The following is a 115343-nucleotide window of genomic DNA, read 5'->3' as shown; positions in this document are numbered from 1 at the left end:
TTTAAAAAACTACGTAAATTATAGCGAAAACGCTTTGCGGCATAAGATTTGTTATTACGATCAGGATAAATCGCCTGTGCAGTAGGCCAACAATAAATATTTTGCATAATACATCTCAAAAAATTAAATAAAAAATCAAATTACCCCAAAAAGTACGATCTTTGCGAGTTAGATCGAAATTTCTCCTCCCTGAGATTTTTTTTAATTCTTACCTTTTTTATTTTATATGTACCAAGTCTATAAATATGGAGAAAAACATGTCTCTCGCCGTAGTATATAGTCGTGCTTCAATCGGTGTTGAAGCACCGCTCGTGACAATTGAAGTCCACATCAGTAATGGTAAGCCCGCTTTCACACTCGTCGGATTACCCGAAAAAACAGTAACCGAAGCTCAAGGGCGGGTTCGTAGTGCACTTATTAATGCCAATTTTAAATATCCCGCCAAACGTATTACGGTTAATTTAGCGCCTGCTGATTTGCCTAAAGAAGGCGGACGCTTTGACCTACCGATCGCCATTGGCATCCTTGCGGCATCAGGTCAACTCGATGGCAAACATCTTCAATCTTACGAACTACTCGGTGAACTAGCCCTTACTGGACAACTTCGTGGTGTCCAGGGCATAATTCCGGCTATTTTAGCGGCAGAAAAGGCAAAACGCCATTTAATTATTGCAGAAAAAAATGCCAATGAGGCGGCCCTCGTATCCCAACAAGAAACTTACTACGCACCTAATCTCCTGGCGGTGGTTAATTTTTTAAATCAACAACAACCTCTGCCCCTCGCCAGTGAAACCATTTCTGAAATAACATTGCCTCCGTTAACCTCTACACGAGATATGACAGATATTATTGGTCAGCAACACGCTAAGCGTGCCTTAACGATTGCGGCCGCGGGGCAACATAATCTGCTCTTTTTAGGCCCACCAGGGACGGGTAAAACGATGTTGGCTAGCCGCTTGACGGATTTATTACCTGAGATGTCAGATAGTGAAGCCATCGAAACCGCATCAGTAACTAGCCTTGTACAAAATGAATTGAATTTCCATAACTGGAAAAAGCGCCCTTTTCGTGCGCCCCATCATAGTGCATCCATGCCTGCTCTAGTGGGCGGAGGCACTGTGCCAAAACCTGGTGAAATTTCATTAGCCCATAATGGCGTACTATTTTTAGATGAATTACCTGAATTTGAACGGAAAGTACTAGACGCCTTACGCCAGCCTTTAGAAAGCGGGGAAATTATCATTTCTCGTGCGAATGCAAAAATTCAGTTTCCCGCACGTTTTCAATTAATCGCTGCTATGAATCCAAGCCCAACGGGGCATTATACAGGAACCCATAATCGCACGTCGCCTCAACAAGTTATGCGCTATTTAAATCGGCTTTCTGGTCCTTTCCTTGATCGTTTCGATCTTTCCATCGAAGTGCCTTTATTACCGCAGGGGACATTACAAAAACTGGATCAATCCAGCGAACGAGGTGAAAGTAGTGCCGAGATCCGTGAACGGATCATTATGGCTCGTCAAATCCAGCTACAACGTGCTGGCAAAGTAAATGCCTATTTAAGCAGTAAAGAAATTGAAACTTTTTGTAAAATCGGTGAAAAAGAGGCGATCTTCTTAGAAAATGCACTCAATAAATTAGGTTTATCTGTTCGTGCCTATCATCGTATTTTAAAAGTTGCCCGTACTATTGCAGATTTGGAAAATGAAAAAGATATTCAACAAAAACACCTTGCTGAAGCGTTAGGTTATCGAGCCATGGACAGGCTTTTGCAAAAATTAGGCAAAGAATTGTAAAGATAAAAAAGAAAGACCAAAAATAAAATTACGCCTACATTTTCGTTATTTTTTATGTAAAAAGCATAATTTTTTACGAAAATGCGGGCGTGATAAAATCTTTTCTAATAATTTATTTACGACGTGATAAGAAACGTGGCAAATCGGCAATACTATCCAAGACAGCATCAGCCATCTCTTCACCTTCTTCGGTAATCGGTTTGCCAGTACGAACTAAAATATTCGTCCCAACATCCACACTTTTACCCGCCATAAGATCTTCAACCTTATCGCCGATCATAACGGATTTAGTCGGATCAATTTTTAAAGCTTTAATCGCATCTTTAAGCATACCGCCTTTGGGTTTGCGGCAATCGCAGTCCTGACGATATTCTCCTTTGCCATCAATGTGATGCGGACAATAATAGATGCCATCTAAATCCACTCCTTGTTCAGCTAAAGACCAATCCATCCATTCAGTAAGTTGTAAAAATTGATCTTCTGTAAAATAACCACGAGCGATCCCTGACTGGTTGGTGACAAGCACTAAAAGGTAGCCCATTTGCTTTAATTTACGCAAGGCCTCAATACTGTCCTCTACAAATTCAAAATCATCAATCGTATGCACATAACCATGATCAATATTTAATGTGCCGTCACGATCTAAAAAAACTGCTTTATTCATATTTTCTCATTAATTTCGCTATAAATTGTTGCAAATTATCACTATTTCTTCTTATTTTCGCAACTTTTATCAATGATTCAAAAAAGCCTTATTTAAACATCTAGATGTCTAAATTACTATGAGTTGCCTTCATCTAGCACTGTGCAATAATAATATTTCAATTAACTGATAAATTTTAATGTGAGATCCCTCTACGCTAAAATTTCTTCAATTTCCATTTCTCGCATACCGTTCGGTGTTTTAACTTGGATACTATCACCAACTTCTTTATTCATTAACGCTCTCGCAATGGGAGAAAGATAAGAAATTTTATATTGTTTCGCATCTGCCTCATCAACACCAACTATCTGATATCTACAAGTACAATCTTCCTCAGGTTTATATAAAACGACTTTAGAACCAAAACGGACCTTATCTGTTGCCTGATTATTAATAACTTTTGCACTTGAAATACGCTGTTCTAAAAGTTGTAATTTGGCTTGTAAATATTGTTGTTGTGGACGATTATTCCCTAGATTTTGTTGTTTAAGTGCATCTAATTCACTAATAAGATCTCGTTGTTCTTGACGTAACGCATCCATTCCTTGTAGCGTTACGTAATTAATTTCGCCTTCTGGTAAAAATGCTCGTGGAGCAACAACGCTAACTTCCATGTCATCATTTTCTTTAACAAAAGCACGACTCATTCACTTCTCCTTTGCAATTAAGATGTATATACCTTCAAGAAAGCCCAAATAATATCGTTATTTCTCAACTTTATTATTTTTAAACATTTCTTGCGCATAAATATGGGCACCTTTTGCTAACATTCGCAATTGTTGAATCACGCGCATTTTTAATTTTTCACGAGCTTCAACTTCCATATCTAATGCACTTGCCCCTGCTGCGAAGGTTAAATTGACGATCCCTTCTGCCTGTGTATATGCGAAATCTTGCGGATACTTATGCTTCTCGGCGATATAGTCTGCAAGCTCATAGATAAAATATTTAAGCTCTAGATTTGCAGCATTTCGGAAAGTTTGGGATGTGCCTGAACTTTCACATAAAATTAAGCGGAACACATTGGGGTTGTTACAAATAAATTCAAAAAATACGTCAACAGAAATGGCAATCACACTTCCACCACCTTCAATACGGCGACGTGTTTGGCGTAACAACTGGCGTAAAGCAAAGCCCGCTTCATCTACCATTTCTAAACCTAGTTCATCTAAATCACGAAAATGGCGATAAAAAGAAGTCGGCGCAATTCCTGCTTCTCTCGCCACTTCACGTAAAGTTAAACTCGAAAAACTACGTTCAGAACTCAGCTGATTAAATGCAGCAGCCACTAAAGCCTGACGTGTTTTTTGTTTTTGAATCGCACGAATACCTAGCATGATTTTTTCGTTTCAGGTTGTTTAATAACGGGTATTACAGCTTCTGAAATCGCACGAGCCACACGTTCATAACGTTTTCTTAACGGTGAACCTGGACGATAAATCATAACAATTTCGCGTGACGGAGTTGGATTTACACAAGGTACATAAACGACTTTTCCACAACGATCAGCCAACACAGCTAATTCAGGAATTAAAGTGATCCCTAGTCCAGAAGCAACCATGTTATGCAACGTTTCCAAACTTGTTGCTTGATAATGTTTATTTTCAACTGCCCCTACTGTAAAACAGTAACCGACGGCATTATCACGTAAACAATGTCCATCATCTAACATCAAAATCTCTTTACCATGCAACTCTTTCATATCAACTGTTTTACGTGCAGCAAATGGATGGGACTTCGGTACAGCTAATTTCATTGGCTCTGAAAACATCGATACATTCATAAAAACATCTAGTTCTGCTTTGCTAGGTAAAATTGCACAATCTAATTTCCCATTTTCTAACAATTCAACAAGTTGTGGCGTTTTAGCTTCATAAAGAAAAAGCTCAATTTTCGGAAATTCTTCTTTAATCGTAGAAACAATATAAGGTAACAAATAAGGTCCAAGTGTAGGAATGACACCAAGATGTAATGGTCCTGACATCTCTTTTCCTTGTTGGCTTGCCATATCCTTAAATTGTTTAATCTCACGTAAAATTGCGCGTGCTTGATCAACTAATAATAAACCTGACTGCGTAAACAATACCTTACGGCTAGTTCGTTCTAACAAAATAGTGTTCAATTCTTCTTCCAATTTACGAATTTGTCCACTAAGTGTCGGCTGACTGACTTTACAAGCATCCGCTGCACGTCTAAAATGTTTGTATTCGGCTAATGCCACTAAATATTCAAGATCACGAACATTCATAAAAAATTCCTTACAATTCTAAATCTAGATAACCTTCTCTACCAATGATAGGTAAAAACGATTGAATAAATCAAGATTAACATTTGGAAATATATCATAAGTATGCCTATAATCCACACTAATAATTAACCTGCTATGAAGGAGAGACTTATGGCAACAATGGAAGGAAAAAAAGTTCCTCAAGTAACATTCCACACTCGCCAAGGCGATAAATGGGTCGATGTAACCACTGACGATTTGTTTAAAGGCAAAACTGTTATCGTATTCTCTTTGCCAGGTGCATTTACCCCAACTTGTTCATCTTCTCACTTACCACGTTATAACGAATTAGCAAAAGAATTTAAAAAACTTGGTATTGACGAAATCATTTGTATGTCAGTTAATGATACTTTCGTTATGAATGCTTGGAAAGCTGATCAAGATGCTGAAAATATAACTGTTATTCCAGATGGTAATGGTGAATTTACAAAAGGCATGGGCATGTTAGTTGAAAAAGGTGATCTTGGCTTCGGTCAACGTTCATGGCGCTACTCTATGCTTGTTCGCGATGGTATCGTAGAAAAAATGTTTATTGAACCACAAGAACCAGGCGACCCATTCAAAGTTTCTGATGCTGATACCATGATCAAATACCTTGATCCAACATGGCAATCTGCTCCATCAGTAACCATCTTTACTAAACCAGGTTGCCCATTCTGTTCAAAAGCACGCACTTTATTAGAACAAAAAGGCTATACATTTGAAGAAATCGTTCTTGGCCGTGATGCAACTATGGTATCTGTACGTGCAATTACTGGTAAAAGCACTGTTCCACAAGTATTCATCGGTGGTGAATATATTGGTGGAAGCGAAGATTTAGAAAAATACTTTGCGTAATTTAACTTACCACAAGTAAATTAATCATAGATTAAACCGCATTCAAATTGAATGCGGTTTTTTTATAGCATTTATTCCTCAAGATTCTATATAATAACTACTCATTTTGGAGCTTAAACAAGGAAGAAAACAATGTGTCAACTTTTGGGAATGAATTGTAATGTCCCCACCGATATGAATTTTTCAATGGATGGGTTCTATTTACGAGCAGGACAAACTGATCAACACTGTGATGGTTGTGGCGTTGCCTTCTTTCAAGGTAAATCTGTACGTATTTTCCGTGATAACCTATCTGCACTTACCTCGCCTATCGCACAGAGTCTCAGAAAATATGATCTAAAAACACTAAATGGCATTGCCCATATTCGTAAAGCAACCCAAGGTGAAATTAATCTTGAAAATACGCATCCATTTTTGCGTGAATTATGGGGAGAAAATTGGGTCTTTGCCCACAATGGCAACCTTACCGCATTACCACATTTAGAAGAAAATAATATTATTTTCTATGAGCCAATTGGAACAACTGATTCAGAAGCCGCTTTCTGTTTTATGGCAAATCAGTTAAAAAATAAATTTAAAACAAAACCTACTGAAAAACAACTATTTGAAAGTATTAAGGAAATTAGCCAAACTTTACAAGAAAACGGTACGTTTAACTTTTTACTATCAAATGGAGAGGTTATGTTTGCATTTTGTACCACGGATTTATATTACATCACACGCCATGCTCCGTTTGGAGAAGTATTGCGCGTAGATGATGATGCAGTAATTGATTTTCGTCCGTATACTACTGAGCGCGATAAAGTCACTATCATTGCAACACGTCCATTAACGAAAAATGAAAATTGGGTGAAAATGGAAAAAGGTGAACTTTGTTTGTTTAAACAGGGAGAACGCATTAAATAATTCCGAACACGCCCCTTTTTTCTGAAAAATTTTTAAAATAAAAATCCCGTTAACTTATAACGGGATTTTTTGAAAGAATAAAGCTAGTTTAGCTTATACTTATTTATCTTCGCGTGGTGGTTTCGGTAATACTAAATTTAAAATAATTCCACTGATAGCCCCAAGTCCAATACCAGAGAATCCTACACCACCAAATTCGAAACTCATCCCGCCAATTGCGAAAACAAGAATAATCGCAATAATTGCAAGATTACGTGGGCAATTTAAATCAACATCTGAAGCAGCTAATGTTTTGATTCCCACCACCGTAATAATACCGAACAATAACAACATAATTCCTCCCATTACTGGAACTGGAATGGTTGCAAGTAACGCACCAACTTTCCCAATAAAGGCCAAAATAATTGCAAAGATAGCCGCCCATGTCATAATTGCTGGATTGAATGCTTTCGTAACTGTCACCGCACCCGTTACTTCAGAATAAGTTGTACATGGTGGTCCACCTACGGCAGTAGCTAGCACGGTCGCAATTCCATCACCTAACAAAGTATTATGAAGTCCTGGTTTTTCTAAATAGTTTTTCCCTGTAACATTTGAAATCGCTAACATATCTCCGATATGTTCCACTGTCGGTGCAATAGCAATAGGTACAATATAGAAAATGGCATCCCAATTTAATTTAGGAAAAGAAAAATGTGGAATACCAAACCAACTTGCTTTATGGACTGCCGTAAAATCAATAATCCCTAAGAAATAAGATAAGGTGTATCCCACTAAAATGCCGACCAAAATTGGCACGAGTTTCATTAAACCTCGTCCAACAATTGAGGTAACAAGTACTGCTGCTAGCGTTACAAAAGAGATTAAAAGTGCCGTATTATGTGCCACTAGAATAGTTGCACCATTTCCAGATTTTCCCATCGCCATATTAACGGCTGCCGGTGAAAGGATAAGCCCGATCGACATAATTACAGGACCAATTACTGTCGGCGGTAATAAGCGATTTAAAAAGCTCTTACCAAAAATTCTGATAAGAAAAGAAAATGCAATATAAAATCCCCCTGCCGCAACAAGTCCAGATAAAGTCGCAGGGATTCCCCATTCCTGCACCCCAAAACTAATCGGTGCAATAAAAGCAAAGGAACTGGCAAGAAAAATCGGTGGAATCTCACCTCTCCCTAAGAATTTATTCGTCAACTGAAAAGCGATGGTTCCAATCCCTGCTGCAAATAATGCCACACTAGAATCAAGTCCCGTCAGAATCGGAACAAGAACTAACGCCCCGAAAGCGACAAATAAAAACTGTAATCCAATTAATGAATCTTTAAACCTAAATCTATAATCTGTTGCACTCATTATGCTTATTCTCCTTATTTCACTTTCTTTTGCCCATAAAAAAACAGCTAAGAGAAAAAACTCTTAGCTGTTTTTTAATAATTTTTTTGGTTTAAGAAGAAACAACATACTGTCAAATAATCGAAAACGATCTAACAGCTTTGGCGACGAAATGACATCTAAATATGTTGTTTGCATACAAAACCTTTTTTAGCACAAAAAATCTGGCGTATTATACGCAAACATTTACACACTGCAATCTTTTTTATGTTTTTTATTCTTGCCAAGACCATTATTTTTTTATAGGCTAGACATACCAAATTGTTAGGATATTTATATTGACACAACTACTTCTTCCTATTCACCAGATTGATGACGAAAATTTTTCCAATTTTCATGGCGAAAGTAATTTATTACTCTTAAGCTCTGTACGTAAAAATTTCGAACATCTGCAACAGCCTTTTTTCTATCTTTGGGGAGAGAAAGGGTCGGGGAAGACTCACTTTTTAAAAGCATGTAGCAACGAATTTTTCTTAAAAAATCGCCGTGCTATTTATGTTCCATTAAGCAAATCATGCTACTTTTCACCAGCAGTATTAGAAAATTTAGAACAAAAAGAACTCGTCTGCCTCGATGATTTACAATGTGTCATGGGTGATCCTGAATGGGAAGTCGCTATTTTTGATCTTTTTAACCGTATTAAAGAAACGCAAAAAACGTTACTTATTATGAGTGCCGATCAATCACCACATGCTTTGAAAGTTAATTTACCCGATCTAGCATCACGCTTGACCTGGGGAGAAAGTTATCAGCTTGCTAACTTAAATGAAGATCAAAAACGTCAAGTTTTACAGGAAAATGCTCGCCAACGTGGTATTGAGCTTCCCGATGAAACGGCGAATTTCCTGTTAAAACGTATGGAACGTGATTTAAAAACACTTTCAGAAACGCTCTCTTTATTAGATAAAGCCTCTTTACAAGCCAAACGCAAGCTCACTATTCCATTTGTAAAAGAAGTTTTAAATCTCTAGCTGAGATCCATATTTTCGCCCTGCCATAAACTCTCCAAGCTCGGACGTGCTTTTATTATCTTAACAGTGTTTCCACATACCATCACTTCGCTTGCAGCAACTTGGCTATTGTAAGCAGATGACATTGCTGCTCCGTACGCCCCCGCATCTAACATTGCTAACAAATCACCTTGTTGAATCTGTAATTTTCTATTTTTACCAAGAAAATCACTACTTTCACAAATCGGGCCAACCACATCATAACACTGTGATGGTCGCACCATTTGATTGACTTCAATAATTCGCATTTCGGCATGATATAAGGCTGGACGAATCATTTGATGCATTCCAGTATCTACGATAGCAAAATACTTCGTACCGTGCTTTTTAATGTATTCTACTTTCGTTACAAGAATCCCTGCATCCGCACAAATCGCACGCCCAGGCTCAATTAAAATTTCTAATTCAGGATAATCTTGCATCACTTCGACTAAGATTTTGACATAATCTTGAATAGACGGAACACTTTTCCCATCATAACTCACGCCAAGTCCACCACCAAAATCAACGTGTTTTAAAGGAATACCACGGCAAATAAGGGTATCAATCATATGACGAACCTTTAGTGCTGCCTCTTTAAAAGGAGATAAATCTGTTAATTGAGAACCAATGTGACAATCAATACCAACAACTTGAATATGCGATAAGCGATGGGCGAGATCATATAGACGTAATGCTTCATCTACCGTAATACCAAATTTATTTTCGCTTAACCCTGTCGAAATATACGGATGGGTATGTGCATCAATATTAGGATTAATACGGAAAGAAATGCGTGCTATAAGATTTTCTTGCTGTGCAATAGAATGAATACGGTAAAGCTCTTGTTCACTCTCTACATTAAAACATTTAATCCCTGCTTTAAGCGCCATAAGGATTTCATCATCACGTTTTCCAACGCCAGAGAAAACAACTTTATTTGCATCGCCACCTGCTTTAAGAACACGGGCTAATTCACCGCCAGAGACAATATCAAATCCAGAGCCCAATTGTGCCAACGTTTTTAAAATAGCTAAATTACTATTAGCCTTCACAGCAAAACAAACAAGATGTCGTGGAGCTGTATTTAATACAGCAAAAGAAGTGTCAAAGGCACGCCAATTCTGAATCAATTGTTTCTGCGAATAGAGGTAAAGTGGCGTGCCATATTCATTTGCAATATCAGAAACTGCTATTTCATCAACAATAAGTTGATGGTTTTTAAAATAAAACCCCATACTTTACCCCTTGAACGATTATTGATTAATCGGTTGTTGTGCCTGTTGATTCGATTGTTGAGCTGGAAAATAAAGTGGACCTTTTACCCCACAACCTACTAGCGCCATAGTTAATGTAGAAATAGCGACCAAAAATGCCATTTTTCGCATAGATTACTCCAAAAGAAAATAAAGTTACTTTTTATCACTAAATCTCGCTTTATGCTATCGCTAATTAAGGAAAATCTTTATAATTTAACTTTATTTTATAGGAAGGAAATATAATGAATCTGACTGAATACCATCAAAATATTGATAAACTTTGGCTGAATATTGAAGAACAACTCGAACAACAAGGTTGTGATGTTGATTGTGATACACAAGGTTCAGTATTTACCATCACTTTCCCTGACGATGAACAAATTGTTATCAATAAGCAAGAACCTCTTCTAGAGCTATGGCTTGCAAGCAGAGCTGGAGGATACCATTTTAGTTTCCAAAATGGTGAATGGATGAACCAAAATGGTGAATCTTTTTGGTCATTACTTGAAACAGCTTGTGCACGTTATGGAGAAAACGTGACATTTACTCGCTAAGAGATATATCCGTGGAAGCACAACACGCAAACGTTACAGAAAATGTTGATATCGCACTTAATATTTTAAAATCAACCTTTGGTTATCAGCATTTTCGTACGGGACAGCAAGAAGTTATTCAAGCAACGTTAGCAAAACGCGATTCCCTCGTCATTATGGCGACAGGGAATGGTAAGTCGCTTTGCTACCAGATTCCAGCGCTTTATTTTAAAGGGCTAACACTTGTCATTTCTCCGCTTATTTCATTAATGAAAGACCAAGTGGATCAACTACGTGCAAATGGTATTGCTGCGGACTTTCTCAATTCTAGTCAGACTTTTGAAGAACAGCAACGTGTTCAGAGTCGAGCCATTCAGGGTGAGTTAAAATTGCTCTATCTCTCGCCTGAAAAAATTCTTTCACATAGTTTCTTTCAATTTATTTCACAATGCCACGTCAGTTTTATTGCCATTGATGAGGCACACTGTATTTCTCAATGGGGACACGATTTTCGTCCTGAATACACACAACTTGGCAATTTGAAACAAGCCTTTCCGAATATTCCTATCATGGCACTTACAGCAACAGCCGATCTTGTAACACGCCAAGATATTGTAAAACATTTAAACTTACAAGAACCCTATCGTTATATTGGTAGTTTTGACCGTCCCAATATTCGTTATATGGTTATGGAAAAATTTAAGCCTACTGATCAACTTTGTACCTTTGTGCAAAAACAGAAAGGGAAAAGTGGGATTATTTATTGTAATAGCCGTAAAAAAGTAGAAAAATTAACTGAGCGTCTTCAAAAAGAAGGTATTCAAGTTGCAGGCTACCATGCTGGAATGGAGACAGCAGAAAGAGAACGTATCCAACAAGCATTTCAACGTGATGATATTCAAGTAATCGTTGCTACCATTGCTTTTGGAATGGGAATAAACAAATCCAACGTCCGCTTTGTTGTCCATTTTGACCTTCCTCGTAGTATTGAATCCTACTACCAAGAAACTGGACGCGCGGGTCGAGATAACCTTCCAGCACAAGCTGTCCTTTTTTATGATCCAGCAGATTATGCGTGGCTGGAAAAGATTCTTTTAGAGAAAGCAGATAGTCCACAACGCCAAATCGAACAACAAAAATTACAAAGTATTGGCGAATTTGCCGATAGCCAAACCTGCCGAAGACTAGTCCTACTCAATTACTTTGGAGAACATCGCCACGAGGCATGCCAAAACTGCGATATCTGCCTCGATCCTCCTAAAAAATACGATGGACTTTTGGATGCTCAAAAGATTATGTCAACTATTTTCCGCGTAGGACAATCTTTCGGTAGCCACTATGTCATCGCCGTACTCCGTGGCATGAAAAACCAAAAAATTATTGATAATCAACATGATACTTTAAGTGTTTATGGCATCGGCAAAGAAAAATCTCAAGAATACTGGCAATCAGTATTACGCCAACTTATTCATCTCGGTTTTGTCAAACAAGTAATGTTAGAAACAAATTATATCCCACATAGTCAACTTATGCTTACTTCGGAAGCACGAGCAGTGTTACGTAGTGAGATTCCACTACAACTTGCAGAACCAAGATTGCCACGCCATATGAGTGCAATATCACATAAAAATATTGTTACGAATTACGACAAAGACTTATTTGCAAGACTGCGTTTCTTACGTAAACAAATTGCAGATAAAAATAATATTCCGCCTTATATCGTATTTAACGATGCTACTTTACAAGAAATGGCACGCTATAAGCCTGATTCTAGTAAAGCTATGCTAGAAATAAATGGTGTAGGCTCGATAAAAATGGAGCGTTTTGGATACGCATTTTTAACTATAATTAAAGAGCATATTCAAAATCAAAATAAAGGAACCGATTATGAACTTTCAAGAAATTAGCCCACAAGATGCTTGGGAATTAGTAAAAACAGATTCAGTTGTCCTTGCTGATATTCGTAAATTAGAAGACTTTCAAATAAGCCATGCACAAGGCGCTATCCATCTCGGAAATGAAAATCTTCAACAATATATCAATCAATGGGAATACGAAGATCCAATCATCATATCCTGTTATCACGGTATCAGCAGCCGTAGTATTGCCGAATTTCTTGCAAATCAAGGTTTCGAACACGTTTACAGCCTAACTGGCGGTTTCGAAGGCTGGCAAAAAGCAGAATTACCGGTGGAGAAGTAGTCATGCACCAATATAAAAAGCCACTTAGCAACTAAGTGGCTTTTTTAATTAATTGATTTCTAAATCTGCTAATACATCTTCATTTAAATAGGTTTGACGTAAGAGGATAACCATTAGCACACTAGGAATAGTCACGCGGTAAGCTGGTCCTGCAATATCAATCGCAGTCCATATTCCTGTTACTGCCCATCCAATTGGTCCCGTTAGAATAGATGCCACACGAGTAATAGTCGTATTAGCAACCAGCGTTAATCCTCTACCAAATATCGCTTTCCAAATCGCATTAACTACGAGCAACGTAATTTGATAAGATTTAAATCCACCCATATTAAATAATTTCAAAAATGCAGCCGTTAAAACAGAAGCATTTACCCTGCCAAAATCCTTAATCCCTATTGATACCGCAAGTTCCTCCTGTTCTTCTCGGGTCATATCATCTAATGCTTTCTCTAATACAGTCATTAATAAATTTTGTTCAATCTTCGTTGTTTCAGAGTTTTTATTATAGTTTACTTTCATTTTATCGCAGACATCACACAAAATCTCATTATAAAGAACACCACTGCTACCACGGAAAAAATTAAAAAATGAATTTCCTCCAAATAATTGCAGTTCCTCTGCAATACGACGCCAATATTGGGTATAATCACTCCCATAGCGGCGATATTCTTCTGATATAGATAATGTTTCTGTTAAACGTTTTTCATTATCCTCCGGATCATAAACTAATATTTCAAATAATTTCCCTAAATTTTCATTAGATAATTCACCTAAAAATGCGAGATCCGTATCATACCGATATGCCATTGAATTTTCCTTTTCAGCTTATTAAAAATGAAAATTTTACGAGAAAATTGAGGAAAAAGAATAGATAAGATACTGTATTTATTATAGATTCATGAATAAATTATCATCATATCAATACAATAACTAATAATCTAGAAATATCCTTGTAACTTATTCAGCCCAATCCTTATCCTTTTCAAAGCAATGAGATATAAGTTTTATAATACTGGAAAGGTTATAAGACATCATTTGTAAATGACCGAACCCTATTTTTTCTACAATCCTATGCTTCTATCCCTCCTCCCTTTTACTCTTTTACGGAATATCAGAGCGTGATGTGTAAGTCAGTGATGGAAAGGCAACAAAGGTATGTAGAGGAATAATCTATAAAACTTATGTAAGTTTATGAGCAATTTAAAACGCATAAATTTTTAGGAAAAATAGGGCGTGTTTTCAATTTTTTAAAATAAAAATAATAATTAAAAAAATTAGAGATGAATATGAATAAGAAGAGAAAAATAAGCAGGGATAAAATGGGATAGCCTTTCTTAATCTTTTTTCTTGATTTTCAGGTATAAAAAAACCTCTTGATTGCTCAAGAGGTTGGTGTTGGGACCTGGCGGTGTCCTACTCTCGCATGGAGGAACTCCACACTACCATCGGCGTTACAGCGTTTCACTTCTGAGTTCGGCATGGGGTCAGGTGGGACCACTGCACTTTCGCCGCCAGGATTATTCTTTATAATCTGTCTTTTCGTCGTTCTTTACTTAACGTTTTATCTTTGCGTTTATTTTCTCTTCGCTTCGTTAAGCCTTTAAAATCTCACTGAAAACTGACTTTCTTTCAAATCTTTTCTCTAAAAATATTTGAGTGTTGTATGGTTAAGCCTCTCGGGCAATTAGTATCTGTTAGCTCAACGCCTCACAGCGCTTACACATCAGACCTATCAACGTCTTAGTCTCAAACAACCCTTACCGACTTTAAGTCGGGGAGAACTCATCTCTTGGCAAGTTTCGTGCTTAGATGCTTTCAGCACTTATCTCTTCCGCATGTAGCTACCCAGCAATGCCTCTGGCGAGACAACTGGAACACCAGTGATGCGTCCACTCCGGTCCTCTCGTACTAGGAGCAGCCCCAATCAATTCTCCAACGCCCACGGCAGATAGGGACCGAACTGTCTCACGACGTTCTAAACCCAGCTCGCGTACCACTTTAAATGGCGAACAGCCATACCCTTGGGACCTACTTCAGCCCCAGGATGTGATGAGCCGACATCGAGGTGCCAAACACCGCCGTCGATATGAACTCTTGGGCGGTATCAGCCTGTTATCCCCGGAGTACCTTTTATCCGTTGAGCGATGGCCCTTCCATGCAGAACCACCGGATCACTATGACCTACTTTCGTACCTGCTCGACTTGTCTGTCTCGCAGTTAAGCTTGCTTATACCATTGCACTAACCTCACGATGTCCGACCGTGATTAGCAAACCTTCGTGCTCCTCCGTTACTCTTTGGGAGGAGACCGCCCCAGTCAAACTACCCACCAGACACTGTCCGAGTACCCGTTTCAGGTACGTCGTTAGAACATCAAACGTTAAAGGGTGGTATTTCAACAACGACTCCACAAGAACTGGCGTTCTCGCTTCATAGTCTCCCACCTATCCTACACATTAAAATTCAAGGTTCAGTGTCAAGCTATAGTAAAGGTTCACGGGGTCTTTCCGTCTAGCCGCGGGTACACCGCATCTTCACGGCGATTTCAATTTCACTGAGTCTCGGGTGGAGACAGCCTGGCCATCATTATGCCATTCGTGCAGGTCGGAACTTACCCGACAAGGAATTTCGCTACCTTAGGACCGTTATAGTTACGGCCGCCGTTTACTGGGGCTTCGATCAGGAGCTTCGCTTGCGCTAACCCCATCAATTAACCTTCCAGCACCGGGCAGGCATCACACCCTATACGTCCACTTTCGTGTTTGCAGAGTGCTGTGTTTTTAATAAACAGTTGCAGCCAGCTGGTATCTTCGACCGGATTCGCCTTCGTCCGCGAGGGACTACAACTACCACCGGCGCACCTTCTCCCGAAGTTACGGTGCTATTTTGCCTAGTTCCTTCACCCGAGTTCTCTCAAGCGCCTGAGTATTCTCTACCTGATCACCTGTGTCGGTTTACAGTACGATTTATAATAACCTGAAGCTTAGTGGCTTTTCCTGGAAGTGTGGTATCAGTTACTTCACAACCGTAGTTGCTCGTCATCACTTCTCGGCGTTAAGAATATCCGGATTTGCCTAGATATTCCGCCTACCGGCTTAAACCATCTAATCCAAAAGATGGCTAACCTAACCTACTCCGTCCCCACATCGCAGTTATTACAAGTACGGGAATATTAACCCGTTTCCCATCGACTACGCTTTTCAGCCTTGCCTTAGGGGTCGACTCACCCTGCCCCGATTAACGTTGGACAGGAAACCTTGATCTTCCGGCGAACGAGTTTTTCACTCGTTTTATCGTTACTTATGTCAGCATTCGCACTTCTGATACGTCCAGCATACTTCTCAGTACACCTTCATCCGCTTACAGAACGCTCCCCTACCCAACAGACTTACGTCTGATGCCGCAGCTTCGGTGCTATATTTGAGCCCCGTTACATCTTCCGCGCAGGCCGACTCGACTAGTGAGCTATTACGCTTTCTTTAAATGATGGCTGCTTCTAAGCCAACATCCTAGCTGTCTAAGCCTTCCCACTTCGTTTCCCACTTAATATAGACTTTGGGACCTTAGCTGGCGGTCTGGGTTGTTTCCCTCTCCACGACGAACGTTAGCACCCGCCGTGTGTCTCCTGAGTATCACTCTTTGGTATTCGGAGTTTGCATCGGGTTGGTAAGCCGGGATGGCCCCCTAGCCGAAACAGTGCTCTACCCCCAAAGGTGTCCGCTCAAGGCTCTACCTAAATAGATTTCGGGGAGAACCAGCTATCTCCCGGTTTGATTGGCCTTTCACCCCCAGCCACAGGTCATCCGCTAATTTTTCAACATTAGTCGGTTCGGTCCTCCAGTTAGTGTTACCCAACCTTCAACCTGCCCATGGCTAGATCACCGGGTTTCGGGTCTATATCTTGCAACTAGTCGCCCAGTTAAGACTCGGTTTCCCTACGGCTCCCTTATTCAGTTAACCTCGCTACAAAATATAAGTCGCTGACCCATTATACAAAAGGTACGCAGTCACCACACGAAGTGGCTCCCACTGCTTGTACGTACAGGGTTTCAGGTTCTATTTCACTCCCCTCACAGGGGTTCTTTTCGCCTTTCCTTCACAGTACTGGTTCACTATCGGTCAATCAGGAGTATTTAGCCTTGGAGGATGGTCCCCCCATCTTCAGACAAGATAACACGTGTCCCGCCCTACTTATCGTAAGCTCAGTACCACAAAAGCGTTTTAAGATACGGGACTATCACCCTCTATGATTGAGCTTCCCAGCTCATTCTCCTAACGCTTTTGCTATCACTTACAGGCTCTTCCGCTTTCGCTCGCCGCTACTAACAGAATCTCGGTTGATTTCTTTTCCTCGGGGTACTTAGATGTTTCAGTTCTCCCGGTTTGCTTCTCTTTCCTATATATTCAAAAAGAGATGATAGATTCTTCATCTATCGGGTTTCCCCATTCGGATATCTCGGGTTATAACGGCTCTTATCGCCTTACCCAAGCTTTTCGCAGATTAGCACGTCCTTCATCGCCTCTGATTGCCAAGGCATCCGCCCTGTACGCTTAGTCACTTAACCATACAACCTCAAATATTTTCATATTAAGATTGCGATTAACAACTCGACTTATGCTGCCTTTTTCAGCATAAGATTTTTAACTACTCAGACTTTACTTGAAAGTCTCTTTAGTTTTCAGCTTGATTTTAAATTTTTAAAGAACAATTCGACAATTTTAACAAATTATCATTAGAAAGTGAAAAAATTTTTTCTTCTTCCCTTTGTAATGAAAATTTGGTGGAGATAAGCGGGATCGAACCGCTGACCTCCTGCGTGCAAGGCAGGCGCTCTCCCAGCTGAGCTATATCCCCATCTTTTCATTCCTGTGTCACCCCCACTAAACCTTCGTTTCGTTGAGAGTGGTGGGTCTGAGTGGACTTGAACCACCGACCTCACCCTTATCAGGGGTGCGCTCTAACCACCTGAGCTACAGACCCACAGGGCATTGTCTTTCTTTGTCTACAACCACTAAAACAATCTGTGTGAGCACTCACTGTCGCTTCATTTTGGTAAGGAGGTGATCCAACCGCAGGTTCCCCTACGGTTACCTTGTTACGACTTCACCCCAGTCATGAATCATACCGTGGTAAACGCCCTCCCGAAGGTTAAGCTATCTACTTCTGGTACAACCCACTCCCATGGTGTGACGGGCGGTGTGTACAAGGCCCGGGAACGTATTCACCGCGACATTCTGATTCGCGATTACTAGCGATTCCGACTTCATGGAGTCGAGTTGCAGACTCCAATCCGGACTTAGACGTACTTTCTGAGATTCGCTCACCCTCGCAGGCTCGCTGCCCTCTGTATACGCCATTGTAGCACGTGTGTAGCCCTACTCGTAAGGGCCATGATGACTTGACGTCATCCCCACCTTCCTCCAGTTTATCACTGGCAGTCTCCTTTGAGTTCCCGGCCAAACCGCTGGCAACAAAGGATAAGGGTTGCGCTCGTTGCGGGACTTAACCCAACATTTCACAACACGAGCTGACGACAGCCATGCAGCACCTGTCTCATGGTTCCCGAAGGCACCCTCGTATCTCTACAAGGTTCCATGGATGTCAAGAGTAGGTAAGGTTCTTCGCGTTGCATCGAATTAAACCACATGCTCCACCGCTTGTGCGGGCCCCCGTCAATTCATTTGAGTTTTAACCTTGCGGCCGTACTCCCCAGGCGGTCGATTTATCACGTTAGCTACGGGCACCAGACCTAAAGCCCAATCCCCAAATCGACATCGTTTACAGCGTGGACTACCAGGGTATCTAATCCTGTTTGCTCCCCACGCTTTCGCACATGAGCGTCAGTATATTCCCAAGGGGCTGCCTTCGCCTTCGGTATTCCTCCACATCTCTACGCATTTCACCGCTACACGTGGAATTCTACCCCTCCCTAAAATACTCTAGCGACCCAGTATGAAATGCAATTCCTAGGTTAAGCCCAGGGCTTTCACACCTCACTTAAGTCACCGCCTGCGTGCCCTTTACGCCCAGTTATTCCGATTAACGCTCGCACCCTCCGTATTACCGCGGCTGCTGGCACGGAGTTAGCCGGTGCTTCTTCTGTGGCTAACGTCAAGTCAACGTGCTATTAACACGCCAACCTTCCTCACCACCGAAAGAACTTTACAACCCGAAGGCCTTCTTCATTCACGCGGCATGGCTGCATCAGGCTTGCGCCCATTGTGCAATATTCCCCACTGCTGCCTCCCGTAGGAGTCTGGGCCGTGTCTCAGTCCCAGTGTGGCTGGTCATCCTCTCAGACCAGCTAGAGATCGCCGACTTGGTGAGCCATTACCTCACCAACTATCTAATCCCACTTGGGCTCACTTCATGGCATGTGGCCTTACGGTCCCACACATTTAATCTCTCGATATTACGCGGTATTAGCTACAGTTTCCCGTAGTTATCCCCCTCCATGAAACAGATTCCCAAGCATTACTCACCCGTCCGCCACTCGTCAGCAAAGAAAGCAAGCTTTCTTCCTGTTACCGTTCGACTTGCATGTGTTAAGCCTGCCGCCAGCGTTCAATCTGAGCCATGATCAAACTCTTCAATTCAAAGCTTGATTCGCTCAATAAGCTGACAAAAAGTCTTTCATTTAAAATGAATTTCTAGTTTGACACTCATTAAGACTTAGTTAAATTATTTAAACAAAGTCAATCAACAAGTGCCCACACAGATTGTCTAGTTAGTTGTTAAAGAACAAAAAAATTGGTCGGCGAGATAGGATTTGAACCTACGACCCACTGGTCCCAAACCAGTTGCGCTACCAAGCTGCGCTACTCGCCGTCTATTCTAAATATTAATTTAGATGGGGTGGCTAATGGGACTTGAACCCACGACAACTGGAATCACAATCCAGGGCTCTACCAACTGAGCTATAGCCACCATTGCGTTGCGTTGAATACACGTTTAGCATCTGGCGCGTTCGATAGGATTTGAACCTACGACCTTTGGCTCCGGAGGCCAACGCTCTATCCAACTGAGCTACGAACGCATTCACATTTGATAACGTAGTGCGTCGCAACGGGGGCGTATGTTAGTGATTTCGTTCCCACTTGTCTAGCACTTTTTTAATTTTTTTTTAATTTTTTAATTAAAAGACGATTTTTCATACCAAATGTTTATCTTTTAATAATTTTCTGGATAACTTTTATTAGATATTTTTAACGTCCAGTCATTTTTTACAGCTCATCATACAGCTTTCTTGCATAATTATCTGACATTCCTGCAATATAATCGCAAATAATTCTATTTTTTTCTGTATCTATTGCTGATTTCCAGCGTTCAGCTGTATTTAATGGTAACAACCTTTCAGGATTATTACGCAGGATTTGAAATAATTCCCGTAAAATACGTTGCCCCTTATACTCCACTCTTTGCGTATGAATATGATCAATAACGTGTTTTCTTACAAATTTTTTCAACGCTGTTAAAACAGCAACAACATCATCAGGCAATTTCGCATTGTAATTTAAAAGCGGCTCATCAAAACACTCATAGCACACCCATTCCACATGGCAAATAAAATAATTAACCAGTGTGCCTATGGCATCTTTTCTTAAATAGTGTTCATTGGCAAAGAGATCATTAGAAAGTGTATTTATTTTGTCACTTATCCACGTTCCTTTTTTCTCTTTAATAAGTGAGGCTACTTCTCTGTCCCATGCTTCTTTCTCTACCATTCCTAAAACTATTGCATCTTCTAAATCATGAACGGCATAAGCAATGTCATCTGCCAATTCCATAATGCTGCAATCAAGCGATTTATATTTTGTTTTTTCGTAATATTTATCATCATCTTTCTTTGTAGATGAGAAATTTTTACGATCACTCTCTGTTAATGGTGCAAGCACCCAATCAAAAGCAACTTTATCATCCTGATAAATTCCTTTCTGTACCTCCCACTTATCCATATTAACGTATGGTGATAATTGCTCACTTTCCATATTTGGAAATTGCAGAACAGGATTTTGGATAAGCATAGGATACTTAATGACACCTAATAATGTACGACGGGTTAAATCCATGCCGTTGTGTTCTGTATAAGGCTCAAGACGAGTTAAAATACGAAAAGTTTGCGCGTTTCCTTCGAATCCACCATTTTTATACATCACAAAATTCAATGCATTTTCACCGCCGTGTCCAAAAGGCGGGTGACCGATATCATGAGCTAAACATAATCCTTCGATTAATTCCGTACTTGGCAATAACTTTCTAAAATCCTCTACTGCATAATTCCGTGAGGTCGTACTCTTTTCCAATAAATGCTGAATTTTTTCTTCGCGCATTAAGTAATGGGTAAGACTACTGCCAATTTGAGCGACTTCAAGGGAGTGCGTTAGGCGCGTGCGATAAAAATCATTTTCCCCTACGGCATGAATTTGACGTTTCGCTTGAAGACGGCGGAAAGCAGCACTGTGTAAAATTCTTGCTCGATCGCGTTGATAAGGGGTTCGGTAATCATCTTGCCGTTGAATTTGATCTTGTTGTCGTTCGGTCCAACACGGTTTGACTATTAAACTCATACTTCCTCCGCTAAACAATCTCTCAGCATCACCTGACATTCTGATAAAAGTTAGTTAGAATTAATGCCACCTTATGATTTATTTTTCAACTATTTTTTATGCAACATTCGCCTTTTTCTGTTACCGCTTTCCGTAACGAATTTCCTTTTTTAAGAGAAAATCCTGATGCCGTGTACTTAGATAGTGCAGCAACGACATTACGCCCACAAGCACTCATTGATGCTACGGTAAGTTTTTATGCCTCTGCAGGTTCGGTACACCGTAGTCAACACGATGAAAGCAATACACTAGCTTATGAAAATGCACGCAAAGCAGTAGCTAATTTTGTAGGTGCGGAAAAAGAAGAATGCATCATTTGGACAAGTGGAAGTACACATGCAGCGAATCTTGTTGCCCGAGGAATTGCTCCATCTTTAAATAAAGGTGATGAAATTATCCTTACCTTTGCTGAACATCATGCCAATTTCGTACCATGGCAACAGCTCGCCTTAGAAAAAGGATTGAAATATCACGTTATTCCTTTCAATCACGAAGGGATACTGGATATCAATGCATTAAAAAATGCTTTAAATCCCCATACAAAATTTGTCGCCTTAAATTGGGTGTCAAATATCAGTGGTGCCGAACAGCCGCTTAATGAATTAATTCCACTTATTCGCCAATACTCATCTGCACAGATTTTTATTGATGCTGCCCAAGCGGTAAGCCTTTTCCCTATTGATATTCAAAAATTAGATTGCGATTTTCTGGCGTTTTCTGCGCATAAACTTTATGGACCGACAGGGCTTGGCGTGCTGACAGGAAAATTTACAGCCTTAGATCGCCTCAGCCCCTTATTTTATGGTGGGAAAATGGTAAATACGGTAACAGCCACTGAAACCACCTTTGCCCCGCTTCCCTATCGCTTAGAAGCAGGGACACCGAATATCGCAGGTGTTATTGGTTTTGGAGCGGTACTAACGTGGTGGCAAAAATGGAATACTCTAGAGGCGAAAACGCATACAATTGCCTTAGCCGAAGAAACACGAATCCGCTTAGCTAACTATCCTACTTGCCAAATTTTTTCAGCACCTAATAGCAGTGTGGTGAGTTTTGTTTTTACCGATATCGCAAGTAGCGATTTAGCCCTTGTACTCGGTGAACATAATATTGCTTTCCGAAGTGGTAAACATTGTGCTGAACCATACTTAACCCAACTTGGACAAAGTAATGTATTACGCTTATCCTTTGCACCTTACAATCAGCAAAGTGATATTGATCGATTTTTTACAGCGCTTGATGAGGCGCGAGATTTATTATGTTAAAAGAAAAATTACAAAATGCCACCAACTGGCAAGAACGCTTTCGTTTGCTTATTCAAGCCAGCAAAAATTTACCCATTCCTTCAGAACAAGAACGTGAAGAGATGGAAGAAATCCATGGCTGTGAAGCCCGTCTTTGGTGGCAAATGGAAAAAAACGCTACAGGGCTACAATTCAAAGCTTATAGTGAAGCACGTATTATGAATGGCATCCTATTTTTATTGCTTGAAGAACTTAATGGCATGCCACTTTCAGCAATCAAAACCTTTTCATTAGATAGTTTTTTTGAAAAAAATGGTATTTTGCAGAATTTAAGTCAAACTCGTCGTTTAGGCTTAAAAGAAATTGAAAAACGTTTACAGCAGGCAGAATACTGTTAAAATCTGACCTTTATCTTATAAAAAAATGGGAGAACTTTATGGATACTTTAGAGAAAATCAAAAAACAAATTGCAGAAAACCCTATCATTCTTTACATGAAAGGTTCACCAAAATTACCAGGATGCGGTTTCTCAGCGCGTGCAGTAGAAGCAATTCTTGCATGTAATGTTCCTTTTGGCTATGTGGATATCCTACAACACCCTGATATTCGTGCAGAATTACCAAAATACGCACAATGGCCAACTTTCCCACAACTTTGGGTTGAAGGCGAATTAATCGGTGGTTGCGATATTATTTTAGAAATGTTCCAAGCAGGCGAACTACAAGTTTTACTTCACGATGTTGCCGCTCGCCACAACGAAACTAAAGCAGAAAAAGACGCAGAATAAAATCACGCCTCGTTTTTCGAAAAAATTTATGGAAATCCCTTCAAGCGAAGGGATTTTTTATTTAGAAGTTTTAAGCCCTCTACTCACCATATAACAACAAAAAATTGCACCGAAAATGGCGAAAAAGAGGAAGTAGAATCCAACATTCCAGCCGTAATGCTCAGCAAGCATACCAAATAATGCCGTTCCCGCTGATCCACCAACAATATAGCTAATCAATCCTCGCATTCCCGTTGCGGAACCAGCTGCAAAAGCAGGAACGACTTCTATCGCTTGAAGAGAGGCTAAAAACATAGGAACGTAAATAAATGCACCAACAATACCTGCGCTTATCATCACGATAATTAAAGAATGGCTCATCCAATAAACGCCAATTGCTATAGCAACACCAATTAAACAAAGCACAGCAAGTGGCATACGATGTCCTTTAAACAAAGTATCCGTTACATAGCCAGCAAGTAAAGTTGATGGTATGGCCGACCATTCAAAAATGGCAAAGGTTGTGGCAATTTCTGCTTTAGAAAAACCTTTCACTTCTAATAAATACAATGGCAACCAAGTTAAAACGCCGAGCCTTATCATATAACTAAACGCATCTAAGAAAGAAACATACCAAATATTACGGTTAGTCAAAATATAATTTTTTAAGATAAACCAAGTAGAATACGGTTCTGTAGTTGTATTTTCTTGTAACGGTGCATCGAGTTCACTCGCAATGATTTTATTTAATGATGGAAGATGTTCTTGCGTTGGTTTGGCTAAACCAAAAAAATAAAAAATAATAGAGATAATGCTGGCGAAAGCGACAGGGACAAAGAAATAAGCCGATTGCCAATAAGCCTGCCCAAACCAAGCTAAAGCCGCGCCAGCAATAGGTGCAATAAGACCACCACCCAAATTATGTGAAGCATTAAAAATAGCAGTTGCACTCCCCCTTATTTTATGGGGAAACCAATTCGCCAATATCACATAAGAAGGACCCGCCCCCATTCCTTGGAAAATACCATTGAGAATACATAGAAAGAAAAAAATCCAAAAGACCGTACTAAATCCCATCATTATGTTGACAAGACCTGACATAATCAGCCCAATAAGCATGAAATACTTTGGATTTATTCTATCTGCTAGGACAGACATAATACCTTTACTTAGACCATAGGCGACAAGCATTGTGCCAGATAAAAATCCAATATCTTGTTTGGTAAAGTGAAAATGTGAAATGAGATCGGGTGAGGAAAGCAAGAGGTTATTACGCAATATATAATAAGCCGCATAACCAATGAAAATACCGAATAACGCTTGCCAGCGCATTCGATTATAACGGGCTAATATAGCTTGCTTTCCGACTATCTTCGGAGAATTTAGAAGAGTTGCCATACCACCTCCATCTTAGATTTAAATATTGGCAAATCGTCAAAATCCTTTATAAAAATTAATCCTTTGTAATACCGTACTGTTTTAATTTATTCGCCACTGCCGTATGAGAAATCCCTAAACGACTTGCTAATTTTCTTGTTGTTGGATATTGACGATAAAAATGACGTAATAATTTTTCTTCAAAACGATTCATCATTTCCTCTAATCCTTGCTCAGGCAAATCGTCAATTTCATTCTCAAATGGGAATTTTTCATCTGATAATTGTACATCATCGGCTGTTAATGTCCCAGTTTCATTAAGAGAACAAGCACGATAAAGTACATTGTAAAGCTCTCGGATATTGCCTCGCCATGCGTAATTTTGTAATTTACGACATACTGTTTCATCCAGTGGCATAAATGTACGTTTTAATTTTTGTCCAATTCCGCCTAAAAAATAATCCGCTAATTGAGGTATATCACAAATACGTTCCCGTAAAGGCGGGATAGTTAATGTCAACACATTAAGACGATGATACAGATCTTCACGTAATTTTCCTTCCTGTACAGCCTGCCAAAGTGGAATTTGTGAAGTACAAATAACACGGACATCCGCATAATGCGTCTGATCTTCCCCGACACGGCGGAAAGTACCATCATTAATAAATCGTAATAATTTTGCTTGTAGTTCAAGCGGTAATTCAGTCACACTGTCTAATAAAACGGTACCGCCGTTTGCATATTCAAAAAAGCCTTGGCTTGCTACAGAATTTTCACTTTCTCCATGACCAAACATTTCGCTTTCAGCTTCTGCATTGGGTAAGCCTGCGCAATTCACTGCGATAAATTTCTGTTGCCCTCTTGGGCTTTGAGCAACACAGGCAGATGCAAGAAGATCTTTCCCTGTACCTGTTTCTCCCTCAATCAACAAAGGTGCCTCAAGTTTGGCAAATTTTTCTGCTGATCGTAATACACGTTGCATATTGTCACTTTGAGTCATAAATGCCTCAAAACCCATATTGGTTCCATTCATAGCTTATTCTCTGTATTAAGTTATATATTTGCGCTCAGAATATTTTATGACGAGTTATTTTTTTTTGTAAAGATATACTTACAAACAAGATGCCCCAATAGAGTTAATTTCGTTACGTTTTATAAATTTTGTATAATTTTACATCTCTTTCGTGTTGCATTAGCGAAAAAACGATTTTTACCTTAAAATTAGCAGTAATACTTAACTTTTTATATCATGCTATGAGAAATTCTTTTTTACCTTTTTTAATGTCAAAACGCCTATCATTAAGGGGGCTTCTGCTTATCGCTTTAGGCATAAGTAGCCTTTCTTTGCAGGCGGCACCACGTATTCCAGCAGAGGTATTGAATAACGGCTTGGTTTACTGTGCAAGTAATACTGGTTTATCATTCAATCCACAAAGTGCAGAAGATGGCACCAGCATGAATATCGTCACTGCTCAAATTTATAATCGCCTATTCGCCATTAAGAAAAATAGCGATAAGGTTATGCCTGAGCTTGCAACGGGCTATTCGATGTCAGCTGATGGTAAAACACTCCTTATTTATTTACGTCACCATGTCAAATTTCAACAAACGCCATGGTTCACCCCAACACGTAATTTCAATGCTGATGATGTCGTTTTTTCTCTTAACCGTATGCTTGGGAGAACGCTTGATTCAGCACATCCAACAAGTAAAATTTTAAGAAAATTAGGCTATTATCCTGGGTTACAAATCAATATTTACCACCAACAGGCAAAAAAAATTCGTTTCCCATATTTTCAAAGTATTAAGCTTAACGAGAAAATTCAATCTATTGATGCTATTGGAAAATATACCGTTAGAATCCGTCTATACACACCAGATTATTCTATCTTATCCCATTTAGCTAGCCAGTATGCCATTATCTTTTCTCAAGAATATGCGACTCAATTAGATGCGGATGATAATCTATCAAACTTGGATATTTTCCCTGTCGGAACAGGTCCTTATCAGCTTAATAGTTTCTTTAGAAATCAGTACGTTCGTTTGGTAAGAAATAAACATTATTGGGGGAAAAAAGCCAAAATCAAAAATGTGGTTATTGATCTTTCTAATAACCAATCTGGTCGTATGCTTAAATTTTTAAACAATGAATGCCAAATTGCTGCAACACCAGAGTTAAGCCAACTTGAGATTTTAGAACAATCACGTGGTAGAAATTACTATTTACACGAAGCAGAAAGTATGAACCTTGCCTATCTTGCATTTAATTTCCATAAAGATCTCATGCAAGATGAACGCATTCGCCGTGCTATCTCTCAGGCAATTAACCGCAAACGTATAGTCAATGCGTTATATTATGGTAACGCATCCGTTGCTAATCATCTCATTCCTAATACATCCTGGGCGTTTCAGCCAGATGTACATCCCTTTGATTATGGTTATGATCCTGTCCAAGCACGTAAAATTCTTGCACCTTTGCATTTAACCCTCAATCTATGGGTCATTAATGAGGAGCATGTTTATAATCCATCTCCAATTTCTATGGCTGAGATCATTCAATATGATTTAAATAAAGCAGGCGTTAACGTTAAAATCCGCTACATTACTCGACCATTCCTCAATCAACATTTAGAAGATGATACAGCGGATTACGATCTTATCCTAACAGGATGGTTATCAAATAATTTAGACCCCGATAATTTTATGCATCCAATTTTAAGTTGTAGCACTCAAAATGATGTGACTAACTTATCTCATTGGTGCAATGCAGACTTTGAATACAAACTCAAACAAGCACTGTTATCAAATAAAACCGCCCAACGTGCAACATTTTATAATCAAGCACAGGATATCGTATTAAATAAATTACCTATCATTCCGATCGCTAACGTAAAACGTATCCTCGTTGTTAAAGATCGTGTAAGAGGATTAAATTCTATGTCATATGGAAATATACAATTTTCAGCATTAGCGCTAAAAACGGAGGCTAAATAGTGTTTTCTGCTTTTTTACGTCGTAGCTTCTTAGCTATCATCACACTTTTTATGCTCACGTTCATCAGCTATGCCATTTTGCTAAAAGATCCGCTAAATGCGCAGTTGGGTGTTCCACATTTTTATTCAGGCTATTGGTGTTATATCGATAGTTTATTACATGGGAATCTTGGTATCAGTTATCAAGGTGGCGAGTCTTTGACACGGACAATCCTCGCTGTTTTGCCACCAACATTAGAATTGTGTTTTACCTCCATGCTATTGGCAACGCTATTTGGTATCCCTCTCGGCTACATTGGTGCGTTACCTGAAAAACCGTGGATAAGTCGCACAGTTCGGGCAACTTATCTTGTCGGACTCTCTATTCCAATTTTCTGGCTAGCACCAATCTTATTATATTTTTCAGCTATTCATGGTTGGGAGATTTCAGCAATTGGGCAATATAATTTACTCTACGATATCCCAACAAAAACAGGATTTCCGCTCATTGATATGTGGTTTGTGGACGTCCCATATCGAGTAAAAATTATTCAAAATGTACTCCAACACCTTGTTTTACCAACATTAGTACTTTGTATTTTACCAATGATGGAAATTACACGCTTTATTCAACAACGTACTCAATCATTATTGGCAGAAAATTACATTAAAATCGCACTTTCACGTGAAGCGTCTAAATTTAATGTATTAACCAAATACATTTTGCGTAATAGTCTTCCACAACTGGTTTCACAATTTCCGCGCCTATTCATTCTCTTAATTACACAATGTATGTTAATTGAAGGAACGCTCGCATGGCCAGGTATCGGTCGCTGGTTAATTGATGCCGTAAGCCAACAAGATTACAACAGTATCTCAGCAGGCGTTATGGCTATTGGCTTATGTATATTACTGGTAAATATTTTTACGCAAATTCTCATGTTCATTCTCGATCCATTTAATAAAAAGGGCTGGTATGTTAAATAACTCTGTGGACTCATTCCGCCATCAAAAAACATTGCGTCAAATTTGGTTGGCTTTCTACCAAGATAAAGTCGCACTTTATAGTTTTTATATTTTTACCGCACTTATTTTTATTGCAATTTTTGCACCCTACATCACACCATACAATGTTAACCAACAATTTGTTGGCGAGGCACTTCTGCCCCCATCTTGGTTTGAAAGCGGTAAAATTTCGCACTTTCTCGGGACGGATAATATCGGACGTGATGTATTAAGCCGTTTATTAGTCGGCACATCTTATACTTTCGGAACAGCCCTTGTTGTCGCATTAGCCACCGCAATTTTAGGAGGCTTATTTGGGACACTTGCGGGGTTATCGCACGGCGTACGCTCCCGTATTCTTGGGCATTTCTTTGATAGTTTTATCTCAATCCCAACCTTGCTCACTGCCATTATTATCGCAACTTTAATGAAAGCAAGCCTTGCTAATTCCATGTTGGCGATTACCCTCGCCCTACTCCCGTATTTTATTCATGAAATCTCGCAAGTCGTGCGCCAAGAACTCAATACAAATTACATCACAATGCTCCGTTTAGACGGCGCAACCCATTGGCAACAGCTTAAAGCGTGTTTTGTACCGAAAGTTCTCATTCGTTATATGCGTGAAGTAAGCAAAGTTTTTGTTGTAGCAATCGTTGATATCGCCGCATTAAGCTTTATTTCTCTCGGTGCCCAAGCACCCACACCAGAATGGGGATTAATGATAAAAGATTCCGTTAGCCTTATTTTCGTGGCACCTTGGCTCGTCATCTTGCCAGGTATCGCATTATTATTTACCGTGATGATCTGGTTAATCTTCAGTAACGGACTTTGTCACACCGTTGAAAAATATTATGAGTAAACACTATGGCACTATTAGATATTCGTAACCTTTGTGTTGACGTCATCACGCCAACAGGCAAAGTCAAAATGATTGATAACGTAACCTTCTCATTGAATGAAGGAGAGCTTTGTGGACTTGTCGGTGAATCTGGTTCTGGCAAAAGTATCATTGCCAAAATTATTTGTAATGAAATCCAAGATAACTGGATTATCCGTGCCGATCGTTTCCGCTTTGATGATGTTGAATTATTAAAACTACCTGCGGAAGAACGTCGCAGTATTATTGGTCGTAAAATTGCCCTTGTTTCACAAGCCGCACTCAGCACACTTGATCCAACTCGTCGTCTAGGCAAACAGATTAAACAAAATATCCCAAACTGGACGTTTAAAGGTCGTTGGTGGCAGTATTTTGGCTGGAAGCGACGTCGTACAATTGAGCTTTTACACCGTGTAGGGATCCAAGATCACCGAGATGTCATGCGCAGTTATCCCGAAGAAATCACTGAGGGACAACGCCAAAAAGTGCTTATCGCCATGGCTGTAGCAAATCAACCACGCTTACTCGTTGCCGACGAACCAACGAATGCGCTAGAAGCCATCACCAAAACCCAAATCTTCCGCCTATTGGATAGTATGAACAAAAACCTCAATACAACTGTCCTCTTGGCAAGTAATGACATCAACCACCTTAAAGAATATTGTGATCACCTCATTATTCTTTACTGCGGTCAAAACGTAGAATCAGGCACTACGGAAGCGCTTTTAAGCACGCCTCATCACCCCTATACCCCAGCAATTATGCATGCGATGCCTGACTTTAGCCAGCCTATTCCGACCAAAAGTCGCCTTGGCACACTAAGAGGCACAGTACCTATGATCGATGAATTACCAATCGGATGTCGTCTTGGACCACGTTGCCCATTTTCACAAAAGCAGTGTATTGCAAAGCCTGCTTTAACATACATTCGCCAGCAAGAATATGCTTGCCACTTTCCACTGAATATGCGAGCAATGCGTTGTAAAGCCAAAGAAGAGCCTGCACCGCTTGTTATTCAAGCAACAGAAAATTCAGATTAAGGATGCTTTATGACAACGCCACTATTAAAAGTTTCAAATATTAGTAAAACCTTTGTTGATCCCTCTATTTTTTTGGGAAATACCTCGTTTTATGCGATTAAAAATATCAGCTTTGAATTAGAAGAGAAAAAAACACTCGCCATCATTGGTAAAAATGGCTCAGGAAAATCAACGATTGCTAAAGTTCTTGTCGGACTTTTCCCTCCCAATGCAGGAGAAATTCGATTTAAAGGTAGAACGCTCACCTTCGGCGATTATTATTACCGAGCCAAGCACCTCCGCATGGTATTCCAAAACCCCGATAGCGTTTTTAACGCACGTCTAAATGTAGGGCAAATTTTGGATGAACCGCTAAAAATTATCACCGCAATGGATACCGAAGAACGTGATGAAAAAATTGGGGAAACACTTCGCCTAGTGGGACTTTACCCCGATCACGCCAACGTTCGCCTAAGCACCATGTCATCAAGCCAAAAACAACGTGTTGCCCTTGCTCGCGCATTGATTCTAAAACCTGAAATCATCATCATCGATGATACTCTTGCAACTTTAGATGCGACCGTAAAAATCCAAATGATGAACCTACTTTTAAAAATCCAAAAACGCCTTGGCATCTCATACGTTTACATAGGACAAAACCTCGGAATCGTAAAACATATATCTGATAAAGTCCTCGTCATGGATCAAGGCGAAATGGTCGAATACGGCGATACCCGCAAAGTCTTCACCGACCCACAAGCCGACGTCACCAAACGTCTCATCGAAAGCGAATTCGGCAAACTACTTACCGAAGCAGCCTGGTATGAACCGAGCGAAGAATAAATCTCTCTAAAAACAAAAATCACGCCCCAAAAATCATAAAATTTTATGAAAAATTGGGCGTGATTTAATTTTTATCTAAAAAAATAACATGTACTTTCATTTCCTTTAATTCTCATCTAGTTAATATACCCTCTAATAATTAAATATTGTTATTATTTGAGTGAATTTTATCTTATTTTTTAGGCGATATTGATATTTATCAATCCCGACTAGATTAGTAAGGATTAAAATTCCAAGGATTTGTTTAAATCATTTTTTTGGAGGTATTACATGAAAAATTATAAAGCGCTGTGGGTGATTTTAATTATTACCCTAACAGCGACTTTTACATTATTAGGCTTTGCTGGGGTAGAAGTATATCGTAATGTGCCGCCTGTTCCGACAGCGTTTGTGGATGAGGCGGGCAATACAATTATTTCTCACGATGAAATTATGCAAGGTCAAGATGCTTGGCAGTCTACTGGTGGTATGGAGATTGGGACTGTTTGGGGTCATGGGGCTTATCAAGCACCTGACTGGACAGCGGATTGGTTACATCGTGAAGCGATGGCATGGTTAAATATTAAAGCAAAAGCGGAATTCCAAAAACCGTATGCTGATTTAACTTCATTGCAACAGGATGAATTGAAAGTGGAATTACAACATGAATACCGTCACGACAATATGCAAGCAGACGGTAAAGTTGTACTTTCTCCAACTCGTGTTGAAGCAATTGCTGAAGCGGGAAAATATTATTCTGCCCTTTATGGCGATGATCCGAGCATGGTAAAAACTCGCTCTGATTTTGCGATGAAGAATAATACCCTTCCAAATGCAACTGATCGTGCGCATTTAAATGATTTCTTCTTCTGGACATCTTGGGCAGCAGCAACAGATCGTCCTGGAACAGACGCAACTTATACCAATAACTGGCCTCATGAACCACTTATTAATAACGTACCAACCACTGAAAATATTATGTGGTCTATTGCATGCGTTGTGCTTTTATTAGTGGGTATTGGCTTCCTCATTTGGGGTTGGGCATTCTTACGCAATCACCAAGAAGACAAAGTGACACCCCCTGACACTGATGTGATTGCAGGACTTGCTCTAACCCCATCCCAAAAAGCATTAGGTAAATATGTTTTCCTTGTCGTTGCCCTCTTTATGGCACAAATTATTATCGGTGGTGTGGTCGCACACTATACGGTTGAAGGACAAGGTTTCTATGGTATTGATTTATCGCCATATTTCCCATATAGCTTATTACGTACTTGGCATATCCAATCTGCGCTTTTCTGGATTGCGACTGCTTTCCTTGCTGGAGGCTTATTCTTAGCGCCTGTCGTCAATGGCGGTAAAGATCCAAAATATCAAAAATTGGGTGTGAATGCATTATTCATTGCTTTGTTAATTGTGGTAATTGGTTCTTATCTCGGTAACTACTTTGCGATCGCAAATCCACAACCAGGTACTTTAACTTACTGGTTCGGTATCCAAGGTTATGAATATTTAGATTTAGGTCGTTTCTGGCAAATTCTACTCTTTATTGGTTTCTTGCTATGGCTTTATCTCATGCTTCGTGCCGTTATTGGCGGTTTCAAACAAAATGGCGATAAAAACCTTTTAGCAATTTTCACTGCGTCATTCGTTGCGGTGGGCTTATTCTATGGTCCAGGTTTATTCTACGGTCAACATACTAGCCTTTCTGTAATGGAATACTGGCGTTGGTGGGTAGTTCACCTTTGGGTAGAAGGTTTCTTTGAAATCTTTGCAACCGCAGCTATCGCCTTTATCTTTACATCACTTGGTTTATTAGATAAACGTACTGCAACCGTTGGTACCTTAGTTTCTGCGATTCTTTTCGCTATCGGTGGCGTGCCAGGTACATTGCACCACTTATACTTCTCAGGTACAACAACTCCGATCATTGCTATCGGTGCGACATTCAGTGCTTTAGAAGTTGTGCCATTGATTATCATGGGCTATGAAGCTTACGATAACTGGAAACTTAAAACAGCAACACCTTGGGCAGGTAAATTAACTTGGGCAATTTACTGTTTCGTTGCTGTCGCCTTCTGGAATATGCTTGGCGCAGGTGTCTTTGGTTTCTTAATCAATCCGCCAATTTCACTTTATTATATCCAAGGTCTTAATACGACAGCCGTTCACGCTCACGCAGCATTATTCGGTGTGTATGGTTTCTTAGCACTTGGTTTTGCATTGGCGGTATTACGTTATATTCGTCCAGACGCAGAATTAAATCCAAAATGGATGAAATTTGGTTTCTGGTGCTTAAACCTTGGTATTGTATTAATGATTTTAACCAGCCTTTTACCAATCGGTATTTACCAAGCTGCGGCAAGTATCAGCCACGGTTTATGGTATGCACGTAGCGAAGGCTTTATGCAACAAGGTTTCTTACAATTCTTACGTTGGTTCCGTATCGTGGGCGATACCGTATTTATTCTCGGTGCATTTGCTTTCTTTATGCAAGTTACCCTTGCGTTACTCAACCGTAAAAATGTAAAAGCATAAGATTTTGATAAAACAAAAGGCGCAGTAAATTGCGCCTTTTTTATTTTCATATAATTGATTAATACGCTAGTAACCAGCAGAAGAACCAGAGTGAAATAGCAAATTCAATTGTCCCCACTTGTTGAACGCTAAGTTTACGTTTTGGAAAGAAATAAGCTCGAAGGTAAGCAGGAAAGAATGCCACGCCGAGCATCCAAGATTGACTGAAAAAGTAAATTAAAATAATAAGATGTATAATGTAGCTGGTATAAAGATAAAATTTATTCTTACGTTCACGCATCATTGTTTTCACATAGAAAACAATACTAATCAGCATCAAGGTCGTATAGACAACGAGATGTAACATATTTTGATCGAAGGTATGAGCTGTAAAATAATACGCACCTGCACCAATGATTTCAAAGATAGCAATACCTGCGAAGTCATTGCTAAGCGCACGTTCATCACGGGCATTAACATAATAAATATTGACTAGGATAAACGGAATAGTCGCCACACCAAATAAAATGATTTCCCAGTTATAGAAAAAAGCAGGCAGAAAAAGGAGAAAACTTATGCTGGCGTAAATCGCTGTCCAAACTTTATAAAACTCTTGATTTCGCCCTTTAAAAATCGATAAAAAAGGATACACTGCCAGATACAATGCGATCCACCCCGCTAATAAAAAACACGATTGCCAGGTAAAGGGGGCTAACCACATCCCATACAAAAATGGCATTAATGCCATAACCCATGCACCGTATTGATTTGATATCAGTAACTTTTTCATAGAATGCTCCTTTCTTACGAGATTAATGAAGAACAGCAAGGCTCTTTTATTAACGTGGATACTAAAATAGTATTTGATATTTTACTTAACGCATTCTAATACAGTAAACCGCATAAAAATAGAGCGAATTTTTAAGAAAAATCCGCTCTTTTTGTAGGTCTATTTATCTATTGGCATAAAACTTAAAATAATCTTGCCATTGTTAATCGATGAATGAATAGCGGTGAGATCTTTGACAACAATCTCTTTTGGAAACTTATCTGCCGAGTAAGTAGTCGCTAGAGCAATCACTTTGGCGCCCGCATTATGCCCTGCTTCAAGTCCACCTGGCGCATCTTCAATGACGACACAATTTTTGATATCGGCATTAAGTGATTTAGCCGCCATTAAATAGCCTTCAGGATCGGGTTTACCATTTTTAACTTTTTCAGCAGTAATCAATGCGTTAGGTAATGGAAGATGGCAATATCGCAAACGTTCACGAGCAATATTTTCGGTAGATGAAGTCACAATCGCCCATTTATCTTCTGGTAAGCTATGCAATAATTCCCGTGCGCCTGGAATGGTTTTTACATCCGTTTCTTTTGCTTCTTCTACTGTAAAAAGTTCGACCGCTTTTGCAATATCCGCCTCATTACCCAAAACGCTACGAGCGGTATCCTCTGGTCTGCGCCCATGCGATTGATGAATAACACTTTCTTTATCTAAGCCATAATGATCCGCCCATCGCCCCCAAATTCTGGCACAAGCGGCGCTTGAGTCAATTAAAGTACCATCCATATCAAATAAAACGGCATCGACTTCCATTACAATTTTTTCATTTTTATTCATCATATAACTCCATCATTTTTATGATATTCTTCATTATTGAAGAACGGACAAAAATCTACCATTTGCTGTTTTTTTTCAACCAAAAATAATCTTAATATAAAAAAATATATAAATAATTATAAATACGCCCTGTTTTTCAGAAAAATTTATGCATTATTCTTGAGGAAGAAACTCTAAGTCGAGTAATAAGGGATTATGATCGGAGCTATCAGTTTTATCTGTTGTAGCGGAGATGACTTGCAAACCTCGAATAAACACAAAATCGAGTGGTTTGCGCATAAATCGTAGGCGATAGTCTGGATTAAAATGCACCTCTTGGAGTTGATATTTTTGCGCTAAGGTTTTTAAAAACTGATAACGTGCTTTACTCCACGCATTCAAATCACCACCAAAAATGACTGGACCAGTATGGTGTTTGATAAGATCAAACATCTGATTAATTTGCTGTTTGTAATATGTGGTATTCAATTCAAAATTAACAAGATGAATATTAATCATCAACAAAGAACTGCCATCTTGCAAGGGAAATAACATTGCCATGCCGACCTTGGGAATGCGAATCCACGGTTCTTTTCCAGTTCCGACACAATAAATTTGTGGAATATAACGGCTTAGCATTGCTACGCCCGATTCCTTACCACGGTAGGCAAATGAGGAAACATAAAGGCGTGATGGGAAATCTTGTGGTAAATGCGTTTGCGTTTCAATGATATGACTTGCTTCTTGAAGCAAAATAAAATCTTTATTTTTTGCGTAATGACTCAATGCTTGTTCCCAGCCCGCATCTTCACCTTTATGCAAGTTCCAAACGACCAATTTAACACGATTTTGAAGAATACGTGGCACGCTCTGCTCTTGCTTAAAACATTGCAACATCGGGTGTGCGACAAACGGCTTCGGCGCGGCATGAGGAGAAATAAATGTGATTTTCGGTTGTACATAAATCATGATGTTATGACCTATATAAAGAAACAGCGTACTTATTATAAAACAGAATAAAATAATGTACTTTCGGATTTTTCTCACAATCGCAAAATAAATAAAAAATATACTTTGGAAAAGTTTATCATTTTACTTATACTTAGCAACCAATCTTTTAAGATTGATAAACAATAAATTAATAAATAAGAAAAGAAAGATAATAAATCATTAGATGTACTGCCTGAGGCAACTCCTACAGAGAAAAGGAATCTGTTGATTTTTTATTATGTTCTATCGTTATAAAAAATGAGCAGATTTGTTAATTTTTATAATAAGGAATAGAACTCATGACAGTTTATATGCATCTTTGCTTTCTTTCCGCTTTTTCCATTTTAATCGGTTTCGTTACGAAAAAGATTAGTGCAAAAGCGCAATACACTATTGCCGTAACAGCAACGTCTATGCTGTGTTCTTTAGGGCTGATTTTTTTGGGTCACTTTGGTTTCTTTAAAATTGATCTTGTTGCAAAACAGATGATGGAATCCATTGATTTTAAAACTTTTTTAATTGATGGCGTCCTCGGATTTTTGCTCTTTGCGGGTGCATTAAGCATTCGTCTTCCCCTAATGAAAACACAATGGCGTGAAATTACCGCACTTTCACTTTTTTCTACATTAGCATCTACGCTATTTGTGGGCTTTGTTTTATATGGAATTGCATCACTTTTAGGTTGGCACATTAACCTGGTTTACTGTTTCCTTTTCGGCGCAGTGGTTTCCCCTACCGACCCGATTGCCGTTCTTGCAATCATCAAAAATTTAAAAGCACCGCAAAAATTGTCAATGAAAGTTGAAGGTGAGTCATTATTTAATGATGGGGTTGGGCTTGTTATTTTTACAACGATTTTTGCTGTCGCTTTCGGTGGTCAAGAACCTACTGTGAGCGGTATCAGCATGCTATTCCTCAAAGAAGCCATCGGCGGTATTATTTACGGGGCAATTTTAGGATTCGTCGTTCATTTATTTATTAAAAATACTAACGACGCAAGTACGCAAACTCTTCTAACCTTAACCATTCCGACCGCAGGATATATGCTTGCAAATATGCTTGAAGTATCCGGTGCATTGTCTATGGTTGTTTCTGGGATCATTATTGGTAACTGGTCTAAAGAAACTAGTATTCAAGAAGAAAACCAACGCAACTTTGAACATTTCTGGGAAATGGTAGATCACTTCCTTAATTCATTACTTTTCCTTTTAATCGGTTTTGCAATGCTTCTCGTTGATTTCACTTCACAAGGTGTTACTCTTGCACTTTGCGCTATCCCGATTTGTTTAATGTGTCGTTATTTTAGCGTTTATTTACCTTTCATTTGGTTCCGCCGTACAACGGTTTATAATCCTTATACTCTCCGCATTCTGACTTGGGGTGGTTTACGTGGTGGTTTATCCCTTGCAATGGCATTATCCATTCCGAGCGATCAAATTTTTATTAAAAGTATCGGCATGGACCTACACGACTTGCTCGTAATTATGACGTACGCTGTCGTGTTATTCGCTATTTTGGTACAAGGTACAACCATTGAAACCATGATCCGTAAATCAAAAGAATCTACACTTGCGGAACGAGGTTACGTTAATTTAAACGGTAAAAAATATCGTACAAATTAATATAATTTTTTCGGAAAATCTCGCCGTCTTTTGATTTTTTAGGCGGCGAGTTGCTTCCCAATTAAGTTTCTGTTATTTTCTGCTCAATTTTAATACTAATATCATTGCTTTCCCGTGCATTTTATAGACGTAAGCCATGATGCCCGTTATAATCTAAGATCTTTATAAGATGTGACTAATATTCGGCAGGACCGAATCCAATTAATTTGAGGTAATCTAATGTCATCTATCGAAACAACCCAAGGTTTAGAACGCCGCGTACAACTTACTGTACCTGCTGAAACTTTTGAAAAAGCTGTTCGTGAAGAATTAAAACGTGTTGCAAAAAATGCAAAAGTAGATGGTTTCCGTAAAGGTAAAGTTCCACCAGCAATGGTAGAAAAAATGTACGGTGCATCTGTACGTCAAGAAGTATTAGGTGAATTATTACAACGTGCTTTCTTTGAAGAAATGATGAAAGAAAAAGTGAACCTAGCTGGTCGCCCTACTTTCAACGTTGAAAAAATGGAAGAAGGTAAAGACGTTGAATTTACAGCAACTTTTGAAGTTTACCCAGAAGTTGAATTAAAAGGTTTAGATACTATCGAAGTTGAAAAACCAGTTGTTGAAATTACTGATGCAGACATCGAAAAAATGATCGATGTTCTTCGTAAACAACAAGCAACTTGGAAAGAAGTTGATCGTGCAGCAAAAGCTGACGACCGTGTAACTATCGATTTCACTGGCTCTATCGACGGTGAAGAATTCCAAGGCGGAAAAGCTGAAGACTTCATTTTATTAATGGGTCAAGGTCGTATGATTCCTGGTTTTGAAGAAGGTATCGTTGGTCACAAAGCGGGCGAAAAATTCGATATCGAAGTCACTTTCCCAGAAGATTACCAAGCAGAAAACCTTAAAGGTAAAAAAGCGGTATTCGCAATCAACTTGAAAAAAGTTGAAGAAATGGAATTACCAGAATTAACTGATGAATTCGTTTCTAAATTTGGTCCAACCACTAAAACTGTAGCTGACCTTCGTGCTGAAATCGTTAAAAATATGCAACGTGAATTAAACAATGCAGTTAAAGCACGTGTTAAAGCACAAGCATTAGAAGGCTTATTAAAAGCAAACGAAATCGACGTTCCAGCATCAGCTGTTGAATTAGAAACTGAAGCATTACGCAACCAAGCAGCACAACGCTACGGTATGCCAAAAGAACAAGCTGCTCAATTACCAGCAGAATTATTCCAAGGTGAAGCAAAACGTCGTGTTCAAGTAGGTTTATTACTTGGTGCATTAATGGCTGAAAACAAACTTGTTGCTGATGAAGCTCGTGTAATTGCAATGCTTGAAGATATGGCATCTGCATACGAAAAACCAGCAGAAGTTGTTGAATACTACAAAGGCAACGCTGAGTTAATGAACAACTTACGCAACGTTGTTTTAGAAGAACAAGCAATCGATGCATTACTTGAAAAAGCAAAAGTATCTGAAAAAGCAATGTCATTTGACGAATTAATGGCACCAAAAGCTTAATCGTTTTTTGCTAAAAAAATAAAGAAAGTGCGGTTGTTTTGTTACAAAATGACCGCATTTTTACTATCTACAATTTTTAAATTTTAAAAGAGGAAACTATGAGTGTTATTCCTATGGTTGTAGAACAAACGTCTCGTGGCGAACGTTCTTACGATATTTATTCACGTTTATTAAAAGAACGTGTTATTTTTCTAAGTGGCGAAGTCGCTGATCCAATGGCAAACCTCATTGTGGCTCAGCTCCTTTTCCTTGAAGCCGAAGATCCGAATAAAGACATCAGTATTTATATTAATTCACCAGGTGGCTCTGTAACTGCGGGTATGGCGATTTATGACACCATGCAATTTATCAAACCTGATGTTCGTACTGTGTGTTTAGGTCAAGCTTGCTCAATGGGCGCATTCCTTTTAGCAGGTGGGGCTAAAGGTAAACGTTTTGCGTTACCGAACGCACGCGTTATGATCCACCAACCGCTTGGTGGTTTCCGTGGTCAAGCAAGTGATATTCAAATTCATGCACAAGAAATTTTAAAAATTAAACAAACATTGAATGAACGCTTAGCTTTCCATACAGGTCAAGATATTGCGACTATCGAAAAAGATACCGATCGTGATAATTTTATGTCAGCCGAACAAGCAAAAGCCTACGGTCTTGTTGATGAAGTGCTTGTAACTCGTGATGACGAAAAAACAACAAAATAAAAGTTTAAGGATAAGTGATGAGTAAAAAAGATGATGTAACTTGTTCCTTCTGCGGAAGAAGTGAAGATGAAGTAGCTAAAATCATCGCTGGAAAAAATGGCTATATCTGTAACGAATGTATTGACGCTTGTCACGAAATTCTCGTAGAAGAACGTGCTGAGGGTCGTGGTGATGATTGGGAAACCAATGGGGATGAAAAAGTCGAAACCTTGGAGCCTAAAAAATTACCAACACCGCATGAAATCCGTGAAAATTTAGATGATTATGTCATCGGTCAAGACTATGCGAAAAAAGTCCTTTCCGTTGCGGTTTATAATCACTATAAACGTTTACAATCACGCAAAAATATTAGTGATGTTGAACTAGGTAAAAGTAATATTTTATTAATCGGTCCAACTGGTAGCGGTAAAACGTTACTCGCCCAAACCCTTTCTCGTATGTTAGATGTTCCTTTTGCGATGGCAGATGCGACAACATTAACCGAGGCAGGCTATGTTGGTGAAGACGTTGAAAACGTACTACAGAAACTTCTTCAAAGCTGTGATTATGATACCGAAAAAGCAGAAAAAGGGATTATTTATATCGATGAAATCGATAAAATTACCCGTAAATCTGAAAATCCATCTATCACCCGTGATGTATCCGGTGAAGGGGTGCAACAAGCTTTACTTAAATTAGTAGAAGGTACGGTTGCAAATATCCCACCACAAGGTGGACGTAAACATCCTCGCCAAGAGATGATTCAACTTGATACGTCAAATATCCTCTTTATTTGCGGTGGTGCGTTTGCTGGTCTAGATAAGATCGTTGAAAAACGTATTAACAAAGGCGGAAACGGTATTGGTTTTAATGCAGACGTAAAAACTGAAGAAAATAAATTAAGTTTAAGCGAATTATTCAGCCAAATTGAGCCTGATGATTTAATGAAATTTGGTTTAATTCCTGAATTTATTGGTCGTTTACCAGTAATTGCTCCACTTAATGAATTAGATGAAAAAGCGTTAATCGCGATTCTCACTGAACCGAAAAATGCATTAACTAAACAATATCAAGCATTATTTGGTTTAGAAGATGTTGAGCTTGAATTTACCGATGCGGCATTGATCGCAATTGCGAAAAAAGCCCTTGCTCGTAAAACGGGTGCTCGCGGTCTGCGTTCTATTATGGAAGGCTTATTGCTTGATACCATGTATGACTTACCATCATTGGAAAATCTCGCTAAAGTAACCATTACTGAAGAATGCATCACTGAAGATAAAGCCCCTGTTTTAACTTATAAATAAACAGTTCACTTTATCGTTTAAATAATAAATCACGCCCCGATTTTCGTAAAAATTTATGCGAAAATTGGGGCGTATTTTATTTAAATCGTTAAGTATTTAACGTGCTTTAACTTAAAAATCAACACGCAAACCTGCATAGTAACCGTTTTGACGTTTAGTATATTGTGTATCACCATGCGCTTTATTAGTCGCATATTCTAAGAAAGTTTTCACATAACGAGTCCAACGATAATCGGTACCTAACGCAAACCCTTTATTTTTCACATTATCGGTAAATTTCGTTTGGCGATATGCCGTATAGATACTCCACGGATAAGTCACGTAATAACGTGCGCCTAATTGCCATGCGGTTTGAGAATCATGTGCTGAATCACGTTGGTAACGATTGCGATCATGGAGATAGTCAACACCGAAATCAAAAGGACCAATACCAAAGCCTAATGCACCACCAATACTACGAGTTGTTTGATAATATTTTGGCTTATTAAAACCATATACTACATTTGCTTTTAAACGAATATCATTAATTTTTTTGAAGAAAAGAATACCCGTTTGCCAACCATAAAGATTCGTATTTGCGACAGTACGACCAAATTGATTAGTTGTATATTCAGAAGCGTCCTGCGCAAAGCTATAGTCCGCACCAAAAGTGAAACCATTCCACTCTACTGTTTCAACATGGAGATCTTTTTTCGCACTGGTTTTTAAACCATATTGTGTACGACCATAAGTACGGTAAGTACCTAAACGCCCATCTTTATCAATCCCTGGTGATGCCACGCCTGCCGCTGTTACACCACCAAATTTATACGTGAAATCAGCAACTTTTAGACGATTACCAATGGTACTTTGGTTACCAAAAGAAATTTTTCCCCAATTTTTGTTTTTAATTCCTGCATAAAGGCGATGAGTATAAAATCCACTACTAAAATTATCATCATATTTTGTTTGTGGGCGAAGTTGCATTGCTGCAAAAGCAGAATAATCATCATCAATTTCTTGACTGAAGTTTAACCAGAATCGAGATTGATCATTTAAAAGATCGGTCCGTGCATCTTGTTGTTTCGCTAATAAGATACGTGCAGAACCATAAAGAGTTACTTTAGAACCATCTTTTTGATAAAGCACTGCGGCATTTGCCGCATTGACCGTCAATGTTGCAATAGCTAATGTAATGAGAGTTTTTTTCATACAATCTACCTTTTATATTTTTTACTAAATGAAGATTTCGCGACCAACTTATAAGCAAGTAGTTCATTTTTCAAAACATTTTTTGCTATTTTGTGAACATCATCACACTTTTTATCTATTTTTTAAGGTAGACTTTCACATAAGTTAAACTTTGGCGTACTAGTATTTTTATTTTATTTATGTTTATTTTTTAACCTGATTTTTTGATTTTTCTCGTTACGGAGTCATTATGAAGAAATCTATTCTCTCTCTACTCATCGGTGAGATTCTCCTTACCAGTGGCTGTAGTCAATTAATTCAACCCTCTCATCCTATTGATACAACAATTCAGCAATTACAAGGTAGTGGTAACTATTCTCCTGTCGTAGGTATTGATGTTGCCAATAAACAGTTCACTTCTAACGATTACTACAATGTCGAAGGTATTGTCACAGCAATTCAAGACAAAGATCTTGGCCGAGATTTACCACGAGGCTTTTTTATTCAAGCCGCTAGCGATAACAATCCCCAAACATCCGATGGTATTTTCGTTAACACAGCGGATATTAAAAATGTAAAAGTCGGGGATTTAGTTAAAGTAACGGCGAAAGTTACAGAACATTATCATTGGACACAACTTACGTCTGTTGCCAAAGTTGATGTGTTAAAAACTCAACAGCCACTTCCCGCCCCTGTTGTTCTTGATTTGAATAACCAAAACTTTAATGATGCGTTAGAACGTGTGGAAGGAATGCGTGTAAAAATTGCTAAAGTGAGTAACTTACATGTTACCCGTAATTATGGTTTTGATTATGCAAGTCACCGCAATAATCTCGTGTTATCCTATAAATATGCTCTCATGCATCCTAATCAAACCGAAGCACCTCACATTCGTCCACAATGGAATGCCAATGATGGTACCCTTGTGGTTGAGTCTTTCAAACGTGCCCCAAATGGACAAATTCTTTGGTATCCTGACTTCGGTTTAGGGAATGGGAATGGGAATGGCAGTTCAAATCATTATATTCGTATCAATGATTTAGTTGATGGACTTGAGGGGGTTATTGGGTATTCTTATGGTCAATATCGCCTCTATGTAACTAACAAAGCTAATCAAAATACTTTTGTTCATATCAATGATCGCTCCCCTAAACCACCAATGAAAAGAGGCGGTAACTTACGCATTGCAAGTTTTAATGTCTTAAATTATTTCAACCCGCCATATGATGAATCACGTAATCCTCTCGGTCAAAATCGTGGGGCACAATCTGAAAAAGAATTTAAATTACAAAGCGATAAAATTGCAACGGCGATTGCACACATGCATGCGGATATTGTCGGGTTAATGGAAATTGAAAATAATGGTTTCGATAAAAAATCTGCAGTAGCAGATCTCGTAAATCGCATCAATAGCAAGATTAAAAACCCTGCGGATCACTATACTTACTTCACACCTAAAAATGGTGAAAAATCTATCGGTAGTGATGCAATTACCACACAGGTAATTTATAAGAAAAATAAAGTCACACTAGAAGATTACCATATTATAAAAATGCCAGAACAGCATGCGCCAACCGTGCATTACATGGATAAAAACCGCAATAAGACTTTCTATGGTAGCGTACACCAACGTGATACCATCGCTCCAACTTTCCGCATTAATGGTACAGATAAAATAATTACCGTTGCTGTTAATCATTTTAAATCAAAAGGTTCAGTTTGCTGGGAAGATGTCAATACAGGTAAGAAACTTGATTTAGACCAACAAGGTGCCTGCGAAAATTTACGTGTTGCAGCAGCTGAACGACTAGGGACGGCGCTCGCTCAAATCAAGGGTAATAAAATTATCTTAGGCGATCTAAATTCCTATGCAAATGAAGATCCTCTTATTGTTCTTACCAACCGTAACCATTTAACCAACCATGTTACTAAAGCCGCTGGTTACACATATATCGGTGGCAATAAAGCAACAGGCACACCGCTTTATGGTAAAGACGGAAAAGTGATTAACCATTCTTTCGGCTACATTAATATTATTCGTCAATTACATCCTGAATCTTATAGTTTTGCTTATAACAATCATATTGGAACGTTAGATTATATTTTAATCTCTCCGCCTCTTAAACGGGCTGTTATTGATGCACATGAATGGAATATCAATGCAGGTGAATCAACCTTATTTGAATATAGCGATAAACATAATTGTAGCCATGGTATCTGCTCTATCCGCCATCATGATATTTACCGTGCCTCTGATCATGATCCCGCTATCATTGATTTAGATACGCATAAAATTTAATTTCCTCTAGTGTAAGCTCTGCCTCAATTTTCATAAAATTTTTTGAAAATTGAGGCGTTTTTCATTATTTTAAGAAAGAAAGCGGATTGACACCTTCACCATAGCGTGAAATTTCAAAGTAAAGCCCCGCTTGTTCTTGTCCGCTAATAGTACCTACCTTAGCAATTTCTTGCCCCGTTGACACGACATCACCTGTTTTCACTAACAGTGCTTGGTTATAGCCGTAAAGCGTTAAGTCATTCTTACCGTGTTTTAAAATAACCATTAGCCCATAACCAGACAATTTGCCCGCAAAAATAACTTGTCCCGTATAAATGGCCCTAACTGGCGCACCACGATTAGCTTTAAAAACAACGCCACGCCAACGTAATTCTTCCAACTGGCTGGTACCAAATTGATGCAAAATACCAAGACTTTGAACAGGATAAGCATACTGATGATGAGGACGCCCTAATCCTTTCTGCGCTTTCGCTAACAATGCTTTCTGTTGTGCTTGTAGCACTTGAGCAGCAGCTTGACGTTCAGCTTCAGCAATTTTGTCACGTAATGCTTTTTCATTAGCTCGCAATTGCATTAATTTACGGCGTTCTTGACTCAATTGCCGACGTAATTTAGACAAGCTATCTTGGTAATTCTTTTCAGTTTCCTTTTTCTGATCTAATGCTTTTTGTAAATCATTTTTCTGCTGATTTATTGCATTCGTTTGATCTAAAAGTTGTTGTTGCTGTCCTAGTAGAAGATGCTGCGTACTCTCCAGAGAACTCAATAACTTCGCTTTCTGCTGATAAAGATAAGTAAAATAATTTTTTAAAATTTCAGTATGTTTATTGGGATCCGATAACAACTCTTCTAAAAAAGAGGGATCTAATTTTGCTTTATAGATCGTTGTAACAATATCTTGTAACTGATCTTTTTGCTGTGAAAAGGTTACCTTTAATTTTTGTTGTTTAAGTTGAAGATCTTTTTGTCGTTGCTGTGTTTTCTGCAAAGATTCTTTCAGATCCTCAACTTGTCCCGTCAATGCTTGCAATGTTTTATGAAAATCTTTGACTTCTTGTTGTAAACTTTTTTGTGTTTGTTCCTGAAGCCGTACTTTATCTTGTTGTTTAGCGATCTGTGTCTGTAAATTACTCAATTCACTCGCTTGCCCCATCATCGGTAAACACAATGCCAACCACCATAAATAATTTTTTCTCATTTTTTGTCCTTTTTTATTTTTGCTCAAAATATAACAGGATTTTGGTATTTTCTTAACAATTTATCTCCAGAATCACATTATTTTTTTATGATAACGCTCTGATATTTTTTACACACAAACATCGCACCAGTTAATATTTTTCGCTATAATGGCGAGCAGTTTCTGATTAACTTTTATTATATAGAGGAGTCTATTATGGAATTAGTATTTATTCGTCACGGTTTTAGCGAATGGAATGCGAAAAATTTATTTACTGGTTGGCGTGATGTAAATTTAACAGAACGTGGCGTTGAAGAAGCAAAAGCTGCAGGTAAAAAATTACAAGAAGCAGGTTATGAATTTGATATTGCTTTCACCTCTGTTTTAACTCGTGCTATTAAAACTTGTAATATTGTTTTAGAAGAATCTCATCAACTTTGGATTCCACAAATCAAAACTTGGCGCTTAAATGAACGTCACTATGGTGCCTTACAAGGTCTAGATAAAAAAGCTACTGCTGAAAAATACGGTGAAGATCAAGTACATATCTGGCGTCGCTCTTATGATACCCTTCCACCATTGCTTGACCCACAAGATCCAAATTCTGCTCATAACGATCGTCGTTATGCTCACCTTTCTCCAGATGTTATTCCTAATGGCGAAAACTTAAAAGTAACCTTAGAACGTGTATTACCATTCTGGGAAGATCAAATTGCCCCTGCGCTTTTAGATAAAAAACGTGTTCTTGTTGTTGCCCACGGTAACTCTTTACGTGCGTTAGCCAAACATATCATTGGTATTTCTGATGCTGACATCATGGATTTTGAAATCCCTACTGGTCAACCATTGGTTTTACAACTAGATGATAATTTAAACTTCTTAGGTAAATTCTACCTATAATAAAAATTCTCCGATCCCCTGTATCCTACAGGGGATTTTTTTATCTCTTTTCCCATTTCTACATTGTACGAACAATAAGTTCGCTATATGATCCTAATAACAAACAGTAATATTTAAAGGGAGAATAAAATGTTAATTTATATTGCTGGCGCAGGTGCAATGGGCTGCCGTTTTGGTTATCAACTTCTTAAAAATGGTCAAGACGTCATTTTACTTGATAACTGGGATGCACATATCGCTGCCATTCAATCAAGAGGATTAGAAATTACAGGCGATAAAACAGATACCGTCCATATCCCTATCATGCATCCAACTGAAGCCACTCAAAAAGCCGATCTCATTATTCTTTTTACTAAAGCTATGCAACTCCCAACCATGTTGCAGGAAATTAAACAAATTATTGGCCCGCGCACTAAAGTGCTATGCCTTTTAAATGGCTTGGGACATGAAGATGTTATCCGCCAATATGTGCCGTTAAAAGATATTCTTATGGGGGTAACAATTTGGACGGCAGGTTTAGAAGGTCCAGGAAAAGCGATTTTAGCTGGTACAGGAACCATCAATTTACAAAGTATCGATCCTAATGGAAAAGGCGACGCAGAACAAATTGTTACTATCTTAAATGGTGCAGGTCTTAATGCAATTTACGATGATGACGTGTTACCTAATATTTGGCGTAAAGCCTGTGTAAACGGTACGATGAATCCAACCTGTGCTTTATTGGAATGTAATATTGGTCAATTCTTTGCGACAGATGAAGCACCAATAATGGTCAAAAATATTATCCATGAGTTTGTAATGGTTGGTGAAGCTAAAGGTATTGCGTTAGATGAAGATGAAATTACTAAATATGTAATGGATACTTCTGTTAAAGCTGCACATCATTATCCTTCTATGTACCAAGATTTAGTCCAAAATCATCGCCCAACTGAAATTAATTATATCAATGGTGCAGTTGCTAGAATGGGTAAACAGTTGAATATTGCCACCCCTTACTGCCAGATGATCACGGATCTTGTATTAGCTAAACAACAAATCCTTGGCATTAAATAATATACATAAAAAAAGATCCTAACTTATCCACAGGTAAGAAAGGATCTTTCTATAAATGATATGTTTCTCGGCTAACCATCTATTTCGTCAAGATCAGCTTGAGAAAGTTGAGGTTCTGGTTTTGCTACTGCTTTATCACCATGAATACGATAATTTAAATTCTGGAAATAGGCTTCACGGAACATAATATAAGGGTCCTGAGAATCTTTTAATAATTTTCCTTTTCCTAACAACGCTGCGCGTTTATCCAAACCCTGAACAACATATTTTGCCAGCCCTGCAGGCCATTCGAGTAATGAAAATACTGGATATGTATAGTCAGCAAGATTACCCAGATCTTCTCGAGGAGTTGCTGGACCATAAGCAGGCAACATCACATAAGGTCCTGTTTTTACCCCATACACACCTAAGGTATCACCAAAACGTCTTTCCGTATCCTGAGAAACGGTTAAACCTGGAATTTTATCCGCCCAATCAATTAAGCCACCAATCCCAAAGATAGTATTAAACCAAAAACGTGTAAAATGTATCATTGCAATTTTTGGTTTTCCTTCAAGTAAGTAGTTCACAAAACTTGCAGGTTCATCTAAGTTATTTGCAACATTAACCAACCCGACACGCAATGGCGTAGGAACATAATTTTTCCATCCTTCAGCCGCAGGTTTGAGGATATAAGGATCCAAATAGTTATAATTGATATTCCACATTGCACGGTTAAATTTTTCCAACGGATCCTTACGTTCTCCCGTTTTAGGATCAATGGTTGCACAAGCACTAAGTAAACATACACTTGTCACAGCCACCACCATGGCTTTACCCGCTTTTGATAATTGTTTTTTCATCTCAATTTTCCTTTATCGGACTAAATTGTCGCTAAGCAACGGTAGCTAGTTGCATCAATATACGGCGTACAGGTTCTGCAGCTCCCCATAATAATTGATCGCCTACGGTAAATGCGCCTAGATATTGTTCGCCCATTGCCAATTTCCGTAATCTTCCAACTGCAATATTTAAGGTTCCAGTAACCGCTGCAGGTGTAAGTTCCTTAATTGTCGCTTCACGCTGATTAGGAATCACTTTTACCCAAGGATTATGTTGGCTCAAAAGTTCTTCCACTTGAGCTAATGAAATATTTTCTTTTAATTTAATGGTAAAAGCCTGACTATGGCAGCGTAATGCACCAATACGAACACAATATCCATCAACTGCAATGGGCTCCCCTTCATTTCCCAAAATCTTATTGGTTTCGACCATCCCTTTCCATTCTTCTCGGGTTTGTCCATTCGACATAGCTTTATCAATCCATGGAATCAAACTCCCTGCAAGTGGTGCGCCAAAATATTCCGTTGGAAATTCTGCTGAGCGCATCGTTTCAGTTACTTTCTTTTCAATAAACAAAATTTCACTAGCTGGATTTTTAAGTTCATTTGTAACTACGTTTTCTAATACGCCCATTTGCTGGAGAAGCTCACGCATATTTTTCGCACCTGCACCTGAAGCGGCTTGATAAGTAGCCACGGAAACCCATTCCACCAGCCCTTTATCAAAAAGCCCACCTAATGCCATAAGCATTAAACTTACTGTACAGTTTCCACCAACAAACGTTTTAATACCTTGCTGAATTGCACGATCAATAACGGTCTGATTAACTGGATCAAGTACAATTATTGCATCCTTTTCCATACGCAATGCAGATGATGCGTCAATCCAATATCCTTGCCAATTGCGTTCCTTCAATTTAGGATAAACTTCATGGGTATAATCACCACCTTGACAAGTTACAATAATATCGAGTTGGCTTAAAAGATCTAAATCATAGGCATCTTGTAATGGTTGAGATACGCTAGTACCATCAAACTGAGGAGCAACTTGCCCTACTTGAGAAGTCGTAAAGAAAATAGGGGTCAACTGACTAAAATCTGATTCTTGTTGCATACGCTCCATTAATACAGATCCAACCATACCTCGCCAACCGATAAAACCAACTTTTTTCATTCGTATTCCTTTTTTAATTATCACGTTCTAATTGCTTGATATAACGTAAAGTCGAAAAATTCGCACTAAAATACCCAAGTAAACCACCAATTAAAACAAAGGTGGCAATATCCGTTAATGTTAAGTTAATTAATTGAAATTTTTGATGAAATAATGCGGAAATAGCAGCAACATCTTGTGAAAATTCACGAAGTAAGAAGAAACTTAATAAACATCCTAAAAAGCTACCAAATACAACAAATAAAATTCCTCGATAAAGGAATGGACGCATAATAAAGCCTTTCGTCGCACCTAAAATCTGCATTACTTCAATTTGTTTCTTACTACTGTAAACTTCTGCACGAATACTGTTAGAAATAATCAACACAACGGAAATAAACATCAGCACAGTACAAAATGTACTAATTTTAGCAAAAAGTGCTGATAGTGCCGAAATTTTTTGCAGAAAAGCCTTCTCAAATTGGACCTGTTCTACACCTTGTAACTTCGCAAATTGCTCGCTCAACATTTGAATTTTATTCACATCTCGCTGACTTTGTTTAAGTTGAACAACAATCGCTGACGGAAGCTGACTATCTGTAAACCAGCCTACTGCTTCCTCTAGCCCTTGTTGTTTCAAACTTTGTAAGCTCATTTGTGGCGATAAATAAAAAGCCTTTTCTACGCTTGGTTGCATGTGCAACTTATCTAATAATTGATTACGTACTTGCTCATTTGTCCCTTTTTTTAAAAAGAGAGTCATTTCGCCACGTATCGGAAATTGCTGTTCCAGATGTTGCGTATTTTTCCACAATACATAGCTTAAACTTGGCAAACTAAATGTAATCGCAATAACGATAATTATTAACAAACTTGAGCATTTTTCGTGCCATAATTCATTAAGGGTTTGTCGCCATGCATAAGCCTGTTGACTCCCCCACAAAGAAAGATTGGACATAATTTTTTCCTCAGACAAGATGTCCTTGATTTAAATGGATACAGCGGAAAGGACGCTGTCTTAAAACTTCAAGATTATGCGTAGCGATCAACACCGTCATTCCTGTTTGGTTTAGATTCGCAAATAAACTAAAAATTTCACGAGATAATTTTTGATCTAAATTTCCCGTTGGTTCATCGGCCAATAAAATTTTGGGACGATGAACAATCGCTCTAGCAATATCAACTCGCTGACGCTCCCCGCCAGATAAAGAACGAGGATAATAATTTTCATATCCTTTAAGACCAACCTTTTCTAGTGCGGCTCGAGCATAGCCTTGTGCTTGTTTCAATGATAACCCTGCAATAATAAGGGGTAATTCTACATTTTCTAAAACAGTTTTATGTAAAAGCAGGTTATCTTCTTGGTGAACCATACCTATTTGACGACGTAAAAAAGGCATTTCTCGAGCAGGGAGCCGTGTAATATCATGATTATCAAAAAAAATTCGACCACCGTTAGCTCGTTCTAATCCCATAATTAGCTTTAATAACGTTGTCTTACCCGCTCCAGAATGTCCAATTAAATACGTTAAACTATTTTTAGGAAGAAAAATATTAATTCCTTGTAAGGCACTCTTTTTCCCACCAGAGTAAACTTTGCTCACATCTTCAAAACGAATCATCTTGATCTGCCTCTTTCTTATTAGTTTTACGATTATAAAAGATTTTTTGCGGAAAAAAAATGCAACAATTCTCTGATATTCTAATCTTTTCCCCCATTTTAGTTGTCTTTTTATACGTAAAGAGTCGAATTTTTTTTCAATTCATCAATTGAAAATTTAAAAAAAGACTCATAAAATAAATGAACGTTCATTCAATGTTATTTTAACCTCATTTTAAAAGGAAATATGATGTCTAACCCTACGATGGTGGAAAAAATTTTCAATGCCACGGAAATGTTAATGGCTGAGTATGGTTTACAAGGGCTTTCTATGCAGAAAATTGCCAAAGAAGCGGGAATTTCAGCAGGAACAATCTATCTCTATTTTCAAAATAAGGAAGATCTCCTCAAAAAACTTGCTCAACATATTTTTGATACTTTCCAAGTGGTACTTAAACGAAATTATAATCCAAATCTCTCATTATTTGAGCAATACGAAACAATGTGGAATAACCTTTGGAATTTTCTACAGGATAACCCACGTATTATTGTAAATCACAATCAATACCAATCCTTACCCCATCTACCTGAGCTTTGCAAAATGGCAGAAAAAAGTAAGCAAGGTGTTTGGGCCCAATTTTGTAAAAAAGGGATCGAATCAGGAGAAATCGTTAATCTGCCGACAACTGTTCTATGGAACCTAAGTATTGGTTCAGTTATCCGTCAAGCATTGGATAACCTCTTATCTCAATTTAGTTTTGACGAGCAACTAAAAAAAACGGTAATTAGTTGTAGCTACAATGCTATAGCTAACAGTTAACTTCTATTTTGTGGAGCAATTATGTCTATTGAGCAAACTAAAAAACCACCTAGAAAACATGGAATTATTCTCAAAATTGCACTCATCATTATTTTAGTTATTTTCATTATTATGATTGGTGCAAATTTTGTGAAAAGTTATATGACAAATAAAATTTTGTCGCATTTACCACAACAAGCAGAACCTGTCACGGTAGAAACTTTTAAACCACAAACCTGGATTCCAGAAATTCAAACCTCAGCAACTATCCGCCCAAACCAGGGAACGATGTTGCAATCCCAAGCATCTGGCGTGGTATCTGAAATTTTGGTGAAATCAGGTCAGTTGGTAAAAAAAGGTGAAGTCTTAGTACGTCTTGACAGTCACGTTGAAATCGCACAATTAAATGCAAGCAAAGCGAAACTTGCCTCTGTCGCTCAAACTTATCATAGTTACGTAAAATTATATAAAACCCAAAGTGTTTCTAAACAAGAATTAGATAACGCTAAAGCGGCTTATGATTCTCTCGTCGCAAGCATTAAATCAATGGAAGCTGGAATTAACCGCCGTCAGATCGTTGCACCATTCTCAGGCATTGCAGGGATTGTGAAAGTCAATGTTGGACAATTTGTTAATGTAGGAACAGATATTATCCGCGTAGAAGATCATAGCCAAATGAAGGTTGATTTTGGTATTTCCGAAAAACACCTTGATCTCCTACATGTAGGTCAAAAAGTTCTTGCAACAACAGACGCTTACCCAAATCAAACTTTCACTGCAACCATTACAGCGATAGATCCCGCTGTTGATGCAAATACCGGGTTAGTTGAAGTACAAGCCGTATTTAAAAACCAAGAAAAATATCCGCTCATGTCTGGTATGTTTGTCCGCTTGAGCGTACAAGTCAGTACAGAAGAAAACCAATTTGTCGTACCGCAAATTGCGGTTAGCTACAATATGTACGGTAACTTTATCTATATCTTGTCCCCACTATCTAAAGACGAGAAAGATGCTTTAGCTAATACACAAATGTTTGCTCAAAAACGTAATCTTGAGAATGTTTACCGCGTAAAACAAACGCCAATCACCGTTTTAGATCGCCGTAGCACTTATGCACATCTAGCACAGGATAACTTCAAATTTGGTGAAAGATTTGTTGTTGGCGGTATGCAACGCTTAAACAACAATTCACTCGTATATGTGGAAAACAAACCACTTATTGGGGTAACACCACCTAAAGATCCAGGTAATCTATAAGGAAGCACGATGAAATTTACTGATATTTTTATTCGTCGTCCTGTATTAGCCGCTTCTATTAGTTTGCTAATTGTAATTTTAGGATTACAAGCGTTAGCTAAACTTAACGTACGGCAATATCCTGAGATGACAACAACTGTTCTGAATGTATCAACGATCTATCCAGGTGCAGATGCGGGATTAATGCAATCTTTTGTTACATCTACGCTAGAAGAATCTATTGCTCAAGCAAATAATATTGACTACATTTCATCTTCAAGTAGTCCAGGTAGTTCAAACATTACAATCAAGATGAAATTGAATACCAACCCAAATGAAGCGTTGGCTGATATTTTATCTAAAGTAAATGCTGTCCGTTCTAAATTACCAACAGGTATTGAAGATCCCGTAATTACCTCAAGTAGTGGTGGGACAGGGATTATTTATTTCCAATTCTATTCCAATAAACTTAACGCAAGTCAAGTAACGGACTATATTGAGCGCGTTGTAAAACCACAATTTTTCACGATTCCTGGTATCGCACAAGTTGATATTTTCGGAGCTGCCGATTATGCAATGCGTATTTGGTTTGATCCAGAAAAACTCGCAGCTCAACATCTCTCTATATCACAAGTTATGCAAGTGCTCACTGCGAATAACTTACAAGCTGCCGCAGGAAGTGAGAATGGCTATTATGTAACCTATCGTAATAAGATTAATACCACTACCAATACGATTGATGAATTAAAAAATTTAATCATTTCCGATAAAGATAATCATATTGTTCGCCTAAAAGATATCGCAACGGTGGAGCTCAACAAAGCAAGTGATAAGGTACGTGCTACAGCAAATGGTAAAAATGCTGTAATTTTATCGATTGAGGCAAATTCAACTGCTAACCCGATTGACGTGGTAAAAGCTATTATGCCTCTTTATGCTCAAATCAAAGCAGCATTACCAAACGGCATCAATACTTCCGTGTTATACGATTCTACTTTATCAATTGATAGTTCTATTCACGAAGTAATTAAAACCATTGTTGAAGCAACTGTTATCGTATTAATCGTTATTTTGCTCTTTATCGGTTCATTGCGTGCAATCCTTGTACCGATTGTCACAATTCCACTTTCATTGATTGGGGTAATTTTCTTACTACAAGTTTGTGGATTTACCATAAACTTAATGACACTTCTGGCAATGATTCTTGCAATCGGGCTAGTTGTAGATGATGCGATCGTTGTATTAGAAAATGTGGACCGCCATGTTAAAGGGGGAGAAACAGCTTTCCGTGCGGCTATTATTGGTACACGTGAAATTGCTGTTCCTGTTATTTCTATGACCCTAACACTCGTAGCGGTTTATGCACCTATTGCCTTAACGGGTGGGATTACAGGTTCACTTTTTAAAGAATTTGCTCTAACCTTAGCGGGCACCGTATTTATCTCAGGTATCATCGCTCTGACACTTTCACCAATGATGTGTAGTAAGTTGATGAAAGAAAATGATAACCCAAGTAAATTTGAGCAGATTGTAGATTCCACTTTAAACAAAGTAACGCAATCTTACCTCAAAATACTCAACTTAATTATGTATTATCGTGGTTGGGCACTTGCTTTTGCGGTAGGTATTTTCATTACCCTACCATTCCTACTCCGTTCTTTACCAACCGAAATGGTACCGCAAGAGGATAAAGGTGCGTTCTTTGTAATGGGTAATGCGCCTGCAATGGCAAACATTGACTACGTTCAAGATTCAATGAAACAGTTTGAAAACCTCGTTAAGAAAAATCCGAATGTCACATCACAGATGGTCATCTCAGGTAATCCAACGAGCAATCAAGCAATTAGTATTGTAATGTTAAAAGACTGGGCAGATCGTAAAGAAACCCAAGCTCAAATTTCAGCGAAGATTAACCGTCAGGCAAAAGCTATTCCAGAAATGAGTATTTCTGCTTTCGGTTTTCCAGAAATTAATACGGGAGAAATGGGACCACCAATTGGATTCGTCATCAGTACAAATGATAGCTATCGTAAATTAGCACCAATTGCTCAAGAGTTTTTAGAAAAAATGCGTAAGTCAGGTAAATTTATTTTTTCAAGCCTTGATTTAAAATTTGATACGGCAGAGGTTGATCTACAAATCGATCGTAATAAAGCCCGTACTTACGGCATTTCAATGCAACAAATTGCTAATGCATTAGGTAGCTATTTAGCGGCTCCGACTATTACTCGTGTAAATATCGATGGGCGTGCCTATAAAGTTATTGCTCAAGTAAAACGTGCTGATCGCCTATCACCAGAAAGTTTGAAAAAATTCTTCGTAAAAACTGCTAGTGGTGAATCTATTCCGCTTTCTAGCATTATCACTATGCACGTTGAATCTTCACCTGCTTCATTACCTCGTTTTAACCAGCTTAATGCGGCAACGATTTCTGCTGTACAGATGCCTGGCGTTTCTATGGGAGATGCGGTGAAATGGTTGGAAACAACAGCAAAACAAGATTTACCGAAAAGTTATCAAATTAACTTTAGAGGTGAAGCTCGTCAATATGTACAAGAAGGCAGTACGCTTGCACTCACCTTCGTTTTAGCGATATTGATCATTTATCTTGTATTAGCTATTCAATTTGAATCTTTCCGTGATCCGTTGGTTATCTTAGTATCTGTTCCACTTGCAGTGAGTGGTGCATTATTAGTCCTTAATATTTGCTCCTTCCCACGTGATCCTGTTGCAGGGGCAACATTAAATATCTATTCGGAAGTTGGGCTTATTACATTAATCGGTCTAATTACTAAACACGGTATTTTAATGTGTGAAGTCGCAAAAGAAGAACAATTACAAGGTAAGTCACGTATTGAAGCGATTATGATTGCGGCTAAAATTCGTTTACGCCCAATCTTAATGACAGTAGCAGCGATGATTGCGGGTTTAATCCCACTCCTCTATGCAAGCGGCGCTGGGGCAGTTTCACGCTTTAGTATTGGTATCGTTATCGTATCAGGTTTAGGTATCGGAACATTCTTTACCTTATTTATCTTACCGGTAATTTATACTTACCTAGCGACACGTCATAAACCTCTTAAAGTTTTTGATGAAAATAAACCCTCTGCCTTAGCAGAAAAATCAAAAACAACTGAGTAATCTTGCTTAAAACAATTAGGGCGAAGTTAATCTTCGCCCTTTTATTTTTTATTAAAAATAATAAAACACGCCCCAATTTTCATAAAAATTTATGATTTTTGAGGCGTGTTTTTTTATAAAAATCTAACGTCTAAGATTTGTTTTTGCAATATCAATCAGTTGATTACCATGTCCATTAAAGACGGCTTTCAACATGTAGATCGCAAACCCTTTGCGTTGTTCATTCGTTACTTTCGGTGGCATACCGATTTCATTTTTATCCGTGATCACTTCCAATAATGCAGGACCATCGTGAGCTAAGAATTCATCAATTGTATTAGATAAGTTTTCTGGTTCAGTTGCCTTAAAGCCTTTTACACCACACGCATCAGCAATTGCAGCAAAACTTGGATTAACCATATCAGTTGCTGTTGATAAATACCCTGCGGCAATCATTTCAATATTAACAAAAGACAAACAACTGTTATTTAACACAACAATTTTAACAGGTAATTTATGCTCAACAAGACTTAAAAAATCTCCCATGAGCATTGAAAATCCACCATCTCCACACATCGCAATGACTTGACGATTACGATCAACAATTTGTGCGCCTAATGCCATAGGCATCGCATTTGCCATACTGCCGTGGTGGAAAGAGCCCAATAAACGACGATCTTTACCAATTTTTAAGAAACGTGCGCTCCAAAGTGTTGGTGTTCCCACATCAAAAGTAAATATCGCATCAGAATTTGCTTTATCACTCATCATTTTAAAGAGTGTTTGTGGATGAATACGTTTATCGCCTGGTTTGATATCTGCTTTACTATCAAAATCTGCTCGTGTCTTTTTATAATGTTTTAAACAATTATCCAAGAACACTTCATTGTCATTTTCTTTGACTAGAGGAAGTAAAGCACTCACTGTTTCTTTAATATCTGCAACGATACCAAGATCAATTTGGGTATGACGGCCTAATGCACCAGGATCAATATCAATTTGGATAATGCGTGCATTCTTCGGATAGAAAGCACGGAATGGGAAACCAGTACCAAGGAGTAGAACCGTATCTGCATTTTCTAGTGCATGATAACCTGATTCAAATCCTAAAAGCCCTGTCATCCCCATATCATTTGGATTGTCATATTCCATGTACTCTTTTCCACGGAATGCGTGCACAATCGGTGCCTTCAATTTTTTCGCTAACGCAATGACTTCTTCACGTGCATCTTTACAACCCGCACCACAGAAGAAAGTAATATGTTCAGAATTATTCAGCATTTCGCTTAATTTTGCCAATTCATCCGCTGAAGCAGAATAATGTGGCAATTCAGGTTTTTGCCATTTAATTCCCACGCCTTTCGGCATATCCATTTCTAATACATCGCCTGGTACTACAATGGTTGCAACGCCACGTTTTAAAATGGCTTGACGCATTGCAGTTTCAAGGATTTGAGGCATTTGTTCTGGATTGGTAATTTTTTGACAATAAACACTACATTCTTTGTAAAGATAAACAGGATCTGTTTCTTGGAAATAGTCTGTTCCAACTTCACTAGATGGGATATCACTTGCAATAGCAAGGACAGGTGTATGGTTACGATAACAATTATACAGACCGTTCATTAAGTGCATATTACCTGGGCCACAAGAACCTGCACATACAGCTAGTTCCCCTGTTATTCCAGCTTCGGCACCAGCAGCAAAAGCAGCAACTTCTTCATGACGAGTACCAACCCATTCAATCTGACCTTGTTTACGCATACTATCAACTAAGCCATTGAGAGAATCGCCTGTTACCCCCCAGATCCGCTTCACACCTGCGGCACTAAGTAGGTCAACCATATAATCAGAAATTTTCATACTTTCTCCTTATACATGTTTAAAATCCATCCTATTGGTGTTTGGAATTTGATCGCATTCTATTATGAGTATTTTGTTTAAACAATAGTTATTTAGGTGGTTTTTCATAATCAGTTAAAAGATAAGGAAAAAGCTGGTATGATGAGCAAGATTTTTATGTCAACCTCAAATTATAAATGAGCCATCCCATGAAAGATTATAGTTATATAACAATGTCCCTAGCTGGAGTTTGTCTCGCTGCCAAATTAGCATCCGATTTTGCGCATTACGGAAAAGCTGATGAAGCAGATTTTCGCTTACTCCTTGAAACAACCGTACCTAGAGACCATGACTCAATGATGGCAGTTTACGGATATAATCCTGAAAAATTGCGCCATGGTCTAGAAGAACTTTGTCAACAACTCAGCGATACAGATAAACAAATCGGTCGCTATTTTCTTCGCTTAATCGCCCTTGAAGGAAAATTAAGAAAAGAAGTAGATATCAAAAAAGCAATTGCTGAACGTGTTGCTTACCTCCCAACCCAATTAAACCACTACGATATTACGAGTGAACAAGTTTGTGCATCCCTTGCAAGTATCTATTCTGATTTGATTAGCCCACTTGGGGTTAAAATTCAAATTGTAGGTTCGGTGGAACACCTCTCTAACCCTTATATTCAGGATCGTATTCGTGCATGTTTATTTGCTGGCATACGTTCTGCCGTTTTATGGCGTCAAATGGGAGGTTCAAAATGGCAATTCCTATTTGCCCGCGGCAAACTTATTGACACGACTCTTGATATTCTAAATTGTATTAACTAATAGGAAAAAATATGACGCTTTCTTCTCTTTTTGCCGTATCCCCGATTGATGGGCGTTATCAAAGCAAAACCAAAGTATTGCAGCCACTCTTTAGTGAATTTGGACTAATTAAAAACCGTGTAATTGTAGAAATCCGCTGGTTACAAAAATTAGCACACACAGCAGAAATTGCAGAAGTTGCGCCTTTATCTGAACAAGCAAACGCTTATTTAGATAGTATTATTGATAACTTCAGTGCTGAAGATGCACTGCGTGTTAAAGAAATTGAACGTACCACCAACCATGACGTAAAAGCCGTTGAATATTTTCTGAAAGAAAAAAGTACTGCGGTAGCGGAACTTGAAAGGATCGCTGAATTTTTCCATTTTGCGTGTACTTCTGAAGACATTAATAACCTTGCCTATGCATTAATGTTAAAAGATGCCCACGAAAGCGTTATCGTTCCAGAATGGGAAAATTTAATCAATAATATCAAACGATTAGCTAATGAAAATAAAGCGGTTGCAATGCTTGCACGTACACACGGACAGCCTGCAACTCCTACTACGGTTGGTAAAGAAATGGCAAACGTGGCTTACCGTTTAAATCGCCAGCTTAATCAACTTCAACAAGTTGAAATTCTTGGTAAAATTAATGGTGCAGTGGGTAACTATAACGCGCACATTATTGCTTATCCAAATGTCAACTGGCGCCAATTCAGCGAAGAATTTGTCACTTCACTTGGTTTAACTTGGAACCCATACAGTACCCAAATCGAGCCGCACGATTTTATCGCCGAATATTTTAACTGCGTAGCTCGTTTTAACACCATTCTTCTCGACTTCGATCGCGATGTTTGGGGCTATATCTCACAAGGTCACTTCAAACAACGCACCGTTAAGGGTGAAATCGGTTCAAGCACCATGCCACATAAAGTCAACCCAATTGATTTTGAAAATTCAGAGGGTAATTTAGGTATTGCCAATGCATTAATGGCACATCTAAGTGCAAAATTACCTATCTCTCGTTGGCAACGTGATTTAACCGATTCAACTGTAATGCGTAATCTTGGCGTAGGTATTGGTTACAGTCTTATTGCTTATGCTTCCACCAACAAAGGTTTAAGTAAATTAGAAGTAAATCAAGCCCACCTACTCGCTGAACTCGATCAAAACTGGGAAGTGTTAGCTGAACCTATCCAAACGGTGATGCGTCGTTATGGTATTGAAAAACCTTACGAGAAACTTAAAGCATTGACTCGCGGAAAACGTGTAGATGCACAGGCAATGCAAGCTTTCATTGACACGCTTGAATTACCAGAAAATGTAAAACAAGAACTTAAAGCGCTAACGCCAGCAACCTATATCGGCTTAGCCGAAGAACTTGCAGAAAGTTGCTAATCATAACTTAAAGAAAAAGGACGAATATTCTCGTCCTTTTTTGTTTACTTTAAATTATTAAGGTTTCTTTCTATTCTGTAAAAATCGTTGGTATTTTCTACCATAGAAAAGTACCAAGAGTAACGATGCAACAAAAGAATATTCGATACAAGGCACAAATAAAGACGCTAATTGTTTCATCATTTGTGCAACATTTGCATTAATTCCAATAAGGATTGCATTAGCAAAATACATCAAGACGAATGCAAATCCCCAGCAGATTAAAAACATCTTCAGTAAAATAAATCCACCATTATTTTGATTATTTTCAGCCATAAACTTTGCCCATTTTTTTAAAAATACGATTTATATTGTCATTAATTTAACGCTTAATTTGCAGACTGCAACAAGATTCTTAATTCATCGGCGCAATGGCAGGTTTTAATCTTTTCAAAAAGATCGATTGCTTCAGAATAATCCTTTTTCAAATATTGCAACCATTGCTTAATGCGAGCGATATGATAAAAACCGCTATCAAATTGATTCTCTACTTGTGAATAAGCGCGAATCATCGGCATTACACCACTTCCCCAATCTAATTTATCTGCATTTTGTTTAAGAACATCGCTTAAATTCGGCACATTTAATGCCCCACGTGCTACCATCAAATCTTGGCAACCCGTAATTTGCTGGCAACGTTGACCATCTTGGTAAGTAAAAATTTCACCATTGGCAACAACGGGAATACGTAATTTTTCACGCACCTCACCAATTCTTTCCCAATTAATACGTTCCGCTTTATAGCCATCCATCTTAGTACGCCCATGAATTGCAATTTCCGTTGCACCGCCTTGCTGACACGCATCAGCAATTTCAAACGCATGATCAGGATTATCCCAACCTAAACGCACTTTCACACTTACCGTATGCTCTGCAGGTACGGCTTTACGAATTGCCTGAGTTGCTCGGTAAATTAATTCGGGATCTTTTAACAGACTTGCCCCACCTTGACTTCCATTCACAGTTTTAGATGGACAACCACAATTTAAATCCACGCCATGCGATCCTAACGCAATGGCACGCATTGCATTTTCAGCTAACCATTGCGGATGTTGCCCAAGGATCTGAACACGCACAGGCGTCCCTGCTTGCGTCAATCCATTCTCATATAATTCTGGACAAATGCGATAATAAGTTTTCTCGGGTAATAAACTATCCACTACCCGCACAAACTCCGTTACGCACAAATCATAATGATTCACTCGGGTTAATAAATCCCGCATAAAATAATCTAACACGCCTTGCATTGGTGCTAAAATGACACGCATTTTTTATCCTTAAAATAAAAAAACCGCTCTTTGCAAAGCGGTTTTCTACAACATTATCGCTTAACGCCACCCTTTCGCTTTACGAATTAAATCGTAAGCTGCTTGGATTTGTTGGGTTTTCTCTTTTGCCATTTCTAACATTTCTTTTGGCAAGCCTTTAGAAATCAATTTATCTGGGTGATTTTCACTCATTAATCGGCGATAAGCACGTTTTACCGTTTGTTGATCATCACTTTCAGACACACCTAACACTTGATATGCATCCGCCAATGTTGGTCCACCGTTACGTTGATATTGATGATATTGCTGTTGTTGGCTGTAATCGTGGAAACCATCGGTATCTTGCTGTTGATAGAAACCGCCAGCACCTGCTTGTTGGTAGAAACCACGGAATTGACGTGCAGCTAATTCCATCGCAATCATTTGATCGAATTGGAAACGTGACACGCCCAATTCTTCAGCGATGATATATAAGATTTCCTGCTCACGTGGATCTAAAACATCATCAGCAAAAGCCGCTTTTACCTGCACTGTTAAGAACATACGCAATAAATCATTACGTTGTCCACAACCTTCACGAAATTCTTGAATCGCTTGGCGTAATGGGAAATTCGCATCTTTACCACGGGTGAATGCATCTTGTGCTAATTTTATCCCCGCCTGATCCAAATTCATTTGTGCCATCAGATTATTCGCAAGTGCGATATCTTCATCTGTCACACGCCCTTTCGCTTTACTTAAATGACCAAGTACCGCAAAAGTTGTTTGCATAAAAAGCGATTGGCGAGTTAATTTACGTCTAAAAATGCTAGAGCGAACACTGCCTAATTCGTAAATTTTCTTATCTGCTAAGTGTCCTACGAAAATCCCCGCAATCATGCCAAAAAAACCACCAAATTTTAATCCGATGATTGCCCCAACAATTTTTCCAATAAACATATTTGCTCCTCAAATAACGCCACAAAAATCGTAAAAATTTATGCGATTTATGTGGCGTGAGTTCAATTAATTTTCTGCTAGTGCCTCATGTTGTGCAGCAAAAATTTGTTCACATCCTTGTTTAGCCAAACTTAATAAAGTTAATAATTCTTCATGGCTAAATGGTGCGCCTTCTGCAGTGCCTTGAACTTCGATCATACGACCGTCCTCACACATCACTACATTCATATCCGTTTCCGCATTGCTATCTTCAATATATTCTAAATCGCATACGGCCTCTCCATTGACAATTCCTACGGATACTGCTGCCACAAGATTTTTAATCGGATTTGTTTTAATTTTCCCTTCCACTAATAAATAAGCGATCGCATCGCTTAACGCCACGGCTGCCCCAGTAATAGATGCAGTACGAGTACCGCCATCCGCTTGGATAACATCGCAATCTAACGTAATGGTATTTTCACCTAACACTTCTAAATCTACCATTGCACGCAAAGAACGAGCAATTAAGCGTTGGATCTCCATCGTCCGTCCACCCTGTTTGCCCTTTGCCGCTTCACGTTGCATACGGCTATGGGTTGAGCGTGGAAGCATGCCATATTCAGCCGTCACCCAACCTTTGCCCTGACCTTTCAAAAAGCGTGGAACACTTTCCTCAATACTTGCGGTACAAAGCACTTTCGTATCACCAAATTCTACCAATACGGAACCTTCCGCATGTTTGGTATAATGGCGTGTAATTTTAATATCACGCATCTTATCAAATGGACGCGCATTTGGACGTTGGCTTTGCATAGTTATTCCTCGATTCTAATTTCAAAAAATTGCGACATCTTAACACGCAAACTGACAGAATAGAAATTTAACAGTACAATAACTAACGATATTTTTAATAAATAAAAGGATTCACAATGCTATACAGTATGACTGCTTTTTCCCGTGTGGAAATCAAAAAAGATTGGGGCTGCGCAATTTGGGAAATGCGTAGTGTCAACCAACGCTATCTTGAAACATTTTTCCGCTTACCTGAGGCTTTCCGTGGATTAGAAAACACCTTACGTGAAACATTACGCCATGCTTTGACCCGTGGAAAAGTAGAATGTTCCCTTCGCATTGATATGGTCCCATCAAAAGATGCAGGGCTTAACATCAATCAAGAATTTGCTGGACAAGTTATTCAATCGCTCCAATGGCTAAAACAACAAGTCGGCGGTGGTGAAATTAACCTAATGGATATTTTACGTTATCCAGGAGTCGTTGAAGCTCAAGAACAAGATTTAGACCAAATCAGCCAAGATTTGCTCGCAGGATTTGATGAGCTCCTCAAAGAATTTATCGCAATGCGTGGTCGTGAGGGCGAAAAATTACATCTTCTTATTGATGAACGCCTCCAAGCTATCTCACAAGAGGCAGACAAAGTCCGTGCGCAAATGCCAGAGGTTTTACAATGGCAACGTGAGCGTTTACAACAACGCTTTGCAGACGCACAACTCGAAGCGGATCCACAACGCTTTGAACAAGAAATGGTTATTCTTGCTCAACGCCTAGATGTTGCCGAAGAATTAGATCGCCTTCAACTTCACGTTAAAGAAACACAACGCATTTTACGTCAAGGTGGTGCTGTCGGTCGTAAACTCGACTTCATGATGCAAGAACTTAATCGTGAATCAAATACTCTCGCATCAAAATCAATTAATGCGGATGTCACTGCAAGTGCGGTTGAATTAAAAGTGTTAATTGAACAAATGCGTGAACAAATTCAAAACCTCGAATAAGGAGTCATTATGCTCTTTCAACTCCCGATAACCTTAGTTCGCATCAGTGGCGTAGATAGTGAAAAATTTTTACAAGGTCAGCTTACTTGCGATGTGGTAAATCTTAAAGCCAACACACAAACGCTGACTGCCCATTGTGATGCTAAAGGCAAAGTACAAACAATTTTTCGCCTTTATCGCCAAGATGAACAAACTTTCTATGCCCTCATTCACAATGAATTATTAGAAAGTAGCCTTAAAGATCTCAATAAATATGCGATTTTTTCTAAAGTGACCTTTGAAACATTAGATTGGCAAATTCTCGGCTGGCAACCCGAAAACAATGCGACACGCCCCGATTTTCCGCAAAATTTTTGCTTTAATTTAGCCGATGGGCGTGAATTTATCGTATGCGAAACTGTGCAAACTAATCACGATTTTGCCGATTATGCACTGTGGAAAATTGCCGATATAAAAGCGGGTATTCCTCTACTCAGTCCAGAAAGCCAAAATGAATTTATCCCACAAGCGATGAATTTACAGGATATTGAAAATGCCATTTGCTTTACCAAAGGTTGCTACATTGGACAAGAAACCATTGCTCGTGCGAAATACCGAGGCATCAACAAACGTGCAATGTATATTTTCCATGCACCAAATACCCCTTACCTTAACGGTCACGAAATAGAAACCCTTGTCGGAGAAAACTGGCGTAAAACAGGGCACATCCTTAATCATGCCATTTACCGTGATACGCTCTGGCTAGAAGTAATTTTAACTAATCCTGAACCAAATCAAATCTTTAAATTAGGAACGATCAATTTAACCCCATTATAGTAAATTTATATATAATGAAATTTACTTTAAATCTAAAAAAATTTTTTATTTTGGATTTTGTTCATTTTATGTAATATTAACAATAATTTAACATTTTAAAAACAATTATCAAATGCATAAGTACCTATTAGGATGTATTTTTAAATAATTTAATCTTACTTATACTGGACAAATAGTATTAAATATGTATGGTTTTAAAGGAGTAAAATTATTTTACTTCTTTTTTTTTTATAATTTTGTTGGAAGGATGTTAAAATGAATAGAATCTTTAAAATAATTTTTGATCGAATAAATCAACGGTTAGTTGTTGTTTCAGAGCTTGCAAAATCAACAACTAAAACAGGTCGTAATATAATTAAAAATACAGCTATTCTAGGTTGTACTTTATTGATCTCTGGACAAGTTTTAGCAACAGATACCCCACCGCCTTCCTCTCATACATATAAACAATCATATAATTTTAAAAAATTAAATACGAAACTATCCTCCAATAATCAAAAAACAATTATTGGAGATAACATAACAACAAATGATACCTCTGCAACAAATGTTAACCAAATTGAAGCACTTGGCAAAAATCTAAAAATTTATGGCTCAAGCATTCAAGCTATGGGAAACGATATTTCAACAACTGATTCATATGTGTCTGCAGTAGGGAATAACATCACATTTTGAGAAATCAGGGGGGACGTGAGAAGTGATCTGACCATTCATGGTTCAGGACTGTTCTTTTTAGCCATCGCAACGATTAAAAAACGAACGTCGCTATTATATACTTTTTTGCTGGTCTTGCAAATTAATAATGACTATTTATATATTATCTACAATATTTCGCAGTGTTTCTGGATCATCATGTATATACTCCAACGTGACATTGACGGAAGAATGGCCTAATAACTGTTTAACAACATAAAGATTCTTTGGATTCTTCATCAGATTTGTTGCCACAGTATGGCGGAATCGATGTGGGGTAATTCTAAAGCCAGCCAATGCACTTAATTTTTCAAAAAAATACGTGAGTTGAGCGCTGGTCATTTCTTTACCTTGCCGATACGTTGCTAGCGTAAATTTGTTTCTGTTAAACAATTGCTCCTTCGGTAAACTCCCCCTTAACTCATGCTCAAGTAACAATTTTTCTAGCGCTGGGCGTAATGCTTTACTAATCGGCAATTCATGATAACAATCATTTTTATTGATTGATGCAGGTAATGAGAATATACCACGATTAAGATCAACATTCTCTATTGTAAGATTTAATAACTGTCTGCGACGAATTGCAGTATAAAACAACGTTTTAATGACTGCCTCATAAAACCACAGCGGAGAACACCAATCTGGTACATGCTCCTGCTGAAAAATATCATTGATTTGCTTAATTTGCTCTGGATTAAATATTTTTTTCTGTGGTTTGCCAATTCGTAGTGAACAATATTTAAATGGATTGGGTTTTGGCAAGAGTGCTTGATCAATACCAAAAGCGTAAATCGCTTTTAGATGGCGAACATAATTATTCCAACTAACGGGTTTTAACCGTAACAAGATCACTCGTCGCCACTCAATAATATCCGAAGACTTCAATACCCGCATATCCTGATTAGGAAAATGTTTGTTAAATTGTTTAACTACCTTTGTATAAGAGGCTATTGTATCTTCTCGTAAATATTTATGGTAAAAATTTTTTCATGATTATATCAATGGTTACTTTCATTTGTTAAGTTTCCTTGTAATTTCAAATGATGATTGTTTAGAACAGTCCTGCTCCCTATGAAGTATGCAAAATTTTTTACTAAATATCCAGTTAATTCTGTTTCTCGCAAACTTCCCTGAATTTTAACCGTCCAAAAGTTATAATAATCTTTACTTTCGCTATCATATCGTACGGTATGTAAATTTAGTTTTTGAAAGTCTTTCTGTAATGATTCCCATAGCACCTGATCACTTCGTCCTGTTTGCTCAATAACGTACAAACGAAAGATTTGTGGGGTAACCATAAAAAGGTGATTTTCAACAATATGCAGTAATGCATCGCTTTGATTCAGTTTAATCTTATTAGTCTGAAACCCTACTTTTACCCATTGAATAAAATCATCAATTTGAATTTTATTTGACGGATCTAAACTCGTTTTGGTCGGCTGCACAGGTTGAGGTTGCCGTGGTTTCACAAAATTTTTAGGCGTATTACTAACACGTGGAAGAGTGGTTAAATCGGTTGGAGGTAAAGTTGATTCACGTTCTCTAATTTTCGGCATATTAGCATCTACCATTACAGCTGGCGTTCTAGGTTGACGTGATTCCTGTTTTTCTTGTTTTTCAATCGCTACCGTTTCAATTGATATTGACTCTATTACTGGGTCAGTATTTTGTATTGCTTCTGCTTCAATTGGTGAAACTTCACTTTCTGTAACTTGGGAAAGTTCTACTGCCGCTGGTACTTCGTCTATCGTAGAAATTTCTGCAGGCTCTGAGGTTTCAGTACTACCAAACATATCTAATACGGCATCCATTAAAGTATCATCTAGGTTTTTCGTCTGATCTATTACTGTATCAGCAGTAGGTACGTCTAACACTGGTTCAGTATCAATAACTGGTTTTGGCGATTCATTTACTGTATCAAGGTTAAGGATGTTTCCTTCACTATCCACAGGCGTAATAGTGCCTTTAAAATTTTCAGGGCGATCAGTTACGTTTGGCCAAATTAATTGTGGGGAAAGTCGCAAGAAGGTAAAATTATTTTGTGGTTGCCAACTCTCTGTCGCTATTTTACACGTCCATACGGCCATATTATCTGAAGCAGGCTCAATAAGTTTATATGTTTGCATTTCATCAAATAATTTTGCATTTTGTACAGGCACACTTATTCCTTGGCTAACTAAATATGCACGTACAGCATCTGTCGTTGTTTTTGACATCACCCACACACCTTGCTCATTGACATAGGCCTGACTCCCTCCTTTAGGATTATTGATATTAAAACCTTTCACAACGTGACGAAGCGCCAACTGTAACTGTTTTGCAAAAGACACTTTAGGGCTTTCATCAAGTTTATTAATGTCGCCACCTAATGCCATTGTTACAGATAGTTGATCAGCTTTCTGCACAATTTCTGCCAAAATACCCGCTTTATCACTATGTCCACTTGCATAGTACATTAAAGTAGCAAATGGGCCTGGAAAGGTAGCTAGCCAATCTAACGCTATTGGCGGGACTAAATAATGAAGCAGAAATGTCCCTAATGTTGGGTGTAACTCATAATCTCTATCGGGATGATAACAAAAACGATAAGGTAAGGTAGGTCGTCCTTGCCATGGGAACCATTGTTTTTCATTTTCGAGCACGACCTTGATGTCGACTGCAATTTTGCCAATATCATGTAGCAATGCAGCATAAATGATTAATGCACTCCAAACATCTCGTTGTTTTGCTTGCTCTTCTGGGGGAGCATTTTGTGGTAACACATAATTCTGTCTCAGTTTTGCAGCAAGAGCAATGACCTCCAAACCATGATCAAGCATTCCACCTAAATAAGCATGGTGATGTGTTTCGCTGGCAGGTAAAAGCTGTACCAGTTCAGCATAACGTCTTATCGGTTCACCGTACAACTGTTGGAAATTATCAGGTGTCATCGATACATTTTGCCAAATAGTATTGAGTTGTTTTTGACGATGTGGTGTATTTAGTAACTGATCAGCCGTTTGTGGTAAGTGCCATCCAGGTTTATCTTCTTTAACTGTAGGTGCAGGTATGGAAGACATTAGCTTTTTACGGAAAAATTTTTTGATAAAGTGATACATAACAACTATATGAAAAAGTAACTTAAATTTCTTTAAGCTAACATAAATAAAATATGGGATTAACCATAAATTAAATAGATTTTTGATTCGATTTCTAGGCGATTTTTCCTTGTTTCTACCGAGTTTTTTTCTAGACTATGATGATAAGGCGTTAATGTCTTCCACCTTGTATTCACTGTTTATAATGGATTGTAATATGGAAAAAGATGCATATATAAAAATTGACGATCAAATACGATGTAAAAAACAAGAAATTTCTACGTTAAAAGAAAAATATCGGTTAGTAAAACAAGAGCTTTCCGCTATTAAGTCTGAAATAACGTGTTTAGCTTTAGCTTTTGAAGATATTAATTTTTCTCATACTTCAGACCCAAAAATAGAAAATGATAAGATTTCCCTCATTCAATTAGCCATTAAAGAATTTAAATTACAACTAGAATGCGATAATTTGAATTGTACAATCGGGTTTATTAATTCTCGAATAGATAGTCTAGAGGACAGAAAACTAGAACTATTTTTCAATACAGCAACTATAGATGAGGTAAAGCAAAAATTTATTGAAGTTTTTCAATCTCCAAATGAATGCAAGGATTTTTCTATCCTTATTAAGGATTTTGAAAACTTAGAGGACAAGAAAAAATCTCTCGAAAACCAATTACAGCAATGGGAAAAACAAAGACAGTTTTGGTTTTGTTTGGCAACAAAATTTTATGGAGATTGCTTACATCCAGAATTAAGAGAAATTTTCCATTTCCCATCTATAGACTAAAGGAATAATTGTATGATTACAGAAAAAGAGTTAAATAAAATCATTACAGATATTGATTTACAAGAAAAAATCACTTTATTAGCCTACAAAGGGAATGAAGTTTTTTATGATCTTATTAAGCTAGATAATAAAGAAATTATTTTAGAATTAAAGAAGCCTGAGTTAAAGCTAGAATTTCTACCCGTAATTTTTTCGTTATGCCAAAGTAAGTCATTTCAATCTACCTCTGTTATACCTAATTATGATGAAAAAGGAGAGAGATACTCTTGGGAAGGCTTAATTCCTTTAAACAAAAACGGTACAAAACAATACGATGTAAATCTTAAAATCTTTTTGGATTTCCTACAAGCTCAATCCTTAGTAAATCGTGAGATCAAAGATTTCTATGAAAAAATTCTTAAAGTTCAAGAACACCTTACCGCTATTTATATAGAATTTATAAAGAAAATATAACATATTAAAAATAAATGTTTTTTTCTTAAGGTAGCAATAATGTAAATAAAAATATTATAAGAGTTATTTGTACATTGATTACTCCTAACTTATATATTATCATTGAAGAGATAGCTTACTTTGGAGAGGGAAAGACACGGTTTCTCTATACTTCTGATATGTTTCTTTATATAAGGATGATACAATGAAAACCTCATTTAAATTTATTATAGGTGGTGCTTGTTTTTTATTACTCTTTTTGATTATTTTATTTGTTTCATTAACTTTTAATAAAAAAGATCAATGTCTAGATAACGGTGGTACATATAATAGTGTTACCCATACATGTGAGAAGTAAATTTTATAAAAACCACTCCTAGAAGTGGTTTACTAAATTTTCCACACCATGACTTAAAAGATGATAAACATCTTTATCATTAGCATTTAATTTATTTATATCTAATAAACTTAATTCTGCTTCAAGCAACAATAACTCTGTACGTAATACAGTTATTTTATTCGGAGAAATAATAGATTCATAGAAAAAATGCCAAGTTGCTACAAAAGCACAAAGAACCACTACAAAGGCTAATACATTTATCATTTTTCACCTCCACGAGTTTTTGATTTTAATGATATTTGTTCTATTTTCGCTTTTAGTTTGGTATACCTTCCACGTATCTACATTGCCATAAAAACCCAACCACATAAGATAAAACGGACAAAACATACTCTAAGAAAGTCAGTTTTGTAAGTACATTACTAAATAACTTTATATATTAGCATTTTGTTGGCACTTCCATTGTTATGTCCGCTCATCCAAGTAAACTTATTTACCTAGTCACTATCACATAGGTGAATAAAACGCATAAAAAAACCACTTATAAAAAGTGGTTAGAACTGCATATATGAACTAGAAATTATAAAAAAATAAATATGTTAGAAATAATAACGTGCAAAAGCCTTGCCCTTGATACCGCTAACATCACTTGCGTAGTATTTGTATTCTGCGCCTACACCCATAACAAAATTATTTGTTAAGTTAGCTTGAACACCTGCGCCAAAACCAGTACTTAGACGAGTAGTTGTTTTCTTATCCGTAACTTTATTATTTACAAGAATTTTTGTTTTTCCTCTTGTCAACCCTACGCTACCATTAATATATGGACGGAGAGTATGTCCACTTAAAAAGAGGTGTTTATAGTCCACGTCAAAATTAATAATTTTTAAGTCAATATCACTATTTTTATTATATTTTGCTCTGTAACCGTTAAGATTTGTCATTTTAAACACAAAAAGATCTTTATCATTAACATCAACACCAAGACCTAAATTTTGTTCAAATAAACTCTTACGTTTTAATTTCATGTCATCTTTATTTTTAACAGTTAAAGATGTAACACCTAGACCACCTTCTACAAAAAGTCGAGGCGTATTCGTGTTTGTATTCATTTGGTGGTTGGTAGATAGCATACCGTCAGCATATACTGAAGTTACACTAGTTACTGCAATTAATGTTAATATTGATTTTTTCATATGATACCTCACAAGTTTTTAATTTTTCAAAAAGATATAGGAAAATTAAATTTTTTCTATATCCTTTAAACAGGTCATACCTGTTACAATCTTAGAAAGATTACCTTAATGAGGAATGTTTATTTTTGATATTTTATACAATCAGTTAAGAGGCTAGTATTAATTATAGTTATATTGTTTAGCCATAACTAAAAAAAACTGCTTACGCTTAAGTAAGCAGTTGGATCTACATCTAGAATAAAGGAATCAAAATGACTCAAAAAGATTCCAAACGTCCTCAGGCATTTTAGATAGCTTAGACATAAAGTCAATATATTATAAAAAATTTTTTTTCATAATATATTCAATTGGTTATAATATTTAATAAATATTAAATAGATAAAATATAATATTTATCAATTAGTTAGTAAAATTAATATCATTCATAATATTTATGATATAGGGAGAATAACCAAAAATACTGTAAAATAAGTAGAATTTTTCTATCAATTAGAAATATAGCTTGAAATACAATGAGAGTTGAAATTATTGATTCCAACTCTCACTTATAGTTCGAAATTTATTATTAACAATCTTCTATTACCATTCTATCAGTGAAAAATTTAACAAGATAAAAGATAAATAATGGTGCAGCTATCCCCATAGTAACCATAAGAATCACTGCCCAAAGAATCGAAAAAAGAACAGCGTCTAATAGACTAAAATTAAAATTTATACGCCTACGCATATGAGCTCCTTGGTAGTTTGTTAAATAATCAAATGTAACTGTTAAGTCATTACTCTGTTTAGGTATTAAGATGATATATAAAGAAGAGACCATATAAAATGATAAGGGATACACCAGTCAATACAAGAGGGAATAACCATATAGCCCATTCTTTTATATCATTTTCTAAGGCATCAATAATTATTTTTTTACTCTTAGTAAAAGAGCGCCTTAACTGGTTATTTTCTATTTCAGATGATATTTTATAGCATACACTTATTCTATCAACTATATTTTTATTTCTACTAATTACATATAGGCCGAATAAATTAACATTTGATAAATTATCTATCAAATTTTTTAAAATATAAATTAGTGTGGTATAGATGATTTTATCATTAGAATTTAGCTGTTTTTTATCTAAAAGAATAAGATCTAATTCTATGAGTAATAACTTATTTTGTAGTATAGTTATATTGTTTGATATAATCACCAGATTGTATATAAAATATCCTATTGCTATAATAATACTAAAAATTAATAGTAAAATTAATAAATTAATCATTTTATATCTCCATAATTACATACTAAGCTAATTTTTAACCTATAGCTTTTCAATTCTCACATATTATACTATGTAATTTAAGTTATACTACGTAATTTAAGGTATTGAATATCTTATACTTTCCTCTTTAGCCCTTTTACCTTTTCTAGCCCTTTCGGGTAAGCCCGTTTCCCTTAGGGAAACGGTTTACCCTTGAACCATTCCCCTTGTTGCCGTAGGCAACCCCCTTTGCCTTTTTCCTTTTTAAAAACAAAAAAAAGCCCCTTAAAATAAGGGGCAAATGGGTTTGCTTACTAGAAATATCAGTTGCGTTTCGTATTATCTAACATTTTACATTATTTAGCACTATATCTTTTTACTATTCCTCTATTTTCTTTAGATGACTTATCTAAATTTTGGAGCTTATTCGTATTTTCTGCTTGATTTGGTATAGCACGTTTCATCTTATCATTTTCTACTTGTTGCAAAGCAGTCAGTGCTGTTTTTGTGCCAAGTAATTGATTCATTTCGAGCTCCAATTTGACTTGCCCAATATCTCGATCCAATAAAGTGAGTGAACGCTCTAATGTTTTTATGGCATTTGGTGCGGCTGCAATATTAGGTTCACGCATTGAGGCGATGAGCATACGTCTAGCTAATAATGCCTTCTCTAAGGCTCGAGAAAGCCCAATTTCGGTACTTAATTTCGATACCAATAATGATTGATTAGGCGACTCTTTTATCGCTTCTAATAATCCACGAGTTACTTTCACTGTGGAAGAACTAATGTCTTCTAATTCTTGCGTAGTTGGGGGTTCTTTTTTATTAAAAAGCTCATTGAATTTCTTTTTGACTTCTTCTGCTTCTTGGATAATTTTTGGCGTTAATCCCTTACCTACTTTTGTACCCTCTTTTTGATCACCACATTGTTTACCATTACTGCCCGAACAGGTAGAAACGATTTCATCACCAACAACATCTGTTACCCATTGACTTGCCTCGTTAGGGTTTCGCCAAACTTGACATATTCTACCCGTACATTGACTTTGGGATACATTACTTTTATCTGTAGGCTGTCGATTCTGTATAACATTATATCCTGCCGTGGCGGCATCTTTATTAGTCTGAATGGATTGTTGGCCAACACCCCCTTTTTTCTCTCCACCTACCCACTTAATACCTTGATTTTGTCGTTGAGCATTTTCTTTTCGTTCTTGGAAATTTTTAGCTGTAACTTGATTATTAGATAACATTTCAGTTAATGCCGTATCTTTCCCTAAATTTTTCCAGCTATTTTCTGCATAATCTGCCATCTTATTACCTAATGCTTCACAACTTGTTTTAATGTTAGAAAAGTCTAAGCTCGCTTGATAAGCACCATTAGTCAACATATCGTACAGTTGAGGATTGCTACGTTGTAACATTAATGCTGGCATGGAAGCAATTGCCCCCTTAGCTGAAGAGACAATATTGTTATATAAGGACATAATGCTATTTTTTGCTTGCCCTTGTAAGTCATTAATAATGGACTTGTTAAAATCCAAATTACCGCACATTAAATCACTATTCCAAGCAACACCTACATTAAGTCGTTCGGGATGCGTGCTACTGGCCATAGGATGAATGACATTTCCCCCGCCGATGGTGTAATTAACATAATCATTAATAATTGCACCATGTTGATAATTGTAATCACCTGCTACAGCGTATTGAGTGCCTAATAATCCTGTCACAGCTAATGTCATGGACCGAATTTTATGTATTTTGAACTTGCGCATACGAAATATCATCATTTTTGCCTATCCTTTTATGTTACGTTTGTTTATATCTGCCTTGTGTGATTATTGCTTCAGTTTGAGAAAATCAACGTTTGCCCACGACGCTTACAGCATTCATAAGGTCGCCATAAGGCCCATGCATAATTATGGTTTGGGCTTAATTTATCTTGATAGGGATCGGTAGTTTCTATTCTTGAACTAGATTTATCAGGGAAAATGGCACAACTTTGTTCCAGTTTTGGATACAACATCTGCCATTTATGGTTCTGATTATTAAGCTCTTGGACTGGTTTTGGATACCATTTGCCATTACTTGGTTGTGATTTCTTCGATAATGGAAAATAAAGGTGCGAGCTTGTACCAAATGGCCGTGTCACGATATCTGCCACTCGTTGTGCTACTAACGCAGCGCCTTTATAAGAATGTTGCTGAGTAACCATACCATTTCGTGGATAGATATTTCCCCAGTTATCATTACCTTTATGAAGTTCTCGACTAAAAAAGGTAAGAGAGGACGGATGAAATGCTTCAACAGTAGGATAACGCCATTCTAAAAAGTCTAAACCACTTAAAAAATACGGCATATAAGGCGAGGATTGCGATGAACAAAAGTAACCGAGTTGGCCTAATAAAGTGTATATCATACCCCCAGGATGCCCAATTAATTCAGCATTCTTAATATGAGATTGATTGTAAAGTCTCTTATTATGGGAAACAAAACGGCCACCTGTTAATTCGCCTTGAGGCGTTCCTAATGTGCTTAATTTTGTTACAAACTTATTCCCGCCCATCATTTTGGCTTCTGCCACAGGATTATCTTCTTCAAAGTCATAAACCGATACAACACTTTCTGGCAGGAAATGACGAACTTTCACAGACGTTCGGGTATAACAGCCAAAAGGTGTGCAAGTAAGCCAAATACAAATTCCCTTTACACGCCACTCGGCACAACTTAATGAGGATGAGCTTTGTAATAATTGTGCGACAGTAACACCACTACTCGCACTCGCTACATCAGGTAAAGTACAGGCTAAAACGCCTAACCCAACTAGACAATGTTGGAGCTTTTGTGAAATTTTTGTTTTATCAAATTTCATGATTTTTTCTCCATGCGTTGACGGTAAATACTTACTGCCGTGGCTACATTAAGCTGACCATACACAACAACAGGTTTCCCATTGGTTGGTATAAACACAATAGCGGGAGATTTCTTTACACCCAATTGCCAGGCTTGTGATATGACAGTGCTTGCATTTTCGATTTGTTCAACGAGTTTACGTCCATTGGGCGAGTTAATGCGTTGTCGCATAACTGCTTCAGCCTGTTGTAGGTTATTTGGTAAACCTTTAGAAAGTTCAGCATTGAGCTCATCAAGTTTATCAAGCTGAAATTGTTTATCTAATAACTTAGCCTGTACAAAGGGCTGATATTGTGTGGTAAATCCTAAAACTTCAACATGCGGAAGTGCAGCGTTAGCAAATACCAACGGACTCATTATGGAGGTGACAGCGATAATACATCTTTTCATTTTTGTCCTTACAAAAATAAAAAGAGTTTAAAAAAACGTTCAAAAAATGAAAGGAAAAATTAAATTAAAAAATTAGATAATTTTTTATAGCGTTAAAAGAGCAATTCTCATATACTCAGAATGTAACTCCGCTATCTTTGATAGCAAAAGTGCTAGTGGCTTTGTAAGCTAGCAATTCAGCGTTGCTGAATGAAGCATGATGTGTACTGAGCGTTGGGATTGCACGGTTACTAATAAAGTAATTACGCCACTTTTTACTGTTTTATCTACTTATATTTACTTAACCCACGCTGGGAAACTTATCCCAGCGGGTACGGTTTTCCCAGTATTTTTTAACCAAAATTAAGGAGAACCGTAATGCTTGACTTAAATAATATTGCTAAAAATCTCAAGGCAATTCCGCCGAAGGAACAAAAAGCAATCGTAAACTTAATACAACTGAAGACGGAGGCTGATATGGATAGAGTACTCAATAAACTCGATTCGATGGAAGCTAAGTTGGATGCTAAACTTGAAGCGTTTGACGTTAAGCTTGAAGCGATGGAAAACAAGTTCGACGCTAAACTTGAAACGTTTGACGCTAAACTTGAAGCAATGGACTCAAAATTTGAGGCTAGACTTGAAGCGATGCGTTGGCTATTAATGGCAATTATCGCCATTATTCCAATTGCGTTTACTGTTTTTGGTTATTTACAAAAATAGCCGTATTTTAATCAACCCACAGGGGAAATACTGTTTCCCTTGAGGGTAAATAGGATTTCCCCTTTTTTACGAGGAAAATCCTATGATTACGATTGAAATACAAGCTCTCGCTTTTAAAGGCTTAATTCAGAAAAATGGTACCGTTGAAAAGCGATTAATCCATAAACTGAAACAGCAAGTATATTCACTACTGGAACAGCATAGAAAAGCGGGGTTCATTTTAACCTTTGAACCAGTCAAGGGAGATAAACGAACACTAAAGGTCATTCATTATAATGATACTTTATTCGTTTGTCTTCCTGACTTTAACACTAACTGATAGTTTTTAACTATCACGACCCACGCTGGGAAAACTTATCCCAGCGGATACGGTTCTCCCAGCTTTTTTAACAAAATTAAGGAGAACCGTTGTGGTCGATTTTAACAAAATTGCTGAAAATCTCAAGGCAATCCCGTCTGAGGAACAAAAAGCAATCGTAAACTTAATACAACTGAAAACGGAGGCTGATATGGATAGAGTACTCAATAAACTCAATTCGATGGAGGCTAAGTTTGATGCTAAATTTGAAGCGTTTGACGCTAAGCTTGAAGTGTTTGACACCAAGCTTAAAGCAATGGAAAACAAGTTCGACGCTAAACTTGAAGCGATGGAAACCAAATTTGATACTAAATTTGAAGCGATGGATACGAAAATTGAAGCAATAGACTCCAAATTCGATATCTTGCGTTGGCTGCTTATGGCTATCATTGCTATTATTCCAATTGCACTTACAATATTTGGTTATTGGAGTAAAAATTAATACCTAATCAACCATATTTTATCTCTATCATTGGGGCTCTTTAAGGGCCCCATTTTACTAATCATTTGCTGAGTAAGGAATGAAAATGTCTTTTAAAAAAATAGAACAATTAAAAGATTTCCTCAACATAAAAAGACCGTTACCCACAATTGTACTAGATAAACTCTACAATACTGTTAAACAAGCGTACATCTACAATTCTAACGCAATTGAAGGAAATAGCTTATCTTTGCGAGAAACTCAAATCGTATTAGAACAAGGGATTACAATTAAAGGAAAGCCTTTAAAAGATCATATTGAAGCTAAAAATCAGGATTTTGCCTTAGATTTTTTAGTTGATGAAGTTAAAGTTAAAAAGCCATTAACTAAACAACTCATTAAAGAATTTCATCAAATTATCATTGGTGATATTGATCGTGGCATTGCAGGAAAATTTAGGCAACATGATGTATGGATAAGCCATAGTGGAACTGTAACTGCTCATTATCTTCATATCGAAGAAGAGCTTGATGCACTATTGGACTGGTATGAAACATCCACCGATCATATTCTTGAAAAAGTCGCTAAATTTCACGCTAAATTTGAGAAAATTCATCCATTTTCAGATGGAAATGGTAGAACTGGGCGGCTCATTATGAATTTAGAATTAATGAAAAATGGTTATCCTATTACCATAATTAAGTTAGAAGATAGTAAAACTTACTATCAAAGTTTAGAAACTGCATCAATTAGTAATGATTTTAACCCAATTATTCAATTTATTGCCAAAAACGTCCAGCAAAGTATTGAGCGCAATTTAAAAATGCTAGACCGAGAATGGAAAGATAAATTTATAGAATGGGAAGCTACTTTTGACTAAAAAATATATACAAATAGTCCATAGATAACTCACCTACCTGTTGCACTACTTACACTGGTTAAACTAATATTTACCCTCCTATTAGCCATAGTATTTCTGTTTTATATTGTTTTCATAGAAAAAATACAATTTTTCTTATAGAAAATAGGATGTCCCTCTTTCTATAAGGCAGAACCTATCTCTAAGTACACAGCCTTTTGTTCTTGTTTCTACACAATAAATCACTGAACTTTTAGTCTATCCTTTTTTATTGAATTGTACGGCTATTAGTCGTATAATCTAGTCTATCTACATTAACAACACAGGAATAGAAAAATGAGAACACAAGTGGCGAAAGCAAGGTTGGAAGCCAGAGTAAATCTAGACATATACGAATTATTAAAACAAGCGGCTGCAATTACAGGAAGAACATTGACTGACTTCATCGTAAGTGTAGCTTACGAAGAGGCTAAAAAAACTATTTCAGAACATCAAGTTTTACGTTTGAGCTTAAGCGATCAGGCACTGTTAATCAAAAGCCTAGATAAACCGTTTGAACCTAATCAATCAATGAAAAATGCGCTTGATATGTATGAGGAATATCTATCCGTTACAGGAAAAAGTAATGGTCAGTGAAAATTTACCTTATTTAGGCATATTGCCCCTAGAAAACTTGAAAATTGAACGAAATACATTTTCTTGCCCTGTTAAAATTTTAGAAGACTATTTTCATCGATATGTCTCTCAAGATGTAAAAAAAGGACTTACAAAATGCTTTGTACTCATAAATAGCCAACAATCTAGAATTATTGGCTATTACACTTTATCAGCATTATCCATACCCATCTCTGACATACCGCAAGAACGTATAAATAAAGGTATTCCCTACCCTAACATTCCTGCTGTTCTAATTGGGCGGTTAGCAGTTGATATGGATTTTCAACATCAAGGATATGGTAAATTTCTAATTGCAGATGCCATTCATAAGATAAAGAATACTCCGATAGGTGCTGCGGTTTTAGTAGTAGAGGCGAAAAATGATAGTATCGTTTCATTCTATGAGCGACTAGGGTTTATTGAGTTTAAAGAGTTAAAAGGAACATATAGAAAATTATTTTATCCGTTAACTAAACTCATAAAATAGATAAATTGACATACTCTCATTTCTGTATTATTTTTACACAATAAAATATCGTTTTATCGCTCAATAAGGGACGTGATTATGGAACGTAAAAATATTTCAAAAGAAAAAGATTTTTCTACTAAAATTATTGACCTAAATATTCCCCGAGGGCTTAAAATTTTTCTAAGCGGAAGCTGGTTAATGTTCGTTATCATGGGACATCTATTCCTTTCCGTCTTTAAATTTTTTAATTTAAATAATGACGTACCTAAATCTTCGGAACAAAAGCAGCTTGAAGAAGAGGAAGAAGAATATTATCGTCGTGAAGAGGAAGAATATTACCGTCGTTGTGAAGAAGATTATTATAATTGCTATATGTATGATAATTATCCACATGTGGATATTTATGATAGCTTTCCAAGTGATGTTGATAGCTTTCCAAGTGATGTTGATAGCTTTCCAAGTGATGTTTAAAGTAATGATCATAATGAATAAAGGGCCAAGTAATTACTTAGCCCTTTATTCATTTATTGTCTGAGATGTTTTGTTATTACTTTTGACTTTCCTCCAGTTGCTGCATCGACGCCAGCCAGGCCCATATTAGCGCCTTTTCTTCCACTTTTTTCTGCCTGACTATTTTGTTTATCTATGGCTTTTTGAACAAAGTCCCCAATATTAATCCCTGCCCAACCAAGCATTGCAAAGAATGCACCAGGGAAGACAACATACATAATACCGATCACCAAATTGAATACGTTGTCTGCACTATGGTTATTGAGCCCATTGAGTGGATCGTTCATAGTCGTATAGGTAGATGAATCATATAGTGCATCAAACAACCATGATTCTATCCAATGGACAACTTCCCAAATATAAGTTAGGAAAATCAACCCAAAAAATGCAAAAGAGATATTAATAATGGCTTTCGGTTTATAACCACTCAAAATAATGATAATTGGTGTTGCTATAGTTAATAGTGCTAAAAGTAAAGGTTGTATAATTTGCAAAGAGAATTTCAAAATTTTAAAGGTAGGCTGCATCATATTATCAGTCACCGTCGCACCAAGTGCACCAAAGAAAGTACTAATTCCACTTATAATAGATTTTCCCCAGTTACCAAATGACCATCCAGAGCCCGCTTGCCCTGCCTCTGAATAATGTCCTGAATATCTTGCACCATAAGGGTTTACCCCATCAGACATTTGCAGCTTTTGTGGAGACATCGCATAACGGACAAGGTAATCATTATAAGACTCACCTGGTATTTTTTTGTATTTGAATAAGGCAGATACTTGTTGTTTCAAGTCCTCTGGATAAGCATCTAAGATACGGTAATATAACGAACGTTTTTTACCTTCTCCGCCAATAATAACACCATTACCTTTCCAAAAATCATCGCACATCGGAAAGCCACCTGCTGCTGGATCAGAGCCAAAGCCCCAGTCTCGGTATTTCAAATACTTCCAATATTTTTTAGGGTATTTAACGTGATATTTACCGTAGAATCCTCCTTCTAAGAGAATTTTTGAGCCAGGCCACGCAATATCAGCCACTTCTGCATTATTAAGTGTTACGCCGTCATTTCTCATTTGCTTTAAAAAGCGATTTTTTGCTGGAATATAACAATAATTGTTGAATTCTGCGATGTCTTCACGTAACATGGGGTCGGACAGCGTGAATTGGTTCAAGGCCATGCTAAGCTCTTCCAAATGCGGTCTGCACGGGATAGCATTAACAAGGCCATTAGTGAAGCCTTTACTTACACCGTAAACGAAGGCCCACCAAAGTGGCATTTCAGGTGCTTTACCATTGAGTTTTGTTTCATGAAACGCTTGTCCTAATTGCGTTTCTTGTGGGCTCGGCGTTGTACGCTGAGCTCCACACATCGCATCTAGTTTAGTGTCGATGATATGAAAATTCACCTGAAATAAGGGAATACAGGTCATAACCATCAAGGTAATAGTTATGTAAAGATAATTTTCTAACCAGTTAACGAGTAACTTGCCTTTATTCCCTTCATCCGCTCCCTCCTCTCTGACTTTCGCCCATTTTGCAAGAATCTGTATGATGATAGGTAAGATGAAAAGCCCAGTATTTTTGAAAAGTTCCCAGGTATTATCAAACATCACCCATGAGAATGTATTCATAAAATATTCATAATAAGTATCGACTTCAAGTCGAATGGTCATTAAGTTCATAAATGCCCCCTTTTTAAATCCATACTAAAATTTCATTAAACACACAAAAACCTAAAATCATTAAACCCATCCGTTTTACGGTTTTACACTCTTCTATATTACCTTTTGCATAAACGCTACGACGCATAGCAAAGAAAATCGCTGCACAAAGGCAATACAGGAAATAGCGAAATATCGTTAACCACAATATATGCGCTAAAAGTGTATTAATTGTATTAAGATACTTCGTGCCTAAAAGCGATATGATTATCGTAAAGCCAACTAAAATGGCAAAGGCGACTAAAAGCCATACCATTATTCTTTTCCATTTATTCATTTTCATTATTTTCATCACGCTGTTCCTGTAGGTTATTAGTAAATTGCTGTAATTGTTTATCTAAGTAGGTTAAAACCCAGTACAAATCGGTCGTATCCTGTAGATAAATATATTGCCGTGGCGCTTCTGTAAAAGGCGGAAATTCTGTGTAGTTGTTTACCATGATAGTTAAGTAAAATGGGCTTTGTTCGCCAATAAACTTCACTCGGGTGTAATTCATGCCAACCGCCCGATAGGCAATTCTTTCCATTGAGTTATATGCCCCAATTTTCAAAAAAATATTCTTACCTAAGGCTTCCAATTGCTCACCAAAGGTGGGGTTAATCAATGTCGTTAAGGTTTCCAAAGGAAGCTCCTCAGGGTTAATCGGCGTTTTAACAACAAATAAATCAAGACCTTGTCTATTCATTAATTCCCCTTGCATTATCGATGTTTTTTGCGACCATAAGTGCAGCGTCAAGCTCTGAAATTCCATGCTTTCTCATGAGTTCAGCCCGTTCTGCTTTCTCTTCATTTTCAGTCATAGCTAACGCTAAATAGATACTCGGCGGTACTACTCGAAATAAGGCTTCCATTTTTGAAGAGAGGACCACCCCTTCTGTATATTTGCGGTTCTCTTTTTTAGTAGAAAGTAAGAGATCTGTTTGTTCTGGCGTTAACTGTTTAAAACGGCTTACCTGGTTAACCTCATCTTTTTCTAAATACAACAATTCCCACCATTCAAGCATGGAGAGCAATTTCTTCGCCACGTCTGGAAAGTCAGCCATATTTTGTGTTGCAAGCCATAACCAAATCCCGAGTTTTCGCCACATTTTTCCCCCTTTTGCCAGGAAACTTGCAAGCATAGGATTAACAGTGATGATATGAGCCTCATCTGTAATGTTAACGATAGGACGGCCAGAAAATTGGTATTTCTCACCCATCGAATTGATGTGATTAATGAGGGAAATATAGGCAATAGAAAGTTGTACGTCATAGCCATCCCGTGCTAACGTAGCTAAATCGACTAAAGTAATATCGGCATCAGGCCATGGTTCACCATCTCGATTAAATAACTCCGCATCAAATGAGCCTGGCTGGCAGAAAAGGCCAATAGATTCTCCCATTTCATAAGCCCGCTCACGATATTTAGGAGGAAGGGTGGCATCTTTAGAAATCTCATGAAAGGCCTTTGCAATGTCTTCTGTTAAGCAGGTTTTACCTGCTTTTCTCGTTTGATTTGCCGCTAAAATAATTGCTCGTCGAATCATCGCTTCATCTGCTCGAGTCATTTTTTCATACTCTTTTTCCTTACCTCCTGTAATCATCAAACGAGCAATTATTTCCATTTCACCTAAAATATCACGCTGATCATCTGCTAGGATGTCATTGTCCACGTCGTTTTGCGTATCAACCTCTATATTGGCATCTTCGGCTAAAGGTATAACAGGACTATCATCAAAGCGTTTTTCATTATCGAAAATAATGTCATCAATATTGTATGCATCTATGACTTTTTGAGCGTCGGCAAAAAGTGGTAACGACACACCGCTTCCTGGTTTTAATTGAATATGATTCACCGTTAAGCCGTACCGTTTGGCATATTCAGCCATTAAACCAAAGCTATTCCCTGCCTCAATAATAAAAAGTCGTGGTCGATACATTGCCATGAGTTGTGCAATTTTACCGTTTAACGTCGCTGATTTGCCTGCACCCGTAGGACCGAGTAGGAGTAAATGTCCTGATTTAGCACGATCATCTTTGTTTAGCGGGTCAAAATCTAATGGTGAGCCGCCTCGATTAAAATAGGTAATGCCTGGATGGCGGGTGCCAATAGAACGCCCAAAGAGTGGAAGTAAATTCGCAATGTGTTGAACAAAATTAAATTTAGTATAGAGGTGTTTTGGATCAGATTGTGGATCAAAAACCATCGGTAACCAGCGGATATAGCTAGATAAGGGAGCAATTTCTGCCCCTTCTCTCGTGGCAATAAGCCCTGTTGCTTGTAAAGTCGTAACCAACTTACGACGTTGAGAAATTAATGTTTTCTCATCCTTGGCACGCAAAAAGAAACATAAAGAGCTTTGGTACAATTTATGTTTTTCCTGCAGATACTGCTTAACTTGTGTAACAGCGGATTTAGTATAAATAGATTCGGTGTTTTCTCCCAACGCACCTTTACTGATTTTCAATAAATGGTTTTCAAGCAAATCCTGAGGATAAACAACTATGGTCATGGCCATAATGGTATGCTCAGGTAATAAGTCGAAAAGCGCATTCACGTTATCACCTCGTTTCACTTCACCCGTTAAATGCCCGACTTCTGGGCTACGGCGAAGTGAATCAACCACAACAACAGTGTGAGGTAATTCGTCAAAATACCAGAATTCTCCTTCAGTACGGGGCGATTGGACAAGTAACGTTTCAGTAAAGTCATTGTACAAAAACGGATCGTCTTTTTTTACCCCTGTTGATTCCGTGTAATGGGCAACCTTATAAAAATCTTCTGCACGTTCATAATCAACAGGATTTGGGTTAAACCAGCGAAGTAACCATTGATGTACTTCATAGCCATTACAACGTTTAGATTTTACCCCTGCACCGAGTAAAGCATTCGTGACAGATTCACACGTTGCATTTAAATCCTCCAATGCACGATCGAAGGTCATGTTAGGATTAACATAACGATAAATCACCATGCGTGTACGACGTTGTTGACCTCGCCATTGGGTACCCGTTACGGCTTTATCTTCAAAAAGACCGCCTGATTTTGAAACATCCCGTAGGTGTTTTCCCATTACTTTTAGCCAATTTTCAGTAAATTCACTTCCCTGTGCATTTGGACGAACATATTGGCGTAATATATCCTCATATTCCATTGCCATTTCATCATCTTGGCAGAAAAACTGGACCACCCATGGATGCGTATCTAACTCTGCGAAGCTATCTTGTAAAGCATGTGTAATTTGAGTACGAATTTCTTCTAAATAGTCCAAGGACCGTCCTTCTGTACCAATTACGGTTAATTCAAATACGGCCGCAACACTTTTACCATCCTCAAGGAGTAAGACATTTTCGGCATCTAAAAACTCGACATAAGGCAATTTATCGACAAAACTATCCATAGGGATAAACTGTTGCTTGTATTCGTGATTAGTGTAATTGCCACGACGTTTTAAAAAAGACGGACGAGAATTTGGGGTGCCATCAAGTACAGGGGCAGTGGTTGCGTGTTCTATCATTGATGTTGGTGTGTCATCCACGTCTGTACTGCACTTAATGGCTTTTGGGGTAACATTATCTTCAGATTTACGCTTAAAAAAATTTAACATTTCATTTATCCATTTAAAAGGGTTAAATTAAAAAGGTTTTAAAAGGGGTTTAAATGCGCTTTAAACTATTTTCTACAATTGGCCAATACTTTCTCCAGGTTGGGCATAATGTATATGCCCATAGAAAGGAAAGACCGTACTGTACCCAGGTACAGGCAAAGGCTCTTTACTGTCAGTCAAATGGGGAAAGACGAACATAACGAGATTCGGATTAGGCAAGCGTGGAAATAAATTCATTGCCTCATTTTCTGCATTTCTTGTATAGTCAAGAACGCTGTTATCATAAGTAGGCTTGCCTAGTGTGTGTTGCATAAGTTGTTTTCTGGCCTGCAACGTTGACTGACTCAAATTAACCTGTTGTTGTGATACCATTCCCCCCGTGTTATTTGCCCAAATTTGTGCCATCGTTTGGCTACCTTCAGGCAATAGTTTTTGCTGATTTGTAGAGCAAGCCACTAATGTCAATGACAATGAAATAAACAGCGCCTGTTTGATATATTTGTTTAGTTTAATCTGCATTTATCATTCCTCTTTTAATCCATAGCTTGACTATTTGTACTTTGGTCATAATTTACTTTGCGGGCATTTTTGTCATAATCGATTCGTAAGGTTTTGGTAATATTCACTACCACTTTTTTACCAGGTGGCACGTAAATCGCATCAAACATATTGCCGTAACGTTGACGATACCAATCTGCTGTTGCTTTCACACCACCTGCAATTCCTTGTCCTAATGCAAATTTTCCAGCATCACCGCTTACTGCTTGACGAATACTATTTGTTCCTGCCTCAGTAGTTATCTGTGATTGTGCTAATCCTTGGGCTGCTGCTTCTGCGCCAGCAAGTAAGAATTGATTTGCAAGAAACTCTGGTGCATTGGTTTTACGCTCTCCAGGGATACAAGGTATACCTGAAGGCGTACTAAGCCATCCTAACTGCTCATTACCGTTTGTATTTGAACCATTTCCATCTTGTGGTAGTGATACAATACGGCCATCACGGAAAATAAAGGTGATACTCTCTACATCGCCTTTTACACAAGATAAAGTCCAGTCGCCACTTGCCTTTCCAGCCACAATGGCACCTTCAATTTCAGGGAGTTCCAGACCATTAGCCATCAGGTTCTCTTGACCTATGATGACTTTAAAAGGAAAAGGATCGGTTAATGCGCCTTCAATAGGTACTCGCCCAATTAATGCTGTCATTGCAACACTACCTACAAGGGTTGCATTACGAGCAATAGTAAAATATGGTGTCGGTGGGATTTCTTCGTATTGATTTGGCTTACCGTGTAAGCGTGTTGCTGCTTGCCCTAATTCAGATTTATCTAGTGCCTTAAAAATATTGAGACGACTTCCTGTTTCAGTATTATCACCAAATGCCGATAAGGGATGACCTTTTTCATCAAATAGTGACATCCCTTCGGGGCTTATCCAGTTAATGTCATTTGATGCTGATTCAGTATTTTGAATGGGCATAATGCCTTCTGTATGCTCACCCGTTGAACTAGATGGAGATGTCGAAATCGAAGAAAGTTGTTGTAGTTTATTTTCTAATTGCTGCTCCAGCTCAGAAAGTCGTTTGTCAAAAGTACTTTGTAACTCTGCTTGTTTTGCCGTAACGGCTTGACGAATTTGACTGTCAACATCACTTGATTGGTCTTTCAAGGATTGGTTTTCCTCAAGTAAACGTTGATTATCACGTTTTACCTTAGCTACATCGGCTTTGGTTTGTTTGATGGTGCCTAATAATGTACGGAGGGTATCGTAGGCTGTATCACCGTCGGCTAAGCCGAGCTCTTGTTGCTCTGCTTTGGTGAGGTTATATACGGCTAAAGAATCCTCTTTCCCTGTTTTTTGGGTCTTTTTATCACGAAATGCAATAATGGCGACAACGATAATAAGGACCAACGCCATAGGCACGATGATTTTCAATAACGGATTGGATTTGTTTGTTGCCATTTTTTACCCCTCAATCATAGCCATGGTGAGCTTGCCTTTCGTGACTAAGTACAAAACCGTGGTATCTTCTAATGTGCCATATTGACCTAACCAGTTATGTTGGAATGTCGCAGCATAAAAACGACCCTGTAGGTAACGTGGATCAAGTTGTATCTTATGATGTGCAAGATTTTGTATTTTTATAGCGGTTACAACATATTCCCCCATACCCCAACTTTCTAGTGGTGTGATACGGAGTTGTAAATTGGGGATTAAGGTCGGCAAATGGTTTGGCAATTTCATGGCAACACGATGTACCCCTTCTAATTTTTCAATGGTACGGATAGGCGCATAAAGGGATTGTGCTGCATAGCGTGTTAAGGCTGCAGGAATGGGTAATGCCGTTTGAGGTAATTCAATACGTGGCGGGATTTGAGCCGTTATTTCTGTTTTAGCTGGCGTTTCTGGAAGATTCGCATTACTATCATTACTTTCGGTGGTATTATCACCATAAGTAATCACGAGTGGCTCATATTCATAATCTTTACCTTGATCAGTTGCAACAACATCTAACAAAATAAGTTTGCCTGTCTTAATATCACGTAATGACACCCGTGTACTTGAAAAAGGCGCACTGGCTTTGAAGTAGATATTGCCATCATTATTTTGTACTCGGACTAAGCGATTAATTGATGCTGGGATCCCCACCTGTACATCTTTACCTACACTGACAATACGCTCTTGTCCAACATTTAAACGCACCGTGATAGGACGTTTGTCCCAGTGAGCAAATTCGTCAGCAACGGCATTTAAACTGACACTACTCCCTATACATAATGCGATCATCATCCATGTGGTTGTCATGATATGCATTACTTTTACAGTCAACAGTTTTTTCATTCGTTTTCCTAATTATCTACAATTCACTATTTTTCACTTGGTTTTAGCTCAATACGTTTTGGCGTAGCCGCATAACAATTCAGTGCTAATCCCCATGGATTTAATTCAGGATCAACGTCATAGCGCACAACATTGAGGGGATAACGCACTAATACTCGTTTTACTGGATTGTCGAGGTAATATTCATCGGTGGCTAAGTCTAAGGTGACATCCCAGTTATTTTGAGAATTGACACGCACACGGTCATCACTAAAACCTCGTCCTGGAATTTCATACACCCCTCGACTACGCCCTTGTAATTCATCAGCAGATAAGCGTTTCTGGTAATCCGTTTCTAAATAGGTGTAACATTGCGGTGTTAAAAAAGGCTTTAATTTATGAATATTATTGATATAGTCCTTTTCTCCATCGGTAGGCCAACGATTGAGTTGTTGGAAGATGTAAAATGCAAAACTATATACATTAGCTGGCGGTATTTCCCACCAAGCTCGTGTTGAGCCTGAACGTAAATCTGGGGGATTATAAATAGTTAAATGTTTAGGTGCGTTGTACCAGCCATAACCCAGTACGGCACAAATGATGGTCATGCACACAATCACAATTCTGAGTGATTGGATATGGAAACGCTCACTATTCAACGCATTTCGGTATTTAGACATTATTTCTTCCTTTTCGATGTAGAATAAATTCGATGAATACCCCAATGTTGTTCTTTTGTAATGAAAGCACTTGGGTTTAAGCGATAAGCAACATAACGTTCAAGCCAGGTTTCAGGCTTGCCTCGTTTTAGGCGAGCAATCAGGCTTCCGCCAAATTTCAATCCTATCAGCGCAAAAATAACCATAACGGTGGGAACAACTGCCCAAGTAATGTGAAAGACGAATATCACCAGTAAACCTAGAAATAAACCGATAATGGCAGAGATACCAATAACTGACATCAATTCAGTAAACGTCATCCCGCTAACGACAGGTGGCTTTCGATTTAAACGGTCGGGTAGAAATAAAATCGTTTTATTGTCCTGCATACAATACCTTGGGCAAAATCCATTAAGTTAAATAATTTTTGCTGCTTCACTGGCAAGCCAGATAATAACAACGAGTAAAATAACGCCTACCGCAACAATGGCCCCAAAATCACCCCACTGTTTTTTACCTGTTTGCACCTCTTTAAAGGTTGAAAGCGCAGCGCCTGCTACAATTAGAAAAGCCACAGCAGCCACAATCAATCCTCCAAAAATAATGCCATCAGCAGTGTACCCTTTGATTTGCCCCATTAAGCCTTTTCCACGATTACTTTCTGGTGCTTCAATAGCAGGTAAAGCGGCTAAAGCAGGCATCGTGGAGAGAACAAACCCAGTAAGCGTTAAGCAGATACGCTGGAATAGCGTTGAAAGAGTTGAAATTTTTTTGAACATAAAAAATCCTCAAGAATAAATTTATATAAAAACACTGAACGTGATAGAAATAAGCACTATCACACGCACGACAATCCACATCACATTATTTAAACCCGTATTACCTTGTTGCAGATCCTGATAGAGCGAAATAACAATGTAGGCCATAATGAGTAACAGTACGGCAGCAAGTGTCCCCTTTAAAAACGTACTGAGCCCATCGGGTCCATTGACTGGCATACCACTTCCCGCCTCAAATCCAGCAATCATTGCATTTTTATCAGTCACATTTTCCCCTTACTTTTTGATATAGGTTAAATCTACCGATAAGGTTTTATATTGTTGAGGATTCCGAGGTTGAATGCGGTTCGGATTTAAATAATCACTTATCGCTTTTTTCATTGTGGCTACGTCATCTAACGCTTGTGGATAAAGAAAAACAGCACGTTTTTGTATCTGTGTGCTTTCAAGGTTAGCCGCTGTTTTAGCACGCAATAAAGCCGCTTTTACAGAATCGAGCTGGCGCATTGCTTGAGTCAACTGTTCAGCTTCAGTAGCAAAACTCGTTTGAGCAATCCCGAATATCCCAAAAATACATAATGAAATGCATGATGTTTTTTTGATGATCGACATGATGTTCTTGTTCTCCTGTGATGCCTTTGTCGCAGGAATTATGTAGAAGGGAATCTTTTTTTTAAACAAAAAATTAGATTTTAGTTTTGTTTAATTTTTACTTGATTTTTTTGAAATAGCTTTTAGAAAAAAAAAAGCCCCTTGGAGAGGGGCAGACGGAGTCATATGAAAACTATTATTATAGGTATTTTTTAAAATTAGTGACAGTAAAGGCAATGGTTAATCCAAATAAGAGACCTGCAGGAATCAAAATGATATTTGGATGAACGCTAAAAGGCACACTTAAATAAATCACCCACGCTACAAGCATTGATGGCATAACCCACTTTTTGGCATGATGATATTTAAAAGCCGATTCACGCCCAATCCCAAATCGGCGTAAATCCCGCTGCACTAATCCCTCAACCAATCCTATTAGCCCTGCTAATAGGAAAAAAGGTGAGGTAAATAAAATAATCAATACACGGATAATGAACGTCATCGTAACATATAACGCTGATTGAATATAACTATTTAAGTAATATGCAATAGTATGCATAAACTCATTACTTCCTGGATTTTGTAGCCACTGTTCTATACCTGTGAATTGAAATAACCAATAATACGTTTGGTTCAATACCCATTTCCCCAATATAACTGGATTGGCATATAAAATACTTTGCTGGAAATCTTGAGAAAAAAATTGAAACTCTTCCATCATGATTTTTTTACTATGCATGTAACCTTGTTCAGGCCAAATAAACGCTATACAAAGCCACTCAACAATTATGCTTAATACTAATGATACCAATAAGGTTTTAAGGATATCGCAAGGAATATGGAATGCGCCTTTCGGTTTTTTCTGTGTACGTTCTATGCTTTCTTCTGCCATTTTCACCCCCTAATCCAATGTCGTTTTATTTAATTCTTCAAAAGCGGCTACCGCTTCAGTATTGGGCTGAAAATTATTGACTCCTTCCCACCAAGCGTCAGTTGAACTGTAATTATCCCGCATGTATTTCGCTAAGGTTTGTAAATCTTCAGGCATGAACTCATCTTTATCTTTCACAGGAAGTGGCATACGAATTTTCCATAGTTGAGAGCCTTCAATCAATGCAAAGGCTTGCCCTTTAGGAAGATTAGTAATATCTGCCGTAGATAGCATGGGACGTTGTGTCGCACTTACCCTATCACCTGTATTTGAGCCGAAATGTTCACTTGTACCAGTTTCACTTGAATCTGAGGTGCTGGATAATGCCATGACATCAAGCACACGTACCTCATGCAAATTTTTTGTTAAAATCTCAGCCGTAGCTTGTTCTTTAACCCGTAACATCACCATGGAGTTAAAGTTACCGACTATTTGTCCCGCTTTAGCTGCATCACCAATGCGGGCTTTAATATCAGAAATAGTTTGTGTATAGGCCGTAACCTGCACGCCTGCACCGCCCCCTTTATTGATCAGAGGAATAAATTCATCTCCGATTAGTTCATTAAACTCATCACAATGCACGTTAATTGGAATAGTGAGATGTTTTTGATTCAGATCTTGAGGTAAGCCTTCACTGATACCGAATTTGTAGATGTGTCCCGCCATTGAAACTAAATCTGCAAACATAGAATTCCCTACGGCACTGGCCACAGTTAAATCTGATAAGGCATCTAATCCAATGTAAACAATGCCACGTTTACGAATAATTTCTTCCCAATCAAAAATAGGGCGTTCATCTAAAATATCGGTGTAATCAGGTGATAATAATTCAGCCACTTTCCCTGAGGTAAGTTTTTCTAATAAGGGCAAAAGACTAGCGACAATTTTATCAAAGTAAGTTTTGTCATAGCGTACCGCAGAAGCTAACCCATCTAAAACAGGATCGTAAATTTTTTCTGAGCGGATATACTGATCTATCGCAATGACCATTTCATTTCGTCCCTTCATGGCAAATGATAAATTTTTTTGGTCAATTTGCGTGGCAAGCTGGGCGATAGCTTGCCAAATTTGTGGGTCTTTTTTGTCAAAATAAAATTTAGCATAATCTAAAAATAATGTATCAATAGAGCGTACATAGCGGGCAATTTGATCGTAGTTAGGACGACGCCCTAATTCCACTAATGCACGAGAGATAATATTGACAAACCGCCACGCAAACTCTTTAAAAGCCGCACTATTCCCTGCACCACTCAATTGTCCTGAAATACGGCTAGCTACTTCAGTAATTTTATTGAAACGTCCTACAGCATTATAACGAGCTGAAATATCAGGCCAGCCTAAATGAAATACATAAAACTCTTTATCACGCCCTGCACGTTTGGCTTCGGTATACATACGTTTAAGAATGTCTGCATCCCCCTTGGGATCGAAAAAAATCACGACCTCTCGTTCATTAAAAGTGCGTCCTCGATGAATATCTTGAGTAATAAAAAGCTCTGCTAAACGTGTTTTACCTACCCTTGTGGTACCTAAAACAAGCATGTGACCTACTCGACTACTCAACGGAACCGTCACGTTTACCTCATTCGTTTCAATACCATGAATGGCTGGAATACCTTCAACAGGCGGGAGAGGTCGGAAAGGATTAAACCTTGAATCTTTACTTGTTAATCTTGCAAGGAAACTATCCTGATGCGTTTTTTCAAACTCACGAACCCAAGTAAAAAGTTTTGATGGTTGAGTATACTTTTCCCCTGCCGAAGTAAAACAATCATAGAGTCGTTGGGTATGTTTAGGTAACCAACGAAAGCCTTTACCAAGAAATAAAAATTTTCTACCTACAGGAATTTGTTTACTTGACATTTTATACACAGGCAAACGCTTTAAATTACGATGATATTTCACAATCTTCCATCCTTGAAAAAAACGTCGTACTGCGATGCTCCAACATAATATGGTAATGCCTATTCCAATACTTGGTGTCAAGGCAAGCACCCAAGGAGACATAAGACTAAGTATCCCCGCTAAAAAACAAATTCCTGCTGTATAAAACTCTACAGGTGGGCGTAATAAGGCTTCCAATAAATAACGATCACTCATGGTTTTATAACCTCTCGTAATTCATCTAAATTACTCCCAATAAAGTTCGGCAAAATCAATACAGGGTAATGATTTAGCTGTAATCGTTGCTGGAGTAAATTAGCCTTATCTTGATATGGCATAATTGAAAGCGTTGGAACTATCGCACGTGCAGCGAATAATGCTTCTTCATTTGGAATATTCATCATCAAACCAAGTGCATTTAAAGCTGAAAGGCGTTCACGATTAGCCTTTAACCAGGATAAAGATTTTTTATCTCCCCCAATAATAAAAAAAGGTTCAACAGGGGGAAAATCACTTTTTCTCACGGCCACATATCCAAAAGTCCAATTAGGAGATGACAGAGGAAAATAATCTTCTAGCGTGGGTTTATAAGTATCTTTAGTGTAGGGTGACTTGGCATCATCATAGCGACTTGGTGCTATCGCATCATAAAATGAAATAATACTTTCCCCGCCATAATCTGCTAACACATTTAATTGTTGACGTGGCATTGTTTCAGAAAAATCTGCCAAAGCTGTATTGAGTAACGCTGGAATAATAGCGATAAAGAGTAAAATTTTTTTAAAATGCATATTATCCCTCTAATAAGTAAGTGGTAACCAATTACTAGAAAACGCAATAGGCATTTTCCCTTTACTGTGAGTAAACCACGCCCCTCTATCGTAATTCAAAGTAATAGTGCCAGAATTAACATCAGCTACTTTAATATTTTCCGCTTTGGCCCATTCTCGAATACCCTCATTGGTTGCTTTACCAACAAAATATATATCAATCGGCGATGTTGGATAGGCTTGTTGCAAACGTTTAAAATCCTCGCTACACGTTGCACAATCTATTAATCGAACAAAATAACGAATACGTCCCATTTTTTCAGGCGTATTAGAAGTTGAATGAATTTTTGACATGTCAAACATCTGCTCTCTAGGATAAAGTTCTTTAAAGGCCTGATCATAAGCACGTTGAAATGCTAATTCCCGCTCTACTCGGTCATGCTCTTTCTTGGCTAAAAGACGAGCGTATTTCATGCGTTTTACGGGATCATCCGTTGATACCCCTAACGTTGTTAGCGGGTCTAAATGTGGGGTCCAATATTGACGAACATCTTGAGTAATTTTTTGAAATTCCGTCCAATCTTCTTTATCCAATCCCCACTGTAAATAGGCAGGCTCTGTTTCATTGACTAAGGTGTTTTGGCGTGTTGATTGTGCTGTAGCAGTATTAATCGCTTTTGCTTGTATCGCATTTACGGTGTTTACATCTATAGCATGGGCAAATACCGTATAGATACCTATAACACCTACACATAGCATTTTACGCATTATTTCACTCCTTTTATTGCCATAAGAGGGGTTGTTACGGTGAGTTCATCACGTGGCATAAAACACACCTCACGGCGAGATTCATTTGCAACCAAGCGATACGCACTCCCTACGAGCATTTGTAAGGCATCTTTTAATGGCATGGTGTTGAAATGATAATGTACGACGGGTAATGGTCGGTTAAATAAGAATTGCATTTTATTTGCAGAAAACCCAGAGCATAGACTATATCCCGTGCCTTTAAGTACCTGTTCTAAGCCCTGCTGTACTGTAAAATATCGTTTTAGTGGCAACTTCAAATTAACAAACTGTTGCAGTAAATATTTTTGTCCTCCAATAGGAGAAGAACTAACTAAAGTGTATCGTCCATTTTGAATAACTTCAGGAGATGTTTTAGGCGTAGTATAAATATCAGGATCGACCTTTTCAAAATTGATAATACCGAGTTGTACCATTGAGGCGGACGGTAACGATGTGGCTGGTAACGGGGATGTTTGTAGTGGCGAAGAAACACGATGATGCGGTTTTGGTGCACAAGCCACTAAAGTTAGCGGCAATAAAATTAAAAGTACTTTTTTCATAAAACATTCCTTATGGATTAAAACCCAACAAGTGTTGCAAAAAAAGTGCTTTTAGACATCCAAAAATTAAACAAAAAATTTAGAGAATTTTGGCAATCTACGCAAAAAAAACTTACTAAAAAACTGAAGAACAATTAAGGTATTGAGGAATAAAAAAGCCCCATATTATGGGGCTTTATAGATAATTTACTGAGTTTTATGTTTTACCGTTTCATGCTGCTTTTTAATAGCATAAATCAGCACCGTAAGAATGAATGACAAAACGATAATCAATAATATCGGTAATCCGAACTGCAAAATATGAATCATTGTTTGTCCTCCATTTGTTCAGTTATAACCGCACCAAAGTGAGCAAATGCTATACCTACGCCCCACGATAGTAATCCAATTACAATTAAAATACTACCGCCAATAATACTAAATTTATTATCTTGGACAAATAGGCCAATAAGTCCAACACCTGCAATCGCACCCGATTTGCGTAAATCATCACTGATTTTCATTGCGGTATCACGGCTTGCTTGTTGCTTAAACATCTGAAATAGCTCAGTATTTATTTTGTCGAGCATAATTACTCCTTTCATTAGTAAAAATAAAGGGAGTAATCCCAGGGGAAATACTCCCCCTTGGGCTAAGTAAAAATTACATCATTGATAATACTAAAAGTTAGGCCACCATTTTTCCATAAATTTGTGCTAGCCGTGCTTCTTGTAATTCGTCTTCACTTATATGATGAAGTTTCATCAATACTTCCTCTAAGTTGTTTAGATTGGTATCTTCACGAAATTCGTAATAGAACTCCTCTTTTCCTTTGCTACGCATAAATAACTTCGCAAGACTCGGTGAAGAATTATCAAAGCAAACCTCATAAAGCTCATTAATGCATAACATTGGAAAAAGTTTTTGCACCTCTTCTATCAAGTAAGTTTCAAGCTCACATAACAAGTGAAACTGATAAATCGTTTCAAGATTTGGTGCATCTTTCCAGTCACACGCCAAATTACGAATACTATCAAAGGTTAATTCATCAATATCTGTATAAAAAGTATTTCCATCGTAGTACAACTGTTCCCAGTTTTTAATCCACGGTGAAACATAGTTTTTGTTTAAAGTAAATTCCATCATATGCTTTCCTCAAATTAAGCCTAAACCTAAATGGGAAAACATGTCTCCTCATGGGAAATCTGTTTTCCCAGAGGGTTTAATGGGTTAAGTTAATATTAAGCACATTGCTCGTATATTTCAGCAGCACCTTCAAGCAGATCAAATTCCAACATATAGTTGCTTGCTTCTCGTGCGAGCTTACTTGCTTGTACAATAGCTTTTTTATCTTGTTTAAGGATAGTTAACCAGTTATCGATATAACTCGCATTATTCTCTAAAAAAGACTTCACACCTAAACTTGCACTGGTAAAGGCAGAACCAAGCTCAGCAACAAGCTCTTCAAAAGCGTAGTCTGCAGAGCCAAAATTACCTTTCTGATTGCGGTTTAATCGATGTTTAGCCCCCGTTGAGTGGGTTAATTCATGTAATAATACGGCGTTAAAATGGTCAATACTATCGAACGCTTGCATAGCGGGCATTATGATGCAATCACGGCCTGGCGAATAAAATGCTTTATCGCTTTTCCCAGCCAAAACTGGCACATTCATACCCTTTGATATACGGTGAATAGCGTCATATGCTAAATTCTCGTCTATTTGCATAGCAGAATTTTCGTAAAATTTTTGTGGCAAGTTTTCACACTGCTCTACGTTAAATACATTAAAGTATTTCACTGTACAGCCTGATTCTTTTTCAGGCTGCCCCTGGTCGTCCAATACAACAGCACCAGTATCGTCTGTTTTATCTTTTTCCCAAGTTCGCCAAAATAGAATCTTCGTTGCTTTTTCGCCTTTTTTGATTGTTCCGCCAAGCTCAGCAATATTTTTAAAACTAAGCCATTGACTTTGACTGTAACCATTTTTTATTTCTGCTGCCCAAAGCAATAAAATATTTACCCCACTATAAGGGCGTTTTGAAACAGCATTTATAGGTAAAGCACAAACGCCATTATTGATATTCCACGGTTTACGCCAAGGAATTGTGCCATTTTCAATAGCTTCAATAATACGGTTAGTAATATCTTGGTAGAGATCGAATTTGTTCATAATGTTTTCCTACATGTATAGATAGGGAAAACATTAACCCCATAGGGAAAAGTTTTCCCTACGGGTTAAAGATAGATAAAAAATTAATGGTTAAAATTGAGCATGGTAAATCGTCAACGTTTCTACTTGTGAAATATCATAGGCTTCTTCTAAAACGGTTAACGCTTCTTGTAAGCCTTCATCGCAATTAAAAGCATCATGCAAATAAAGTTGATACAAAATAACATTTGTACGCCCTGTCGCAAGCTCTGCTTGAATTTGCTCATTCATGAGTTTACTCATCGCTTGTTGAAACTGATCGAAAATTACTTGTGCTTCTTTTTGTGTATTTGTTCGGATTTGTTCTATTCTTTTCATATTTTCTCCCAATAATGAAAAACAAGAGAAAACAGAAATCCCAAAGGGAAATGTTTTCCCTAGTGGGGTAAGTAGATGTCCATGTATAGAAAGGCTGGAACTTTTGTTAAGTTCCAGCTTGAGGTTAATTGTTAACTTGGGTTTCTTTCCATTTTAATTCACCATCAATGATTACTGAATTAATACGGATCAAACGCCCTTTTAAAGAAAAAGCAGTATCACCTTTTTTGTGATACTTCGTATCTTTGTTAACCGTGTAGCTGTCAACCCATAAATCACTAAGACGAAAAGAAATCAAAACTTTACGTTTCGCTTTGACGGCTTCTTCACATCGTTTAACGAGATTTTCTGCGGTTTCACCAACTACATTACAGTCAAAATAACGGTATTCAGGCTCATTCGAATTACCAACTAATGCAGCAATTCGACAGGCTAAAAAAGCATTTCCTTTTTAAGGTTGAACAACACGAATGTCATTCAAATAGCCAATGCCATTAATATGTAAGTTAAAATAACTATTTTGTGAAGTTTGTGAGGTTTGGTTAATCATAGTGTTTCTCCTAAAAAAGGGAGAAACAGTTAACCCAAAGGGAAAAATGTTCTCCCTGTGGGGTGTTAAAGTAAAGTATAAAAAACGGTAAAAAGTGGCGTAATTACTTTTATTAGTAACCGTGCAATCCCAACGCTCAGTACACATCATGCTTCATTCAGCGACGCTGAATTGCTAGCTTACAAAGCGACTAGCACTTTTGCTATCAACGATAGCGAGTAAGTAATGACATCTTATATATCTATACAACAAAAACAAGCTATTTATGACAGTTAATTGAAAAGTGAATTACGAGAATTTTTATAAGAAAACCCACATCAAGCGAACTCGATGTGGGTAGAGCTGGATAACATATGCTTGATTTACATTTAACTATTGGCCATTAACAATATATTAAATTACTATCGCACATAAAGGGCGGTCGCAGACCGCAAAGGGCGTTGGATTTTTCAGTAGCCAACACTACTTTGGACGAGCCTTGATTATATCACACTACTGACGTTCGTGCAGTGCGTTTTTTAGATTTTTTTACTGAAACATTTTCAATATAGGTACAAGTTGGATAGCCACGACATCCCCAAAATTCACCATTCTTGCCATTACGTTTTATTAAAGCTGCACCGCATTTAGGGCATTTTTTAATATTGATATTTCCAATATTTACCCCTTGTTTTGTAATTTGAGTCACGAGCATACTGATAAATTCTTCTTGTTTACGCATGAAATCTTGCAAAGTGAGATGTCCCTCTGCAATTTGATTCAATGCTTGCTCCCAAAGTGCGGTCGTAGCGGGATCTTTTAAAACTAAAGGTAAATTTGCAATTAATGTATGCCCTTCTGGCGTGGCAATAATAGATTTGCCTTGTTTCTTAATAAATTTTTTATCAAATAGGTTTTGAATGAGATTGGCACGTGTTGCTTCCGTGCCTAATCCTTCAGTTTCTTTTAATTGTTTTTTTAAACGTTCATCTTTAACAAAACGCCCTGCATTTACCATGGCTGTCAGCAATGTGCCTTCTGTAAAATGCGGAGGGGGTGTTGTTGTGAGTTGTTTAATGTCAAGTGAGTTGATCACCACTTGTTCATTCATAACAACCTTCGGTAAGGTCGTTTCATCCTCATTATTTTCCTTCCGTGAGAGTAAAATCTTCCAACCAGGATTTATAGTTACTTTACCCTTCGTGGCAAAAGTATAATCGCCAGCACGTAAGGTTATATCCGTTTGATCAACTTCACAAAATGGTAAAAATTGTGCCAAATAATGACGGCGAATTAAATCATAAACTTGAAATTCTTCTTTTGTCATTAGTGAAATATCAACCTGCTTTATGGTAGGAATGATGCCATGGTGAGCAGTAATTTTACTGTTGTCCCATACTCGAGATTTTTGCTGGAGATTTAATACATTTTGTAAGGGGTGCAGTATTGTATCAGAAGCTAAAAGTGCAGCCACAATTTTAGGTGCCTCAGAAAATTGTTCTATTGGCAAATAAGGACAATCTGAGCGTGGATAAGTGGTTGCTTTATGCTTTTCATATAGGGATTGGGCAATATCTAATACTTGCTGAGCACCAAAGCCGAATAAGCGGTTACAGTCTGCTTGCAAAGTGCTGAGATTGAACACTAACGGAGGATTCTCTTTTTTTCTTTTCTTCTCAATACCTATGACTGTTGCCGTATTTTGTTGTTGTACTCGAGATGCAATAGTCACTAAAGCCTGTTTTTCAAGGCATAGGCCATCTTCATTGATTATTTCTTTTGGCATAACAACCCCTGCCGTAAATTGCCCATCATTGGATGAGAACATGCCCACGAGTTTATAGTGGTTTTTAGGTGTGAAGTTTTTGATTTCATTATCTCTATTTACTACAAGCGCAAGGGTTGGACTTTGTACACGCCCAACACTCATCACGCCTTGGAATCCTTTCTGCTGGGCAAGTAAAGTAAAAAGTCTTGAAAAATTCATACCGACAAGCCAGTCTGCCCGACTACGGGCTAAGCCAGCATAATATAACGGTAGCGTTTCCTCTCCTTTTTTCAAATTTGCTAACCCTTTACGAATACTTGTGTCATCCAAAGCCGATAACCATAATCGACTAACCTGTCCCTTAAAATTTGCAAGTTCTAATAATTCCCTCGCAATGGTTTCACCTTCACGATCAATATCTGTTGCAATAACAACATGCTGTGCTTTTTTAATTAATTGCATGACCACATTATATTGTTTTTTTGTTTCCTCTTTAGGCACGACTTGCCACTGACCTGAAACACATCGGCTTGGTAGAATAGGTAAGTTTTCTAAAGTCCAGAATTTCCATTCTTCATTGTACATTTCGGGGCTACATTGCTCTACTAAATGCCCGATTGCCCATGTGACATAAACATGGCCATCTGCTGTCATTTTATATGTTTTATCACCTTTAGTTGCTTGTAATATTCTTGCAATATCTCGCCCTTGCGACGGCTTTTCACATAAAAATAATTTCATTCGTACTGTTCCTTAAAATAAATAAGTCGTAGTACTCTAAAAAAAGATGATCCAGCAGACAACAAAGAATTAGGATAAAAAAATTGATAATTTTGAAGTATAAAAAACGTCCACGGTCGCATTCTTACCGTGGACGGAATTCAAGGAGTGAAACATTATGTGATGACTACTTCACATATATTACCTAAAAGCACCCCAATATGGCTTTTAGACGATGCGTATAATAGCAATTATTTTTAAATTAAACTATATTTTTTAAAATTTATTTAGAGAAACTATAATATTAAGGGAATATTTAATATGGCTATATTGAGATTGGTTTAGAATTGGGTAAAAGGAAGCCCACAGAGAGTGGAACTGTGGGCTTTTTGAGCTAGTTATTATATGGGCATACTAAAACCATATAATACTGTCTTTAAGATTGCCTGAACCATATGAATAACCTTAAAGACGGGGTAATCATAACTGTTATTTTCGATTTATACCAGTAATAATTAAAATAAAAATAAATTTAATTTTTACCTTTATAATTTAAAAAGGTATAGGACCATCCTGTAGAGGTGGAATATCTTGAATAGTCATAGATTCATCATTTACCAAAGTAGAATTCGATTGAGAAATATCATTATTTTGTATATCAGGACGTTTATCTAATAACTGTAAACTTTCCCCAATAATTTCAAGAATATATCTATCATTCCCATGTTGATCCTGATATTTACGTGTCTGTAAACGTCCTTCAATAAAAACTTTAGAACCTTTATGCAAATATTGTTTCGCTACTTCAGCCATACGACGGAATAAAACAATACGATGCCATTCTGTTTTTTCTTTACGCTCATTCGTGATTTTATCTAACCATGAAATTGAAGTGGCAACACTAATAACTGTTGTCATATTTCCATCAGGAAAGACTTTTGATTCAGGATCTGAGCCTAAATTTCCCATAATCATTACTCGATTCAAACCTGCCATAAAAAACTCCTATATATTAAATAGATGACTTTGTTTCTCTTTACGTGCTTGGCAATCTACACAATACTTCACACCTAAAATAGCTTTTTGACGAGCTACAGGAATACTCTCCCCACAATCCAAACAAAATGAACGTGAAATTTGATTCTCCTGTGAGATTTTGTGAATAACAATATTATTTAAAAATTCACAAATATCATTTGCTTGATCGATTATATCTGCCATAGCACCTCCGAAATAGAAAACTCGTAAAGTGTAGAAAATAACGCTACCTTTCAACAGATTAAATTGAATAATCTTTTTGTTGAATTTGTAGCAGATTTTAGGAAATAAGTTTTTTATACTTCTTAAGGTATTAATATCACGCAATATATATAGAGGTTATGTATGAAAGAAAAAGATATGTTGGAAAATCTAGAAATAGAAAACGAAGCGGAGTGGACGGGAGAAATGGAGTCTCATGATTGCTCTAAATGTGATGAAATTCTTATATTTACCTTAAGAGATAATTTTCATACTTTCACAATACCATTTAGCACAGTTTTAGCCATGTTGAAATTTGCAGAAACTGATGGTGATATTCCACCGATTCCGCCTGAATGGTGGGTAAGGATGCAAGGTCTTTATCCAACCTTGCCAACTCCTGTTGCTAATCCCTAAGTTTTAAACATTGAATCCATAAGACAACGCAACCTGTTTTGCCAATGCAATTAAGGTTGCGTTTCTTTCTTTTACCCACTCAGGTAAACGAGGCTCATAGTTATATAAATTTGCAATGTACTGACTATCTAGCGTAATTTTTTGTTTATATAACACGTCGGTATTCTCAGTACTGCCATCAGTAAGTGTAATTTCAAGTAGAATACTTTCAATAAATTCATTATCCATAACATGTCTTTTATGATTTCTAAATGAAAAACCAATATCACAAAACTTGTGACCTTTAAGCGTAAGTTTCTTTGTTTTTTCATCAATTTGCGTAAAGTCTTCTATGGCATGGCATAATTCGACATTAGAAACCTTTCTTCCGATTAAACGTTGTCGTCCTAAAAAATACATTATCATAATTGGTAGGTTTAACGAATGTGTTCCGACATAACGATAAACTCGATGTGCAAAGAAGTCTTTTAATAATGTTTTAGCCAGTGATTCACTTACTTTAATTCCCACCTTCTGTTCAAAAAAATAAATAATTTTATCAAAGTGGTAAACCAGGTTATGCACTATACCTTCATCAAAATCACTAGGATTTCGTCTCTCACTTTTATCTAACTTAATTTTCTTTGCCCGATAGGGACAACATAAATACGCAACTTCATTATAATGCGCCAAGTGTGGAATAGTTTTAGGAATATGTTTGCCGTAAGGTTTATCTGTATTTTTTGCTGTTCGATACAAATTAATTATTTGTACAGGATTATTACATGCTGGACAAATCGCTAAATAGCAGAACTCACCATTTGAATTTTCTAAACGAAATTGAGGGAGCTTATGTGTCTTTTTCATATAAAGCTCTAATTCAATTGGATAATACTTTGTGGATGAGGTTGAGAACTTAATGAGATGCATAATGAAACTATCCTCTTGTTGATAGATAAAAGATAGTACATATAATAAATACTATTTAGAAAAAAAGGCAAGGGAAAGTAACATTCCCTCCCTTACCTTTAAAGGCCCTTTAATAGCTAATTTGCAAAACTCGCTTTTCACCTATTTGCAAAACCTAAAAATCATTCATTTGCAGAACGCATATTTTGTTCCTGAAGAACCTTTTCCATCAACTCCTGTTCCAGTTTATCAAGGGCATCAAACTTCTGGTCCAGTTTTTTAAATTCTTGCACAAAATCCGTGAATAATCGCATTTGCATATTAAGAACAAGACGCTCACGTTCGGCAGAAATTAAGTTAAGTTTAATTTGTGGTTCAAATTTAGGTTCTTTTAAAGCGTTATCTAATACATGATCGCCTGTATTTAAAGTGCTATCACTCCTGGTTCGCCAACGTATATACTTACCGTTAACTCTTGTATTATTACGCACAAAAAACAAGGGAACGCACCCTAATACGTTGTATCGTACATTACTCATCAGGTCGAGTTGAACATCAACCAATGCATCACGAAGACTTTCAGCATGACGTGTCAATTCATGACATGTTTCTTTATTATCGATTTCCGAAAATACTGCTCGTAAAAACTGGTTCAGCTTTGTATTGGCGGCAAAGTCTCGGTAAAAATCTTTAGGAATAACTTTATAAATTTCCATGCAAGCCTCATTCATTATCTATTTTTTGTGTTTCTACATTAGTTAGTGACGCTTTTTTATTAATAAGTGGAGCGAAACCTGAACGTAAGGAGCGATCTAACACACCTTCTGGCAATGCTTCTAAATTAAAGTTTTTCATCACTTCCTGATAGCGAGTATTATTGTCTAACACGTCTTGACGAGTTAAGCCCGTATGGCGATAGTTTTTCACCATGCCAAGTAATTGCCGTAATAACTGAGAGCCACTAGAAATCCATTCTTTCATTTCACTATGGGTGAGTATTCCAATATGGCGAGAAGTTAATGCTGTTTTAGCAAGCAGATCAAAATCGCTCACAATATAAATCAGTTTGTATCCTAATGGTGAGTTAAGATAGATTGGAAAGGTAGCAGGTTGTACATTTATGCATTGGGAAATATCAATGCCTTCGGGGAGATTATCAACCAGAATATTTGCCAAAGCATCAATTAATGTTTTCATTTTATCGGTGCTGTCCAAGATGAGCTTTTCAAAATTGAGTAAAAACAGATCTGCAAAGGGATCGTCTTCACTGGCATCACGTTGAACTTGTGTCAATATCCCCATGGCTTTCGGAATTGTAATTTGGTGCTTAGCAATACGTCCAAGCCATACATTTATGGTGTATCTCGTATGCACCGTAAATATCATTTCACTTTGTAATGCCCCTATTTGAATAGTATCGATTTGATTACTTGACGGCATAAGAACTCCTATTTGCATATATTTTAAAGCACTTGCCACTCTAGATGGTAGTGATTGTTTTTTAGTCTCTGTCGCCAGTGGCGACACTATTTATTTTTTATCCTCTGGCCCCACTGGTGCCACTGTTTATTTTTTTATCCTCTGGTACCCTGGGTGCCACTGTTTATTTCTTAATCTCTGCCACCCTGGGTGGCGCTGTTTATTTTTTAATCTCTGCCACCCAGGGTGCCACTATTTATTTTTTAATCTCTGCCACCTTGGGTGCCACTGTTTATTTTTTAATCTCTGCCACCCTGGGTGGTGCTGTTTATTTTTTAATCTCTGCCACCTTGGGTGCCACTGTTTATTTTTTAATCTCTGCCACCCTGGGTGGTGCTGTTTATTTTTTAATCTCTGCCACCCAGGGTGGCACTGTTTATTTTTTAATCTCTGCCACCCTGGGTGCCACTTTGTACACTTTTTAATCCGATTAGCGCCACTGGTGCCACCGCTTATTTTTTTGCTCTGCGTGATTGGCCTAATGCTACCCGTAAGCTCTCAATCCCTTTACGTCTAACTTCCTCAGCTTTTTTAATTTCTTCTTCAGTTAGCGTCTTTTGGGGTTTTATTGGCTCAGATGTCACCATGTTAGGCGCAATTTCAGTATGGTTTTTTTGTTGTAAAATGTAGTAAGGATTAAATTGTCCCTGTAATGCACGATTTACCATAGCGAATAAATACCCTGCTGGCCTTTGAATTTGACGGGCTTTAAGGCTTAAACGAGCTTCTTCTACTACCTGTAAGCGAAGATTTTTATCAAGTTTATTAAGTAATTCAATGATATTTCCTTTTTCATTTTCGGTTAATTCTATTTCATCAAATACTGTATAAATATTATTCTTAGTATTAGTATTAGTATTATTTATATTATTAGTACTAGTACTATATAAGTTCCCTGAGGGAACTAAGTGGGATTTCAATGACTTAGCATTTTCATTTTGCTTAGTTCCATTAAGTTCACCCTCTTTTTTACTTAGTTCCATAATGGAACTAAGCAAATTTTGTTCATCATTACTTAGTTCCTTAATGGAATTAAGTTGCTTTTCACCAAGTTCCATTAAGTCTTGGGAAATTGGATGAGTTTTCTCAATGTGTTCATCTTGAAGGATACGGTGTTTAACATTATCCGTAACCATACTTAAATCTTTTGGTAGGGGATCTTGTGGCGGAGTGAGTTGAATTTTAGATGTATTCTTACGTTCAAAGGCTTCTCTATATGCCTCTAAATGAGATACCGCATGATAAGTTTTTTCACTAATAAGTTCATCAATAACACTTTCTGCAACAGCTCTTACAAAGTTATCTTTACTTTTTGACATCTTGTCTACAAAAGTAAAATAATTATCCGTAATTTGTATCGTATCCATCACGGATAATGACGTATTGTGAATAATATAAACATTCCCAACAATGCGTCCTAAAGTATCACGCTCGGTTTCACAAAGCGTAATCCAACGGGTTAAGCGTAAAATCTGCAAGGTTTGTGTCACAACCTTACGAGAAACTTTTTTACCCAGAAATGCCTGTTCACTTAGCCACAATTGCATTTGCTCATAGCTTGGAAAAAACTGTGATTTGTATGGGCTGGAATCTACTTTTAACATCTGCCACAGTATTTTTGCTCGATTGGTCAATCTATCATCTGTATAAAGCTGTTCAGGTACACTGTGATAGCGTTCTCCAATGGCAACTAAACTATTGAAAGCATTGTTTTTAGGTGTTTTTTCTTGCTGCTGCATATTCGTCTCCTATTGATCCATCCATTTAGAAATCAAACGCCATATTTCACTGATAGTTACCCCTGTTTCTTCTGAAAGAAAAATGAGCAAATCCAGTCCTTCTGGAGAATTTTCTAAATTTTCCAACCCTGCTTCATCCTTAGGACCATGTACTTTCCAAAGTTCCCATACTTTAGCTTCATCTTCATAAGAGGGTTTTGCTTTCCGCCCAATAGACTCATTGATACCAAGTAATTTTCGGCGTGCTGATACCTCAGAAGAGGTCCAACCAAACCGATGTCTAAGCATTTCACCTGAGATCCCCAATGCTAACGCTCGATCAACCGTATTTGATTCTTTCGCTTTATTACGCACAGCATTCATCAAATTCCAAAATATTTGATGGTTAATATTTACTTCTACAAACGTACTGATACTGTTGCATAGGTCATAAATTTCGGCTGCCGAAAGTTTTGATAGTGTCATAAGTTCTTTTTCGGTAAATCCGAGATTTTTACAATACCTAAATTCACCTTTATGTAAATTGTGGAGTACCGTATCAATAATAGCTTGATTAATTTGATTGATATTAGGCATTTTCTGTTCCTACATAGCGATACAAGCGGATAAGTCGCATTAGTTTTACAAATACAACATCTGAAATATCTTTAAGCGAATAGCTCGACATTTCTATCATCAGTTCATGGTTTGAAGATAAATCTGCAGTTTGTAATAAAGTTAAAAAACGATGAATTTGTTCAGCTAACAATGAACTCGGTTGAGGTAAGGGATTTACTTTAAAATGATAATGACTATCTACATTCTCAATACAATGTGTAAATCCATATTCATCGGCAATATCTAAAGCGAGACTATACATTTCCAACAATGGTTTACGGTTTGCATGTACTGTCCAAATATCAACGACATTTTGACGCCCCACATTGGTAAAACCTAACCCCTTAGATTCTGCAAGCTGTTGCAATTCTTCTTGTGTTGTAAAGCCCTCTAATTTTGCTTTGGCTCTTTCAAGCATATTTTGAATACGCTTTGCATCGTCTTCATTGTCGACAACTTGATTAATCGCTTCTAAAGTCAAATCTAGGCTATTTGCATAACTTTCTTTAGGTTCGTCATTAACGCTATGGCTATCCGCCTCTACATTATCTGTATCAATAATTTCCTCCTCATATACCTCTTCATTTTTTTGATTAGGCGCAACAACTTTCTCTACTGCCTTCTTATCTGTATTAAGGTTTTGTTGAGAAACCTCCTGAGTAGGAGGAAGCATTTGTGCATCTGTTTGTTCTTGTAATTTTTTTCTTTGCTCAGGGGACATTGATATATCAAGTCTAAACATATCGTAGCTGACTTGATTGTTAAAACATTCGACAAGACATCCAATTAATTCATCTTGAAAACTAATAAGAGAAAAGTCATCTGGATAGGTATCAAAGGTAGCTAAAGATTCTCCCCAGAGATTTAAAAAATTTTTATTTGGTTCAACCACTATCTTATGCATTTCATAAGCATTTTCACTATTGGTGTAGAGCGTCAGCAGTTTTTCAATTTGATGTTTTCCTAGACCTGAAAACAACACGTTAGGAATAAAAGGAAAAATTAATTCCACTGTTCTTGCCATTCTACCTAATTGCTGATTTGAAATCGGATAACCGTTTTCCTTTAATTTTTCAGATAACTGGCGATGAGAGAAAGATTCATCGTATTTTTTTTCATAGAGTTTACGTACTTCCTCGATGCTAAGTGCTTTTTCAATGAATGACAACTCTCCACGTAGATCATTTTCTGCCAAATGCCCAATAATCATATTCACTTCATGTGTGACATCATCTACGTCATTTTCCCATGGTTTATAGATGCATTCGATGGTATAAAAACGACTATCGTGAGTTTCTGCAAATAATTCATTTAAGGCTTGTAAGCGAGTATTCCCTCCATCTAAAATAGTATAAAAGCTATCCCCTGGTCGTTTAGTAATATTCGGAGCATGATCTAAACCACGTTTTTTAATACTTGCTTTAATATCTTCAAACGCTGGATTTTTTGTGCGACGTGGGTTGCCTTCATAGGGTTTTAACTGGTCCAGATTTACAATCATTAATGCAGGCTTATTTTCTTCAAAAGCCATATATTGAGACTGTGCCAGTTGATTATACATAGGGTTATTATTTTGAATTGCTGGCGTTTGTAAGGCTTGTAATAATTGATTTTTACGTTGTTCTTTATTTAAGTTTCTCATTGTGCTTCTCCATCCAAGCGAAATTCATCTCTTCTAAGAGTTCCAAAGTATCAATAAATATAGCCAGCATGACTTCCTGAGTAAGCTCCATATCCAAAGAATAAACTCCCTTATATAACGGGATTGTTTTTACTGCATTTTTATATTCTAATTTAAGCCACATTGTCTTATTGATTGCGTACGGGTTAATTTTTGATGCAAAAATGATTGTGTTAATTCTCATTAATGACTCCTTTTAAATCCGTAAATAATGACAGTGCGCCATTAAAATGACTTAAAACTGTTCCACATTTACCATTACGGTGTTTAGATACAATAATTTCAGCGATACCCTTCTGTTGAGAATCTTTGTTATACACTTCATCACGATAAATAAATTCAATCAGATCAGCATCCTGCTCTAATGCTCCACTATCTCGTAAATCACTGTTCATTGGGCGTTTATCTGCACGTTGTTCTAAATATCGATTTAGCTGTGAAAGTGCTAAAACTGGACAATCAACCTCTTTTGCAATCTGTTTTAATGTTGCAGAAATATGGCTGATTTCTAAATTTCGATTACCATTTTGCATTTCAGGTACACTAATAAGCTGTAGATAATCTACGATAATTAAAGCGGGTTTCCCGTATTTCCGCACATTACGGCGAACACGGCTTTTTAGCATTTGAGGGGTAAGGTAACTTGAATCATCAAGTAATAAGCGATCTTTCCATTCCTTGGTGATAATTGATATTGCTTGAAAAATTTTAGCCCATTCAAATTCAGTAACTAATTCAGGTTGAGATAATTTACTGGCAGGTAAACCAGCAAGCATACTGACAAAACGTTCTAAAATCTTTTTTGCTGGCATTTCTAAGCTATAATACTGCACAGGCGCAGTGCTCTTCTCCAGAGCTGCACGAGCCATATTGAGAGATAAAGCTGTTTTTCCCATTGATGGACGAGCAGCAAGCAAAATAAGATCACCATTTTGATAACCTGAGGTAATTTCATCAAGTTTAGTAAGACCTGTTGGCAGTCCTGTTACGCCATTAGCATGTTGATGACATTCTATGTCATCTAACCATTGACTTAGTATGCTATCCAAATTGACATTAGTATCTGAGCTATGGTTTAAATTTAGCTCAGTTAATGATTTTTCTGTATTTTCGAGCAGGGTATCAAATTGCGTTTCACTCAAGATCCCTGCTGTTTCTGCTACAAGTCTTTTCCCTAAAGAAAACAATTGACGTGTTTTGTAATCACGAATTATTCGTTTGGCAACGGCAGTGAGAGAAATTAATCGTGCACTATTAGCCATCTCATAGATATACGCTTCGCCCCCGACTTTAGCTAAAAGTTTCTTTTCAGTAAGCAGCCTTATTAGCGTGATCAAATCTGCGGACATCTGGTGATTTCCCATATCACGTAACGTTTGGAAAATAACTTGATGCGCATATATAGAAAAATGCATAGGCTGTAAATCTACAATATCATCCAGTAAATCAAGATCGAAAATAAGGTTACCTAAGATAAGTTTTTCATCATCAAGTGAATAGTTTGTCTGCATTTTCATTCTCCTCCCTTAAATTGCACTAAATTTCTCTTTCCATTGTGGGAAAAGCAAAGTACAGAGTGTTTTAATGGTTTCTTTTTCTTTACGGGAATGTTGATGAACTGGTAATGCAAGACTCGCTGCTTCACGATAGGCGACTCGTGAGGGAATGGTAAAGTCCAATAACTGTAAGTTAGGATCATTTGTTTCATTAAACAATTGTTGCAAACTAGTGACCATATTTTTTGCATCATTGGTATTATCTAGACAATTAATAACAGCTTTAACAGGCGGTAATGTAAATCCATGGCGAGTAAAGATTTGTAATTGTTTGTATAAAGTGAGTGTGCCACGCATAAATTCACGGGCAGAAAGTAATTCAGGTTTAAGTGGTGAAAGAATCAGATCACTTGCTAGGCATGCCATATCAACAGTAATTCCACGGGTACCTCGAGTATCAATTAGAATTAAGTCGTAGCCTTCGATATTTCGTACAAGATCATTGAAACGTAACATTCCATCAGGTGCACTACGCAAATGATTAGAAATAGCATCAATTGGATCATTAGATTGAATAATATCTAAATTTGGAAAAATGGTTTGGGAAATGATTTTTTCTACATCGGTTTGATATTGGATGAGAAACTCAAATAATCCTTGAGGGGCGATTTTTTTCAAGGGGTAGTAAGATGATAACGTAGGTTGTACGTCAGTATCTATCATCAATGTTTTTAAGCCACATTCGGCACAAAATGCACTGATATTTGCAACATTTGTAGATTTAGTTACGCCTCCTTTAGTAGACATAACAGTAACAATAAATGGTTTTTTAATATTCATTTTTATCCACTCTTATAATTAAATTTTCATAAAACCAAAGAGTCAGATACTTAACGTTTTAACCCACCTGATAATCGTTAATGACTAATATCACTACTTTTGGTTCTAATATTGTTGCAATGGGTAGCAATATCAGTACAACAACTAAAACTGACCAAGATGATATTGATAATAGTAATGCTCATATTCAATCCATAGGCGATGGCATTAAAACCAATGACTCGTATATCACTGCTATTGGGACAAAACTTACTTCTAATGGTGGTACAAACCAAATTATGGGGTTCGATCAAACTATAAATGGTGATTCAAACCAAATTATAGGGGTCGATCAAACTATAAATGGCGATAATGTTCAAGCAATAGGAACAAGCAATAACATTTCAGGTTCAAAAATTCAAATTATTGGTAACAAACAAACTATATCAACCAATGATGACAATGACCCATACGGTACTGGTCATATCCATTCTATAGGGAACGACGGTACGATTAAAGGAAGTTACATCCAATCAATCGGCGATAATCCTAATATTGATGGCGATAATGTTTCCGCAATCGGTACAGATGTCATCGCAGGGCAAAACTCTATCGCTATTGGTTGGCGTTCTCAAGCTGGTCGCGACTTTCCAGGAAAAGACTCACCTCGTGACAAAGCACGACGTATTTATCTCACTCATACAGATGCTCAAGGAAACTCTGATCGTATCCAATTAGGTGCGGTTGCCATTGGTATTGGCGCATTAGCCAGTTCAATTAGTATGCCAGATCAAGGTTATGATGGGGTCGCTATTGGTAGTTACGCAACCACCTCAGGAAATAATGCTATCAGTATCGGTACCTTAAGTATGGCTAGAGAAGAAGGGATTGCTATTGGTGGAAATGCCTTTGCAAGTCAAAACGGTATTGCATTAGGTATCAACTCACAAGCTAGATCAAATAATAGCATCGCTCTAGGTGACAATGTCATCACAAGCGAAGGACATGCTGCAACCCAATATCCAGGCTATCATCTTGATTTTTATAATGATTGGAAAAACTGGGATAACGATAATCATCACAGCATTGCTATTGATTCAAATAGCAAAATTACAGGCGTTATTTCTGTCGGTAACCGCCAAATCAACCAATTAGCAGCAGGTCAAGTTACTGCGGATTCAACAGATGCAGTCAATGGTTCTCAACTATACAGCACAAATAACGTTGTTGATACACTAGCAGGCTCAATCCACGACATATTAGGTGGCAATGCTACACTTGGACGAGATGGAACAATTACCTTCAATAATATTGGTGGCACAGGACAAAATAATATCAACGATGCTATTGAGAGCTTAAAAGATAAGTTAGATAGCTTATCTGGTGGTTCTGGTAGCAGTATTTCACCAGATCAAATTAAAGATGAAATAGAAAAAGCGGTGAAAGAGGCAAAACAATCCGCCACTGATGCCGCAGGTTCTGCAACCCAAGCAGCAAGTTCAGCAAAAACTGCAAAAGAAAATGCTGGAAAAGCGGCTGATTCTGCAACCCAAGCAGCAGGATCAGCAAAAACTGCAGGAGAAAATGCAAGTAAAGCAGCTGATTCTGCAAATACCGCAAAAGAAAGTGCTGGAAAAGCAGCAGAGTCTGCGTCTCAAGCAGCAGGTTCTGCAAAAACTGCGGGAGAAGATGTAGGTAAAGCAGCTGACTCTGCAAATACCGCAAAAGAAAGTGCTGGAAAAGCAGCAGAGTCTGCGTCTCAAGCAGCTGGTTCTGCAAGCACTGCCAAAGAAGATGCAGGTAAAGCAGCCGATTCCGCAAATACTGCAAAAGAAAATGCTGGAAAAGCAGCAGAGTCTGCGTCTCAAGCAGCTGGTTCTGCAAGCACTGCCAAAGAAGATGCGGGCAAAGCGGCTGATTCTGCAACCCAAGCAGCAGGTTCTGCAAGCACTGCTAAAGAAGATGCAGGTAAAGCAGCAGAGTCTGCGTCCCAAGCAGCAGGATCAGCAAAAACTGCAGGAGAAAATGCAAGTAAAGCAGCTGCCTCTGCGAATACCGCAAAAGAAAATGCTGGAAAAGCGTCAGAGTCTGCATCCCAAGCAGCAGGTTCTGCAAGCACTGCTAAAGAAGATGCAGGTAAAGCAGCTGATTCTGCAAATACCGCAAAAGAAAGTGCTGGAAAAGCGGCAGAGTCTGCGTCTCAAGCAGCAGGATCAGCAAAAACTGCAGGAGAAAATGCAGGTAAAGCAGCTGACTCTGCAAATACCGCAAAAGAAAATGCTGGAAAAGCGGCAGAGTCTGCATCTCAAGCAGCTGGTTCTGCAAGCACTGCCAAAGAAAATGCGGGCAAAGCGGCTGATTCTGCAAATACCGCAAAAGAAAGTGCTGACAAATCAGCAGAGTCTGCGTCTCAAGCAGCAAGTTCTGCAAGTACTGCTAAAGAAGATGCTGGAAAAGCGGCTGATTCTGCAACCCAAGCAGCAAGATCAGCAAAAACTGCAGGAGAAAATGCAAGTAAAGCAGCTGATTCTGCAAATACCGCAAAAGAAAGTGCTGGAAAAGCGGCAGAGTCTGCGTCTCAAGCAGCAGGTTCTGCAAGCACTGCTAAAGAAGATGCGGGCAAAGCGGCTAATTCTGCAAATACCGCAAAAGAAAGTGCTGACAAATCAGCAGAGTCTGCGTCTCAAGCAGCAGGATCAGCAAAAACTGCAGGAGAAAATGCAAGTAAAGCAGCTGATTCTGCAAATACGGCAAAAGAAAGTGCTGACAAATCAGCAGAGTCTGCGTCTCAAGCAGCAGGTTCTGCAAGCACTGCTAAAGAAGATGCAAGTAAAGCAGCCGATTCTGCGAATACCGCAAAAGAAAATGCGGGCAAAGCGGCTGATTCTGCATCCCAAGCAGCAGGATCAGCAAAAACGGCAGGAGAAAATGCAAGTAAAGCAGCTGATTCTGCAAATACCGCAAAAGAAGATGCAGGCAAAGCGGCTGATTCTGCAACCCAAGCAGCGGGATCAGCAAAAACTGCAGGAGAAAATGCAAGTAAAGCAGCTGATTCTGCAAATACCGCAAAAGAAAGTGCTGACAAATCAGCAGAGTCTGCCTCTCAAGCAGCAAGCTCTGCAAGCACTGCGAAAGAAGATGCAGGTAAAGCAGCTGACTCTGCGAATACCGCAAAAGAAAATGCTGGAAAAGCAGCAGAGTCTGCATCCCAAGCAGCAAGTTCTGCAAAAACTGCTGGAGAAAATGCAAGTAAAGCAGCTGCCTCTGCGAATACCGC

112 protein-coding genes, 5 tRNA genes, 3 rRNA genes and 1 pseudogene (2 of these 121 cut by a window edge) are annotated in these 115343 nt (G+C 37.8%); 44 read left to right on the top strand and 77 right to left on the bottom strand.

The genetic code is table 11. The annotated features are described in order from the left end of the window. Positions 1-107, bottom strand: partial view of a VirK/YbjX family protein gene (locus EL259_RS04595; protein WP_126599432.1) — the beginning only. Its footprint begins 760 nt before the window's first position; the window shows 107 of its 867 coding nt (coding positions 1-107); its start codon is at positions 105-107; its stop codon lies off the left edge, out of view. Positions 108-257: 150 nt separating this feature from the next. Here EL259_RS04595 and EL259_RS04590 point away from each other — a divergent pair, with 150 nt between their 5' ends. Beyond that, a complete protein-coding gene (locus tag EL259_RS04590; protein WP_126599430.1) occupies positions 258-1796 on the top strand; it encodes a YifB family Mg chelatase-like AAA ATPase in 1539 nt (512 codons plus the stop codon). Positions 1797-1908: 112 nt separating this feature from the next. Here the strand turns inward: EL259_RS04590 and gmhB are convergent, their stop codons facing one another. The 4 genes from gmhB to oxyR form a co-directional block, all read right to left on the bottom strand. Beyond that, a complete protein-coding gene (gene gmhB, locus EL259_RS04585) occupies positions 1909-2460 on the bottom strand; it encodes a D-glycero-beta-D-manno-heptose 1,7-bisphosphate 7-phosphatase (RefSeq protein ID WP_126599429.1) in 552 nt (183 codons plus the stop codon). Between the two features lie 191 nt (positions 2461-2651). Then, positions 2652-3146: a GreA/GreB family elongation factor gene (locus tag EL259_RS04580; protein ID WP_126599427.1), complete on the bottom strand. Its 495-nt coding sequence runs from the start codon at positions 3144-3146 to the stop codon at positions 2652-2654. Between the two features lie 57 nt (positions 3147-3203). Continuing rightward, the gene (gene fabR, locus EL259_RS04575; protein ID WP_126599425.1) at positions 3204-3836 is read right to left on the bottom strand and encodes an HTH-type transcriptional repressor FabR; all 633 of its coding nucleotides are present in this window, start codon (positions 3834-3836) and stop codon (positions 3204-3206) included. After that, on the bottom strand, positions 3830-4747 hold the full coding sequence (gene oxyR / locus EL259_RS04570) for a DNA-binding transcriptional regulator OxyR (RefSeq protein ID WP_126599423.1): 918 nt from the start codon (positions 4745-4747) through the stop codon (positions 3830-3832). Before oxyR ends, fabR begins: the two co-directional genes overlap by 7 nt. Before the next feature lie 150 nt (positions 4748-4897). Between oxyR and EL259_RS04565 the strand changes: the two genes are divergently transcribed. Continuing rightward, a complete protein-coding gene (locus tag EL259_RS04565; RefSeq protein WP_126599421.1) occupies positions 4898-5623 on the top strand; it encodes a glutathione peroxidase in 726 nt (241 codons plus the stop codon). A gap of 132 nt (positions 5624-5755) precedes the next feature. Further along, complete coding sequence (locus EL259_RS04560) at positions 5756-6529, top strand: class II glutamine amidotransferase (protein ID WP_126599419.1); 774 nt, start codon at positions 5756-5758, stop codon at positions 6527-6529. 99 nt (positions 6530-6628) lie between these two features. Here EL259_RS04560 and EL259_RS04555 read toward each other — a convergent pair whose 3' ends face one another. Beyond that, positions 6629-7885: a uracil-xanthine permease family protein gene (locus tag EL259_RS04555; protein WP_126599417.1), complete on the bottom strand. Its 1257-nt coding sequence runs from the start codon at positions 7883-7885 to the stop codon at positions 6629-6631. Between the two features lie 314 nt (positions 7886-8199). Between EL259_RS04555 and hda the strand changes: the two genes are divergently transcribed. Continuing rightward, a complete protein-coding gene (hda, locus tag EL259_RS04550; RefSeq protein ID WP_126599416.1) occupies positions 8200-8895 on the top strand; it encodes a DnaA inactivator Hda in 696 nt (231 codons plus the stop codon). On the opposite strand, the gene lysA is transcribed toward hda, so the two are convergent. Next, positions 8892-10151, bottom strand: coding sequence for a diaminopimelate decarboxylase (gene lysA / locus EL259_RS04545; protein WP_126599414.1), 1260 nt, complete (start codon positions 10149-10151; stop codon positions 8892-8894). The genes hda and lysA overlap by 4 nt on opposite strands. Positions 10152-10169: 18 nt before the next feature. Next, the gene (gene lptM, locus EL259_RS04540) at positions 10170-10301 is read right to left on the bottom strand and encodes an LPS translocon maturation chaperone LptM (protein WP_126599413.1); all 132 of its coding nucleotides are present in this window, start codon (positions 10299-10301) and stop codon (positions 10170-10172) included. A gap of 113 nt (positions 10302-10414) precedes the next feature. Here lptM and cyaY point away from each other — a divergent pair, with 113 nt between their 5' ends. The 3 genes from cyaY to glpE are packed head-to-tail and all read left to right on the top strand — an operon-like array spanning position 10415 to position 12907. Next, the gene (gene cyaY / locus EL259_RS04535; protein WP_126599411.1) at positions 10415-10726 is read left to right on the top strand and encodes an iron donor protein CyaY; all 312 of its coding nucleotides are present in this window, start codon (positions 10415-10417) and stop codon (positions 10724-10726) included. Between the two features lie 5 nt (positions 10727-10731). Further along, positions 10732-12612, top strand: a complete 1881-nt coding sequence (gene recQ, locus EL259_RS04530; RefSeq protein ID WP_408608237.1) for a DNA helicase RecQ — start codon at positions 10732-10734, stop codon at positions 12610-12612. After that, positions 12593-12907, top strand: a complete 315-nt coding sequence (glpE, locus tag EL259_RS04525; protein ID WP_126599408.1) for a thiosulfate sulfurtransferase GlpE — start codon at positions 12593-12595, stop codon at positions 12905-12907. Before recQ ends, glpE begins: the two co-directional genes overlap by 20 nt. Before the next feature lie 48 nt (positions 12908-12955). Here glpE and EL259_RS04520 read toward each other — a convergent pair whose 3' ends face one another. The 10 genes from EL259_RS04520 to EL259_RS04475 all read right to left on the bottom strand — a co-directional run bounded on the left by EL259_RS04520 (position 12956) and on the right by EL259_RS04475 (position 21474). Beyond that, a complete protein-coding gene (locus tag EL259_RS04520) occupies positions 12956-13714 on the bottom strand; it encodes a DUF3944 domain-containing protein (protein ID WP_126599406.1) in 759 nt (252 codons plus the stop codon). Positions 13715-14307: 593 nt separating this feature from the next. After that, positions 14308-14423: ribosomal RNA gene (rrf, locus tag EL259_RS04515) — 5S ribosomal RNA — on the bottom strand. A gap of 147 nt (positions 14424-14570) precedes the next feature. Next, positions 14571-17471 (bottom strand): 23S ribosomal RNA (locus EL259_RS04510). Positions 17472-17685: 214 nt separating this feature from the next. Continuing rightward, positions 17686-17761 (bottom strand) — tRNA-Ala (locus EL259_RS04505). A gap of 49 nt (positions 17762-17810) precedes the next feature. Next, positions 17811-17887, bottom strand: a tRNA-Ile gene (locus EL259_RS04500). A 73-nt stretch (positions 17888-17960) separates the two neighbouring features. After that, positions 17961-19503: ribosomal RNA gene (locus tag EL259_RS04495) — 16S ribosomal RNA — on the bottom strand. The 16S, 23S and 5S rRNA genes sit together here with 5 tRNA genes alongside, the layout of an rRNA operon. Positions 19504-19658: 155 nt before the next feature. Continuing rightward, positions 19659-19735 (bottom strand) — tRNA-Pro (locus tag EL259_RS04490). A gap of 23 nt (positions 19736-19758) precedes the next feature. Then, positions 19759-19834 (bottom strand) — tRNA-His (locus EL259_RS04485). Positions 19835-19866: 32 nt separating this feature from the next. Continuing rightward, a tRNA-Arg gene (locus tag EL259_RS04480) sits at positions 19867-19943 on the bottom strand. Positions 19944-20130: 187 nt separating this feature from the next. Further along, entirely contained in the window at positions 20131-21474 is a 1344-nt protein-coding gene (locus EL259_RS04475) for an anti-phage deoxyguanosine triphosphatase (RefSeq protein WP_126599404.1), read from the bottom strand. Between the two features lie 98 nt (positions 21475-21572). On the opposite strand from EL259_RS04475, the gene EL259_RS04470 reads away from it, so the two are divergent. The 3 genes from EL259_RS04470 to grxD are packed head-to-tail and all read left to right on the top strand — an operon-like array spanning position 21573 to position 23544. Then, complete coding sequence (locus EL259_RS04470; RefSeq protein ID WP_126599402.1) at positions 21573-22778, top strand: aminotransferase class V-fold PLP-dependent enzyme; 1206 nt, start codon at positions 21573-21575, stop codon at positions 22776-22778. Next, the gene (locus EL259_RS04465; RefSeq protein WP_126599400.1) at positions 22772-23155 is read left to right on the top strand and encodes a SufE family protein; all 384 of its coding nucleotides are present in this window, start codon (positions 22772-22774) and stop codon (positions 23153-23155) included. The genes EL259_RS04470 and EL259_RS04465 overlap by 7 nt, the downstream gene beginning before the upstream one ends. Positions 23156-23193: 38 nt before the next feature. Then, a complete protein-coding gene (gene grxD / locus EL259_RS04460) occupies positions 23194-23544 on the top strand; it encodes a Grx4 family monothiol glutaredoxin (protein ID WP_126599398.1) in 351 nt (116 codons plus the stop codon). A 57-nt stretch (positions 23545-23601) separates the two neighbouring features. Here the strand turns inward: grxD and EL259_RS04455 are convergent, their stop codons facing one another. Together EL259_RS04455 and EL259_RS04450 are read right to left on the bottom strand one after the other, a co-directional pair. Then, positions 23602-24921 carry an MFS transporter gene (locus tag EL259_RS04455; protein WP_126599397.1) on the bottom strand — a complete coding sequence of 440 codons (1320 nt, stop codon included), beginning with the start codon at positions 24919-24921 and terminating at the stop codon, positions 23602-23604. Positions 24922-24976: 55 nt separating this feature from the next. Continuing rightward, entirely contained in the window at positions 24977-25918 is a 942-nt protein-coding gene (locus tag EL259_RS04450) for a sigma 54-interacting transcriptional regulator (protein WP_408608236.1), read from the bottom strand. A gap of 263 nt (positions 25919-26181) precedes the next feature. Between EL259_RS04450 and EL259_RS04445 the strand changes: the two genes are divergently transcribed. From EL259_RS04445 to EL259_RS04420, 6 genes are all read left to right on the top strand, one after another. Then, positions 26182-27894 (top strand): ABC transporter substrate-binding protein, encoded by a 1713-nt coding sequence (locus EL259_RS04445; protein ID WP_126600865.1) that lies wholly within the window; start codon positions 26182-26184, stop codon positions 27892-27894. Then, on the top strand, positions 27894-28859 hold the full coding sequence (locus tag EL259_RS04440) for an ABC transporter permease (RefSeq protein ID WP_126599393.1): 966 nt from the start codon (positions 27894-27896) through the stop codon (positions 28857-28859). Before EL259_RS04445 ends, EL259_RS04440 begins: the two co-directional genes overlap by 1 nt. Further along, the gene (locus EL259_RS04435) at positions 28849-29736 is read left to right on the top strand and encodes an ABC transporter permease subunit (RefSeq protein ID WP_126599391.1); all 888 of its coding nucleotides are present in this window, start codon (positions 28849-28851) and stop codon (positions 29734-29736) included. Before EL259_RS04440 ends, EL259_RS04435 begins: the two co-directional genes overlap by 11 nt. 5 nt (positions 29737-29741) lie before the next feature. Next, complete coding sequence (locus tag EL259_RS04430) at positions 29742-30794, top strand: oligopeptide/dipeptide ABC transporter ATP-binding protein (RefSeq protein WP_126599389.1); 1053 nt, start codon at positions 29742-29744, stop codon at positions 30792-30794. A 9-nt stretch (positions 30795-30803) separates the two neighbouring features. Next, entirely contained in the window at positions 30804-31616 is an 813-nt protein-coding gene (locus EL259_RS04425; protein WP_126599387.1) for a peptide ABC transporter ATP-binding protein, read from the top strand. Between the two features lie 270 nt (positions 31617-31886). Next, a complete protein-coding gene (locus tag EL259_RS04420) occupies positions 31887-34133 on the top strand; it encodes a nitric-oxide reductase large subunit (protein WP_126599385.1) in 2247 nt (748 codons plus the stop codon). 58 nt (positions 34134-34191) lie between these two features. Here EL259_RS04420 and EL259_RS04415 read toward each other — a convergent pair whose 3' ends face one another. From EL259_RS04415 to EL259_RS04405, 3 genes are all read right to left on the bottom strand, one after another. Continuing rightward, entirely contained in the window at positions 34192-34902 is a 711-nt protein-coding gene (locus EL259_RS04415) for a YwiC-like family protein (RefSeq protein WP_126599383.1), read from the bottom strand. Positions 34903-35061: 159 nt separating this feature from the next. Next, on the bottom strand, positions 35062-35736 hold the full coding sequence (locus tag EL259_RS04410) for an HAD-IA family hydrolase (protein WP_126599381.1): 675 nt from the start codon (positions 35734-35736) through the stop codon (positions 35062-35064). A 150-nt stretch (positions 35737-35886) separates the two neighbouring features. Next, positions 35887-36759: an endonuclease/exonuclease/phosphatase family protein gene (locus EL259_RS04405; protein ID WP_172594219.1), complete on the bottom strand. Its 873-nt coding sequence runs from the start codon at positions 36757-36759 to the stop codon at positions 35887-35889. A gap of 242 nt (positions 36760-37001) precedes the next feature. On the opposite strand from EL259_RS04405, the gene EL259_RS04400 reads away from it, so the two are divergent. The 4 genes from EL259_RS04400 to clpX all read left to right on the top strand — a co-directional run bounded on the left by EL259_RS04400 (position 37002) and on the right by clpX (position 41823). Continuing rightward, positions 37002-38324 (top strand): cation:proton antiporter, encoded by a 1323-nt coding sequence (locus EL259_RS04400; RefSeq protein ID WP_126599378.1) that lies wholly within the window; start codon positions 37002-37004, stop codon positions 38322-38324. A gap of 219 nt (positions 38325-38543) precedes the next feature. Then, on the top strand, positions 38544-39839 hold the full coding sequence (gene tig / locus EL259_RS04395; protein ID WP_126599376.1) for a trigger factor: 1296 nt from the start codon (positions 38544-38546) through the stop codon (positions 39837-39839). 98 nt (positions 39840-39937) lie between these two features. Beyond that, complete coding sequence (gene clpP, locus EL259_RS04390; RefSeq protein ID WP_126599374.1) at positions 39938-40540, top strand: ATP-dependent Clp endopeptidase proteolytic subunit ClpP; 603 nt, start codon at positions 39938-39940, stop codon at positions 40538-40540. 17 nt (positions 40541-40557) lie between these two features. Next, positions 40558-41823, top strand: coding sequence for an ATP-dependent protease ATP-binding subunit ClpX (gene clpX, locus EL259_RS04385; protein WP_126599372.1), 1266 nt, complete (start codon positions 40558-40560; stop codon positions 41821-41823). A 111-nt stretch (positions 41824-41934) separates the two neighbouring features. On the opposite strand, the gene EL259_RS04380 is transcribed toward clpX, so the two are convergent. Further along, positions 41935-43014 (bottom strand): porin, encoded by a 1080-nt coding sequence (locus EL259_RS04380; protein ID WP_126599370.1) that lies wholly within the window; start codon positions 43012-43014, stop codon positions 41935-41937. A 229-nt stretch (positions 43015-43243) separates the two neighbouring features. Here EL259_RS04380 and EL259_RS04375 point away from each other — a divergent pair, with 229 nt between their 5' ends. Continuing rightward, complete coding sequence (locus EL259_RS04375) at positions 43244-45292, top strand: ExeM/NucH family extracellular endonuclease (protein ID WP_126599368.1); 2049 nt, start codon at positions 43244-43246, stop codon at positions 45290-45292. 64 nt (positions 45293-45356) lie between these two features. Here the strand turns inward: EL259_RS04375 and EL259_RS04370 are convergent, their stop codons facing one another. Beyond that, positions 45357-46490, bottom strand: a complete 1134-nt coding sequence (locus EL259_RS04370; RefSeq protein WP_126599366.1) for a murein hydrolase activator EnvC family protein — start codon at positions 46488-46490, stop codon at positions 45357-45359. A gap of 195 nt (positions 46491-46685) precedes the next feature. Here EL259_RS04370 and EL259_RS04365 point away from each other — a divergent pair, with 195 nt between their 5' ends. Together EL259_RS04365 and EL259_RS04360 are read left to right on the top strand one after the other, a co-directional pair. Then, positions 46686-47369 carry a 2,3-diphosphoglycerate-dependent phosphoglycerate mutase gene (locus tag EL259_RS04365; RefSeq protein WP_126599364.1) on the top strand — a complete coding sequence of 228 codons (684 nt, stop codon included), beginning with the start codon at positions 46686-46688 and terminating at the stop codon, positions 47367-47369. A gap of 129 nt (positions 47370-47498) precedes the next feature. Next, positions 47499-48422, top strand: a complete 924-nt coding sequence (locus EL259_RS04360) for a 2-dehydropantoate 2-reductase (RefSeq protein WP_126599362.1) — start codon at positions 47499-47501, stop codon at positions 48420-48422. A gap of 71 nt (positions 48423-48493) precedes the next feature. On the opposite strand, the gene EL259_RS04355 is transcribed toward EL259_RS04360, so the two are convergent. The 4 genes from EL259_RS04355 to EL259_RS04340 are packed head-to-tail and all read right to left on the bottom strand — an operon-like array spanning position 48494 to position 52018. Beyond that, on the bottom strand, positions 48494-49264 hold the full coding sequence (locus EL259_RS04355; protein WP_126599360.1) for an MlaA family lipoprotein: 771 nt from the start codon (positions 49262-49264) through the stop codon (positions 48494-48496). A gap of 31 nt (positions 49265-49295) precedes the next feature. Beyond that, positions 49296-50417: an aspartate-semialdehyde dehydrogenase gene (asd, locus tag EL259_RS04350; protein WP_126599358.1), complete on the bottom strand. Its 1122-nt coding sequence runs from the start codon at positions 50415-50417 to the stop codon at positions 49296-49298. A gap of 13 nt (positions 50418-50430) precedes the next feature. Further along, the gene (locus EL259_RS04345) at positions 50431-51354 is read right to left on the bottom strand and encodes a permease-like cell division protein FtsX (RefSeq protein ID WP_126599356.1); all 924 of its coding nucleotides are present in this window, start codon (positions 51352-51354) and stop codon (positions 50431-50433) included. 10 nt (positions 51355-51364) lie between these two features. Further along, the gene (locus EL259_RS04340; RefSeq protein ID WP_126599355.1) at positions 51365-52018 is read right to left on the bottom strand and encodes a cell division ATP-binding protein FtsE; all 654 of its coding nucleotides are present in this window, start codon (positions 52016-52018) and stop codon (positions 51365-51367) included. 225 nt (positions 52019-52243) lie between these two features. On the opposite strand from EL259_RS04340, the gene EL259_RS04335 reads away from it, so the two are divergent. The 3 genes from EL259_RS04335 to EL259_RS04325 are packed head-to-tail and all read left to right on the top strand — an operon-like array spanning position 52244 to position 57172. Further along, positions 52244-52816, top strand: a complete 573-nt coding sequence (locus EL259_RS04335; RefSeq protein ID WP_126599353.1) for a TetR/AcrR family transcriptional regulator — start codon at positions 52244-52246, stop codon at positions 52814-52816. Between the two features lie 21 nt (positions 52817-52837). Further along, entirely contained in the window at positions 52838-54052 is a 1215-nt protein-coding gene (locus EL259_RS04330; RefSeq protein WP_126599351.1) for an efflux RND transporter periplasmic adaptor subunit, read from the top strand. 9 nt (positions 54053-54061) lie between these two features. Next, on the top strand, positions 54062-57172 hold the full coding sequence (locus EL259_RS04325; protein ID WP_126599349.1) for an efflux RND transporter permease subunit: 3111 nt from the start codon (positions 54062-54064) through the stop codon (positions 57170-57172). A gap of 123 nt (positions 57173-57295) precedes the next feature. Here the strand turns inward: EL259_RS04325 and poxB are convergent, their stop codons facing one another. Further along, positions 57296-59014, bottom strand: a complete 1719-nt coding sequence (gene poxB, locus EL259_RS04320; protein ID WP_126599347.1) for a ubiquinone-dependent pyruvate dehydrogenase — start codon at positions 59012-59014, stop codon at positions 57296-57298. 188 nt (positions 59015-59202) lie between these two features. Between poxB and hflD the strand changes: the two genes are divergently transcribed. After that, complete coding sequence (gene hflD, locus EL259_RS04315) at positions 59203-59817, top strand: high frequency lysogenization protein HflD (RefSeq protein WP_126599345.1); 615 nt, start codon at positions 59203-59205, stop codon at positions 59815-59817. 11 nt (positions 59818-59828) lie between these two features. Next, positions 59829-61196: an adenylosuccinate lyase gene (gene purB, locus EL259_RS04310; RefSeq protein ID WP_126599343.1), complete on the top strand. Its 1368-nt coding sequence runs from the start codon at positions 59829-59831 to the stop codon at positions 61194-61196. A gap of 57 nt (positions 61197-61253) precedes the next feature. On the opposite strand, the gene EL259_RS04305 is transcribed toward purB, so the two are convergent. The 4 genes from EL259_RS04305 to rph form a co-directional block, all read right to left on the bottom strand. After that, on the bottom strand, positions 61254-61511 hold the full coding sequence (locus tag EL259_RS04305) for a hypothetical protein (protein WP_126599341.1): 258 nt from the start codon (positions 61509-61511) through the stop codon (positions 61254-61256). A gap of 53 nt (positions 61512-61564) precedes the next feature. After that, the gene (gene dusC, locus EL259_RS04300; protein ID WP_126599339.1) at positions 61565-62503 is read right to left on the bottom strand and encodes a tRNA dihydrouridine(16) synthase DusC; all 939 of its coding nucleotides are present in this window, start codon (positions 62501-62503) and stop codon (positions 61565-61567) included. Between the two features lie 60 nt (positions 62504-62563). Further along, positions 62564-63442 (bottom strand): co-chaperone DjlA, encoded by an 879-nt coding sequence (djlA, locus tag EL259_RS04295; RefSeq protein ID WP_126599337.1) that lies wholly within the window; start codon positions 63440-63442, stop codon positions 62564-62566. Between the two features lie 66 nt (positions 63443-63508). After that, entirely contained in the window at positions 63509-64237 is a 729-nt protein-coding gene (rph, locus tag EL259_RS04290; RefSeq protein WP_126599335.1) for a ribonuclease PH, read from the bottom strand. Between the two features lie 116 nt (positions 64238-64353). Between rph and EL259_RS04285 the strand changes: the two genes are divergently transcribed. The 3 genes from EL259_RS04285 (at position 64354) to EL259_RS04275 (ending at position 66708) form a co-directional block, all read left to right on the top strand. After that, complete coding sequence (locus EL259_RS04285) at positions 64354-65217, top strand: YicC/YloC family endoribonuclease (protein WP_126599333.1); 864 nt, start codon at positions 64354-64356, stop codon at positions 65215-65217. A gap of 9 nt (positions 65218-65226) precedes the next feature. Then, on the top strand, positions 65227-66033 hold the full coding sequence (ygfZ, locus tag EL259_RS04280) for a CAF17-like 4Fe-4S cluster assembly/insertion protein YgfZ (RefSeq protein WP_126599331.1): 807 nt from the start codon (positions 65227-65229) through the stop codon (positions 66031-66033). A 255-nt stretch (positions 66034-66288) separates the two neighbouring features. Next, positions 66289-66708: an ESPR domain-containing protein gene (locus tag EL259_RS04275; protein WP_126599330.1), complete on the top strand. Its 420-nt coding sequence runs from the start codon at positions 66289-66291 to the stop codon at positions 66706-66708. Between the two features lie 135 nt (positions 66709-66843). Here EL259_RS04275 and EL259_RS04270 read toward each other — a convergent pair whose 3' ends face one another. Continuing rightward, a complete protein-coding gene (locus tag EL259_RS04270) occupies positions 66844-67620 on the bottom strand; it encodes a tyrosine-type recombinase/integrase (RefSeq protein ID WP_126599328.1) in 777 nt (258 codons plus the stop codon). Positions 67621-67724: 104 nt separating this feature from the next. Then, positions 67725-69785, bottom strand: a complete 2061-nt coding sequence (mobH, locus tag EL259_RS04265; protein WP_197721296.1) for a MobH family relaxase — start codon at positions 69783-69785, stop codon at positions 67725-67727. Positions 69786-70020: 235 nt separating this feature from the next. Between mobH and EL259_RS04260 the strand changes: the two genes are divergently transcribed. Both EL259_RS04260 and EL259_RS04255 read left to right on the top strand, forming a co-directional pair. Further along, the gene (locus EL259_RS04260; protein WP_126599324.1) at positions 70021-70593 is read left to right on the top strand and encodes a hypothetical protein; all 573 of its coding nucleotides are present in this window, start codon (positions 70021-70023) and stop codon (positions 70591-70593) included. Between the two features lie 12 nt (positions 70594-70605). After that, entirely contained in the window at positions 70606-71046 is a 441-nt protein-coding gene (locus EL259_RS04255) for a hypothetical protein (RefSeq protein WP_126599322.1), read from the top strand. A 355-nt stretch (positions 71047-71401) separates the two neighbouring features. On the opposite strand, the gene EL259_RS04250 is transcribed toward EL259_RS04255, so the two are convergent. The 7 genes from EL259_RS04250 to EL259_RS04225 all read right to left on the bottom strand — a co-directional run bounded on the left by EL259_RS04250 (position 71402) and on the right by EL259_RS04225 (position 77117). Continuing rightward, positions 71402-71629, bottom strand: a complete 228-nt coding sequence (locus EL259_RS04250) for a hypothetical protein (RefSeq protein ID WP_126599320.1) — start codon at positions 71627-71629, stop codon at positions 71402-71404. 335 nt (positions 71630-71964) lie between these two features. After that, on the bottom strand, positions 71965-72561 hold the full coding sequence (locus EL259_RS04245) for a DUF6089 family protein (protein WP_126599318.1): 597 nt from the start codon (positions 72559-72561) through the stop codon (positions 71965-71967). Positions 72562-73126: 565 nt separating this feature from the next. Beyond that, complete coding sequence (locus EL259_RS08770; RefSeq protein ID WP_279460133.1) at positions 73127-73288, bottom strand: DUF6693 family protein; 162 nt, start codon at positions 73286-73288, stop codon at positions 73127-73129. A gap of 58 nt (positions 73289-73346) precedes the next feature. Next, on the bottom strand, positions 73347-73832 hold the full coding sequence (locus EL259_RS04240; RefSeq protein ID WP_126599316.1) for a hypothetical protein: 486 nt from the start codon (positions 73830-73832) through the stop codon (positions 73347-73349). A gap of 335 nt (positions 73833-74167) precedes the next feature. Continuing rightward, positions 74168-75604: an integrating conjugative element protein gene (locus EL259_RS04235; RefSeq protein WP_126599314.1), complete on the bottom strand. Its 1437-nt coding sequence runs from the start codon at positions 75602-75604 to the stop codon at positions 74168-74170. Between the two features lie 56 nt (positions 75605-75660). Continuing rightward, a complete protein-coding gene (locus tag EL259_RS04230; protein WP_126599312.1) occupies positions 75661-76686 on the bottom strand; it encodes a TIGR03756 family integrating conjugative element protein in 1026 nt (341 codons plus the stop codon). Next, positions 76683-77117 carry a TIGR03757 family integrating conjugative element protein gene (locus EL259_RS04225; RefSeq protein WP_126599310.1) on the bottom strand — a complete coding sequence of 145 codons (435 nt, stop codon included), beginning with the start codon at positions 77115-77117 and terminating at the stop codon, positions 76683-76685. Before EL259_RS04225 ends, EL259_RS04230 begins: the two co-directional genes overlap by 4 nt. 196 nt (positions 77118-77313) lie before the next feature. Here EL259_RS04225 and EL259_RS08570 point away from each other — a divergent pair, with 196 nt between their 5' ends. The 8 genes from EL259_RS08570 to EL259_RS04190 all read left to right on the top strand — a co-directional run bounded on the left by EL259_RS08570 (position 77314) and on the right by EL259_RS04190 (position 81054). Further along, positions 77314-77463 (top strand): hypothetical protein, encoded by a 150-nt coding sequence (locus EL259_RS08570; RefSeq protein ID WP_172594218.1) that lies wholly within the window; start codon positions 77314-77316, stop codon positions 77461-77463. Positions 77464-77474: 11 nt separating this feature from the next. Further along, on the top strand, positions 77475-77819 hold the full coding sequence (locus EL259_RS04220; RefSeq protein WP_126599308.1) for a hypothetical protein: 345 nt from the start codon (positions 77475-77477) through the stop codon (positions 77817-77819). A gap of 82 nt (positions 77820-77901) precedes the next feature. Continuing rightward, entirely contained in the window at positions 77902-78138 is a 237-nt protein-coding gene (locus EL259_RS04215; protein WP_126599307.1) for a hypothetical protein, read from the top strand. A gap of 91 nt (positions 78139-78229) precedes the next feature. After that, complete coding sequence (locus tag EL259_RS04210) at positions 78230-78619, top strand: DUF1640 domain-containing protein (RefSeq protein ID WP_126599305.1); 390 nt, start codon at positions 78230-78232, stop codon at positions 78617-78619. 85 nt (positions 78620-78704) lie between these two features. Then, positions 78705-79478 (top strand): Fic family protein, encoded by a 774-nt coding sequence (locus EL259_RS04205; RefSeq protein WP_126599303.1) that lies wholly within the window; start codon positions 78705-78707, stop codon positions 79476-79478. 315 nt (positions 79479-79793) lie between these two features. Continuing rightward, positions 79794-80093, top strand: a complete 300-nt coding sequence (locus EL259_RS04200; protein WP_126599301.1) for a type II toxin-antitoxin system TacA family antitoxin — start codon at positions 79794-79796, stop codon at positions 80091-80093. Continuing rightward, positions 80083-80601 (top strand): GNAT family N-acetyltransferase, encoded by a 519-nt coding sequence (locus tag EL259_RS04195; RefSeq protein ID WP_126599299.1) that lies wholly within the window; start codon positions 80083-80085, stop codon positions 80599-80601. Before EL259_RS04200 ends, EL259_RS04195 begins: the two co-directional genes overlap by 11 nt. Positions 80602-80679: 78 nt before the next feature. Then, complete coding sequence (locus tag EL259_RS04190; protein WP_126599297.1) at positions 80680-81054, top strand: hypothetical protein; 375 nt, start codon at positions 80680-80682, stop codon at positions 81052-81054. A 53-nt stretch (positions 81055-81107) separates the two neighbouring features. Here the strand turns inward: EL259_RS04190 and EL259_RS04185 are convergent, their stop codons facing one another. From EL259_RS04185 to EL259_RS04065, 25 genes and pseudogenes are all read right to left on the bottom strand, one after another. Beyond that, positions 81108-82778, bottom strand: a complete 1671-nt coding sequence (locus EL259_RS04185) for a conjugal transfer protein TraG N-terminal domain-containing protein (protein ID WP_126599295.1) — start codon at positions 82776-82778, stop codon at positions 81108-81110. Between the two features lie 13 nt (positions 82779-82791). Beyond that, positions 82792-83109, bottom strand: coding sequence for a hypothetical protein (locus EL259_RS04180; RefSeq protein WP_126599293.1), 318 nt, complete (start codon positions 83107-83109; stop codon positions 82792-82794). Then, the gene (locus EL259_RS04175; RefSeq protein ID WP_126599291.1) at positions 83087-83503 is read right to left on the bottom strand and encodes a hypothetical protein; all 417 of its coding nucleotides are present in this window, start codon (positions 83501-83503) and stop codon (positions 83087-83089) included. The genes EL259_RS04180 and EL259_RS04175 overlap by 23 nt, the downstream gene beginning before the upstream one ends. After that, on the bottom strand, positions 83496-86405 hold the full coding sequence (locus EL259_RS04170; RefSeq protein ID WP_126599289.1) for a conjugative transfer ATPase: 2910 nt from the start codon (positions 86403-86405) through the stop codon (positions 83496-83498). The genes EL259_RS04175 and EL259_RS04170 overlap by 8 nt, the downstream gene beginning before the upstream one ends. A gap of 72 nt (positions 86406-86477) precedes the next feature. Next, positions 86478-86924, bottom strand: coding sequence for a TIGR03751 family conjugal transfer lipoprotein (locus EL259_RS04165; protein WP_126599287.1), 447 nt, complete (start codon positions 86922-86924; stop codon positions 86478-86480). 14 nt (positions 86925-86938) lie between these two features. Next, the gene (locus tag EL259_RS04160) at positions 86939-88366 is read right to left on the bottom strand and encodes a TIGR03752 family integrating conjugative element protein (protein WP_126599285.1); all 1428 of its coding nucleotides are present in this window, start codon (positions 88364-88366) and stop codon (positions 86939-86941) included. A 3-nt stretch (positions 88367-88369) separates the two neighbouring features. Beyond that, on the bottom strand, positions 88370-89245 hold the full coding sequence (locus EL259_RS04155) for a TIGR03749 family integrating conjugative element protein (protein ID WP_126599283.1): 876 nt from the start codon (positions 89243-89245) through the stop codon (positions 88370-88372). Between the two features lie 26 nt (positions 89246-89271). Further along, positions 89272-89904 (bottom strand): PFL_4703 family integrating conjugative element protein, encoded by a 633-nt coding sequence (locus EL259_RS04150; protein ID WP_126599281.1) that lies wholly within the window; start codon positions 89902-89904, stop codon positions 89272-89274. Then, positions 89904-90272, bottom strand: coding sequence for a TIGR03750 family conjugal transfer protein (locus EL259_RS04145; protein ID WP_126599279.1), 369 nt, complete (start codon positions 90270-90272; stop codon positions 89904-89906). The genes EL259_RS04150 and EL259_RS04145 overlap by 1 nt, the downstream gene beginning before the upstream one ends. A gap of 27 nt (positions 90273-90299) precedes the next feature. Next, on the bottom strand, positions 90300-90662 hold the full coding sequence (locus EL259_RS04140) for a TIGR03745 family integrating conjugative element membrane protein (protein ID WP_126599277.1): 363 nt from the start codon (positions 90660-90662) through the stop codon (positions 90300-90302). 21 nt (positions 90663-90683) lie between these two features. Beyond that, positions 90684-90929 carry a DUF3262 family protein gene (locus tag EL259_RS04135; RefSeq protein ID WP_126599275.1) on the bottom strand — a complete coding sequence of 82 codons (246 nt, stop codon included), beginning with the start codon at positions 90927-90929 and terminating at the stop codon, positions 90684-90686. A 9-nt stretch (positions 90930-90938) separates the two neighbouring features. Next, positions 90939-91274 (bottom strand): integrative conjugative element protein, RAQPRD family, encoded by a 336-nt coding sequence (locus EL259_RS04130; RefSeq protein WP_126599273.1) that lies wholly within the window; start codon positions 91272-91274, stop codon positions 90939-90941. Positions 91275-91452: 178 nt separating this feature from the next. Beyond that, a complete protein-coding gene (locus EL259_RS04125; protein ID WP_126599271.1) occupies positions 91453-92145 on the bottom strand; it encodes a TIGR03747 family integrating conjugative element membrane protein in 693 nt (230 codons plus the stop codon). Between the two features lie 9 nt (positions 92146-92154). After that, entirely contained in the window at positions 92155-94284 is a 2130-nt protein-coding gene (traD, locus tag EL259_RS04120; protein WP_126599269.1) for a type IV conjugative transfer system coupling protein TraD, read from the bottom strand. Beyond that, positions 94281-94859 (bottom strand): PFL_4695 family integrating conjugative element protein, encoded by a 579-nt coding sequence (locus EL259_RS04115; RefSeq protein WP_126599267.1) that lies wholly within the window; start codon positions 94857-94859, stop codon positions 94281-94283. The genes traD and EL259_RS04115 overlap by 4 nt, the downstream gene beginning before the upstream one ends. A gap of 9 nt (positions 94860-94868) precedes the next feature. Continuing rightward, entirely contained in the window at positions 94869-95606 is a 738-nt protein-coding gene (locus EL259_RS04110; RefSeq protein ID WP_126599265.1) for a TIGR03759 family integrating conjugative element protein, read from the bottom strand. Further along, entirely contained in the window at positions 95606-96187 is a 582-nt protein-coding gene (pilL2, locus tag EL259_RS04105) for a PFGI-1 class ICE element type IV pilus protein PilL2 (RefSeq protein WP_126599263.1), read from the bottom strand. The genes EL259_RS04110 and pilL2 overlap by 1 nt, the downstream gene beginning before the upstream one ends. Before the next feature lie 305 nt (positions 96188-96492). Beyond that, positions 96493-96756, bottom strand: coding sequence for a hypothetical protein (locus tag EL259_RS04100; RefSeq protein WP_126599261.1), 264 nt, complete (start codon positions 96754-96756; stop codon positions 96493-96495). Between the two features lie 97 nt (positions 96757-96853). Further along, a complete protein-coding gene (locus tag EL259_RS04095; protein ID WP_126599258.1) occupies positions 96854-97312 on the bottom strand; it encodes a hypothetical protein in 459 nt (152 codons plus the stop codon). Between the two features lie 95 nt (positions 97313-97407). Beyond that, positions 97408-98337 carry an ArdC family protein gene (locus EL259_RS04090; protein ID WP_126599256.1) on the bottom strand — a complete coding sequence of 310 codons (930 nt, stop codon included), beginning with the start codon at positions 98335-98337 and terminating at the stop codon, positions 97408-97410. Between the two features lie 90 nt (positions 98338-98427). Then, positions 98428-98694 carry a hypothetical protein gene (locus EL259_RS04085; protein WP_126599254.1) on the bottom strand — a complete coding sequence of 89 codons (267 nt, stop codon included), beginning with the start codon at positions 98692-98694 and terminating at the stop codon, positions 98428-98430. 124 nt (positions 98695-98818) lie between these two features. Further along, positions 98819-99244: pseudogene (locus EL259_RS04080) on the bottom strand (STY4534 family ICE replication protein). Between the two features lie 487 nt (positions 99245-99731). Beyond that, positions 99732-101732: a DNA topoisomerase III gene (locus EL259_RS04075; RefSeq protein WP_126599252.1), complete on the bottom strand. Its 2001-nt coding sequence runs from the start codon at positions 101730-101732 to the stop codon at positions 99732-99734. Between the two features lie 531 nt (positions 101733-102263). After that, positions 102264-102707: a single-stranded DNA-binding protein gene (gene ssb, locus EL259_RS04070; protein ID WP_126599250.1), complete on the bottom strand. Its 444-nt coding sequence runs from the start codon at positions 102705-102707 to the stop codon at positions 102264-102266. Positions 102708-102716: 9 nt separating this feature from the next. Continuing rightward, on the bottom strand, positions 102717-102932 hold the full coding sequence (locus EL259_RS04065) for a TraR/DksA C4-type zinc finger protein (protein ID WP_126599248.1): 216 nt from the start codon (positions 102930-102932) through the stop codon (positions 102717-102719). 162 nt (positions 102933-103094) lie between these two features. On the opposite strand from EL259_RS04065, the gene EL259_RS04060 reads away from it, so the two are divergent. Further along, positions 103095-103367, top strand: a complete 273-nt coding sequence (locus EL259_RS04060) for a hypothetical protein (protein WP_126599246.1) — start codon at positions 103095-103097, stop codon at positions 103365-103367. A 3-nt stretch (positions 103368-103370) separates the two neighbouring features. On the opposite strand, the gene EL259_RS04055 is transcribed toward EL259_RS04060, so the two are convergent. The 3 genes from EL259_RS04055 to EL259_RS04045 form a co-directional block, all read right to left on the bottom strand. Then, positions 103371-104213, bottom strand: coding sequence for a hypothetical protein (locus tag EL259_RS04055; RefSeq protein WP_126599244.1), 843 nt, complete (start codon positions 104211-104213; stop codon positions 103371-103373). Positions 104214-104437: 224 nt separating this feature from the next. Further along, entirely contained in the window at positions 104438-104971 is a 534-nt protein-coding gene (locus EL259_RS04050) for a DUF3158 family protein (RefSeq protein ID WP_172594217.1), read from the bottom strand. Positions 104972-104978: 7 nt separating this feature from the next. After that, entirely contained in the window at positions 104979-105695 is a 717-nt protein-coding gene (locus tag EL259_RS04045; RefSeq protein ID WP_172594216.1) for a PFL_4669 family integrating conjugative element protein, read from the bottom strand. A gap of 77 nt (positions 105696-105772) precedes the next feature. Here EL259_RS04045 and EL259_RS04040 point away from each other — a divergent pair, with 77 nt between their 5' ends. Beyond that, complete coding sequence (locus tag EL259_RS04040) at positions 105773-106159, top strand: hypothetical protein (RefSeq protein ID WP_126599238.1); 387 nt, start codon at positions 105773-105775, stop codon at positions 106157-106159. A 27-nt stretch (positions 106160-106186) separates the two neighbouring features. Here EL259_RS04040 and EL259_RS04035 read toward each other — a convergent pair whose 3' ends face one another. Genes EL259_RS04035 through EL259_RS04010 form a run of 6 tightly spaced genes read right to left on the bottom strand, consistent with a single transcriptional unit; the run spans position 106187 to position 112087 of the window. Then, on the bottom strand, positions 106187-107473 hold the full coding sequence (locus EL259_RS04035) for an STY4528 family pathogenicity island replication protein (RefSeq protein ID WP_126599236.1): 1287 nt from the start codon (positions 107471-107473) through the stop codon (positions 106187-106189). Positions 107474-107482: 9 nt separating this feature from the next. Continuing rightward, positions 107483-108049 carry a DUF2857 domain-containing protein gene (locus EL259_RS04030; RefSeq protein WP_126599234.1) on the bottom strand — a complete coding sequence of 189 codons (567 nt, stop codon included), beginning with the start codon at positions 108047-108049 and terminating at the stop codon, positions 107483-107485. Then, the gene (locus EL259_RS04025) at positions 108042-109712 is read right to left on the bottom strand and encodes a ParB family protein (RefSeq protein ID WP_126599232.1); all 1671 of its coding nucleotides are present in this window, start codon (positions 109710-109712) and stop codon (positions 108042-108044) included. Before EL259_RS04025 ends, EL259_RS04030 begins: the two co-directional genes overlap by 8 nt. Further along, on the bottom strand, positions 109696-109935 hold the full coding sequence (locus tag EL259_RS04020; protein ID WP_126599230.1) for a hypothetical protein: 240 nt from the start codon (positions 109933-109935) through the stop codon (positions 109696-109698). Before EL259_RS04020 ends, EL259_RS04025 begins: the two co-directional genes overlap by 17 nt. Continuing rightward, entirely contained in the window at positions 109925-111268 is a 1344-nt protein-coding gene (gene dnaB / locus EL259_RS04015; RefSeq protein WP_126599227.1) for a replicative DNA helicase, read from the bottom strand. Before dnaB ends, EL259_RS04020 begins: the two co-directional genes overlap by 11 nt. Before the next feature lie 9 nt (positions 111269-111277). Next, positions 111278-112087, bottom strand: coding sequence for a ParA family protein (locus tag EL259_RS04010; RefSeq protein ID WP_126599225.1), 810 nt, complete (start codon positions 112085-112087; stop codon positions 111278-111280). Between the two features lie 80 nt (positions 112088-112167). Here EL259_RS04010 and EL259_RS04005 point away from each other — a divergent pair, with 80 nt between their 5' ends. After that, positions 112168-115343 carry the 5' portion of a YadA-like family protein gene (locus EL259_RS04005; RefSeq protein WP_126599223.1) on the top strand. Its footprint extends 2458 nt past the window's final position, so only the first 3176 of its 5634 coding nucleotides appear in the window; the start codon lies at positions 112168-112170; its stop codon lies off the right edge, out of view.

The sequence above is a fragment of the Actinobacillus delphinicola genome, from assembly GCF_900638385.1.
In the GTDB taxonomy this organism is placed as follows: domain Bacteria; phylum Pseudomonadota; class Gammaproteobacteria; order Enterobacterales; family Pasteurellaceae; genus Actinobacillus_C; species Actinobacillus_C delphinicola.
This window is presented reverse-complemented; position numbering and strand designations above follow the sequence as displayed.

Coding starts and splice junctions, on each gene's coding strand:
- EL259_RS04430 (WP_126599389.1), top strand. CDS start 29,742: ATGGCACTATTAGATATTCGTAACCTTTGTGTTGACGTCATCACGCCA.
- gmhB (WP_126599429.1), bottom strand. CDS start 2,460: ATGAATAAAGCAGTTTTTTTAGATCGTGACGGCACATTAAATATTGAT.
- EL259_RS04450 (WP_408608236.1), bottom strand. CDS start 25,918: ATGGGTTTTGAGGCATTTATGACTCAAAGTGACAATATGCAACGTGTA.
- lysA (WP_126599414.1), bottom strand. CDS start 10,151: ATGGGGTTTTATTTTAAAAACCATCAACTTATTGTTGATGAAATAGCA.
- EL259_RS04030 (WP_126599234.1), bottom strand. CDS start 108,049: ATGCCTAATATCAATCAAATTAATCAAGCTATTATTGATACGGTACTC.
- EL259_RS04180 (WP_126599293.1), bottom strand. CDS start 83,109: ATGAAAATAATGAAAATGAATAAATGGAAAAGAATAATGGTATGGCTT.
- ssb (WP_126599250.1), bottom strand. CDS start 102,707: ATGGCAGGTTTGAATCGAGTAATGATTATGGGAAATTTAGGCTCAGAT.
- EL259_RS04345 (WP_126599356.1), bottom strand. CDS start 51,354: ATGTCCAATCTTTCTTTGTGGGGGAGTCAACAGGCTTATGCATGGCGA.
- EL259_RS04590 (WP_126599430.1), top strand. CDS start 258: ATGTCTCTCGCCGTAGTATATAGTCGTGCTTCAATCGGTGTTGAAGCA.
- fabR (WP_126599425.1), bottom strand. CDS start 3,836: ATGCTAGGTATTCGTGCGATTCAAAAACAAAAAACACGTCAGGCTTTA.
- EL259_RS04445 (WP_126600865.1), top strand. CDS start 26,182: ATGTCAAAACGCCTATCATTAAGGGGGCTTCTGCTTATCGCTTTAGGC.
- EL259_RS04270 (WP_126599328.1), bottom strand. CDS start 67,620: ATGCGGGTATTGAAGTCTTCGGATATTATTGAGTGGCGACGAGTGATC.
- EL259_RS04355 (WP_126599360.1), bottom strand. CDS start 49,264: ATGAAAAAACAATTATCAAAAGCGGGTAAAGCCATGGTGGTGGCTGTG.
- EL259_RS04160 (WP_126599285.1), bottom strand. CDS start 88,366: ATGGCAACAAACAAATCCAATCCGTTATTGAAAATCATCGTGCCTATG.
- EL259_RS04465 (WP_126599400.1), top strand. CDS start 22,772: ATGTTAAAAGAAAAATTACAAAATGCCACCAACTGGCAAGAACGCTTT.
- EL259_RS04475 (WP_126599404.1), bottom strand. CDS start 21,474: ATGAGTTTAATAGTCAAACCGTGTTGGACCGAACGACAACAAGATCAA.
- EL259_RS04165 (WP_126599287.1), bottom strand. CDS start 86,924: ATGCAGATTAAACTAAACAAATATATCAAACAGGCGCTGTTTATTTCA.
- EL259_RS04275 (WP_126599330.1), top strand. CDS start 66,289: ATGAATAGAATCTTTAAAATAATTTTTGATCGAATAAATCAACGGTTA.
- EL259_RS04085 (WP_126599254.1), bottom strand. CDS start 98,694: ATGAAAAGAATAGAACAAATCCGAACAAATACACAAAAAGAAGCACAA.
- EL259_RS04075 (WP_126599252.1), bottom strand. CDS start 101,732: ATGAAATTATTTTTATGTGAAAAGCCGTCGCAAGGGCGAGATATTGCA.
- hflD (WP_126599345.1), top strand. CDS start 59,203: ATGAAAGATTATAGTTATATAACAATGTCCCTAGCTGGAGTTTGTCTC.
- EL259_RS04025 (WP_126599232.1), bottom strand. CDS start 109,712: ATGAGAAACTTAAATAAAGAACAACGTAAAAATCAATTATTACAAGCC.
- EL259_RS04255 (WP_126599322.1), top strand. CDS start 70,606: ATGATTACAGAAAAAGAGTTAAATAAAATCATTACAGATATTGATTTA.
- glpE (WP_126599408.1), top strand. CDS start 12,593: ATGAACTTTCAAGAAATTAGCCCACAAGATGCTTGGGAATTAGTAAAA.
- EL259_RS04410 (WP_126599381.1), bottom strand. CDS start 35,736: ATGATGAATAAAAATGAAAAAATTGTAATGGAAGTCGATGCCGTTTTA.
- clpX (WP_126599372.1), top strand. CDS start 40,558: ATGAGTAAAAAAGATGATGTAACTTGTTCCTTCTGCGGAAGAAGTGAA.
- EL259_RS04305 (WP_126599341.1), bottom strand. CDS start 61,511: ATGGCTGAAAATAATCAAAATAATGGTGGATTTATTTTACTGAAGATG.
- EL259_RS04100 (WP_126599261.1), bottom strand. CDS start 96,756: ATGCTCGACAAAATAAATACTGAGCTATTTCAGATGTTTAAGCAACAA.
- EL259_RS04155 (WP_126599283.1), bottom strand. CDS start 89,245: ATGAAAAAACTGTTGACTGTAAAAGTAATGCATATCATGACAACCACA.
- EL259_RS04340 (WP_126599355.1), bottom strand. CDS start 52,018: ATGATTCGTTTTGAAGATGTGAGCAAAGTTTACTCTGGTGGGAAAAAG.
- EL259_RS04580 (WP_126599427.1), bottom strand. CDS start 3,146: ATGAGTCGTGCTTTTGTTAAAGAAAATGATGACATGGAAGTTAGCGTT.
- EL259_RS04435 (WP_126599391.1), top strand. CDS start 28,849: ATGTTAAATAACTCTGTGGACTCATTCCGCCATCAAAAAACATTGCGT.
- EL259_RS04250 (WP_126599320.1), bottom strand. CDS start 71,629: ATGATAAATGTATTAGCCTTTGTAGTGGTTCTTTGTGCTTTTGTAGCA.
- EL259_RS04205 (WP_126599303.1), top strand. CDS start 78,705: ATGTCTTTTAAAAAAATAGAACAATTAAAAGATTTCCTCAACATAAAA.
- dnaB (WP_126599227.1), bottom strand. CDS start 111,268: ATGAAAATGCAGACAAACTATTCACTTGATGATGAAAAACTTATCTTA.
- EL259_RS04140 (WP_126599277.1), bottom strand. CDS start 90,662: ATGTTCAAAAAAATTTCAACTCTTTCAACGCTATTCCAGCGTATCTGC.
- EL259_RS04170 (WP_126599289.1), bottom strand. CDS start 86,405: ATGTTAAATTTTTTTAAGCGTAAATCTGAAGATAATGTTACCCCAAAA.
- clpP (WP_126599374.1), top strand. CDS start 39,938: ATGAGTGTTATTCCTATGGTTGTAGAACAAACGTCTCGTGGCGAACGT.
- EL259_RS04065 (WP_126599248.1), bottom strand. CDS start 102,932: ATGGCAGATATAATCGATCAAGCAAATGATATTTGTGAATTTTTAAAT.
- oxyR (WP_126599423.1), bottom strand. CDS start 4,747: ATGAATGTTCGTGATCTTGAATATTTAGTGGCATTAGCCGAATACAAA.
- EL259_RS04185 (WP_126599295.1), bottom strand. CDS start 82,778: ATGAACTTAATGACCATTCGACTTGAAGTCGATACTTATTATGAATAT.
- EL259_RS04215 (WP_126599307.1), top strand. CDS start 77,902: ATGATTACGATTGAAATACAAGCTCTCGCTTTTAAAGGCTTAATTCAG.
- mobH (WP_197721296.1), bottom strand. CDS start 69,785: ATGTCTTCCATACCTGCACCTACAGTTAAAGAAGATAAACCTGGATGG.
- EL259_RS04470 (WP_126599402.1), top strand. CDS start 21,573: ATGCAACATTCGCCTTTTTCTGTTACCGCTTTCCGTAACGAATTTCCT.
- poxB (WP_126599347.1), bottom strand. CDS start 59,014: ATGAAAATTTCTGATTATATGGTTGACCTACTTAGTGCCGCAGGTGTG.
- EL259_RS04095 (WP_126599258.1), bottom strand. CDS start 97,312: ATGATGGAATTTACTTTAAACAAAAACTATGTTTCACCGTGGATTAAA.
- EL259_RS04020 (WP_126599230.1), bottom strand. CDS start 109,935: ATGAGAATTAACACAATCATTTTTGCATCAAAAATTAACCCGTACGCA.
- EL259_RS04055 (WP_126599244.1), bottom strand. CDS start 104,213: ATGAAAAAGACACATAAGCTCCCTCAATTTCGTTTAGAAAATTCAAAT.
- EL259_RS08570 (WP_172594218.1), top strand. CDS start 77,314: ATGATGTGTACTGAGCGTTGGGATTGCACGGTTACTAATAAAGTAATT.
- EL259_RS04325 (WP_126599349.1), top strand. CDS start 54,062: ATGAAATTTACTGATATTTTTATTCGTCGTCCTGTATTAGCCGCTTCT.
- EL259_RS04060 (WP_126599246.1), top strand. CDS start 103,095: ATGAAAGAAAAAGATATGTTGGAAAATCTAGAAATAGAAAACGAAGCG.
- EL259_RS04150 (WP_126599281.1), bottom strand. CDS start 89,904: ATGTCTAAATACCGAAATGCGTTGAATAGTGAGCGTTTCCATATCCAA.
- EL259_RS04330 (WP_126599351.1), top strand. CDS start 52,838: ATGTCTATTGAGCAAACTAAAAAACCACCTAGAAAACATGGAATTATT.
- EL259_RS04560 (WP_126599419.1), top strand. CDS start 5,756: ATGTGTCAACTTTTGGGAATGAATTGTAATGTCCCCACCGATATGAAT.
- cyaY (WP_126599411.1), top strand. CDS start 10,415: ATGAATCTGACTGAATACCATCAAAATATTGATAAACTTTGGCTGAAT.
- EL259_RS04455 (WP_126599397.1), bottom strand. CDS start 24,921: ATGGCAACTCTTCTAAATTCTCCGAAGATAGTCGGAAAGCAAGCTATA.
- EL259_RS04225 (WP_126599310.1), bottom strand. CDS start 77,117: ATGAAAAGATGTATTATCGCTGTCACCTCCATAATGAGTCCGTTGGTA.
- tig (WP_126599376.1), top strand. CDS start 38,544: ATGTCATCTATCGAAACAACCCAAGGTTTAGAACGCCGCGTACAACTT.
- EL259_RS04090 (WP_126599256.1), bottom strand. CDS start 98,337: ATGAACAAATTCGATCTCTACCAAGATATTACTAACCGTATTATTGAA.
- EL259_RS04035 (WP_126599236.1), bottom strand. CDS start 107,473: ATGCAGCAGCAAGAAAAAACACCTAAAAACAATGCTTTCAATAGTTTA.
- lptM (WP_126599413.1), bottom strand. CDS start 10,301: ATGCGAAAAATGGCATTTTTGGTCGCTATTTCTACATTAACTATGGCG.
- EL259_RS04335 (WP_126599353.1), top strand. CDS start 52,244: ATGATGTCTAACCCTACGATGGTGGAAAAAATTTTCAATGCCACGGAA.
- pilL2 (WP_126599263.1), bottom strand. CDS start 96,187: ATGAAAAAAGTACTTTTAATTTTATTGCCGCTAACTTTAGTGGCTTGT.
- rph (WP_126599335.1), bottom strand. CDS start 64,237: ATGCAAAGCCAACGTCCAAATGCGCGTCCATTTGATAAGATGCGTGAT.
- EL259_RS04425 (WP_126599387.1), top strand. CDS start 30,804: ATGACAACGCCACTATTAAAAGTTTCAAATATTAGTAAAACCTTTGTT.
- EL259_RS04520 (WP_126599406.1), bottom strand. CDS start 13,714: ATGGCATATCGGTATGATACGGATCTCGCATTTTTAGGTGAATTATCT.
- EL259_RS04565 (WP_126599421.1), top strand. CDS start 4,898: ATGGCAACAATGGAAGGAAAAAAAGTTCCTCAAGTAACATTCCACACT.
- EL259_RS04010 (WP_126599225.1), bottom strand. CDS start 112,087: ATGAATATTAAAAAACCATTTATTGTTACTGTTATGTCTACTAAAGGA.
- EL259_RS04360 (WP_126599362.1), top strand. CDS start 47,499: ATGTTAATTTATATTGCTGGCGCAGGTGCAATGGGCTGCCGTTTTGGT.
- EL259_RS08770 (WP_279460133.1), bottom strand. CDS start 73,288: ATGCGTAGGCGTATAAATTTTAATTTTAGTCTATTAGACGCTGTTCTT.
- EL259_RS04365 (WP_126599364.1), top strand. CDS start 46,686: ATGGAATTAGTATTTATTCGTCACGGTTTTAGCGAATGGAATGCGAAA.
- EL259_RS04045 (WP_172594216.1), bottom strand. CDS start 105,695: ATGCCGTCAAGTAATCAAATCGATACTATTCAAATAGGGGCATTACAA.
- EL259_RS04195 (WP_126599299.1), top strand. CDS start 80,083: ATGGTCAGTGAAAATTTACCTTATTTAGGCATATTGCCCCTAGAAAAC.
- EL259_RS04415 (WP_126599383.1), bottom strand. CDS start 34,902: ATGAAAAAGTTACTGATATCAAATCAATACGGTGCATGGGTTATGGCA.
- grxD (WP_126599398.1), top strand. CDS start 23,194: ATGGATACTTTAGAGAAAATCAAAAAACAAATTGCAGAAAACCCTATC.
- EL259_RS04130 (WP_126599273.1), bottom strand. CDS start 91,274: ATGTCGATCATCAAAAAAACATCATGCATTTCATTATGTATTTTTGGG.
- djlA (WP_126599337.1), bottom strand. CDS start 63,442: ATGTTTATTGGAAAAATTGTTGGGGCAATCATCGGATTAAAATTTGGT.
- EL259_RS04380 (WP_126599370.1), bottom strand. CDS start 43,014: ATGAAAAAAACTCTCATTACATTAGCTATTGCAACATTGACGGTCAAT.
- EL259_RS04245 (WP_126599318.1), bottom strand. CDS start 72,561: ATGAAAAAATCAATATTAACATTAATTGCAGTAACTAGTGTAACTTCA.
- ygfZ (WP_126599331.1), top strand. CDS start 65,227: ATGCTCTTTCAACTCCCGATAACCTTAGTTCGCATCAGTGGCGTAGAT.
- EL259_RS04220 (WP_126599308.1), top strand. CDS start 77,475: ATGCTTGACTTAAATAATATTGCTAAAAATCTCAAGGCAATTCCGCCG.
- EL259_RS04175 (WP_126599291.1), bottom strand. CDS start 83,503: ATGAATAGACAAGGTCTTGATTTATTTGTTGTTAAAACGCCGATTAAC.
- EL259_RS04260 (WP_126599324.1), top strand. CDS start 70,021: ATGGAAAAAGATGCATATATAAAAATTGACGATCAAATACGATGTAAA.
- EL259_RS04230 (WP_126599312.1), bottom strand. CDS start 76,686: ATGAAATTTGATAAAACAAAAATTTCACAAAAGCTCCAACATTGTCTA.
- EL259_RS04110 (WP_126599265.1), bottom strand. CDS start 95,606: ATGCGTAAAATGCTATGTGTAGGTGTTATAGGTATCTATACGGTATTT.
- EL259_RS04125 (WP_126599271.1), bottom strand. CDS start 92,145: ATGGCAGAAGAAAGCATAGAACGTACACAGAAAAAACCGAAAGGCGCA.
- EL259_RS04555 (WP_126599417.1), bottom strand. CDS start 7,885: ATGAGTGCAACAGATTATAGATTTAGGTTTAAAGATTCATTAATTGGA.
- EL259_RS04145 (WP_126599279.1), bottom strand. CDS start 90,272: ATGCAGGACAATAAAACGATTTTATTTCTACCCGACCGTTTAAATCGA.
- EL259_RS04240 (WP_126599316.1), bottom strand. CDS start 73,832: ATGATTAATTTATTAATTTTACTATTAATTTTTAGTATTATTATAGCA.
- EL259_RS04200 (WP_126599301.1), top strand. CDS start 79,794: ATGAGAACACAAGTGGCGAAAGCAAGGTTGGAAGCCAGAGTAAATCTA.
- dusC (WP_126599339.1), bottom strand. CDS start 62,503: ATGCGTGTCATTTTAGCACCAATGCAAGGCGTGTTAGATTATTTTATG.
- EL259_RS04400 (WP_126599378.1), top strand. CDS start 37,002: ATGACAGTTTATATGCATCTTTGCTTTCTTTCCGCTTTTTCCATTTTA.
- purB (WP_126599343.1), top strand. CDS start 59,829: ATGACGCTTTCTTCTCTTTTTGCCGTATCCCCGATTGATGGGCGTTAT.
- EL259_RS04370 (WP_126599366.1), bottom strand. CDS start 46,490: ATGAGAAAAAATTATTTATGGTGGTTGGCATTGTGTTTACCGATGATG.
- EL259_RS04375 (WP_126599368.1), top strand. CDS start 43,244: ATGAAGAAATCTATTCTCTCTCTACTCATCGGTGAGATTCTCCTTACC.
- EL259_RS04190 (WP_126599297.1), top strand. CDS start 80,680: ATGGAACGTAAAAATATTTCAAAAGAAAAAGATTTTTCTACTAAAATT.
- traD (WP_126599269.1), bottom strand. CDS start 94,284: ATGAGTGATCGTTATTTATTGGAAGCCTTATTACGCCCACCTGTAGAG.
- asd (WP_126599358.1), bottom strand. CDS start 50,417: ATGAAAAAAGTTGGTTTTATCGGTTGGCGAGGTATGGTTGGATCTGTA.
- EL259_RS04235 (WP_126599314.1), bottom strand. CDS start 75,604: ATGATGATATTTCGTATGCGCAAGTTCAAAATACATAAAATTCGGTCC.
- EL259_RS04050 (WP_172594217.1), bottom strand. CDS start 104,971: ATGGAAATTTATAAAGTTATTCCTAAAGATTTTTACCGAGACTTTGCC.
- EL259_RS04420 (WP_126599385.1), top strand. CDS start 31,887: ATGAAAAATTATAAAGCGCTGTGGGTGATTTTAATTATTACCCTAACA.
- EL259_RS04285 (WP_126599333.1), top strand. CDS start 64,354: ATGCTATACAGTATGACTGCTTTTTCCCGTGTGGAAATCAAAAAAGAT.
- EL259_RS04115 (WP_126599267.1), bottom strand. CDS start 94,859: ATGCATTTTAAAAAAATTTTACTCTTTATCGCTATTATTCCAGCGTTA.